Here is a 110,105-nt window from a genome sequence, read left to right as displayed (position 1 = left end):
CGCATCTGCGCACATGCGACGCAACTCGGGCAGGCGGCGACGCAACTCGGGCAGGCGGCGGGGCACAGGCTCGGGCAGAGAAGGCGGGACTACACGCGGAAGGGGCGGTCACGCTGTAGCGCGACCGCCCCTCTCACGGGTGCCGTCGGATCAACCGAAGCGGCCGGAGACGTAGTCCTCCGTGGCCTGAACGCTCGGCGTCGTGAAGATCGTGGAGGTGTCGTCGTACTCGATGAGCTTTCCGGGCTTGCCGGTGCCGGCGATGTTGAAGAACGCGGTCTTGTCGCTCACGCGCGACGCCTGCTGCATGTTGTGCGTCACGATCACGATCGTGTACTCGCTCTTGAGCTCGTCGATCAGCTCCTCGATCGCGTACGTCGAGATGGGGTCGAGGGCCGAGCACGGCTCGTCCATCAGCAGCACGTCGGGGGATACCGCGATCGCCCGAGCGATGCACAGACGCTGCTGCTGACCACCGGAGAGGCCGGATCCCGGCTTGTCGAGGCGGTCCTTGACCTCATTCCAGAGGTTGGCGCCCTGCAGCGACTTCTCGACGAGCGCATCCGCGTCCGACTTCGAAATCCGCTTGTTGTTCAGCTTCACGCCGGCCAGCACGTTCTCGCGGATCGACATCGTCGGGAACGGATTGGGACGCTGGAAGACCATGCCGATCTGGCGACGCACCAGCACGGGGTCGACGCCCTGGCCGTAGAGGTTCTCGCCGTCCAGCAGCACCTCGCCCTCGACGCGCGCGCCGGGGATGACCTCGTGCATGCGGTTGAGGGTGCGAAGGAACGTGGACTTGCCGCATCCGGACGGACCGATGAAGGCCGTGACGCTGCGCGGCTGGATGTGCAGGCCGACGCCCTCGACGGCGAGGAAGTCGCCGTAGTAGACGTTGAGGTCGTTGACTTCGATGCTCTTTGACACGAAGGGGTTCTTTCTCTCGGGAGATCAGCGGCCGGTCTTCGGCGCGAAGACCTTCGCGACGATCCGGGCGACGAGGTTGAGGAGCATGACGATGAGGATCAGCGTGAGCGCCGCGGCCCAGGCACGATCCCAGTACGCCTCGGGCGGGATGCCCTGGTTCGCGTACTGCGTGTAGACGAAGACCGGCAGCGTCTGCATGCGGCCGTCGAAGAGGTTGTAGTTGAGCGAATCGGTGAAGCCGGCCGTGATCAGCAGCGGCGCGGTCTCGCCGATGACGCGGGAGATCGAGAGCATGACACCCGTCGTGATGCCCGCGATCGCGGTCGGCAGCACGACCTTCACGATGGTCAGCCACTTCGGCACTCCGAGGGCGTACGACGCCTCGCGCAGCTCGTTCGGCACGAGCCGCAGCATCTCCTCGCTCGAGCGCACGACGACCGGGATCATCAGCACGGCGAGCGCCACGGCGCCCATGATGCCCATACGGATGCCGGGCCCGAAGAACAGTGCGAACAGCGCATAGGCGAACAGGCCCGCGACGATCGAGGGGATACCGGTCATCACGTCGACGAGGAACGTGATCGCCTGGGCGAGTCGGCCGCGACCGTACTCGACGAGGTAGACCGAGGTGAGGAGCCCGATCGGGATCGAGATGATCGCCGCCGCGAGCGTGATCAGCACCGTTCCCCAGACGGCGTGGACGACACCGCCGCCCTCGCCGACGACGTTGCGCATCGAGGAGGAGAAGAACGTCGCATCGAAGCGGGCCACACCGTTGGCGATGACGGTGAACGCGACCGAGACGAGCGGCACCATCGCGATGAGGAAGGCGCTCGTGACGACGCCGGTGACGAGGCGGTCGACGGCCTTGCGGCTGCCTTCGACGATCGTGGAGATGACCGTGATGAGGGCGAGGTAGATCAGCGCCGCCGAGACGAGCCAGCCGGCGACGTTGATGCCGTCGCCCGTCGCGGTGCCGAGGATCGCGAAGACGGCGAACATCGCGGCGAGCGATGCGCCCAGCAGTACCCAGGGGAACCAACCGGCCAGGCGTCCGGCGCGCAGCTGTGCGCCGGAGGCCATGCGCGCGGGTGCAGCGGATTCGGTGATCGTCATGTCAGTTCGCCCCCGAGAATTCCTTGCGGCGGCTGACGATCCAGCGCGCGATGGCGTTGACCACGAAGGTCACGATGAAGAGGATGAGGCCGGTTGCGATCAGCACGTTGATGTTCGTGCCGTAGGCCTCGGGGAAGGTCAGCGCGATGTTCGCGGCGATCGTCGAGGGGTTCTGCGAGGTGAAGAGCTGCCAGGTGACCGCTCCCGTGGTCGAGAGCACCATGGCGACGGCCATGGTCTCGCCGAGGGCTCGGCCGAGACCCAGCATGGCGCCCGAGACGATGCCGGAGCGGCCGAAGGGCAGCACGGCCATCCGGATCATCTCCCAACGGGTCGCGCCGAGGGCGAGTGCGGCTTCTTCGTGCAGCTTCGGCGTCTGCAGGAACACCTCGCGGCAGATGGCGGTGATGATCGGCACCACCATGACGGCGAGCACGATGCCCGCGGTGAAGATCGTGCGGCCCGTGGCCGAGACATCGCCGGAGAAGAGCGGGAACCACCCGGCGTTGTCGCTCAGCCAGGAGTACACCGGCTGCACGGCGGGCGCGAGCACGAGGATGCCCCAGAGTCCGAACACGACGGAGGGCACCGCGGCCAGCAGATCGACGATGTAGCCGAGACCCTGCGCGAGTCGGCGCGGCGCGTAGTGGGTGATGAAAAGGGCGACGCCCAGCGACAGCGGAACGGCCATCAGCAGGGCGAGGAAGGCGGCCCAGACCGTGCCGAACAGCAGCGGCGCGACGTAGGCCCAGAAGTTGGAGGAGAGCAGCGATGCCTGGGAGGCGTCTGCTCCGAGAGCGGGGATCGACTGGATGATGAGGAAGATCGCCACGGCGGCGAGCGTCACCAGGATCATGCTGCCGGCGGCCAGAGCGGAGCCGGAGAACCAGATGTCTCCGGGGCGCCGCTTGGCAGCGGGGCGGGTGGGTCCCGCGGCGGTGGCTGTCATCTATCGCTTTCTCGTCGTGTTCGGGTCAGGACGGGCCAGAGCGGCCCCGGGGATGAACCCGGGGCCGCTCTGTGCGTGTCAGGAGATGGCGTCGATGGCCTTCTGAGCGCGCTCGCGCAGCGTGTCGGAGATGGGGGCGCTGCCGGCGTTCTTGGCGGCGGCCTCCTGGCCCTCCTCGCTGATCGCCGTCGTGAAGAAGCCCTGGACGAGCTTCGCCGCAGCGGCGTCGGTGTACTTCTCGCAACCGATCAGGTAGCTGATGAGAACGACGGGGTAGGCGCCGGCCTCGGTCGTGGTGCGGTCGATCGTGATGGCGAGGTCGTTGTCGCCGCGGCCGTCCTCGAACGGCGACGCGTCGACGGCCGTGGCCGCACCCTCGGCGGAGTGTGCGACGAAGTCATCGCCCACCTTGACGGCGACCGACGAGATGCCGGCGGCCTGCGACGAGTCGGCGTAACCGATCGTGCCGTTGCCGCCCTTGACGGCGTTGACGACACCCGAGGTGCCCTGGGCAGCCTCGCCGCCCGAGATCGGCCACTCCTCGACGGAGCCGTAGGTCCAGCCCGCGGCGTCGGTCTTGGAGAGGTAGTCGGTGAAGTTGCCCGTGGTGCCGGACTTGTCCGAGCGGTGGACGGGCGTGATCGCCAGGTCGGGCAGCTTCGCGTCCTTGTTGGTCGCGGCGATGGCCGGGTCGTTCCAGTTGGTGATCGTGCCGGCGAAGATGCCCGCGATCGTGGCGGGGTCGAGGTTGAGCTCCTTGACGCCCTCGACGTTGAAGATGATCGCGATCGGCGACACGTAGGCCGGGATCTCGACGAGGCCGGAGTCGGGCGCGCAGGCGCTGAACGGACCGGCGGTGATCTCGTCCTTCTTGAACGCGCGGTCGGAGCCGGCGAACTGCACGGCGCCCGACTGGAACGACTCGCGGCCGGTGCCCGAACCCTGCGGGTCGTAGTTGACGGTGAGGTCGGCGTTGGCCGTCTGCAGCAGCTGCGTCCAGGACTGGATGGCGACCTGCTGCGACGTGGCGCCGGAGCCGTTCAGGGTGCCGGAGAGACCGGTGGGCAGCGACGACTCGGAGCCGGCGGAGCTCTCGGTGCCGGCGGGTGCTTCGTTCGCGGCGCAGCCGGCGAGCGCGAGTGCCGCGATGGCGGCGATGGCGCCCACCTGGGCGATGCGGGTGATCTTCACTGTGAAATCCTTCACGTGTCAGGGTTAACGGGCCCGGTGCAGGGCTCGCCGAAGACGCTAAGCAGGTGCGTTTACCAGCGTCCGCTGTGCGGGTGAACGGAAGGTGAACGAAGCGAGGCGGATGCGGTCGCGCGAGCGCGTGGCGACACCATCCGTTCACCCGCCCTCCCTACTTTCGGCGCATGCCCTCCGATTCACAGGCCGTTCTGGACCGATCCGCCCAGGCGCCGGCGCCTCGCACCCTGGTGGACATCCTGCGCGCGAGCGCCAGACGTCATCCGGAGGCGTCGGCGATCGACGACGGTTCGGGAGCCTTGAGTTATGCCGAGCTTTTGGCGCACGTCAGTCGTACGGCAGCCCGCCTGATCGCCGCGGGCGTGCGCCGGGGCGACCGGGTGGGTGTGCGCATGCCGTCGGGGTCGAAGGATCTGTACATCGCGATCCTCGGTGTGCTCGTCGCCGGAGCTGCATACGTGCCCGTGGATGCGGACGACCCCGACGAGCGTGCGCGTCTCGTGTTCGGTGAGGCGCGTGTCGTCGGTGTGATCGGCGCCGGTGGTGTGTACGTGTCTTCGGAGGGCTCGACACCCGCGGCCGAGCTCTACGACGGGGACGCACCGCATCCGTCGACGCGTGCTTTCGACGCGGTTCCTGACGTGACGGTCGACGACGATGCGTGGATCATCTTCACCTCCGGCTCGACGGGAGTGCCGAAGGGAGTGGCGGTGAGCCACCGGTCCGCTGCGGCGTTCGTGGATGCTGAGGCGCGCATGTTCCTCCAGGACGCGCCCCTCGGGCCGGGCGATCGGGTGCTGGCGGGTCTCTCGGTTGCCTTCGACGCGTCCTGTGAGGAGATGTGGCTGGCCTGGCGACACGGTGCCTGCCTCGTGCCCGCTCCTCGTTCGCTCGTGCGTTCGGGGGAGGACCTCGCGCCGTGGCTGATACGTCAGGGGATCACCGTCGTCTCGACGGTGCCGACGCTCGCGGCGATGTGGCCGGTGGAGGCCATCGAGAATGTGCGGCTGCTCATCTTCGGCGGGGAGGCCTGCCCTCCCGAACTCGCCGCACGCCTTCAGTCCGAGGGTCGTGAAGTGTGGAACACGTATGGCCCGACCGAGGCGACGGTGGTCGCCTGCGGTTCACTCATGGACGGCACGACCCCGGTTCGGATCGGCCTGCCGCTGGACGGGTGGACGCTCGCCGTGATCGACGCCGATGGCGCCCGCGTGGCCGATGGCGAGGTCGGTGAGCTGATCATCGGCGGCGTCGGTTTGGCGCGCTATCTCGATCCGCTCAAGGACGCGGAGAAGTACGCGCCCATGCCGTCCCTGGGGTGGGAGCGCGCGTACCGCTCGGGTGACCTCGTCCGCTTCGAGCGCGCGGGCCTCGTGTTCCAAGGGCGCGCCGACGATCAGGTGAAGGTCGGCGGGCGGCGGATCGAACTGGGCGAGGTCGAGTCCGCGCTGCAGGAGCTCCCGGGCGTGCACGCGGCGGCTGCGGCGGTGCGGCAGAGTGAGGCGGCTGTCTCGGTCCTGGTGGGCTACCTCGTTCTGGAGCCGGGCGTCGAGCTCGACCGCGCGGAAGCGAGGGCGCGTCTGGCGGAGAGCCTCCCGGCGGCGATCGTGCCGCTTCTCGCCGTCGTCGACGAGCTGCCCGTGCGCACGTCGGGGAAGGTCGACCGGGCCGGGTTGCCGTGGCCCCTGCCGGGCGTCGAGACACCGCCGTCGGGACTCGATCCCGCCGAGGCGTGGCTGGCCGAGCAATGGCAGGCGGTGCTGGGGGTTCCGGTGCCGGGCCCGAAGGCGGACTTCTTCGACCTCGGTGGCGGTTCGCTGGCAGCTGCGCAGCTCGTCTCCCGCATCCGTGCGCGCGTGCCGGAGTTCGCGGTCGCCGACATCTACGACATGCCGCGCCTGTCGGCGATGGCCAAGGCGCTCGGACCGTTCCTCCCGGATGCGAAGCTCGGGGAGTACCGACGCCCCGAGCCGACGCCGCGCGCGACACAGTGGTTGCAGACGCTGGCGGGAGCGCCCTTGTTCATCCTGTCCGGCGTGCGATGGCTGCTCTACATCGTCACCGCGGGCACGGTCCTCAACCTCCTCCCGGGCTTCGATGCCCTCCCGACGGCGCCGGTCTGGCTGCTCGTGGTCGGGTGGCTCCTGTTCGCGACACCGTTCGGTCGGATGGCGCTCGCTGCCGCATCCGCCCGCGTCCTGCTCGCGGGACTGCGCCCGGGCGATTACCCGCGCGGGGGAGCGGTGCATCTGCGCGTGTGGCTGGCAGAGCAGATCGCCGACCAGGTGGGTGCGGTGGGCCTCGCCGGTGCGCCCTGGATCACCTACTACGCCCGTGCGCTGGGGGCGCGGATCGGTCGTGACGTCGATCTGCACACGCTGCCTCCTGTCACCGGGATGCTCGAGGTGGGCGACGGCGCCTCGATCGAGCCCGAGGTGGATCTGCGCGGCTACTGGATCGACGGCGACCTGTTGCGCGTGGGCGCGATCCGCATCGGCGCCGCGGCGACCGTCGGCGCACGCAGCACTCTCGCTCCGGGCACCCGCATCGGCCAGCGCGCGGAGATCGCGCCCGGATCGGCCGTGTTCGGGCGGGTGCGTGCGGCGCAGACCTGGGCGGGCTCTCCCGCGGTCCGTGTGGGTGCGGTCGCGGAGGACTGGCCCGCAGAGCGGCCGCCGACTCCGCACCGATGGATGTGGGCCTACGGCGCGTCGGCGTTGGCGTTGGCCGTGCTCCCCGTGTTCGCCATCCTCTGCGGCGCGGTCGTTCTGGCGGCAGGGATGCATGGTGCCCCGTCGTTGTCGGCCGCCTTCGGTGCGGCGATGGTGTGGCTGGTGCCCGCCGTGCTCGCATGCGGCCTCGTGCTCGCCGGCGTCGTCGTGGCCGCGGTGCGTCTGCTCTCGATCGGACTCGTGGCGGGCACGTACCCTGTCCGCAGCCGGGTGGCCTGGCAGGCGTGGACGATCGAGCGCCTCCTGGATGCGTCCCGCACCATCCTCTTCCCGCTCTACTCGAGCCTGTTCACACCCGTCTGGCTCCGGATGCTGGGTGCCCGCGTCGGGCGCGACGTCGAGGCGTCGACGGTGCTCCTGCTGCCGTCGCTCACCCGGATCGAGGACGGCGCGTTCCTGGCCGACGACACGATGGTGGCCTCCTACGAACTGCACGCCGGGTGGATGCGGTTGGGCGCCGTGCGCATCGGGAAGCGCGCCTTCCTGGGCAACTCCGGGATGGCGGCGCCGGGCCACCGCGTGCCGCGGGACGGGCTGGTGGCGGTGCTGTCATCGGCTCCACGCAAGGCGAAGCCGGGATCGTCGTGGCTGGGCTCGCCTGCGGTGCGCCTTCGCCGTGCCGTCACTGAAGCGGACGAGTCGCGCACGTACCGCCCGACGCCCGGTCTGCGCCTCGCGCGGGCGCTGTGGGAGCTGTGCCGGTTCGTCCCCGTGGTCGTGACCTGCGCGATCGGGCTGTCGGTGCTCTTCGCGCTCGCCGCACTCACGAGCTGGCTCGGCTGGCTGTGGGCACTGCTGCTGTCGGGGATCGTGCTGCTGGTTGCAGGCGCCGTGGCGGCTGCGGTCACCGTCGTTGCCAAGTGGACGATCGTCGGTCCCATCCGCGCCGGCGAGCAGCCGCTGTGGTCGAGCTTCGTGTGGCGCACGGAGGTCGTCGACACGTTCACCGAGATGGTGGCGGCGATGTGGTTCGCACGCGGGGCCGTCGGCACGCCCGCCCTGGCGGTGTGGCTGCGGGCGATGGGGGCGCGCATCGGCACCGGGGTCTGGTGCGATTCGTACTGGCTCCCGGAACCCGATCTGGTCACCCTCGGCGACGGGGCGACGGTCAACCGGGGATGCGTCGTGCAGACCCACCTGTTCCATGATCGAATCATGAGCATGGACACCGTAGAGCTCGAACCCGGCGCGACGCTGGGTCCGCACAGCGTGATCCTGCCTGCCGCCGTCATCGGTGCCGACGCGACGGTCGGCCCCGCATCCCTGGTGATGCGTGGCGAGACAGTGCCCGTCGGCACCCGCTGGAGCGGCAACCCCATCGGCCCGTGGCGCGCGGTCAAGGTGCGTGCATACCAGTCCACCTCGTGACCGGCGACGCCTACGCTCCGCGCAGCGGCGACGTCACGTACGACGTCGTCTCCTACGATCTCGACCTCGACTACCGCGTGCGCACGAACCGCCTGAGCGGCACCGCGACGATCGAGGCGACCGCGTCGATCGACCTGCGCGGCGTGAGCCTGGACCTCATCGGGATGCGTGCCACGAGGGTCCGCGTCGACGGCGCGACCCCGGCCGTACAGCGTCAGAGCGCGCAGCACCTGCAGATCGGGTTCGGTCGCGACGTCGCCACGGGGGAGACGTTCACCGTCGAGGTGCGCTACGAGGGATCACCCGCGCCGAGACGTTCGACGTGGGGCACCATCGGCTGGGAGGAACTGACCGACGGAGCGCTCGTCGCGAACCAGCCGACCGGGGCGGCGACGTGGTTCCCCTGCAACGACCGCCCCGACAATCGCGCCCGGATGCGGATGCGGATCGCCACCGACCGGGAGTACACGGCCGTCGCAGTGGGCACGCGCATCCTGGATCAGGTCCAGGGGCGGCGTCGGGTGGTGGAGTACGTCTGTGACGTTCCCACGGCCACGTACCTGGCGGCGGTGCAGATCGGTCGATACGCGCGCACCGAGATCCCCGCGTCCGTTCCCGTGGAGCTGTGGGCTCCCGTGGCGCTGCGGGCGTCCGCCGGTGAGGCCTTCTCCGATCTGCCGCGGATGATCGCGGCGTTCACCGAGCGGTTCGGGCCGTACCCGCAGAGCCAGTACCGCGTCGTGGTGACCGCCGACGATCTCGAGATCCCGCTCGAATCGCAGGGGATGGCGGTGTTCGGCGCGAATCATCTGGATGCGGCGAGCGAGCGACTCGTGGCGCACGAACTCGCCCACCAGTGGTTCGGAAACAGCGTCGGCATCGCACGCTGGCAGGACATCTGGCTCAACGAGGGCTTCGCGTGCTACGCCGAGTGGCTGTGGTCGGAGGCATCGGGCGGACCGGATGCCGATGCCTGCGCGCGCGCCCATCTGCGACAGCTGGCCGGCGAGCCGCAGGACCTCGTGATCGCCGATCCCGGCGCGGTTCGACTGTTCGATGATCGGGTGTACAAGCGCGGCGCCCTCGCCCTGCATGCCCTCCGGCTGCACCTGGACGACGCGGCGTTCTTCGAGCTGTTGCGCGCCTGGACCGCCGCCCATCGGCACGGTCTGGTCGTCACCGACGACTTCCGCGGCTTGTTGGACGACCGCTCGGCGGCAGTGCTCAGCTCCTGGATCGATCAGGCTCCGCTGCCCCGGCTCGCGCGACGCTGATCACGAATCCGGCGGGGGCGTCGGCCTCCCAGCCGTGCACCGCGCGATCGGCGACGACCGTCCGCCAGCCGTCTCCCTCGGCGACGGCCGGCAGCTGTACTCCGCCACGCAGATCCGCCCCCACCGCCTTGGCCGCCGCCTCGAACCTGGTCCAGTCGCGCAGCGTGGAGCCCGGAGCGAGCCGCTCGAGTCGCGTCGGTGCGGCCGCGGACCCTTCCTCGACGTCGACACCGATGTCGCCATCATCGGCCAGCGCCGCCACCACGAGATCGCCGGAATAGGCGAGAGACCGACCCGCCTCCCTCGAGGCCGGGTCGTCCGTGGTTCCCGCCGCACCTGCTGCACGGGCCGTGCCGGAGGGTGCGCCCGGTGGCTTCGAAGACGAGGCGGGCGGCCACCGCGCGACGGTCAGCGCCCTCTCGTGTCGTCCACACCACGCGGATCGCGTGCGACACGTGTCAGACCTTCGGCAGGTGCGTCTCGATCGCGGCGATGCCTGAACCGGGGTTCGTGCGCGACAGGTGCACCACGGAGAAGCCGCCGACCTCCAGCGCGGAGGCGCTGCCGAGATACGAGCCGCGCAGCGTGCCGGTCGCGAGGGCCAGCTCGTGCAGGATGTCGGGCAGCACGGGCCCGTGGCTGCACACCACGGCGGGCTTGCGCGAGCGCACCCGCTTGCCGACGACCGTGCGGGCGTCAGCGCGGCCCTCTTCCCACGCATCCTGGCTGATGAGCTCGCTCGTCTTGATCGAGCGTCCGAGGGCGGCAGCCAGGGGAGCGACGGTCTCGGTGCAGCGGACCGCATCCGACGACACGATCCGACGGATGCCGAACGAGGCCAGCGGTGCGACGATCGCCTCCGCCTGCTTGCGTCCGCGCGCGGTGAGGGGACGGGACGCATCGGATTTCGACCACTCGTCGCGCGGGGTGGCCTTCGCGTGGCGCAGCACGACGATCGGGAACGTCTCCAGCACGCCGTCGTCGACGAAGCGGAGGAAGTTCTCCACGATCTCCACGTCGACGGGGTAGCTCAGGTAGCTGAGCGCCTTCTTCGGGCTCACCCACTCGATGGCCGCGATCTCCTTGTTGGGCACGAACGCGGACGCGCGGATGGCGCTGTCGGTGGCCTCCGCCGACCAGTAGTGCACGACCTTCTCGCGCCGGCTGGGCAGCGTGTAGCGGGAGACGCCGACCGGGAGTCCGAGTGAGACGGCGATGCCGGTCTCCTCGAAGATCTCGCGCACGGCCGTCTCCACCAGCGCCTCGCCGGGGTCGACCTTTCCCTTCGGAAGGGTGACGTCGCGGTACCGGGTGCGATGGATGAGGAGGATCTTCAGCTTGTCCTCGACCCGGCGCCAGACGATTCCGCCCGCGGCATAGACGGCGGTGTGCGTCATCGCACCGCCCTCGAGCGCCGACGACGCTGCACCTGGAACATCGTCTTGTCTTGCAGGTCGACGAGCGCCTTGCCCTCGGCGTCTGTGGAATGCCGCGTCCAGGTGCCGTCGCCGGCGAGCCACCAGGAACTCGTGTTCTCGCTCATGGCGAGCGAGAACAGCTCGCTCAGCTCGGCGATCTGCGCGGGCGCCGTGATGCGCACGAGCGCTTCGACGCGACGGTCGAGGTTGCGGTGCATCATGTCGGCCGAGCCGATGTAGGTCTCGGGGTCGCCGTCGTTGTCGAACGCGAAGATCCGGGAGTGCTCGAGGTAGCGGCCGAGGATCGAGCGCACCGTGATGTTCTCGCTCAGTCCCTCGACGCCGGGACGGATGCTGCAGATGCCGCGCACCCAGATCTCGACCGGAACACCGGCGCGACTGGCTCGATAGAGCGCGTCGATGATCTGTTCGTCGACCATCGAGTTGACCTTGATGCGGATGCCGGAGCTCTTGCCGTCGAGCGCGTGCTTGCGCTCGCGCTCGATGAGACGGACGAGCCCCTTGCGCAGGTGCAACGGGGCGACGAGCAGCCGCTTGAACTTCTTCTCGATCGCGTATCCGCTCAGCTCGTTGAACAGGCGGGTGAGGTCGCGGCCGACCTCGTCGCTCGCGGTGAACAGGCCGAAGTCCTCGTAGATGCGGCTGGTCTTCGGGTTGTAGTTGCCGGTGCCGACGTGGCAGTAGCTGCGCAGCACGCCGTTCTCCTCGCGGATGACGAGGGCGAGCTTGCAGTGCGTCTTCAGCCCGACGAGGCCGTAGACCACGTGCACGCCGGCCTTCTCGAGCTTGCGAGCCCAGACGATGTTGTTCGCCTCGTCGAAGCGCGCCTTGACCTCGACGAGGGCCAGCACCTGTTTGCCGGCCTCGGCGGCGTCGATCAGCGCCTGCACGATCGGGCTGTCGCCCGAGGTGCGATACAGCGTCTGCTTGATCGCGAGCACGTGCGGGTCCTTCGCCGCCTGCTCGAGGAACGCCTGCACGCTGGTGGCGAAGGACTCGTACGGGTGGTGCACGAGCACGTCGCCCTTGCGGATCGCGGCGAAGATGTCGGCGCGCTCGTTGTTGTCGCCGGGCTGGAACGCCACCGCGGTCGTGGGAACGTGCGGCGGGTAGTGCAGGTCGGGACGGTCGATGCGCGACAGGTCGAACAGGCCCCGCAGATCCAGCGGGCCGGGGAGGCGATAGACCTCCTGCTCCGTGATGTCGAGCTCTTTGATCAGCAGATCGAGGGTGAGCTCGTCCATGTCGTCGGTGATCTCGAGGCGGATCGGCGGCCCGAAACGCCGACGCATGAGCTCGGCCTCGAGCGCCTGGATGAGGTTCTCGGTCTCGTCCTCTTCGATCACCATGTCTTCGTTGCGCGTGAGCCGGAACGCGTGGTGGTCGAGGATCTCCATGCCCGGGAAGAGGTCGGAGAGGTGGTTGGCGATCAGATCCTCGAGCGCGAGGTAGCGCACGCGCTCGCCGACGCGCGAGACCTCGACGAACCGCGGCAGCATGGGCGGCACTTTCAAGCGCGCGAACTCCTGGCGGCCCGTCTTCGCGTTGCGGATGCGGATCGCCAGGTTCAGCGAGAGACCCGAGATGTAGGGGAAGGGGTGTGCCGGATCCACCGCGAGCGGCATGAGCACCGGAAACACCTGCGACTGGAAGTAGTCGGACAGGCGCAGACGGTCGTCTTCGTCGAGATCGCCCCACCCGATCACCTCGATGCCGGAATCCGCCAGTGCGGGTCGCACGAGGCGCTGCCAGGCCTCGGCGTGACGCAGCTGGAGCGCGTGGGCCTCCCGGGAGATGTCGGCGAGGACGTCCTGGGCTGCGCGGCCGATGTTCGTCGGCACGGCGAGGCCCGTGATGATGCGGCGCTTGAGTCCCGCGACACGCACCATGAAGAACTCGTCGAGGTTGCTGCCGAAGATGGCGAGGAAGTTCGCGCGCTCGAGCGTCGGCACGGCCGGGTCCTCCGCGAGCTCCAGCACGCGCTGGTTGAACGCCAGCCAGCTCAGCTCACGATCCAGATACCGCGCCTCGGGCAGCTCGGTGTCACCGCCGTCGGTGACGTCGAAGTCGTCGTCGTCGGCATCGCCCAGGCCCGCATCGAGCATCACGTCGGAGATCATTCCCACATCCTTGCAGCCAGAGGTGACACGAGTGTGAACTCCGCAGGGGTCAGGATCCGGCGCGCTCCCCGGCAGCCGGGATCTGATCCTCTTCGTACACGTTGAAGCGGTAACCGACGTTGCGCACCGTGCCGATGAGCTGCTCGAGATCGCCGAGCTTGGCGCGCAGGCGCCGCACGTGCACATCGACCGTGCGTGTGCCGCCGAAGTAGTCGTAGCCCCAGACCTCGCTGAGCAGCTGTTCGCGGGTGAACACCCGCGACGGATGCGTCGCGAAGAAGTGCAGCAGCTGGAACTCCTTGTAGGTCAGATCCAGCGGCTTGCCGTGCACCTTGGCGGAGTACGAGGACTCGTCGATAGTGATGCCGGAGGTCTGGATGCGGGTCGAGACCTGCTCCTTCGACAGGCGCCCGACGGCGAGTCGGATGCGGGCGTCGACCTCGGCGGGCCCGGCTCCCACCAGGATCACGTCGTCGACGCCCCAATCGGTGGACACCGCGGTCAGACCGCCCTCGGTGACGATGAGCACGAGTGGTGCATCGAGTCCCGTCGTGGTCAGGATCTTGCACAGCGACTTGGCGCCGACCAGATCGTGGCGTGCATCGACGAAGACGACGTCCGCGTTGGGGGCGTTCACCAGCTGCGCGGGTTCGGCGGGGATCTGGCGGACGCGATGGCTCAACAGCTCCAGCGCCGGGAGCGCGGGCGCGCTACCGGCGGAACTCAGAACGAGAAGCTGTGCCAAAGTCACCCTCCGGGCGGGGTCCGCGTCGTGCCTCATCTTATGCGCAGCCGCGAGGCACGCAGATCTCACCGGGACGCACGACGTGCAGCGCGCGCTCCCGTGCGTGAGAATGATCGTATGACGACACCGGAACTGGCGCCACGTCGGCCCTTCGGCGGCATCCTGGCCGTCTGGGTGTTCGCGGCCGTCGCGGGGCTCGCCGTCGCCTTGTTCGTCCCGTCGCCGTGGCACGCGACACTGATGACGCTGGCGCTCGCCGCGTCCGTCATCCTCGCCTTCGCCATCCAGCTGGCGTACGGCCGGGTGCAGCGCTTCATCCAGCGCGTGGCGCTCAGCAGCCTCGGTGCCCTGCTCGTGCTGGGAGTGATCAGCGTGGCGGTCGCGCTCTCCTCGCTCATCGCCAGCACGCGCTGAGCCCATCGCCTTCGCGGACGGGCTACCATGGGGCGCATGGACCTGGTCGCGCTCGAAATGTTCTTCGTGGGCCTGCTCGTGCTCGCCTCCCTCGCCATCGCGTTCGTCTCGGGCGCCGTGGTCTGGAACCTCTACCGCGGCCAGCGCTGACGGAGCGGGCGATGATCGAGCTCCCCACCGATCTGCCCGCCGACCTCGCACCCCTCTCGTGGCTCCTGGGAGTCTGGGAGGGGACCGGAGTGATCGACTACGAGGCAGACGGTCACCACTTCTCGGGTGAGTTCACGCACCGCGTGAGCTTCAGCCACGACGGCGGAGATGCCGTCAACTACTCCGCCACCGCGTGGGTCGGCGACGGCGAATCGCGCCGTCTGCTGGTCTCCGAGGTCGGCTTCTGGCGTGTCGTGCGACCGCAGGGCCCCGGAGATCCGGGGCCGGGACTGCTCCCGGCTGTTTCGGACGAGCCGGCACGCACGGCCGATGACGTCGAGGCGCTGCGCACCCCCGAGGGCGGCTTCGAGATCGCCGCGAACATCGTGCACGCCGACGGGGTGAGCGAGCTCTATCTCGGTCAGATCCGCGGCCCGCGCATCGACATCGCGACCGACGCGGTGATCGCCGCGCCCGGAACCAAGGCCTACACGGCGGCCACCCGGCTGTATGGCCTGGTCGACGGGCATCTGCTCTGGGCGTGGGATATCGCCGCCCTCGGATCCGAGCTCGGCTCGCACGCATCCGCCCGCCTGGCGAAGGTGGACTGATGATCGCTTCGCCCGCCGGCGCGATCACCGACGGCGATGTGCTGCTGCACGTCGGAGATCCGATGCGTGAACAGCGTGCGCTGGAGCGCGGCACGGCCATCGCGCCGCGCGGGGGCCGCGGCGTCATCGCCGTCACGGGCGTCGACCGGCTGAGCTGGCTCGATTCGATCACGACCCAGGCGCTCGCGCAGCTGCAGCCCGGGGTGTCGACGGAACTCCTGGTGCTCGACCCGCAGGGCCGCGTCGAGCATGCGGCAGCCGTGCTGGACGACGGTGAGACGACCTGGCTCATCGCGGATGCGGGTGATGCCCCCGCCCTCGCGGCCTGGCTGGGCCGCATGCGCTTCCGTCTTCGGGTCCAGGTCCGCGACGCCTCGACCGAGGTCGCCGTGGTGGGCGCGACGGATGCGGGGCTCGCCCTCATCCGTCCTCTCACCGTCGGCGAGACGCCGCTCGTCTGGCACGACCCGTGGCCGGGGGTCGCCGTCGGCGGCGCCGCGTACGGTCCCGTCGAAGAGCACCCGGGCAGTCAGCGCAGCTGGAACGAGGCACTCGTGGATGCCTCCGAGGCCGCGCGGCTGGCGCAGCGGGCCGTATCCGGCGAGATCGGTTTCGCCGGCGAGCTCGCGGTCGAGGCGTTGCGCGTCGCCGCGTGGCGTCCCCGTTTCGCGGACGAGGTCGACGAGCGCACGATCCCGCATGAGCTCGACTGGCTCCGCACCGCGGTGCACCTCGACAAGGGCTGCTACCGCGGGCAGGAGACGGTGGCGAAGGTGCACAACCTCGGTCACCCGCCGCGTCGTCTGGTCAGCCTGCACCTGGACGGCAGTGCCGAATCCCTGCCCGCGCGCGGCGACGTGGTCGCCGTCGGCGATATGGAGATCGGCCGCATCACCTCGGCCGCCCGCCACTTCGAGGACGGCCCCATCGCTCTGGCCGTCATCAAACGCACAGCCGACACCGAGGCCGATGTCGTCGTGCGCACGGCAGACGGCGACGTCGCCGCATCCGTCACCACGGTCGTGCCGCCGGATGCGGGCGCCAGCGCCGGCGTGCCGCGCTTGCCTCGACTCTCGCGCCGGCGGTGACCGTTCCCCCGGGCGGCGCCGACACCACGAGCGTGTCGACGCGGCTGCGAGAGCGCTTCGATCCGAGACCCGGCCTGTCGCGGGCGGTCACCGATCTGCCCGCCATCGCCCAGCTGACGGCGGCGGCGATGGGCGCGTACGTCTTCTCGCTGTTCGTGCTCGGACACTCCGCTCCCGTGCTCGCCGGCACCGTGGCGGTGTCGAGCCTCGGGCTGGTGCGCGACGCGCGACCGCGGCGCGTGGCCGAGACGGTGGCCGGGATGCTGCTCGGCATCGTCATCTCCGAGGTCCTGCTGCGCCTGGTGGGTCCCGGCTGGTGGCAGCTCGGCATCACCCTCGCTGTGGTCGTGTTCGTCGCCAGGGCGCTGTCACCGCAGCCCGGCTTCGCCATCGCCGCGGCGATCCAGGGCCTCATCGTCCTGCTGTTCCCGATGGCACCGACCGAGGCGTCGTGGAGCCGGTTGGCGGACGGTGCGGTCGGCGGCGTTGCCGCACTGCTGGTGACGGCCCTCGTTCCCCGCAATCCTCGCGCGGAGGTGCTGCGCGAGGCGCGTGCGCTCTTCGCCGCGATCGACGACGCGACCGTGACCCTCATCCGTGCGCTGGAGGACGGGGACCGTTCGCGTGCGGAGCGTGCACTGGAGAAGGCCCGAGCGCTCGATCCGCTCGTACGGGCCTGGCAGGAATCTCTCGACTCCGCCGTCGCGGTCGCGCGCATCTCCCCGTTCCTGCGCAGGCGCCGCGCAGAGCTCGATCGGTACCGCCGCGTCATGGCGGCCACGGATCTCGCGGTACGCAATCTCCGCGTCGTGGCGCGCCGATCCGGCTATCTCATCGACGACGGCGCTCCGCGCCCCATCCCCGCCGACCTGCTGCGGTCCCTGGCGCGGGCCCTCGCCCTCGTGGGGGAGTCGCTCGACGACATCGCACAGCAGATTCCCGCACGCGAAGCAGCGCGGGCCGTCGCCCGCCACCTGGATCCGGCGCAGCTCGCACCCGGCGCCTCCGCCGGCGAGCACAGCGTCATCTCCGCCCTGCGCCCGTTCACGGTCGATCTGCTGGTCGCGACCGGACTCAGCGAAGACGAGGCGCGGGCCGCCATGCCCCGCATCTAGGCCTCCCGCGGCGACGGAGCGAGCCGGGAGGACGGAATACGGTGGATGTATGCCTCATCGCAGCACGACGGATCCGGTTCAGGCGCAGCTTGAGGCCTACAACGCCCGCGACATCGACGACTTCATGCGGTGGTGGGCGCCGGACTGCGAGTACTACCTTTTCCCCGATGTCTTGGTGGCACGTGGACTTCAGGAGGTTCGCGAACGGCACCTCGAGCGGTTCGCCGAACTGGATCTGAATGGTGTGCTGCTGCACCGCTCTGTCGTCGGGTCCATGGTCGTCGATCACGAGCTCGTACAACGAACCTTCCCCGAAGGCCCTGGCCACGTCGAGGTGCTGTGCGTCTACGAGGTGCAGGACGGGCTCATCCGGAAGGCGTGGTTCTCCGTGGGGGAGCGGACTCTGCATCCTGTGGGTTGACACGGCCTTCCCCAGGCCGCGGCCCCGTCAGGTGAGACGCTTCTCAGCGAGGCGCCACCTGCTCCCACGGCACCGTGAGCTCGCCCAGGCGCCACCGCGAACGCTGCCGGAGGGGCCAGCCGTCCGCTTCCAGCGCCGCCAGCGCCGCCTGCCACCGCTGCGCCGGGGAGAACGTCGCCAGGGGCGCCGCGCGCGTCCACTCGGCATCCAGCGCGCGCAGCAGCTCGTGCACACGCTCTCCCGGCACATTGCGGTGGATCAGCGCCTTCGGTAGACGCTCGGCCGCGATCGAGGGGAACTCCAGACCGGTCAGCCGCAGCGAGATCGTCAGCGTGCGCGGCAGCGCATCGGGGCCGATCTCGACCCACGTGCTGATGCGCCCGAGCTCGTCGCACGTGCCTTCGACGAGGAAGCCGCCCGCATCCAGACGCGACGCCATGCGCTCCCAGGCCGCCGGAACCTCGTCCTCGTCGTACTGACGCAGCACATTGAACGCACGGATGACGCGTGGCCGCTCCGATACAGGGACCTCGAAGCCGCCGCGGGCGAACGAGACCCGCGCGTCGGGGCGGAAGATCGTCGTGCCCTCGCGGACGCTCTCGAGCTGCGCACGAGCACGTGCCACGCGCGCGGGATCGATCTCCAGTCCCCACACGCGCACATCCGGGCGGATGCGGTGCAGCCTTGCCTCCAGCTCCAGGGCGGTGACGCCGCTCGCCCCGAAGCCGAGATCCACCACGAGTGGCTCCGACTCCGCCGTCCGAAGCGCGCGGTGGCGCGCGATCCACCTGTCCACGCGGCGGAGGCGGTTCGTGCCCGTCGTGCCTCGGGTGATGCGACCCGAAGGCGTAGGACTCATGGCCCCATGATGCCAGCGTCGCGGTCGATATCATGGGCTCATGACCACCCCTCATACCCTGATCCTGCTGCGCCACGGCCAAAGCCAGTGGAACGAGCTCAACCTCTTCACCGGATGGGTCGACGTGCGCCTGACCGACCAGGGCAAGGCCGAGGCCGCCCGCGGCGGCGAGCTGCTCGCCGAGGCGGGCCTGCTGCCCGACGTCGTCCACACGTCGCTGCTGAGTCGCGCGATCCAGACCGCGAACCTCGCGCTCGACGCCGCTGACCGTCTGTGGATCCCCGTCAAGCGCACCTGGCGTCTCAACGAGCGCCACTACGGCGCGCTGCAGGGCAAGGACAAGGCCGAGACCCTCGCCGAGTTCGGTCAGGAGCAGTTCATGCTGTGGCGTCGTTCCTTCGACGTTCCGCCGCCCCCGCTCGATGACGCATCCGAGTTCAGCCAGGTGAACGACCCTCGTTACGCCGGGATCGACGGCGAGGTGCCGCGCACCGAGTCGCTCAAGCTCGTGATCGACCGGCTCCTGCCGTACTGGAGCGAAGCCATCGTCCCCGACCTCACCGCAGGTAAGACGGTGCTCGTCGCCGCCCACGGCAACTCGCTGCGCGGCCTCGTGAAGCACCTCGAGGGCATCAGCGACGACGACATCGCCGAGCTGAACATCCCCACCGGCATCCCGCTGGTGTACCGCCTCGACGAGAACCTGCAGGCGCTGGGCAAGGGCGAGTACCTCGACCCCGAGGCCGCCGCGGCGGGCGCTGCCGCCGTCGCCAACCAGGGCAAGTAAGCCGACACGGGAAGGGCCCGGATGCGTGATGCATCCGGGCCCTTCCCGTATGTCTGCAAGGTCAGATCTGGGGCTCGACCTCGGACTGCGGCGCCCAGTCGCCGGTCGCGAGGTAGACGATCTTCTTCGCGACCGACACCGCGTGGTCGCCGAAGCGCTCGTGGTAACGGCTCGCCAGGGTCGCGTCGACCGTCGCCGCCGCCTCGCCCTGCCAGGACTCGCTGAGGACCTTCTCGAAGACGCTGACGTGCAGCTCGTCGAGCTTGTCGTCCTCGTTGCGCAGCTGCTCGGCGAGGTCCAGGTCGCGCGTGCGCAGCAACTCGGTGAGCTTGCGGGCCACGTCGACGTCGATCTCGCCCATCTTCGTGAAAGTGCCCTTGAGGCCCTTCGGGATGGCGCGGTCGGGGAAGCGCATACGGGTCAACTGCGCGATGTGCTCGGCGATGTCGCCCATCCGCTCGAGCGATGCGCTGATGCGCAGTGCCGAGACGACCGTGCGCAGGTCGCTCGCGACGGGCTGCTGCCGGGCGAGGATGTCGATCGCCAGCTCGTCGAGCTCGATCGCCTTGTCATCGATCACGGAGTCGTTGTCGATGACCTCTTCGGCGAGCGCGACATCGCTCGTGCCGAAGGCCCTCGTCGCCTTCTCGATGGCCTCGGTGACGAGCTCGGAGATCTCGACGAGCCGGACACGGACCTCGTCGAGGGACTGCTGGAAAACCTCGCGCATGAAACAGGCACCTTCCTGGGGTGATCGTGGGCGGCACGGGACGGGCCCGGGCGATTCTCGCCGTCGAAGGTTAACGAACGGTGCCGCGGGAGTGAATGTTACCTGCGCTGCCGCCCCCGGAGGCGTCTGAGACGGGGTGCGGGTTCAGCTTCCATTTACGCTGGAGCCATGAACTCGTCGCAGCTCGCGCTGCTGGCCCTGGTCATGGGCGTCGTCCTCGGGGCGTCGATCACCCTCCTGATCATCGGTGCGATGCGGGCCAGGGCGCGCGTCGAGGCGCGCAACTCGACGGCCGTTCCCGAGGGCGTCCCGGATGTCCTGGCCGCCATGGACGACAGCGCGATCGTGGTGGACGGTTCCGGGACGGTGCGTGCCGCATCCGCCTCGGCCGAGGCTTTCGGCATCCACGTCGACGAGGTCGTGCCGGACGATCGTATCCGCGAGCTCGCGCGCGCGGTGCGCTCGGGAGGGATCAGCACGGCGAGCCTGACGTTGCGACGCTCCTCCTCTCCCGCGGAGCCCCGGCTGGTCTCGGCCCGCGCGACGACCATCTCGCCGAAGCTTGTGCTCATCGTCATCCGCGACATCACCGAGCGTGAACGGGTCGAGCAGATGCGCCGCGACTTCGTCGCGAACACCTCGCACGAGCTGAAGACGCCCGTGGGCGCGGTGAGCCTGCTTGCGGAGGCGATCGAGTCGGCCGCGGACGATCCCGCGCAGGTACGGATCTTCGCCGGTCGCCTCAGCGCAGAGGCGCAGCGGCTCGCCTCCCTGACGTCGCGCGTCATGAATCTCTCACGGCTGCAGTCGGCGGACGAGCTCGCCGAGGTCGGCGACGTGTCGGTGGACTCCGTCGTCACGGCCGCCTGCGAGGCGCACGCGCTCGCCGCAGGCTCTGCCGGGGTGACGGTCGTGCGCGGCGGGACGCGAGGCCTGTATGTGCGCGGCGACACGCAGATCCTCACCGAGGCGCTCGGCAACCTGGTGGCCAACGCGATCGCGTACTCGCCCAGCGGCTCCAGCGTCGGCATCGGGGTCAAGCAGGTGCACAACTCCGTGGAGATCGCGGTCACCGACCGAGGCATCGGCATCTCCGAAGCGGACCAGCAGCGCGTGTTCGAGCGCTTCTTCCGCTCGGATCAGGCGCGCTCTCGCCGCACGGGCGGCACGGGGCTGGGACTGTCGATCGTGAAGCATGCCGTCCAGCGCCACGGCGGTGAGGTGCGTGTCTGGTCGCGCGTCGGGCGTGGCTCGACCTTCACCATCCAGCTTCCGATCGCATCGCCGCCGGACGACCTCGAGGCACCGGCCGCCCGCGGCCGCCGTCGACCCAAGAAGGCCAAGAAGACCCCCGTCGCGTCTCCGACCGCGGCACCGAACCCGAACGGAGTCACCGAATGACCCGCGTCCTGATCGTCGAGGACGAGCCCGACCTCGCCGACCCGCTCGCCTACCTGCTTCGCAGGGAGGGGTTCGAGGTCGAGATCGCCGAAGACGGCGCCATCGCGCTCTCCGCGTTCCGTGAACGCGGCGCCGACATCGTGCTGCTCGACCTGATGCTGCCGGGCATGCCCGGCACCGAGGTGTGCCGTCAGATCCGCACCGTCTCGTCTGTGCCGATCATCATGCTGACCGCCAAGGACAGCGAGGTGGACATCGTCGTGGGGCTGGAGCTCGGCGCCGACGACTACGTCACCAAGCCCTACTCGGCCAGGGAGCTGCTGGCGCGGATGCGGGCGGTCCTGCGCCGCTTCGCTCAGGTGGAGGCCGACCTCGACGAGCGCGTTCTGCAGGGCGGCCGGGTGACGCTCGACATCGACCGTCACACCGTGACCGTCGGCGGTGAAGAGATCAACATGCCGCTCAAGGAGTTCGAGCTGCTCGAGGTCCTGATGCGCAACGCCGGTCGAGTGCTGACCCGCGGGCAGCTCATCGACCGCGTGTGGGGCACCGACTACTTCGGCGATACGAAGACCCTGGACGTGCACATCAAGCGCATCCGCTCGCGCATCGAAGAGAACCCGAGCGATCCGGTCATGCTGGTGACCGTCCGCGGACTCGGCTACCGGTTCGAGGCCTGAGGCCTGCGGACGGAGGTCTGCGGCCGGAGGTCAAAGCGAAAGGGCGGGCACCCGGAGGTGTCCCGCCCTTTCGCGTGCGCTGCGCTCAGGGAACGAGCGGCGTCAGGTAGTCGAGGTCGCCGTTGAGGACCGGGATCTCCACCCGGGCACCCTCGCCGTCGCCGGACTGGAAGAAGATCGGCACGGTCGAGCCGGGGCGGGCGCCGAGGTCCTCGATGAGCAGGGGATCGGTGTCCTCGGTGCCGAGGCTCACCGTGTCGCCGGCCGGAACACGCACGGTCAGCTTGACGGCGTTCTCGCCGACCTCGAGGTTGAGCACCTGCGAGGAGTCGCTCTCGTTCACGATCGCGGCCACGAAGTTGCCCTCGGTGCCCTCGTCGTTGGCGACCACGAGCGCGTTGCGCACGGCGAGCGGTCCGCTCGACGCCGGCACGTTCAGTCCGTCGGCGGGGGAGTAGGGGATCGTCGTGCTCTGCGGCGAGAGCATGGCGCAGCCGCTCGTTCCCAGTGCGACAGCAGCCGCCACGACGACGGACGCGATCAGGCGCGTTTTCACGGTTCCTCCCGGTTGCAGACGGCTTCTCCAGCATTCTACGGGGTCCCACCCCTCGCTCCCGTTCGTCGCGCGGGTCGCTCCCGTTCCTGGACTCCGCTCGCGGACTCCGCTCGTGCCGCTCGCCATATCCGCCTCGATGGGGCTACACCTTTCCGCATCCGCGCCAGGAAACCTCAGGCGCAGGTGCGCAAATGTGTGGCATGTGCGCATATGCGACGCAACTCGGGCATTCGGACGCAACTCGGCATTCGAGGGGCGGGCGGGCGGCGATGCCGCGCGGGCGGGTGCGCGGGGATGGGGGATGTGATGCGAGGGCGCGAACCCTAGCGCATTGGGCCCTGTGGTATCCTGGTCGTTGCCGAAAGGACATAACTCCATGCTTTTTGAGGTTGGCGAAACGGTCGTCTATCCGCACCACGGTGCCGCGACCATCATCGAGGTCAAGGAACGCGTCATCAAGGGCGAGACCAAGAAGTACTTGAAGCTCAACGTCACCCAAGGCGATCTGGTCATCGAGGTTCCGGCCGACAACGTCGACCTCGTGGGTGTGCGCGACGTGATCGGCAAGGACGGTCTCGAGCGCGTTTTCGAGGTGCTGCGCGCTCCCTTCACCGAGGAGCCGACCAACTGGTCGCGCCGCTACAAGGCGAACCTCGAGAAGCTCGCTTCGGGCGATGTGATCAAGGTCAGCGAGGTCGTGCGCGACCTGTGGCGCCGCGATCAGGACCGTGGTCTGTCCGCGGGTGAGAAGCGCATGCTCGCCAAGGCCAAGCAGATCCTCGTCTCCGAGCTCGCGCTCGCTGAGAAGACGGACGAGGAGAAGGCCAGCGTGCTGCTCGAAGAGGTTCTCGCCAGCTGACGAAAGGCGCCTTTGTGCCTCAGCCCGTGCCGCGTATCGCGGTCGTGGTCGTCGCCGGCGGGTCGGGTACCCGGCTCGGTGAGGACGTCCCCAAGGCTTTCGTCGGGATCGACGAGCACACGATGCTGCGTCATGCCCTTGACGGTGTGTTCCGCAGTGCACTCGACGCTCAGGTGGTCGTCGTCGCACCCGTGGACCGTACCGGCGAGGCCCTGACGGAGGCGCTCGCCGCGGCGGGCGATGCGCGTGAGCGCGTGAGCGTCGTCGCCGGTGGGGATACTCGTCAGAAGTCGGTCGCCGCGGGTCTCGCGGCGCTCTGGGGTGACATCGAGATCGTGCTCGTGCACGACGCGGCCCGCGCCCTGACCCCGCCCGAGGTCTTCACCCGGATCGTGGAGGCCGTCGAGCGGACCGGATGGGGTGCTGTCCCCGTTCTTCCCGTGGTCGACACGATCAAGCGCGTCGACGGCGACGAGATCATCGGCGTGGTCGATCGTTCCGAGCTGGGTTCCGCGCAGACCCCGCAGGGATTCCGGCGCGACGTCCTGAGTGCGGCCTACGCCGTCGCCGATGCCGAGTTCACGGACGATGCGGCGCTCGTCGCCGCAGCGGGTCACCGTATCGCGGCCGTCGCGGGCGACGCGCTCGGCTTCAAGATCACGCATCCCGCCGACCTCGAGCGCGCACGCGCACTTCTGACGCCGGCCATCGAGCACCCGGTTCATCTGCAGCAGCCGGCACCCGCGCCGCGCGTGGGCGTCGGCACGGACGTCCACGCGTTCGCCGGAGACGGGGAGCTGTGGCTCGCGGGACTGCACTGGCCGGGCGAACCGGCCCTGTCCGGGCATTCGGACGGGGATGCGGTCGCTCACGCCGTCGTCGACGCCGTGCTGGCGGCGGCGGGTCTCGGCGACATCGGCACGCACTTCGGGGTCGACCGCCCCGAGTACGCGGACGCGCACGCCGACGCGTTCCTTGCTCGCACCCGCGCCCTGGTCGGCGAGGCGGGGTGGGTGATCGGCAACGTGTCGGTGCAGGTGCAGACCACGCGTCCGCGGTTCGCCCCTCGGCGTCGCGAAGCGGAGGCTGCGTTGAGCGAAGCGCTGGGCGCTCCCGTATCCGTGTCGGCCACGACGACCGACGGCCTCGGTTTCGAGGGGCGTGGTGAGGGCGTCTTCGCGGTCGCCGTCGCGATGCTGCTGCCCGCGCAGTGACCGATCAGATCGCGCGCGTGAAGTAGAGCGACAGCGGATCGTCGCGGTAGTTCGCGAACGGCCCGCAGCGGACGAAGCCCTCGCTCTCGTAGAGGCGCACCGCGGGCACGAACTCCGGTGTGCTGCCGGTCTCGAGCCACACGCTCGTCAGTCCCATCGCTGCCGCTTCGCCGAGGATGTGGCGAAGGATGCCGCGCCCGACGCCCGTTCCGCGGAAGGCGTCGGCGACCCGCATCGACTTCAGCTCGCCGCGGTCGCCGCCCCACCGCTTGAGAGCGCCGATGCCCGCGAGCTCACCGTCGGACCACGCAGACCAGAAGGTGACCCCGGGTGCGCTCAGCCCCGCGGCGTCGAGCGCGTGCACGCTCTCGGCGGGGGTGCCGGCGTGCATGGCCGCGAGGTGGGAGACGACGAGCTCGTGCGCCGGGCCGCGGGTGGGGTCGTCGATGCGGTAGTCGTGCATGCTCATCCTTCCAGGGGGAACGGCTCGGGATCCCGCCGGCGGGAGCCCCAGGCCAGTACGACGAGACCGACGCTCAGCACGGCGATGCCGACGACGGATGCGGCGTCGAGGTGCTCGCCGAGAACGATGAGGCCCAGCAGGGTGGCGGTGATGGGCTCGGCGAGGGTCAGTGTCGCCGCGGTCGCGGCGGTGAGGCGTTGCAAGCCCCAGGTGAACAGCGTGTACGCGACCGCGATCGTCGCAAGCCCCAGCCAGAGCGCGACGGCGACGCCGCTGGGCTCACCGAGCCACGAGAACGACGCGAACGGGAGCATGAACAGGGCGCTGGCGGCGGAGCCGGCGCCCATGGCACCGGCGACCGTGAAGGGATCCCACCCCGTCGACATCAGCCGGCGCTGCGCGTTGGCGAAGACGGCGAACGCCGCGCCCGCACCCAGCGACCCGAGGACGCCGAGAGGATCCGCTGAACCGGAGCCGCCGCCGGCGAAGGCCAGGAGGGCGACGCCGATCGTAGCCAATGCCGTCGCCGCGAGCCACGTGGGCCGGGGGAGGCGCCGGGTGATCGCCCATTCGATGAGCCCCGCCATCACCGGCGCGGACCCGAGCGCGACGACGGTGCCCACCGCGACGCCGCTGCGGGCTGTGCCGAGGAAGAACAGCGGCTGGTAGGCCGCCAGACAGATGCCCGTCAGCGCCATGAGGGCGAGCGCGCGCGCCGACAGTGGGGGAGACGCGGATGCCGTCGCACGTCGGTGTCGGCGGGCGAGGGCGAAGCCGATCACCGCCAGCGCCGTGCCGCCGATGAGCAGACGCACCGCCCCGACTCCGAGGGGCGTCGTACCGTCCGGACCCAGTGCCTGCGAGGTACCGGTCGTGCCGAACAGCACCGCCGCCGCGAGGACGGCGAACACGGGCAGCATGAGTCCTTTCTATCGCTGTCATGTGTCGGGGTGGTGACACAGCCCCGCCGGTAGGCTGGGGGAGTGACGGTCCGGCTCTATGACACCCAGGCGCAGGCGCTGCGCGACTTCGCGCCCCTGGAGGACGGCAACGTCACGATGTACGTCTGCGGCCCGACGGTGCAGTCCGGCCCGCACATCGGCCACGTGCGTGCGGCGCTCAGCTTCGATCTGCTGCGACGCTGGCTCGCGCACCGGTTCGGTCGGGTGACATTCGTGCGCAACGTCACCGACATCGACGACAAGGTGCTCGCGAACGCGACGCCCACCGAGCCCTGGTGGGCGCTCGCCTACCGCATGGAACTCGCGTTCAGCCAGGCCTATGCCGCCGTCGGCATCCTCGCACCGACCTACGAGCCGCGAGCCACCGCATCCATCCCGCAGATGATCGAGCTCATCGCGCTGCTCATCGAGCGCGGCCACGCGTACCCGGCGCCCGACGGATCCGGCGACGTCTACTTCGACGTGCGGTCCTGGCCCGCCTACGGTGCCCTCACGCACCAGGACGTCGACGCGATGGAAGCGGCCGCGGATGCGGACCCTCGCGGCAAGCGGGACCCGCACGACTTCGCCCTGTGGAAGGGGGCGAAGGACGGCGAGCCGACAGATGCGCGGTGGGCGTCGCCCTGGGGCGAGGGGCGCCCGGGGTGGCACATCGAGTGCTCGGCGATGTCGCGCCGGTACCTCGGACCGCGCTTCGACATCCACGGGGGCGGCCTCGACCTGCGGTTCCCTCACCACGAGAACGAGCTCGCGCAGTCCACGGCGGCAGGCGATGCGTTCGCCCAGTACTGGGTGCACAACGGCCTCGTCACCGTCGACGGCCAGAAGATGTCGAAGTCGCTCGGCAACTTCACCCTCGCGGCCGACGTGCTCGCCGAGCGCGACCCGCTCGTCGTGCGCTACGCGCTCGCCGCCGCGCATTACCGCTCGAGCCTCGATGTCTCCGGCAAGGCCTTCGACGAGGCGGAGGCGGCGCTCGATCGCGTCCGCACCTTCCTCGAACGCGCCGAGCGCGTGGGTGCGGGGGCGGAGACGGCGGTGGTTCCCGAAGCGTTCGCCGCGGCGCTGGATGACGACCTCGGCGTCCCGCAGGCTCTCGGCGTCCTTCATGAGACGGTGCGTGCAGGAAACGCGGCACTGGATGAGGGAGACTCGGAGAACGCGCGTCGCCGCGCGGCCGAGGTCATCGCCATGACCGACATCCTCGGCATCAACCCGCTCGACGAGCGGTGGCGCAAGAGCGCGGCGGGTCCCGAAGCGGGAGCCCTGGACGCGCTCGTGCGCGTCATGATCGACCAACGCGCCCAGGCGCGAGCAGACAAGGACTGGGCGAGCGCCGACCGGGTGCGCGATGCGATCGCGGCCGCCGGCATCGTCCTCGAAGACGGTCCCGAGGGGACCCATTGGAGTGTGAAACGTGGCTAAGCCGGGAAACCCGTCAGCCGGACGCGGCAAGAAGAAGGGCCCCACGAAGGGCACCGGCGGCAAGAACCGCCGTTCGCTCGAGGGCCGCGGCCCGACACCGAAGGCGGAGGACCGCGCCTGGCACCCCGCGGGTAAGCGCAAGGCCGCGCAGGAGCGCTTCGTCGCGGCCGGGGGCAAGGCCGCCCCGCGCATCGCAGGCCAGAACCGCACACCGCGCTCTAAGCAGAACGACGACACGGAGACGGTCACCGGCCGCAACTCGGTGCTGGAAGCGTTGCGCGCCCGCATCCCCGCGACCGCGTTCTACATCGCGCAGCGCGTCGAGATGGACGACCGCGTCAAGGAGATGCTCTCGATCGCGACGCATCGTGAGATCCCCGTGCTGGAGGTCACGCGCCAGGAGCTGGACCGCATGGCCGGCTTCGACGGCGTGCACCAGGGTGTCGCGCTGAAGGTGCCTCCGTATGAGTACGCGCACCCTCAGGACCTGCTCGAGCAGATCATCGACCGCGACGAGCTGCCGTTGATCGTGGCACTCGACGGTGTGACGGACCCCCGCAACCTGGGTGCCATCATCCGCTCCACGGCCGCGTTCGGCGGTCAGGGCCTGATCATTCCGCAGCGTCGCAGCGCGGGTGTCAACTCCGCCGCATGGAAGACGAGCGCGGGAGCGGCAGCGCGCCTCCCCGTCGCCATGGCGGCGAACCTCACGACGACGCTCAAGGAGTTCAAGAAGCAGGGCGTGTTCGTACTCGGCCTCGACGGCGGCGGTGATGTGGCGCTTCCGGCCCTGCAGCTGGCAGACCGTCCCGTCGTGATCGTCGTCGGCTCCGAGGGCAAGGGGCTCTCGCGCCTGGTGACCGAGACATGCGACCAGATCGTGTCGATCCCGATCTCCGCCGCGACCGAGTCCCTGAACGCGGGGATCGCCGCATCCGTCGCGCTCTACCAGGTCGCCACGCTACGGTCGGCCTGACAGCCACCCCCGACCGAAGGAGCATCCATGTCTCGCATCGCCGTTCTCGGAGGAACCGGCTACGCCGGTAGCCACATCGTCGCAGAGGCGGTCCGACGCGGGCATACGGTGCTCTCGGTCGCGCGCACCGTCCCCGCCGAACGCGTCGAGGGCGCGGTCTACGTCGAGGCCACGCTGCTGGATGTCCCCACCCTCGTGAACGAGCTGCTCGGTGTGGATGTCGTCGTCTCGGCCGTGGCCGCGCGTGGCGACATGCTCGGCGCGCTCCGCCCGGGGATCGAGCAGCTGCTCTCGGTGCTGCCCGAGGACGTGCGCATCGGCGTCATCGGCGGCGCGGGCGGCAGTCTCGTCGCCGAGGGCGGCCCGCGTCTCGTCGACACCGAGGGCTTCGCGGAGGAGTACAAGCCCGAAGCGCTCGAGGCGATCGGCATCCTCGAAGACCTCCAGACGCGCGCGGGCGACCGCGACTGGTTCTACATCCACCCCGCGGGCGGTTTCGGCGCGTGGGCGCCGGGGGAGCGCACGGGCTCGTATCGTGACGGCGGGGACGTGCTCGTCGTCGATGACAACGGCGACTCGTCCATCTCGGGCGCCGACCTCGCCGTGGCTGTGCTCGACGAGATCGAGACGCCGCGTCACTCGCGGGAGCGCTTCACCGTCGGCTACTGAACCGACGTGATCGGATGCGGCGAGCCGCCGACCGTGATCAGACCAGGTCTCGCCAGTCGATCGCCTCATCCTCATCGTCGTCCGCGTCGCGAGGCACGTAGTCGTCGCGCAGCACGGGGATGATCGACGTCGCCTCGGTGGGCGGACCCACCACGGTGGCCTCGTCACGGCGGTGACGCAGGACGTCGTCGATGTAGCTCGTGAGCACCTCCGCGAGCGGCACGGAGCGGCCCCGAGCCTGCGACATGTACCAGCTGTGCTCCAGAACCTGGTGGTAGACCTCCGCGGGCTCCAGCTTGGAGCGCAGATCGAAGGGGATGGCTTTGACGACCGGCTCGAACTTCCGCGTGAGCCATTCGTGGGCGACCATCTCCTCGTCGGAGCCCACGCGGGAGATGCGTGCACGGAACTCGTCGAGGTCGTTGAGGAGTCGCCGCGCCTGGTTCTCCTCGACGTCGAGACCGGTCAGGCGCAGCAGACGGCGTTGATGGTGTCCGGCGTCGACGACCTTGGGCTGGATGGAGACGAGGGCGCCGTCAGTCGCCGTGTCGATCGACATCTCCCCGATGTCGAACCCGAGCGCGTTCAGCCGCTGCACCCGCTCCGTGATCCGCCACGACTCCGCTGCGGAGAAGCTCTCCTTGTCGGTCAGCGCCGCCCAGAGCGACCGGTACGAGGAGACGATGCCGTCGGCGATGTCGAGCGCGTCGACGTCACCGGCCAGACGACCGCCGGCGGCGAGATCCATGATCTCGCCGGCGATGTTCGTGCGCGCCACATCCAGGTCGTGCTCGCGCTGACCGCGCGTCAGGCCGCCTTCGTGAAGCTCGCCCGTCTCGGCATCCACGAGATACGCGGCGAAGGCGCCCGCATCCCGTCGGAAGAGGGTGTTGGAGAGCGAGACGTCGCCCCAGAAGAACCCCACGTTGTGCAGACGCACGAGGAGGACCGCGAGGGCGTCGACGAGGCGCGAGGCGGTGTTCGGGCGCAGCACCTGGGTGAACAGGGCGCGGTACGGCAGTGAGAACTTGAGGTGGGCGGTCACCAGGGCCGCCGGCAGCGGGTGGCCGGCCGCATCCGTCCGCCCGTCGATCACAGCGAAACGGTCGACGCACGGGACGTCGAGGCGGGCGAGGTTGCCGAGCATGTCGTACTCGCGCCGCGCCATCTCACCGGTGGTCTCCTTGACGGCGATGACCTTGCCGCTGAGGGTCGAGAAGCGCACCAGGTGGCGTGAGAGGCCCTTGGGGAGCTGCACGATGTCGTTGCTGGACCAGTCCGCGAGCGGCGTGCTCCATGGCAGCGTCAGCAGCGCGGGATCGATCGCACTGGCCGTGATGGTCAGCGAATCCGCCATGGTGTCCCTCCACATATGTCGCGGCGCGACGGATCCGGGTGGATCCGCCGCGCCGCGGGGGTCGTTCCGATCAGACCGAAGCGATCGCCTTGTCGTTCAGGCGCTCGCCGCTCTCGAGGTCGAACACGTGCACGTGGCCGGGAACGGGCGCGAGGATGACCGTCTCGCCGGCGCTCGGGTGACGACGACCGTCGACGCGCGCCACGATGTCGGTGCGCTTGCCGTTGATCTCGGAGTGGCCGTACAGGTAGCCGTCGGCGCCGAGCTCTTCGATCAGGTCGACGACGACCGAGAGGCCCTTGCCGTCGGCCGGAGCCACCTGGATGTCCTCGGGACGCACACCGATCGTGACCTCGGTGCCGTGCGCCTTGCCGATGGTGTCGGCCTCGACGGGGACCACGAGGTCACCGAAGCGAACGCCGCCCTCGGCCAGGTCAGCCGGGAAGAGGTTCATGGCGGGGGAGCCGATGAAGCCGGCGACGAAGACGTTCTTCGGCTTCTCGTACAGGTCGCGCGGGGTGCCGACCTGCTGCAGCAGGCCGTCCTTCAGCACGGCGATGCGGTCACCCATGGTGAGCGCCTCGGTCTGATCGTGCGTGACGTAGACCGTGGTGACGCCGAGGCGGCGAACCAGCGACGCGATCTGCGTACGCGTCTGCACGCGGAGCTTGGCGTCGAGGTTCGACAGCGGCTCGTCCATGAGGAAGACCTGAGGCTGACGCACGATGGCGCGACCCATGGCGACACGCTGACGCTGACCACCCGAGAGGGCCTTCGGCTTGCGGGTCAGGTACTCCTCGAGGTCGAGGAGCTTGGCTGCCTCGAGCACACGCTGGGCGCGCTCCTCCTTGCCGACGCCGGCGATCTTGAGCGCGAAGCCCATGTTCTCGGCGACCGTCATGTGGGGGTAGAGGGCGTAGTTCTGGAACACCATCGCGATGTCGCGGTCCTTCGGCGGGACGTCGGTGACGTCGCGGTCGCCGATGCGGATGCTGCCCGAGTTGACCTCTTCGAGGCCGGCGAGCATGCGCAGCGAGGTGGACTTACCGCAACCGGAGGGGCCGACCAGGACGAGGAACTCGCCGTCTCCGACCTCGAGGTTGAGCTTGTCGACGGCCGGGCGGGTTCCCCCCGGGTACAGACGCGTTGCGTTGTCGAACGTGACAGTTGCCACTGTTTCTTCTCCTTCACCGGCAGGTACGTGCCGGACGATCCGTAGTGATGGATGCGCGGGGGTGACCCGCAACGCCCGCCATCGGGCGCACCTCTCAGTATGGCACGAGCGTCTGGGCATTTCTCAGGCTGTCTGGCTAGCATCGGATCGGCTGTTTCCCGTGCGGCCCGACCGGACTCCGCCGGTCCCTACGTTTTCTTCAGAGGTCCTATGTCGAGCGACGACTCATCGAACGTCCCGGCGCCGAGCGATCGCCGCGAGGCGGTGCGCGAGAAGGCGCAGCGAGTGCGGCAGCGCCACGCGCGAGTCGGTCGACTTCGCCTGGCCGCGCTCTCGATCAGCGGCGTGGCGGTCGTCGGTGCCGTGGTCGCGGCGGTGGTGTTCGCTGTGAGCTCGTCGACCTCCTCCCCGCAGCTGCAGCCGAGCGGCGCGGTCGACGGCGGCTTCGCCGTCGCATCCGTCGCCGGTGTGTCGGTGCTCGGCGGTTCGGTGGACGAGTCCGCGCCGACAGAGTCTGCGGCGCCGCAGGGTGACACGACCCCCACGCCGGTACCCACGAACCGGTCCTCCGTCGACATCCGCGTCTACGTGGATTACCTCGCGCCCGGCGCGAAGCAGTTCGAGACGGCGAACGCTCCCCAGCTTTCCTCGTGGGTGACGGAGGGGGCTGCGACGCTCTCGTACCACCCCGTCGCCATGCTCACGGCCAAGTCGAACGGCACGAAGTACTCGCTGCGTGCCGCGGGTGCAGCGGCCTGTGTCGCGACCTATTCGCCCGACACGGTGTTCGCGTTCAACCACCAACTGCTGCTGCAGCAGCCCGAGGCCACATCCGACGGGCTGAGCGACGAGACGCTCGCCGACATGGCCCAGGCAGCGGGGGCGGCCGAACCCCGTCAGGTGCGTTCCTGCATCGAGAACGGCGAGTTCATGGCATGGGCCAAGAGCGCGACCGACGCGGCCGTCGCGGGCATCCCCGGCACGGACGGGCTGACACTCACCAGCACGCCGATGATCTTCGTCAACGGCGAGCTGTACCAGGGCGCACTCGACGACCCGAAGGAGTTCGCGCAGTTCGTGCTCACCACAGCGAGCGACGCGTACTACCGCACGGCCAGCCCCACGCCCACGCCGACCCCGTCGTCGTGATCCGCCCGCGCTGAGCGCATAGACTCGTCCCTGCGCTCGCGAGGGCGTGAGACCGCCAGGCGGTCACGCCGGCTTGGCGCAATTGGTAGCGCACCGTACTTGTAATACGGGGGTTGCAGGTTCAAGTCCTGTAGCCGGCACGGGAACACTGGGAATGCGGGGGAGCGAGAGTCAGAAACAGGGCTCCGACCCAACGGAAACCCAGCGCTTTGCGCGGTGGTGCGCCCACCGCGGGGGAAGTCCAGAGCGGTCATCGTGTGCGCAGAGCTCGTCGCTGCTTTCTCGGTTTACGGGTGCGCACTGCCTGCCCCGAGCCGAGTCCATCGCAGGCTATGTTTCCGTCTTGCTCGCGGTCGTGTACTTGGTGCTCTATGAAGTCGTCGGATTCTCTGTCGCACCCATCGTGACCTTCGCGGGTGAGCCGGGGACCGCTTCGTACGTTCTCGTCTTCTTCGCCGGTCCGGTGCTTCTCGGCTGCCTTCTGTTGGCGATCTTCGGTGCGTCGGTGGGATGGTTGCGCGGTCTGTTTGCGCGACAGCCGATCGTCGGCAGGGGTTGGATGTGGATCGCTGTCGCTGTCGCTCTGCTTTTCAACGTGCTGCACATGTTCAGCATCGATTACGACGCCGCTGGCTTGGACTACGTGTTCACCTAACCTTCTCGTCGGTCAGGCGATCGTGCCGACCCTGCTGCAACTCGTGTACACGTTCTTCTTCGGCATCCTTATGTACCTGGCAATGCGGGTTACGCGCACGCTGCTAGCTCCCGTGCTTTTGCACGCGAGCACGGATCCCGCGATCTTCATGCAAGCTCAGTACCCCGCCGAAGGACCCCTTGCTGCCGTCGCTAGCCTTGGCAACTTTGCGGTCATCGCTGTGGGCCTCGTGCTCGTCTTCCTCATCCGAGGCAGGGTAGGCGCTCAGGTCGATCGTGAGGGACAACTGTCCTAGCGCCCGAAGGGTGCGTTGCATCCCCGGCCACAAACCAGATCGTCACGAAGGGTTCCACAACCACGGGGAACCTCACTCGCGAACGCTGGTGAAGGCTCGGAGATGAGCTCGTGGGTGAACTTCTGGGTGAGTCCGCGCGCGACACCCGCTTCTCCGGGAATCCGAACCCGTATAAAGACCTAAGCAAGCGAAGCGACCGAGCGCGACACGCAATCTGCTCCCAGCCCGAATGGGCAGACAACCGGTCGCCGCATCCCGCGCGTCGGGGGAGACAGAGTAATTGGATTGATCGTTGTTCGATGTGAGTCAGGCCGAGCGGGCAGCGCAGATAGGGCTTCGCGGCGCTGATCACCTCGGGGCTTCCGTCCTGCATCGAGTGGCCGCGATCCCGTCTCTGTCGCTTGCTGAGGTTGATGGCGCGGTCCGGTTGCGCGCAAGTACCGGCGTCATCCTTGCTCGGCTGCAGATCGGTGCATACGCCGAAGCTCTCGAACTGGCCGAGCGGATCGCCGAGTTGATGCCGGCCTCGGTCGGCGCGTTTCTCTCTCCGTTGGAGTGCAGCGTGATGTGGTCCGCGGTGGCCGAAGCGTTCGTGACATCGGGGCAGGCGCGCGAAGGCGCAACCTTCTCTTACCGCGCCGCGCAGGCGGCCGAAGCCGCGGAGAGCGAAGAGGCGCTCTTCCGAGCCCATTCTCTGGTCTGTGTCTGCTCGGCGCTGTTCGGCGATTACGCGGCTGCAACAGACGCCGCCGCGACGGCCCGTGCAATCGCTCGAAGGTCGGGGTGGTCGCCCGACGTGAGCGGCTTTCCACTCATCCTGGGCGAGATCCTCATCCACTCCGCGGAGCTCGACCCGGACAGACTCTCCGCATTGGCCAGCGCCTTGAGGACGTTCCCGTCGAATCCGCGATATGCAGCCGCCGCCACGGCTGTGGACTCCATGGTCGCCCTCGTCAACGGTGACCCTGGTGCGGCGGTCACAATCGCGACGAACGTGGTCGCGAGCACGCGCGACGAGAGGGTGCTCCCCATGATCCGTGGCTTCGCAACGGGAATTCTCGCCGATGCCCTTCTGACACGCGGTGAGCCGGACCGTGCGCTCACCGTGCTGGATCAGATCCCCTCTCCTGCGGGGCACGCCCTCTGTTTCGACATGCAGCGAGCGTCGGCGTACTTGATGCGGGAAGACTATGCGGCGGTCCTTCGCGTCACGAGCGGATGCGTGTCTCTGGGTACGGAGCACAGTCTGCGGACTCTGACGCCGATACTCCTTCGCCGTGCTCTCGCGCACCTGGCGCTCGGAGACCAGCGCATTGCGGACATCGAAGTCGAGGACGCCCTGAGAATGATGACGGAGTCGGGGTCGGCGACGCCGCTGCTGACGCTGTCGATCACGCAGCTGCAGACTCTTCTCACCAAGTTCGCGGCGCGCAACGAGGCGTGGGAATCGCTTGTGTCCTCGCTGTCGAACCGGCTGAAGAAGCTGCCCCAGCCGTCCGGGTTACGTGTGCGAGCGTTGCCGCTGCTCACGCCACGCGAGACGGAGCTGGCGTGGCAGATGAGGGAGGACCTCACCCTCGATCAGATTGCTCGCGAACGTTTCGTCTCCAGGAACACGGTGAAGTCGCAAGTGCGATCGCTCTACGTCAAACTCGGAGTCTCTTCACGTCAGAGTGCAGTGCAGCTTCTGGAGCGAGGCGGGTTCTATGAGCGTCAGCCACCTCGCCGCAACTGACACCGGCATGCTCCCGGCTCACCCCGCGAAGCCGTACGTCGCGGCGAGCGAACGCAGTTCTTCCACGGATGAGATACCGAGTTTGCGATATGCGCTCCGGATCTGAGACTTGACGGTGTTGATCGAGAGGTAGTGCTCCGTCGCGATCTCCTCGAGCGTCGCGTCATTGAGGCGAACGCCGAGTACCGCCCGCTCGCGTGGTGTCAGTTTCTGGAACGGGTCGCCCGCATCGACTCTGGCGGCGCGGACGATCGCGTCGGCGACATCCGGTGAGAGCGTGTTGCTGTCAGCGGTGAGTTCGCGCACGTCGGTACGGGGGAGCAGCGCGAACGGCGAGTACAACTCCTGCTCCGACGCGATGGATGCGGCCAGGCGGAACTCGTCCGCGCCCGTGCCCATCGCGAGATGGCGAGAGGCAGCCGCGCGCAGCGCGAGCGCTGCGACCAGCGCACGCGGCGCGTGCGAGCTGCTCGCGCTCATGAGCGAAGCCGCATGCATCACTCTCTCGTCGAGCCCCGCGTGCGCGTCTGCTGCGATGCGCTGAACACGCACGAGCGCGGAGATGACCTCGCCGCCGAGATCGTCATCGACTCCCAGAGCCTCGCGGGCGGCGGTGTGCATTCCCAGCTTCGTGAGAAGAGCATGCTTCGAGAGAGCCACAAATGCGGCGCTCTGCCCCCGCGAGGCGGAGTCCGCGATGGTCATCGCGGGCGCGTCCACGCCCACCAGCAGGCGCATGGCTTCGCCGGGTGATTCCGCGAGGAGCGCGCTGACGTACATATGCGCATGAGTGCGTTCGCTCGCCGCCTGGAGATCGACGAGCGCGAGGCGCGCTCTCGCCTCATCGAAGGAGAGCCGGTCAGACAGAAGCAGCGCCTCCGCGAGGAGGACCACCGCGCGGCTGCGAGGTGCCCACCAGTCGTCCCCCATTTCGGGTACGCGCTCGAGCCACCGTCGCGCCTCCGAGTTCCGCCCGGCCAGTGCGTGGCACCATGCGATGGCGGCGGCGCTTCTGGACTGACCCATGAGGTCTCCCAGGAGAAGAGCCAAGTCGTAGCTGTAGGAGTACTCGCGGAACGCAGACCGGAGATCGCCGGCGTGCTCCCACACGTAGCCCCATGCATACGTCATCTCCGGGAGAGCGGGCCGCATGTTCTCGCGTTCATCCACTGCGCTCTCATCCACCACCCGGCGCGCGAGCAGGGCATGCTGCGTAGCTTCGTTCAGGTCGCCGCCGGCGCGTGCTGCCGCGGCCCGGATGGTCAGTTGGGTGACGCGGTCGAAGGCCGACTGCGCTTCGCTGGCGGACGTGCCGCCCCGGAACTTGGTCGTATGAGAGGCCGGATCGTCGATGATCCTGTCCAGGTACACCTTGCCCTGGATGATGCGTGAGTTGCGTCGGGCGAAATCATCCGGGAATCGGAACAGCCATGTCCGCAGTCGGCGGGGCTCCGTAAGGAGGGTTTCACCCCAGTGGGCCTCGATGAGACCGGCTGCGCGCTGCCAGTCGCGCGCCTCCAACAGCTGCTCGATCTGTCGGCCGATGGCATGCGTCAAAGTCATCACCCCCGACACGGCATCGACGCCGTTTCGGGTAGGCGCCCTGTCCGTGCTCCGACACCCCTATGTCGGTCTGTTCGACCATATCAGCGGCGTCGTCCGGGCCGCTGATGGACGGTCAGAACCCGGGGGCCAGAACTCCTGCGGTGACGGCCACGGCGATGGCAGCCAGCCCCGCCCAGGTCGCAGCCACGAAGGGCAGGCGTTTGCGAGTGCGCAACCGCTGCCGGTTGATCGGATCGGAGACGACCGTCGTCAGCGACGCCTTCGCGGCGGCGAGGGTCGCATAACGCCCCACGGGTGAGGAGAAGCGGTCGAAAGCGACGAAGCTGCCGTCGTCGTTGCGGTCGATGTAGCCGAAGAAGTCTCCGTCGCGCTGAGCGACGTACAGCCCGTCATCGGCCTGATTCCAGGTGGTCCGGGATGTGGCCGCGATGAACGGCGCGAGCGTCGACGTCATGCCGCCCGCCGACGCGGCTGCTGCTGCTGGGCGGCGGGAACCTCGTAGTCCATGTCGACCGTGAGCCCCGCCGTCGAACTGGCGGACTCGGCGAGCGACTGAAGGAAGACAGGGTTCAGCGATTCGGGCTCGGCGGAGGAGAAGACGAAGCGCAGCGGGATGGATGAATGGATCCACAGCGTCTCGCGCCCGTCTGCACCGCGGAGGTTGAGCGTGAAGGACTCCTGGCGACGCAACTTCGTGGTGGCGACCACTTTGACGTGCGCCAGCAGGCGATCGCTCATCTCGACCGGGTCAGTGGCGTTGGCGTAGTAGAGCTGTCCCATGAGGGTGCCTTTCGATCGAGAGAAGCTTGTTCGATGAGGACATTACTAGGTAGGCTAGCGATATGGCAAACAAACATTTCGCAAATCGTGGGGTCCGATGAGCGACCGCGCGATGTACTGGTACGACGCGAACGATGTGCGCCAGCAGGCCGGCCGGCGAGTCCTCGATGCCCTGCGTGCCTATCGCGCCTCCGAGATGGCGATGCGTCGTCGTACGCAGGAGTCCATGGGGATGGGCGAGAACGACCTCCTCGTGCTGCAGTACCTGATGCGGGCAGCGAAACAGGGCGGGGAGGTCTCGCCTGTCGACATCGGCCGCCACCTCGGGGTCTCCACGCCCTCGGTCACCGGCATCCTGGATCGCCTCGAGCGCAGCGGACATCTGCGACGTAAACCGCACCCGCAGGATCGACGGCGCCTCCTCGTCGAGACGACCGACCTCGCGCACGTCGAGGTGCGCCGCACCCTCGACGGCATGCACGCGCGGATGATGGCCGCGGTCCGGTCCCTCGACCCGGATGACGCGGATGCCATCGTCGGCTTCCTCCAGGCGATGACGGAGGCCGTGGATGCGGTCGAGCCGCCCCTCGTACAGGGCTCCGTCCCCGCCTGATCCCTCATACCGTCCGCGACGGGCGCGGCGTACACTCGCCCGCACGAGGGGGTAGGCGATGGGTAACACCACGTTCATCGGTGCCGCCGTGATCGCGGGCCTGGCGCTCATGCTGACGGGATGCGGTGGCACGACCGGATCTCCCGCGGCGACCAGCGCGGCGGCCACGCCGGTCGATACGCCGATGTCGACGCCAGCCGCCACGACCACTCCGCCCCCGGAGTCGAAGCCGGCGCAGATCCCCGCCGACTGCGGTGCGGTCGGCTCCGCCCAGACGCGCGCGGCGACCGTGGACCAGATGACGGAGTACGGCGACGCGGCCCAGTTCACGCGCCCGGCGCCGCCCGGCGCGACCCTCGCCCTCGGATGCAACTGGATCGTGGGGGATGCGACGGGATACCTCCTGCTGGTCAGCCGAGCGGATGCGGCGGCCGCGCAGTCGTACGCAGAGTCGACCCTGCCGGGACAGGGCTACTCGTGCCAGGTGGGCGATACGCCCGCGTACATCTGCACGCAGACGATCGCGGGTACCACGTACCCCGTCGACACCGTCGAGACGGTCTACGTGCGCGACGGCGTGTGGATCTATCAGTCGGCGACGAACACCGATGGCGAGGCGCTGCTGACCGACCTGGTCGCTGACATCTGGGGGTCGTGAACCGGGCGCCCGCGTAGGCTCGATCGGTGCCCCCGCTCCACCCGCGACGCCTGCCGCGACCGATCGCCGCGGCCGGCGCTGTTCTCGTCGGGGTGCTGACCGCCACCCAGACGCAGATCAACGGCGCACTGGGCGCAGCGATCGGAGATGCGCTGACGGCCGCCGCGATCTCCTTCGGATCGGGCTTCGTCGTCCTGCTCGCCCTCAGCTCGCTGCTGCCAGCCGGCCGCGCGGGAGTCGTCCGCCTCATCGGAGGCGTCCGCGAGCGCCGCATCCCGGTATGGATGATCCTCGGCGGCGGGGCGGGAGCGTTCACCGTCGTCACGCAGGGGCTGGCGGTCGCTGCGATCGGTGTCGCAGCCTTCACGGTCGGTGTGGTCGCCGGTCAGACGGTGAACGGTGTCATCCTCGACCGGATCGGCTACGGGCCCGCGGGCGTCGTCGGGGTCACGGTCGGGCGCTTGGTCGGCGCTCTGCTCGTCGTCGCGGCGGTGGCGGTCTCCATGTTCGGTGAGGGAGCGGCATCCGTCCCGGTCTGGTTGCTCGTGCTGCCCCTGCTCGCGGGAGCGGGAATCGCCTGGCAGCAGGCCACGAACGGGCGATTGCGCAACGAGGTGGGCAGTCCCTTGACGGCCACGCTCGTGAACTTCGCCGGGGGGACGGTGATCCTGGCGGCGGGAGCCGCCATCCATCTCGGGATCGCGGGCCCACCTCGGCTGCCGTCGGAGCCGTGGCTCTACACGGGTGGCGTCATCGGTGTCGTCTACATCTTCCTGTCGGCGGCGCTTGTCCGCCACACCGGCGTGCTGCAGCTGGGGCTCGGATCGGTGGTCGGCCTGCTCAGCGCTTCCGTCATCATCGACGCGCTCTTTCCCGGACATGCCGGACCGCCCCTCGAGGTGGCAGTGATCGCCGTGGTCGTCGCCGTCACCGGCATCGTCGTAGCGACCGTTCCACGGTGGCGACGCCGGTGATCAGCGCGGCATCCTGCTGAGGAACGCGGCGCCGTCGATCTGCTTGATCCGGGTCTCGCGGGAGCGGTCGGGCTTACCGCCGACGTAGAGCCAGCCCAGCAGTCGTTCGTTCTTGCGCAGCCCGTGCGCCTTGGCGACGGCCTTGCTGCGGGTGTAGCTCCCGGTGCGCCAGATGACGCCCCATCCCGCCTCGTCGAGCGCGAGGCTCAGCATGTGCGCGACGCCGGATGCGACCGCTTCCTGCTCCCAATCCGGGACTTTGTCCTTCTGGATGCGGGCGACGACCGCGATCAGCAGCGGGGCGCGCAACGGCTTGGTCGATGCGCCGTGCTTCTTCTCCGCCTTGTGGATGGCGCGTCCGAGGCGCTCGCGGTCCGCGCCGCGCAGCTCGATCAGCCGCCAGGGCCGCAGCGACGAGTGGTCGGCCACCCGTCCCGCGGCCGCGACCATGTCGACGAGCTCGTCATGCGTCGGCGCCTCGTCGGTCACTTTGGACCACGATCGGCGCACGCGCATCGCGTCGCGTGCGCCGGTGGTCATTCCCCGGCCTCCGGCGTGAACTCGAGCGCGATCGAGTTCATGCAGTAGCGGTCGCCGGTGGGGGTGCCGAAGCCATCGGGGAACACGTGGCCGAGGTGGGAGCCGCAGGAGGCGCAGCGCACCTCGGTGCGCACCATCCCGTGGCTGTTGTCCTCGATCAGTTCCACGGCCTCGGGACGGACCGACTCGTAGAAGCTCGGCCAGCCGCAGTGCGAGTCGAACTTCGTTCCGCTCTGGAACAGCTCGGCGCCGCACGCGGCGCACGCGTACAGACCCGCTCGCGACTCGTCGAGCAGCTCGCCCGTCCACGCGCGTTCCGTCGCCGCCTCACGCAAGACCGCGTACTTGTCTGCTCCGAGCTCCTCGCGCCACTGCTCCTCGGACTTGTTCACTGCGTAGCTCATTGGTCCTCCTTCTGCTCCATTCAACCCGACCCGCGAGGGCGCTGTTCCCGTGTGACCGAGAATGAGCGGGTGAGCGAACTCGAGGCCGTCATCGCGCGCTACCGGCGCTTCGCCGAAGAAGAAGCGCCGGGCCGCAGCAGTCTCTACGAGCAGTGGGCGTACTCGGTGTGGACCACGCCGGAACTCGCCGCAGTCCTGGCGCGGATTCCGGCAACCCATCGGCAGCCGCCCCTGGTGTTCGCCGTCAGCAGGCTTCTGGGGGCGCCGGAGACGGAGGGGGCCGACTGGGCGGCGTGGGTGCTCGCGCACGCCGACGCCCTGGTGGCGGAGTCCGCGGCGCGCTCCGTGCAGACCAACGAGCCGCTGCGCTGCGCGGCGCTGCTTCCGGCGCTGTCTCGGATCGAGGGGCCCATCGCGCTGCTCGAGATCGGCGCCAGTGCGGGCCTGTGCCTGTATCCGGATCGCTACTCCTATCGCTACGCCCTGGATTCCGGCCGAACGCGCGTGCTGGATCCGGCCGGCGGCCCCGCGCCCGTCGTGCTCTCATCCACGTGGAGCGGTCCCGAGGTGGACATGCGCCTCCCGACCGTGGTGTGGCGGGCGGGTATCGACCTGCATCCGCTCGACGCTCGCTCCGCCGAGGACCGCCGCTGGCTCACAGGACTCGTATGGCCGGGAGAGAGCGGGCGTCGGGAGCGCATCGACGCGGCACTCGCCATCGCGGCCGCGCAGCCGCCGATCCTGCGCGCAGCGGATGCGGCGGCGCCCGACGTGATCGCCGGACTCGCGCTGGATGCCCCGTCGGACGCGACCCTCGTGGTCACCACGCCCGGAGTCCTCGCCCACGTGCCTCGGGACGGGCGGCGGCGCATCATCGACGCTGCACGCACATCAGGACGCTGGATCACGATCGACGCCCCGGGGCTGCACGACGGGTGGAGGCGACCGATCGATGCGTCCGCCTGGCCGTGTGACCGGTTCGCGCTGGCGCTGGACGGCGAGGTGCTCGCCGCGGTGGACCCGTTGGGATCAGCCGTGGAGTGGCGTCCGGATGCGGCGGGAGGACTCGGTTAGCGTTGCCCCGTGCCTGTGCGCGACTCCGCATCCGACGCTCTGAGCGAGCGGGACTCCGAGCTGCTCGCCTTCGAGGCGCGCTGGCTCGGACACACCGGTGCCAAGGAGGAGGCGATCCGCGTCGAGCTGGCTTCGCCCCGGCGCGGTACTACCAACTGCTGGGGCGGCTGATCGACTCGCAGGCCGCCCTGGCCCACGACCCGCTCCTCGTCGGCCGCCTGCGGCGCATCCGCGACGAGCGTCGTCGCGAGCGATCGACGGTTCGACGCGGCGCCTGAGGCCTCGCTCCGTGGGTGGGGTGACGCGCTCCGGTAGCATCGTGGGGTGTCCCGAACCCCGCATCCCCGCGACCGCTTCGACGACCTGCCGAACACCTCGGGGCGTGTGGGAGCCCATCGTGCCGAGAACCCGCGCATGCGAGCGGGTGTCGTCACCCTCTGGGCGATCGTCGTCACGATCGTCCTCATCGCCGCGGGGATCTTCGGGAGCCTGGTGCTCTCCGGGCGGATCGTGCTGGTGCCCTCCCCGACGCCCACACCCACGCCGACCCCCGAGGTGACGCCGGTCGTCGACATGTCCTTCTCCGTTCTGGTGCTCAACGCGACGCCGGAGACAGGGCTGGCGACCAGCATGAAGGACGAGCTCATCGCGAAGGGCTGGAGCGCAGACCTCGTCAACGCGAGCAGCGCCAGCGCCACCGACTTCCCCCAGACGACGGTCTACTACGCGTTCCCGGGCGACGAGGCGGCGGCGAAGGGGCTCGCGGAGCTCATCGGCGGAGCGGATATCGCCCAGAGCACCCAGTATCAGCCGACGGATGACGCCGGCACCGCCGATGTGGACGAGTCGCAGGCGAAGCAGCTGACGGTCGTCATCGGACTCGACCGCACCGCTGCGGGGGCGCCCAGCCCCAGTCCGACCTCCTGACGCTGATCGCCGAGGGTCCCGTGTTTCCGCGGCGTAAATAGTTCGCTGCTGCTGTGTCAACTGTGCCGAATCCGTCGCTTCGGCGCTGTTTCGGCTGCATACGATGACTGCGTTCTACAGCATCAGGAGACTCGTATGGCCCAGGGCACCGTCAAATGGTTCAACGCCGAGAAGGGGTATGGATTCATCACCTCCGGCGACGGTGAGGACGTCTTCGTCCACTACTCGAACATCGACATGACCGGATTCCGCGTCCTCGAAGAAGGGCAGGCCGTGGAGTTCACGGTCGGCAGCGGACAGAAGGGTCCGCAGGCCGAGTCGGTTCGCATCGTCGCCTGAGACCCCGCTCACGAGACCCCCGAGCACCCGTCGGTGCCCGGGGGTCTCGTCGTGTGTGCCGCGCTCTCGCGGCACTGTCGCGGCGGCTTGCACTCCCCGGGGGCGAGTGCCAGAATGGATTAGCACTCGATATCACTGAGTGCTAAAGACACAAGCCAACGTCCGGGAGGGACGAGACACACATGGCAAAGATCATCGCTTTCGATGAGGAGGCCCGTCGTGGCCTCGAGCGCGGCCTGAACACCCTGGCCGACGCCGTCAAGGTGACCCTGGGTCCCCGTGGCCGCAACGTCGTCCTCGAGAAGAAGTGGGGCGCACCCACGATCACGAACGACGGTGTCTCCATCGCCAAGGAGATCGAGCTCGACGACCCGTACGAGAAGATCGGCGCGGAGCTCGTCAAGGAGGTCGCCAAGAAGACCGACGACGTCGCCGGTGACGGAACCACGACGGCCACGGTCCTCGCACAGGCACTCGTGCGCGAGGGTCTGCGCAACGTCGCCGCCGGTGCTGACCCCATCTCGCTCAAGAAGGGCATCGAGAAGGCTGTCGCGGCGGTGACCGAGGCGCTGCTGGCCGACGCCAAGGAGATCGAGTCCAAGGAGCAGATCGCCGCCACCGCGTCGATCTCCGCCGCCGACCCCGCGATCGGCGAGCTCATCGCCGAGGCGATCGACAAGGTCGGCAAGGAGGGCGTGGTTACGGTCGAGGAGTCCAACACCTTCGGCACCGAGCTCGAGCTCACCGAGGGTATGCGCTTCGACAAGGGCTACCTGAACCCCTACTTCGTGACCGACCCGGAGCGTCAGGAAGCGGTCTTCGAAGACCCCTACATCCTGATCGCCAACCAGAAGATCTCGAACATCAAGGACCTCCTGCCGATCGTCGACAAGGTGATCCAGGACGGCAAGGAGCTCCTCATCATCGCCGAGGACGTCGAGGGCGAAGCTCTCGCGACCCTGGTGCTGAACAAGATCCGTGGCATCTTCAAGTCGGCCGCCGTCAAGGCTCCCGGCTTCGGCGACCGCCGCAAGGCCCAGCTGCAGGACATCGCGATCCTCACGGGTGGACAGGTCATCACCGAGGAGGTCGGCCTCAAGCTCGAGAACGCCACCCTCGACCTGCTCGGCCGTGCCCGCAAGGTCATCATCACCAAGGACGAGACCACGATCGTCGAAGGTGCCGGCGACTCCGCTCAGATCGAGGGTCGCGTGACCCAGATCCGTCGCGAGATCGACAACACGGACAGCGACTACGACCGCGAGAAGCTCCAGGAGCGCCTCGCCAAGCTCGCCGGCGGCGTTGCCGTCATCAAGGCGGGCGCGGCCACCGAGGTCGAGCTCAAGGAGCGCAAGCACCGCATCGAGGACGCCGTCCGCAACGCGAAGGCTGCCGTTGAAGAGGGTGTCGTCGCCGGTGGTGGTGTCGCGCTCATCCAGGCCGGCAAGACCGCTTTCGGCGGTCTCCAGCTGACCGGTGACGAGGCGACCGGTGCGAACATCGTGCGCGTCGCCATTGAGGCTCCGCTCAAGCAGATCGCCCTCAACGCCGGCCTCGAGCCCGGTGTCGTCGCCAACAAGGTGGCGGACCTGCCCGTCGGTCACGGCCTGAACGCCGCGACCGGTGAGTACGGCGACCTCTTCGCGCAGGGCATCATCGACCCCGCCAAGGTCACCCGCTCGGCGCTGCAGAACGCCGCGTCGATCGCCGGTCTGTTCCTGACCACCGAGGCCGTCGTCGCCGACAAGCCGGAGAAGGCTGCTGCCGCTCCCGCTGACCCGTCGGGCGGCATGGACTTCTGAGTCCAGACCTCACGAAACGGATGCCCCGGCCCCGCAAGGGACCGGGGCATCCGCTGTTCCGGCGGGGGAACCGGAGACGTCAGCGGAACAGCGTCATGTTCGCCTGCTCCGCCTCGGTGTAGTGCTGCGCGGCCACGCCCAGCGCCACATGGATGCTCGCGAGGGCATCCTCCACGGTGCGCTGGGCGGCGCGCCACTGTTCGATCGTTCCTTGGAACATGCCGGATGCGGCGCCGGTCCACGAGCTCTGGAGTGCGCCGAGCTGCGCGAGCAGTGCCGTGGACTCTCCCTGCAGTCGGTCGATGGTTCCACGGATCGCGATGGTCGCTGCGGCCACTTGTTCGCTGTCTACGGCGAAGGTCGCCATGGGAGCCCCTCTCTATCGGAGCCTCCGACGTTAGGGGCCGCGTCCCTCGCGCCGCCGACCCTGCCGCGGGGACGGGGAGCACGCGCCGGATCGTGCCGGTTGGGGAGATCAGGACAGCGGCAGATCCGGTAGACGCTCCAAGGGCTGGGTGTCGATGAGCAGGTGCGCGGACGCATCCTGGTCCACGGCGAGGGGGAGCGAGACCCGGAAGGTCGCTCCGCCGCCCTCGCTGTCGCGCACCTCGACGGTTCCCTGCAACGATTCCACGATCGAGGCGACGATCGACAGGCCGAGCCCCGATCCGCCCGTCTCCCGGGCGCGCGAGGTGTCGGCGCGCCAGAACCGCTGGAAGATCTGGGTGCGGATCTGCTCGGGAATGCCTTCGCCGTGGTCGATCACGTCGATCCAGCCCATGCGGGTCTCGAGGTCCGTGCCCACGCGCAGCTCGATGGGGGAGTCCTCCGCGGAGAAGCGCTGCGCGTTGCCCAGAAGGTTCGCGACGACCTGACGGATGCGGTTCTCTTCGCCCATCACGACGGGCGGCATCATCGGGGTGCGCGGATGGAAGGCAACCGGCAGCGGATGCACCTCGCCGGTTTCGCCGCCCTCCCGTGTGCGTCGCCGCAGGCGGGCGGCGAGAGTGATCGCGGCCGTGGGAACGGCTCCGCGCCGACGCGGCGGCACCTCTGCGGGCGTGTGCGGCGAGGTCGACACCGGGGGTGTGCGCAGCGGCTCGGGAGCGGAGGAGGTCGTGTCGATCACGCTCACGCTGCGCTGCGGCGCCGAGGCGCCGACATCCAGCGCCGCGTCGCGGGCGATGGGGCGCAGATCGACGGGCGAGAGCACGAGGTCGCGCTTCTCGTCGAGGCGTGCGAGGGCCAGGAGATCCTCGACCATGGAGGTCATGCGCATGGCCTCCTTCTCGATGCGCTCCATGGCCTGCGCGGTGGCATCGGCATCCGGGATCGCACCCATCCGGTAGAGCTCCGCGTAACCGCGCACGGTCACGAGGGGTGTGCGCAGCTCGTGGCTCGCATCGCCGATGAACCGGCGCATCTGGCGCACGGTGGCGTCGCGCTGTGAGATGGCCGCATCGACGCGTCCGAGCATCGTGTTGATGGCGCGCTTGAGGCGGCCGACCTCGGTGGTGTCGGGCTCGATGTCGGTCATGCGCTGACTGAAGTCGCCGCCGGCGATCGCATCGGCCGTGCGCTCCACCTGTCCGAGGCTGCGGAAGGTGAGGGTCACGACCCACCGGATGAGGAAGGCGCTCGCGATCACGATGACCAGCGCCAGGATCGCGTAGATGCCGAGATAGGTCGCGACGATGCGCTCCGTCGGACCGGTGGGCACGGCCACCAGCTGCACGACGGTCGCGTTGGTGCCCTCGACGGGGGTCACGATCACCGTGGCGCGGAAGTTCGAGTTCTCACTGCCGTCGAGCGTCGTGACGGTGTCCTGGTCGATGTAGGCGCGGTCGCAGGGATAGGTGTCGGGAAGCACCGGCGTCGTGGACGCGTCCTGGCCTCCCGCGACCGCGAGCCGTGTGCCCTCCGCCGTGCACGCGTACAGCGCCACCGTGTAGGCGGTGCCACCGGCTTCCGCTCGCGGTGCGAACTCGAGGTTGCCGTCGGAGTCGATCGTGGCTTCCACCAGCGCACTCGCGATCGCGGACTGGGCGACCTGCTTGAGGTTCTGGTCGAGGTTCGTCAGCAGCGTCGTGCGCAGGAACACCATGGTGCCCAGCCCTGCCGCGAGCAGCCCGATGACGAGCACCGCCACCGTCACGCCGGTCACCTTCGCGCGCAGGCTGATCCCGCGCCACCAGCGTGTGACGCTGTCGCTCTCGGTGCCCAGGGCGCGCTCCGGTGTCAGGACTTGGTCTTCAGCATGTAGCCGAAGCCGCGCTTGGTCTGGATGAGGGGCTCGGAGGAGTGCGGATCGATCTTGCGACGCAGGTACGAGATGTAACTCTCGACGATGCCCGCGTCACCGTTGAAGTCGTACTCCCAGACATGGTCGAGGATCTGAGCCTTGGACAGCACCCGGTTCGGGTTGAGCATGAGGTAGCGCAGCAGCTTGAACTCGGTGGGACTCAGCTCGATCTGCGCGTCGCCCACGTACACGTCGTGGGTGTCCTGGTCCATGGTGATCTCGCCGGCGCGGATCACCGACTCCTCGTCCGCCTGCATCGTGCGGCGCAGGATCGCCTGGATGCGGGCGACGATCTCGTCGAGCGAGAACGGCTTGGTGACATAGTCGTCGCCACCGGCGTTCAGTCCGGTGATCTTGTCTTCGGTGTCGTCCTTCGCGGTGAGGAAGAGGATCGGAGCGGTGTATCCGGCCTCGCGGAGGCGCTTGGTCACGCTGAAGCCGTTCATGTCGGGCAGCATGACATCGAGCACGATGAGATCCGGCTCCTCCTCGAGGACGGCCGAGATCGTCTGTGCCCCGTTGGAGACGGCGCGAACCTGGAAACCGGCGAACTTCAGACTCGTGATGAGCAGGTCGCGGATGTTCGGTTCGTCGTCGACGACGAGGATGCGCGGTGCGGTCATAGGCCCATTATGGTGACCGATTCGGTGGGATGGCTGGATGCGGGCCTTCCCGGCGGGTCAGCGCGTTGCGGCCAAGAGGTCGTCCGCATCCAGGATCGTGTAGCTGTAGCCCTGCTCTGCCAGGAATCGCTGACGGTTCTGCGCGAAGTCCTGATCGACGGTGTCGCGGGCGATGAGCGTGTAGAAGCTGGCCGTGTGGCCGTTGCTCTTCGGCCGCAGGAGGCGTCCGAGACGCTGCGCCTCCTCCTGGCGGGACCCGAACGATCCGGAGACCTGGATCGCCACGGACGCATCCGGCAGGTCGACCGAGAAGTTGGCGACCTTCGACACCACGAGCAGCGGCACCGTTCCCTCACGGAAGGCCTGATAGAGCTGTTCGCGCTCGTCGACGGGGGTCGCGCCGGTGATCTTCGGGGCGCCGAGCGCCTCGGCGATGATGTCGATCTGGTCGAGGTACTGGCCGATCACGAGGATCTGCTCGTCGCTGTGCCGTGCGGCGAGGGCCCGCACGACGTCGATCTTCGCCGGGGCCGTGGCGGCCAGACGATAGCGGTCCTCGTCGACGGCTGCGGCGTATTCGAGCCGCTCGTCGGCGGGCAGGTCGACGCGCACCTCGAAGCAGGCGGCCGGGGAGATGAACCCCTGGGCTTCAATCTCCTTCCAGGGCGCGTCGAAGCGCTTGGGGCCGATGAGGCTGAAGACGTCGCCCTCGCGTCCGTCCTCGCGCACGAGCGTCGCCGTGAGGCCGAGGCGGCGTCGAGCCTGCAGATCGGCGGTCAGCTTGAACACGGGTGCCGGAAGCAGATGCACCTCGTCGTAGACCACGAGGCCCCAGTCCAGGGCATCGAGCAGCGCGAGGTGCGCGTACTCGCCCTTCCGCTTCGCGGTGAGGATCTGATAGGTCGCGATCGTGACGGGCTTGACCTCTTTGACCTGGCCCGAGTACTCGCCGATCTCCTCAGGGGTGAGGGTGGTGCGCTTGAGCAACTCGTCGCGCCACTGGCGCGCGCTCACGGCGTTGGTCACGAGGATGAGCGTCGTCGTCTTGGTGTCGGCCATGGCGGCCGCCCCCACGAGGGTCTTGCCCGCGCCACAGGGGAGCACGACGACGCCGGAGCCGCCCTCCGTGAAGATGTCCACGGCCTGACGCTGGTAGGGCCGCAGCGACCAGTCGGTCTCTTCGAGGTCGATCGGATGCGGGGTGCCGGGGGTGTAGCCGGCCAGGTCTTCGGCGGGCCAGCCGATCTTCAGCAACTCCTGTTTGATCTGACCCCGCGCCCAGGCGTCGATCACGTGAACGCCCGGGGAGGGGTGCGCGATGAGCAGGGGCTGGATGCGCTTGTTGCGGGAGACCTCGGCGAGCACGGCCGCATCCGTGGAGCGCAGCAAGAGGGCGGCCTCGTCGTCGCCGTACGGACCTCGCTCGATGACGAGGCGTCCGTAGCGGCCGACGGTCTCGCGGATGTCGGTGGCGACCGACGGCGGCACGGGGAAGCGCGACCAGCGGTCGAGGGTGTCGAGCATGTCCTGCGCGTCGTGTCCGGCAGCGCGGGCGTTCCACAGTCCGAGGCGCGTGATGCGGTAGGTGTGGATGTGCTCGGGAGCACGCTCGAGCTCGGCGAAGACGGCCAGCTCGTGCCGTGCGTTCTCGGACTCGGGGTGGGCGACTTCGAGCAGAACCGTGCGATCGCTCTGGACGATCAGGGGGCCGTCGGACATAACCGTCGAGTTTACCGGTGCGGCGGCGGATGAGGGTCGGCTCGCCGTCAGCGCGGGCTCACCGAGACGATGCTCGTCATCGGCAGCGTGCGCTCGACGTCGGCGGCACGGTCGAGGCCACGCAGGCGTCCGCCGCCGAGGCCCGTCGCCTCGAGCGCGAAGACCCTCGTCGAACCGTCCGGCAGGCTCACCGTGACGTCGATCGTCGCGCGAGCGCGCACCGCCTGTTCGAGTTCCCGCTCGAGCCAGGCGGCGTCCGCGTCCCCGGACTGCGCGCCGCGCAGGGCCGCGATGAGCTCCCGGTACTGTTCGCGCGGGGGCGGCTCGGACGCGGCCTGTCGCCTCGAGCGGCGCAAGACCCGCTCGAGGTGGTCGTTCTCGTCGACGGCGACCACGGGGTAGCGCGCATCCACGAGCGACCAGTACACGGCGTCCCGCCCGGCGCGCGAGACGAGGGCGCCCTCGTGCTCCACGAGACCGACGGGGCGCAGCGACTGATCGACGGCGATGGTCGCCAGCAGCTGCGGGGACGAGCTGCGCACCACCGTACGGCCCGTGGCGGCATCCGTGCCGACGCGGATCGCGCCGTGACGCGCCGCGGTCGCGTCGATGAGATACGCCAGCGGCTGGGGGATGCCGGTGAGCGAGATCTCGGACAGGAAGGCGTGCACGGACTCCGCGCTCTCGCCGCCGCTCATCGCGGCTGTCAACGACTCGGCGGTGAAACGATAGGTCGAGGCCTGCGCCCTGGTCTCGCGTGTCGCCATCCGACGCAGGCGCTGCTCGAGTCGCGGCGCGAGCGGGCCGGGAGAGATCGCGGAAAGATCGGCCTGCAGGTAGATCTTGTCGACTTCCGGCGGCAGGGCCGTCGTCAGGGTGCGGGTGTCCACTTCTCCCGTGCGGGACAGCTGCGCCGTCCAGGGCAGCAGCCCGTCGTCGGCGAGAACCCCCCACAGCACCCCCCGGCGCACCAGTGCCGCAGCCTGTTCCGGCCATTCGGGGTCGAGGCGGTAGACGCCCGGCCACGCGGGAGGCGGGAGGAAGCCTCCTTCGGGAGTGCGTAGAGCCTCGGGGAGAGCGCGCACGTACGCCGACGCCACTTCGCCCCACCGGTCGCTCGTGCCCTCGTCGAGCCACTCGGGTGCCGCATCCGTCGCCTGCCAGCTGCGATCCTCGTCGCTGAGCAGCCCCGCGTCGGCTCCGAGCACGATGAGATCCTCGAGCTGTTCCGCCGAGGCGACCGCGCCGTCGTCGATGAGTCGACGGCGTTCGGTCGCGCTGATCGCGCCGGCGCCCGTGCGCGACAGGGGAGCGGATGCGGCAGCGAGCAGGATGTCGGCGAGCGAGGCGACCTGCTCGAAAGCGCGCTCCGCGGCAGCCGCGACGCTCTGCGGATCCGCGGGGGCGAGAGGCGCCACCGCGGGGGAGGTGAAGGCCTCGGACCCGGCCCGTTCGGCCAGTCGCGACCGCACCGTCTGGAACGGGACACCGTCGGCATCGAGCAGGGCACGGGATGCGAGCGCTGAACGAAGGGGCGCAGCTACCGGCCCCGTCTGCGCGGCGGCCAGGGCGGCGAGTTCGGGTGCGGCGAGTCGCGTCAGGGCGCGATCGACGCTGGCGTCGGTGAGAAGCGTTGCCGCGACGTCGAAGAAATCCTGCGCGGGGGTCGACGGCGGGAGCTTTCGTGCGGCGAAGAGCTGGGCCAGTTCCTCGTCGCCGGACGCGGCAAGCAGCGACGCCAGCGCGCGTTCGTCCGAGGGGCCCGCCACCGTCACCTGGCTCGGTTCGCCCGAGCCCTTCTGATGAAGGCGCGGATGATGACGGTGAGCATGAGCACGAATGCCAGCGGGGGAGCGATGTAGACGACGGCGCTCACGGCGGGCCAGATGCCCGTGCCGTAGTCCTCGTGGGTGAGGCCCATCGCGGTGCTGATCATGATCGACAGGAACGACAGCACCGAGAGCGCGAGAAGCCCCAGCGCCATGAACGCGAGGATGCGGTCGAGGCGGCTGACCGGGAGGTCGCCGTCGGGCGTGGGCTTGCTCATCCGCATCAGCCTATCGCCTCGCCGGGGGTGTCGTAGGCTGGAACCAGGGGATCTTCCGATCCGCGTTCCGTCGCGCCCGCGAACGATTTCGGGTGCAGAGCAGCAGCGAGGTGTCCATGCCCACCGGCAAGGTCAGGTTCTACGACGAGGAGAAGGGGTTCGGCTTCATCTCCTCGGATGACGGTCAGGACGTCTTTCTTCACGCCACGGCTCTCCCGCAGGGCACGACCTCGGTCAAGCCCGGGACGCGGCTTGAGTTCGGTGTGGCCGACGGCAAGCGTGGTCTGCAGGCGCTGTCGGTGAGGGTGCTGGATGCCCCCGTCAGCCTCGCGAAGCGTGCGCGCAAGCCCGCCGACGACATGGCGATCATCCTCGAAGACCTCGTGAAGCTGCTCGACGGGATCGGCGGTGACCTGCGTCGTGGGCGCTACCCGTCGTCGTCGCACTCCAAGAAGATCGCTGCGGTGCTGCGCAAGGTAGCCGATGACCTCGACGCCTGAGTCCGGCGCAGAGCCGGTCTCCGACGAGGCCGTCGATGCGGAGCTCGTCGCGCAGGCCGACGAAGCCGTCGTGACGGAGGTGGCGGCGGAGGAAGCCGCCATCGGCGATGCCGACACCGTCGAGCCCGAGCCCGAGCTCGAGGTTGAGGCCGAGCCCGAGCCCGAGGTCGAGGCTGAAACCGAGCCTCGTGAGCCGGATGCCGAGCTTCTCGCCGCTCATGAGCTGGCGCTCTCCGCTCTCCACGAGATCACCAAGCCCCAGACCGTGGGGCCGGCGGCCGGGTACACGCTCGAGCCCGACGGTGTCGTCTCGCTCCGCTTCGAGAACCGCCTGGCCGGATACCCGGGCTGGTACTGGACGGTTTCGCTGGCGCGCGTCGAGGGAGCCGAGCCCACGGTCCTCGAGGTCGAAGCTGCTGCCGGGTGACGGTGCCCTCCTTGCGCCCGAGTGGGTGCCGTGGGCGACGCGCCTGGCGGAGTACCACGCCCAGCAGGCCGCGGCGGCAGAGGCGGCCGCGGAAGCCGAGGACGATGACGACGACGCCGAGGACGACGACTCCGACGAGGATGCGGACGACCTCGACGAGTCGGAAGACGAGGAAGACGACGCGGAGGACGGCGGCGAGTCGATCCTGCACGCGGGCGATGTCGACGGCGTCGACATCGACGAGCTCGACGACGACTACGACGAAGACGAGGATCCCGGCGATGACGACTCCGACGAGGACGACTCCGACGAGGATGACTCCGACGAGGACGAGTCCGAGGACTGAGTCCGCCACGGGCGACGCCCACTGAGCATCCGTTCGCCGGGTGAGCATCACATCGAATGCTCACCCGGCGAACGTGTACTCACCCGGCAGGGGTGCGGAGCCCCTCCGGTCAGAGGTGCTCGAGGGTGTAGTCGATGCTGCGCGTCAGCTGGCGCACGTCGTCGGGATCGATCGAGGTGAACGTCGCCACCCGCAGCTGATTGCGTCCGAGCTTGCGGTACGGCTCCGTGTCGACGATGCCGTTCTCGCGCAGGCTCGCGGCCACGGCCGCCGCATCCACGCTCTCGTCGAAGTCGATTGTGACGACCACGGGGGAGCGGTCGGCGACATCGGCGACGAAGGGCGTTGCCACACTCGACGCCTCGGCCCAGTCGTATAGCACCTTGGACGACTCGGCGGTGCGAGCAGCCGCCCAGGTCAGGCCGCCGCTGGTGTTGATCCAGCGCACCTGCTCGTCGAGCAGCACCAGCGTCGACAGCGCCGGAGTGTTGAGCGTCTGCTGCAGGCGGGAGTTGTCGAGCGCGTTCTTCAGGCTCAGGAACTCCGGGATATAGCGGCCGGATGCGGCGATGCGCTCGATCCGCTCGATCGCCGCGGGCGAGACGGCCGCGAAGAACAGGCCGCCGTCGGAGCCGAGGTTCTTCTGCGGGGCGAAGTAGTAGACGTCGGTCTCCGCGACGTCGAAGTCGATGCCGCCCGCCGCGCTCGTCGCGTCGATCACCGTCAGTGCGCCGGCATCCCCGGCGACGCGGGCGATGCGGGTGGCGACGCCGGTCGAGGTCTCGTTGTGCGGCCAGGCGTACACGTCGACGCCCTCCACGGCCTCGGGGGAGGCGCTCGTGCCGGGCGCGGCCTTACGGACGTCGGGCGCCTGCAGCCACGGTGCCGCCGCGGCTGCGGCGAACTTGCCGCCGAACTCCCCGAACACCAGGTTCTGCGCGCGGTTCTCGATGAGACCGAACGCGGCCGCATCCCAGAACGCGGTCGATCCGCCGTTGCCGACGACGATCTCGTAGCCCTCGGGCAGGCGCAGCAGCGCCGCGAGGCCCTCCCGCACGCTCGCGACGAGGTTCTTGACGGGAGCCTGGCGGTGCGAAGTGCCCAGCAGCGACGAACCGCGCTCGGCCAGAGCAGCGACCTGCTCCGGGCGGATCTTCGAGGGACCGCATCCGAAGCGGCCGTCGGCGGGCAGGATCTCGCGAGGGAGCACGACGTGGGACATGGCTCGATTCTAGGGGCGTGCTCGCCGCCGACCGCCGTGACCATCGTCACGTTGGATAGGCTCTCTTCGGGCCCCTATGACTTCGAGGACACGTTCATGACCGACCTGATCGACACGACAGAGATGTATCTGCGCACCATCCTCGAGCTCGAGGAGGAGAACATCGTTCCGCTGCGTGCACGCATCAGCGAACGCCTCGGTCACTCCGGCCCGACCGTCTCGCAGACCGTCGGTCGGATGGAGCGCGACGGTCTCGTCATCGTCTCCGACGACCGCTCGCTCGAGCTGACGGGTTCCGGTCGGCAGAAGGCCGTCGACGTCATGCGCAAGCACCGCCTCGCCGAGCGTCTGCTCAGCGACGTGATCGGGCTCGACTGGGCGTACGTCCACGAAGAGGCCTGCCGCTGGGAGCACGTCATGAGCGAGCAGGTGGAGCGTCGGCTCGTCGAGTTGCTCGGACACCCCACCGAGTCGCCCTACGGCAACCCCATTCCGGGTCTGGACCAGTTGGGGGATCTGCCCACCTCCACGTTCGAAGAGGGTGTCGTGGGTCTGGTCCGCAAGCTCGACGCCGAGGGCGGCCCGATCACCGGCACCGTGCGTCGACTCGCCGAGCCCGCGCAGGTCGATCCCGAACTCCTGCAGCAGCTGCGCGCCGCCGGCGTCGTCCCCGGTGCCGCCGGATCGTTCCAGTACAACGAGGGCTACGTCCTCGTGCAGATGGACGGATCCGACGAGGGGCTGGAGCTTCCCGTCGAGGTCGCCGGCCACATCTTCCTCGTCGCCGACGCCCGCTGAGAGCGGCTCTCCACAGCCCATCGGGGCATTGATCCGGCCCGCGCTGGCGTGACTTATTCGTTACCTTCCGGTAGCCTCGGACAGTCCGCAGGTGAGAAGCCCACCGATGGATCCCGCACGGATTGCCTCTCCGGCTCGTCGTCCGTGTGGTGCAACCCGCATATCGTGCCCCGACATCGAGTGCCGACGAGCCAGCGCCATGAGCGCGGAGGCGCCGGAGGATGATTTGGCTGAACAGAACGACGATTCGTCGGTAGGCGCGCCCGAGGCCGCCGCGAATCCCGTGACCAGTCGCCGCAGCATGCGCGAACTGGCTCGTACCGCCCAGGGTCAGGTGACCCGCACCAAGACCGCTGTCGCACGCGCCGCCCGCCCGGCCCGCACCGGCCGCAGCTTCCGCAAGCCCCTGCGCAGCGTCGTGATCCTGAGCATGGTCGGCGGTCTCGTCGCGACCGTCGCCCTTCCCGCCTACGCAGCCTTCAACGGCAATGCGGATGCAGCCACGATCGAGCAGGTCGCTGCAGAGAACCCGCAGTCGCTCGTCGTCGCCTCCACGGTGACCTCGGCAGATCTCGACCGCGGCAGCTACGGCGCGACCACGCCCGAAGAGGTCGAGAAGAAGAAGGCCGCCGAAGCCGCTGCCGCGCGCATCGCCGCCGCCGGTTCCGCCGCCTCCTTCTCCGCCGCCAACATCGACCTGAACATGGTCGCCCCCGGCAGCGGTGCCGTGCGCTGGCCTCTCGACATGTCGCAGATCCGCGTCGGCCGCGGATTCGGCGCCGACGGCTACCACCAGGGCGTCGACCTGCTCGGTGCGGCAGGCACCCCCGAGTTCGCCGCCGCCGCGGGCACCGTGCGCGTCGCGGGCTGGTACTACGGCTACGGGTACGCGGTCGTGCTCGACAGCGTGATCAACGGCCAGAGTGTCACGACCTTGTACGGCCACATGACGCAGACCCTGGTGAACCCCGGTGACTACGTCGAGGCCGGTCAGATCATCGGCCTGATGGGAAGCACGGGCTCCTCCACCGCCAACCACCTCCACTTCGAGGTGCGCATCGGCGGCGGCCTTGTCGACCCGTACGCATGGCTGCAGGCCAACGCGGGCTGACCCCGACACGATTCCGAGAGTTCATCAAGCACGCGTCCCGGGCGCGTCGCGGTGGGCTACCCTGAGGGCACGACGCTGAGAGAAGCGGAGGGCGCCGATGGGCAGTTCACCACGCATCCGAACCATGGATGCGCTCGGTCTGCTCGTCCTTCGGCATCACGTGACCGACACTCACGGGTTTCCCGTGTGTTCAAGGCGCTGTCCATGAGACAGCGCCTTTTTTCATGCCTCCGCACCCCCGATGCGTCCATCGAATCGAATATCCGCGAAGCCGTCCGGGCCATTCGAGAGGACAAGGAATGCGCACACTGGTGCTGAACGCCGGCTACGAGCCATTGGCCGTCGTCTCCTTCAAGCGAGCGCTCGTGCTCGTCATGAACGAGAAGGCGACCATCGTCGAACGCGTCGAGGACGTGCCGATCTGGGGCACGACGCAGATCTATGACCGGCCCGCGGTCATCATCCTCACCCGCTATGTGCGCATACCGAACGTGCGCAACGTGCCGGTGACCCGCCGGGGAGTGCTGCGCCGCGACGGACACCGCTGCGCGTACTGCGGGAAGGCCGCATCCACCATCGACCACGTGCTGCCGCGTTCGCGCGGCGGGCGCGACACCTGGCAGAACCTGGTGGCGTGCTGCCTGCGCTGCAACAACGTCAAGGGGGATCGCACGCCGCAGGAGATGTCGTGGACGCTGCGGCTCGTGCCCGACGTGCCGCACGGCTCGGGTTGGAGCGTGCGCGGAACCGAGCGTGCCGATCCCCGGTGGGAGCCGTACCTGGCGCTCGCCGCCTGAGCCCTGCTATCGCTCGAGCCGCTCGCTCCAGTGCTGCAGGATGCGGGCGAGCTGCTCCGCATCCGGTGCGTCCAGCATCCGGACCAGTCGGTGTTCGTTGGCGATGTGGGCGGTGAAGGCGTCATCGATCAGCGCGCGCCCGGCATCCGTCAGTCGGACCAGGCGGCGTCGGCCGTCGGCGTCCGATCCTGAGCGCGTGACGAGGCCGCGCTCGATGAGGCGGTCGACCCGCTTGGTGAGTCCGCCCGAGGTGACCATCGTGTGCTCTGCCAGCTCGCCGGCCGGCCGGCTGTAGGGCGCGCCCGCCCGCCGGAGTGAGGCGAGCAGGTCGAACTCCGCCTCGGTGAGCCCGAAGCGGGCGTAGACCGCGGTGAGCTCGCGGGTGAGGGCCATGCCCACCCGGTGGATGCGGCCGATGACGCCCTGGGGGGACGGGTCGAGATCGGGACGCTCCCGTCGCCAGTCGTCTTGGATGCGGCTGACGCGATCCTCGGTTCCGCTCATGCGACCACAATATCTTCCATGGAAGGTAGTATTTCCTTCCATGGAAGGTAAATGGCGACGATGGGTCCTCATCACTGCCATCGCGCCGATCGCGTGGGGAAGCACCTACGTCGTGACCCGGCATCTGCTGCCGCCCGACGTGCCGCTATGGGGTGCTGTCATCCGGTGTCTGCCCGCGGGGCTGCTCGTGCTGCTGTTCGCCCGCCGCCTCCCGCGCGGCTCCTGGTGGTGGCGGTCCCTGCTGCTGGGAGTGCTGAACGTCGGCGGCTTCAGTGTGCTGATCTACATCGTCGGGCAGCGGCTTCCGTCGAGCCTGGCGGCGACCCTCATGTCCACCTCGGCGGCATGCATCATGCTCTTCGCGTGGGTGCTGCTGGGGCAGCGGCCGCGCGTCGCCGCCGCGCTGGGCGCGGCGGTCGGGATCGCGGGCGTCGTGCTGATGCTCGGTGTCGGCGCGGGCTCGGTCGACCCGTGGGGTATCGCCGCCTCGCTGGGGGCCATGGTCGCCTCGTCCTTCGGCTTCGTCCTCACCTCGCGCTGGGGGCAGGAGGTGCCGGCCCTCGCGATGACGTCGTGGCAGCTGCTGGCGGGCTCCATCGTTCTCGTGCCCGTCGCGCTGGTCGTCGAGGGGCCGCCCCCGCACCTCACGCCCGAGGCTCTCATCGGGTTCGCTTACGTCATGCTCATCGGCACAGCGGTGGCATACGCGGCCTGGTTCGCCGGTCTCCAGCGGCTGCCCGCCGCCGCGGTCGGCCTCGTCGGGTTGCTGAATCCGGTCACCGGCGTCGTGCTGGGGGTCGTGCTCGCGGGAGAGTCGTTCGGTCCCGCGCAGGTGTTCGGGCTCGTCCTCGTGCTCGGCGGTGTGGTGTGGGGCGTGCTGCCGCATCGCCGCCGCATGCGGCGGCAGGAATCGGCCGCTGGTCGGCAGTCGGATGAGGCGCCGGTGCCGGTGCCGCGTGGTGGGATGAAGGCATGACGCGCGCGCTCGTGGTGATCGACATGCAGAAGGGGTTCGACGACCTGGAGTTCTGGGGGCCGACGGCGAATCCGCCGTGCGAGCAGAACGTCGCCGCGCTGTTGCGGTATGCCGAACTCGAGGGTATCCCGGTCGTCGTGGTCCGTCACGACTCGCGCAGCGAGACATCCGTGCTGCACCCGTCCGCCGCGGGCAACGCGCTCGTCGATGTCGTCGACCGCGCCCCGGCCGCGCTGCTGGTCACCAAGAGCGTGAACTCCGCGTTCTACGGCGACCCCGACCTGCATGCCTGGTTGCAGGAGCGGGGCATAGGGGAGCTGCTGATCTGCGGCATCCAGACCAACATGTGCGTCGAGACGACGGCGCGCATGGCGGGCAATCTCGGATACGACACCACGGTGGTGTGGGATGCGACCCGCACCTTCGATCTCGATGCCGAGATCAGCGGTATGGGGCGTGTGACGCGCACGGCGGCGGAGATCATGGCGACCACGGCCCTCGTTCTTCAGCAAGGCGGGTTCGCCCGCATCCGGACGACGGCCGAGATCGTCGGATCCGAGCGACGTGTGCACGATCGATCGCTGACCTGATGTCCCAGGCGGCACGTAGGGTGCCGCCTGCCCCACTCCTCGTGCAGACGTCGCGGGTCTGCGTGCGAAGAGGATGTCCGAACTCGTTCGTATCTTCGAATCTGACATTGAAGAACTAGAACATCCGTTCTAGCCTGTCGGAGTGAAGGTGATCGTGCGAGAAGACGCCGTGGGCGAGGTTCACCGCCTCCGCGCGCAGCTCGAGCGCGTTCAGGGGCGGCGGATGGATGCGGCCGTGCGGCCGGTGCATCCGGCGCTGGCGGAGCTCCTTCCGGGTGGAGGGCTTCGCGCCGGCTCCGCGTACACGGTCGCCCCCTCGACGTCGTTGCTGCTCTCGCTGCTCGCACGCCCCTCGCGCGAGGGGGCGTGGTGCGCGGCCGTGGGGATGCCGGAGCTGGGCGCCGAGGCCGCGGCGGGACTGGGGGTGGCGCTCGAGCGCCTCGTCCTCGTCCCCGAGCCCGGCCCGCGCTGGCTCGCCGTGGCCGCGACCCTCGCCGAGGTCATGCCGGTGGTCGCCGTGCGGCCTGCCGGAGCGGTGTCGGATGCCGAGGCCTCCCGCTTCATGGCGCGACTGCGCGATCGCGGAGCGAGCCTTCTGGTGCAGGGGGTGTGGCCGCAGGCGGAGGCCGCTCTGCAGATCGTCGATTCCCGGTGGGACGGCCTCGGCGACGGCTACGGCTACCTGTCGTCGCGCACGGTGACGATCGCCGTGCAGTCGCGCCGCTCGCCCGTGCCCCGGCGAGCGCGACTCATGCTCCCCGATCGCGACGGCGCCCTCACTCCCGTCGCTCCCGCAGCTCCCGTGCCCATGAGGGCGGTGGGCTAGATGCCCGTGCGCACTCTCGTGGTCTGGATCCCGGACTGGCCGGTGGTCGCCTTCGAACGCGAGAGCGGCGAGGAGGAGGCGGCGGTCGCCGTCATCGAGAAGAACGTCGTGGTCGCCTGTTCCGCCGCGGCCCGCGCCGAGGGGGTGCGCCGTGGCCAGCGTCGCCGCGACGCGCAGGGCGCCTGTCCTCGCCTGCGGATCGTGGCGATGGATGCGGCGCGAGACCACCGCGCCTTCGCGCCGCTCGTGGCGGCGATCGAACGCCTCGCGCCGCACGTGCAGATCATCCGCTCGGGGCTGTGCGCGTTGAAGGCACGGGGCCCCGCCCGGTACTACGGCGGCGAGGAGGAGGCCGCGCACGTGCTGCGTGCGGCGCTGCACGAGGCGGGGGTGAGCGACGTCCGTATCGGTGTGGCCGACGGTCCCTTCACCGCCGAGCAGGCTGCCCGCGCCGCAACGACCGCCGAGGCGCCGGTCCGGTGTGTACCGCCGGGGCTTTCGGGCCCGTTCCTCGCGCCCCTGCCCACCACACTGCTGCACGATGCCGGGGCCGAGACCTCGCTCGCCTCGCTGCTGGCGCGCCTGGGCATCCACACGCTGGGCGCGTTCGCCGAACTGCCGACCGACGGCATCCGCGATCGCCTCGGAGAGCAGGGAGTTCGGCTTCAGGCGCTCGCCGCGGGAGCGGACTCCCGTACGGTGACCCCCCGTGAGGTGCCGCCCGAACTCGATCGCGAGGTCGTGTTCGAGCCGCCGGTCGAGCTCGCCGAGCAGGCGGCGTTCGGGATGCGGGTGGCGGCTGAGGAGTTCATCGCGCGTCTCGACGCGCTGCGGCTGGTGTGCACCGAGCTGCGGGTGGAGCTCGAGTCGGAGCGGGCAGAGCGCAGCGAACGGGTCTGGCTGCATCCGGGCACCTTCGACGCCGCGGCGGTCGTGGACCGGGTGCGCTGGCAGCTTGCCGAGCAGCAGGAACTGCGCAGTCCTGTGGCCCGCGTGCGCATCTCTCCCGAGGCCGTCGACGACCAGGCTCACCACGTGCCGGGGCTGTTCGGGCGGGGGGAGCGCGAGAAGGTGCATCACGCGCTCTCGCGAGTGCAGGCGATGCTCGGGCATCGGAGCGTTCTGACGCCGGTCATCGCCGGCGGGCGCTGGCTCGACGAGCGACAGGTGATGGTGCCCTGGGGTGACCGCGCGGTCGCCTCGCGCGATGCGTCGCTGCCCTGGCCCGGTTCGCTGCCGGCGCCGCTGCCGACCACGGTGTTCCCCAAGCCCCGTCCGGCGGAGGTGCGTGATGCCGAAGGCGCCCGCATTCTCCTCGATGAGCGCGGGGCGCTGTCGGGAACGCCCGCCGACATCGCCGTCGGGGGAGCCCGTCGCGGGGTGCTCTCGTGGGCGGGACCGTGGACGGTCATCGAGCGGGAATGGGATGCGGCCCGCCGCCGGGTTGCGCACCGGTTCCAGATCGTCGACGCGGCCCAGGTCGCCTGGCTGCTCGTGCACGAGAGCGGCCGCTGGAGCGTCGAGGCGAGGTACGACTGATGGGCTGGCACAACCCGCCCGTCCCGTGGTCGGAGCTCGAGCGCGCCCTCAGCGACGCGCGTCGGCCGAGGCCCGTTCCCGCCGGGGCGGACGGCGGCGACAGTCCGGCGTGGTCGCACAAGCGCGGCCCCTATGTGCCACCGGCGATCGAGCGCCCCGAGCAGGTCGTGCCCTACGCCGAGTTGCACGCCCACTCGTCGTACTCGTTCCTCGACGGGGCGTCCTCGCCGGAAGAGCTCGTCGAGCAGGCGGAGCGACTGGGACTGCATGCGCTGGCCGTCACCGACCACGACGGCTTCTACGGCTCGGTGCGTTTCGCGGAGGCGGCGGAGCCCCGCCGGCTGCAGACCGTGTTCGGTGCCGAGCTGTCACTCGATCTGCCCGCGCCGCAGAAGGGGCGCCCCGATCCGGTCGGGCGCCACCTGCTGGTGCTCGCCCGTGGGCAGGAGGGATACCACCGTCTCGCCGGTGCACTCACCCGCGCCCAGCTGCGGGGAGCCGAGAAGGGCCGTCCGGTGTACGACGTGACCGAGCTCGCCGAGCAGTCCGGCGGCCCGAAGGATCCGCAGTGGGCCGTGTTCACCGGATGCCGCAAGGGCGCCGTGCGCCAAGCGCTCACGCTCGAGGGGCCGGCGGGGGCGGCGCGTGAGCTCGATCTGCTCATCGACCTGTTCGGACGGGATGCGGTGCAGGTCGAGCTCATCGATCACGGCGATCCCCGCGACACCCAGACCAACGACGTGCTCGCAGCCCTCGCCGCCGAGCGCCGGCTACCCGTCGTCGCGACCGGCAACGTGCACTACGCGGTGCCCGAGCGCAGGCTCCTGGCCGCGGCGATCGCCGCCGTGCGGGCCAACCGCAGCATGGACGAGCTTGACGGGTGGCTGCCCGCTCACGGGGGTGCGTTCCTGCGCTCGGGCGCCGAGATGGCGGCCCGCTTCGCCCGCTACCCCGGCGCGGTCGCGCGCAGTGTGGAACTCGCCGACGAACTGGCGTTCTCGCTGCGGAAGGCTTCGCCCGCGCTGCCCAAGCTCCCCGTTCCCGAGGGGCACACGCCCATGTCGTGGCTGCGTCAACTGGTGTGGGATGCGGTGCCGCGCAACTATCCCAACCTCACGGAGGATCAGCGCCGACGCATCGAGCGCGAGCTCGAGGTCATCGAGATGAAGGACTTCCCCGGTTACTTCCTGATCGTCCACGGCATCGTGCAGGAGGCCCGGGACCGCGGCATCCTCTGCCAGGGCCGTGGCTCGGCGGCGAACAGCGCCGTCTGCTACCTGCTCGACATCACGGCGGTCGACGCGATCGCCTACAACCTGCCCTTCGAGCGGTTCCTGTCGAGTCTGCGCGACGAGGAGCCCGATATCGACGTCGACTTCGACTCCGACCGTCGCGAGGAGATCATCCAGTGGGTCTACCAGCAGTACGGGCGTGAGCGTGCGGCGCAGGTGGCCAACGTCATCCAGTACCGCCCCAAGAACGCCGTGCGCGACATGGCACGGGCGCTCGGGTTCTCGCCCGGGCAGCAGGACGCCTGGTCGAAGCAGGTCGAGCGCTGGGGGGCGTCGCTCGAGAGCGCCCCTGACCACGACATCCCGGATCAGGTCGTGGCCTATGCGACCGAGCTGCTCAAGGCGCCGCGCCACCTCGGTATCCACTCCGGCGGCATGGTGCTCACCGAACGCCCGGTGGGCGAGGTCGTGCCGATCGAACACGCTCGGATGCCGGGGCGCACCGTCATCCAGTGGGACAAAGACGACGCCGCGTGGATGGGGCTGGTCAAGTTCGACCTGCTCGGACTCGGAATGCTCTCCGCCCTCCAGTACTGCTTCGATCTGATCCGCGCGGCGACGGGGGAGACGTGGGAGCTGCGCTCCCTGCCGAAGGAGGAGGCGGCGGTCTACGACATGCTGTGCCGCGCCGATTCCATCGGGGTGTTCCAGGTCGAATCGCGCGCGCAGATGGGGCTCTTGCCGCGCCTGCAGCCCCGGGCCTTCTACGACCTCGTGATCGAGATCGCCCTCGTCCGGCCCGGTCCGATCCAGGGCGGAGCGGTGCATCCGTTCGTGCGGCGCAAGCTCGGCCACGAGGAGGTGACGTACCCGCATCCCGACCTCATCCCGGTGCTCGAGCGCACCAAGGGGATCCCCGTCTTCCAGGAGCAGTTGATGCAGATGGCGATGGTGGTGGGCGATCTCTCCGGAGAGGACGCCGACCTCATGCGCCGGGCGATGGGCTCCAAACGCGGTCAGGAGCGGATCGACTCGCTGAAGGAGAAGCTCTACGCAGGAATGGCGCGTCACGGCCTCGTCGACGAGGACGCGGATGCGATCTACCGCAAGATCCAGGCGTTCGCGAACTTCGGGTTCGCCGAGTCGCACTCGCTCTCGTTCGGCCTTCTGGTCTACGCGAGCTCATGGATCAAATTGCACTACCCGGCGGCGTTCCTCGCGGGGCTGCTGCGGGCGCAACCCATGGGCTTCTACTCACCTGCCACGCTGACCGCGGATGCCCGGCGCCACGGCGTCGAGGTGCGTCGACCCGATGTGCAGCTTCTCGGGCGCCCAGGCCGGACTCGAACCGTTCGGAGACTGCACCGAGCCGACAGGGATGGACGCCTGCTGCGGCCCGCAGCCGCCCGTGGGGCCTTTCGACGCAGCGGCTCCCGACGAGTCCGCCGCGCATCGCCGCGACGGTGCGTTCGCGGTGCGGCTGGGGCTCGCAGCGGTGACCGGCATCGGTGAGAAGGTCGCCGCACGCATCGTCGCCGCGCGCGACGCGGAGGGGCCGTTTCGCGACATGCGCGATCTGGTGCGCCGGTGCGATCTCTCCGTGGCGCAGCTGGAGGCGCTGGCGACGGCCGGTGCCTTCGACTGCTTCGGGCTGACCCGCCGCGAGGCCATCTGGTCCGCCGGTACCGCCGCGCAGGATAGGGCGGAGTTCCTCCCCGACACCGTCATGGCGGTGCAGCCGCCGTTGTTCCCCGACCCGTCGAGCTACGAGACGCTCGCGGCCGATCTCTGGGCGACAGGCATCTCCACCGACGATCATCCGCTGACCCACTACCGTTCCGCGTTGGATGCGCGAGGAGTGCTGACCTCGCGCGAGATGCGCGCCCACGAGTCGGGGCGACGGATCCAGGTGGCGGGGCTGGTGACCCACCGGCAGCGGCCGGCGACCGCATCCGGCATCACCTTCCTGAACCTCGAAGACGAGCACGGGCTGGTGAACGTGATCTGCTCGACCGGCGTATGGAACCGATACCGACGCATCGTGCGCGACTCGCCGGCGCTGATCGTGCGCGGGATGCTGGAGCGTTCGGTGGAGGGGGTCACCAACCTCGTGGCGGATGCGTTCGAGGATCTCCGTGTGGGGGTCTCGCACCGTTCGCGTGACTTCCAATGACGCGGCAAAGGCCCCCGGGCGAACCCGGGGGCCTTTGGGCGGGGTCTCAGCCCCGGACGCCGAGGGCGAAACGGACGGAGCCGTCGTCGCCGACCTCGGCATCGAGCACCCTGTCATCGAGGGCATCCGTCGCACCGGAGTCCACGAAGACACGAGCACCCGACGTCTCCACCACCGCATCCTGCGGCTCGGGGGCGGCAGCGAGCGCGAGCTCGAATCCGGTCTCGGTGCCGGTGTCGCGAATGCGCAGCCCGCCACCTTCCGCCGGGATCTGGGACGAGATCGTCTTGACCGCCGAAGCAGCGTTCTCCGTCAGAGTGAGCATGGTGCTCCCTTCCATCGATGTCTGCGGACCGGCCACGATTCCGAGAATCGAGAGCGGAATCAACCCCTCCGCGCGGATCGGATCGAACTCACACGAGGTTCACCGGGAACTTTTCAGGACGTCAGCTGCTGGTCCGTGTTCGAGTAGCTGATCGAATCGGCGGTCGCACCCACGAGTCCGAGCGTCACCCGCAAGAGCGTCGGAGTGATCCCGTCGCGAGGTGGGGGTGTGTCGGCGCCGAGCGTGTACGACGTGCCGTCGGCGCCGGTGGCGGTGAGGGAGTTCAGGTACACCGACACGTTTCCCGAGAGCGTCATGGTGTCCGCCGTGGTGACCAGGGCGGGGCCCTCCGCGTGTCCTACGGTCAGAGCGAAGCCGGTGATCGTGATGCTGTCCGCGCTGATCTTGAGAGCGTGCGCCCGGGTGCCGTCGGCGAGTGGCACGGTCACGAGCGAGATGCCCCTGAGTCCGCTGATCGACAGGCCGTCCGAGCCGAGTTGTGCCGGCGGCTGGGTGAACACGGGCGCGGTCTCATCCGGCACCGCCTCGACGGGCGCCTCCGGCTCGGCGGGAGCCTGCGGGGTCGGCGACGCACCCGGGATGGGGCTCTGCCCGCCCAGGTCAGGGAGGCCGGGGAGGCCGGGCTCCGACGAAGCGCTCGGGGAGGGCGTGGGTGACGGCGTGGGCGACGGGTCGTCGCACGACATGAACAGCGGAATGCACCAGGCCGTGGGTCGCTCGGTCGGAGCGGCGGCGGCGCCCGTGGTTGCGAGCAGCACGCCCACCAGGGCGACGGGCAGCAGGCGGCGGATCATGCGGTCTCCTTCTCGCCGTCGGCTCGCACCCCCTGCTCCTCGCCCGATGCGAGCGCGGATGCGGCCTCACCGGACCGCGGCGCCCACGAGACGACCGTGATGCCGCCTACGCAGCCCAGCAGCATCCCGACGATGAAGCCTCCGAGGTTGACGCCGACGATCGAGTACACCGCGAGGCCGAGAGTGATCACGCCGTAGAAGATGCGGTGCGCCGGCATGAAGATCGACAGCGCGCCGAGCAGGACCAGCGCCAGTGGCACGATGGTCGCCTGCAGACCCTCGATGCCGAGTTGGATGTGCAGCTTGCCGAAGTCGAGCTGGCTGGACAGGAACATCACCAGACCCGCGACGATGACGAGCACACCGCCGACGAAAGGGCGCTGCCTGCGCCAGGCGCGCCAGCGCGACGGCTTCTTCTCGGTCTCGTCCTCGGTCACTTCACCCTCGGCGAGGGATCGGCGTGTGGCGTTCAGAAGCATGTCTTCGTTCCATCGGTCAGCTCCAGCTTCATCCCGGTCAGGGTGAAGGTCGACGCCTGCGTGCTCCACGAGTTCTGCTGGAGGTTCGCGATGCTCACCGTGTCGGCGTCCTGCGCGAAGTCGCCGGCGGATCCCTTCGCCGCGGTGTTGACCGTCGACGCATCCACGCCGATGCGGATGTTGCCGAAGGATGAGTCTCCGCGCAGGCCTGTCATGCCGATCTGCAGGTTGGTGGCGCTCGCCGGGTTTCCGCCGCCGCCGGCCGTGATGAGCACGCCGACCTTGCCGAGCGGGGTGTCCGACACGACGGACTGGCACAGATCCGCCAGTGTCGCCGAGGCGATGTTCGCGATCGCGACCGAGTGCTGGTTGCCCGCGGTGTCTTGCGTGACGCCGGCATACTGCGAGAATCCGGTGCCCTCGAGTTGCGAGGCGCTGATCTGGAACTCGCTGCCGGACACCGCGAACGAGACGGGGACGGCGCCCTGGGCGACGCCGCCGAACAGCAGACTGGACGCGGCCACGACGGGGATGGTGGCCAGGGCGACACGACCGGCGCGCGAGCGCACCATGTTGGGGAACTTCATCGATCCTCCGGGGGTGAGGGGACGGCGACGATGCCGTCGGTGAGTGAGCCTAGACCTCGTTGACGAACTGTCAATAGTGTGAGGGCGGGTATGAGAGGACTCTCACCCCGGGCGCGGTCGACGTCTCGCCTAGGCTCTGGCTATGGGCAGTGAGCGGCGCACCAGACTGAGCCCGGAGCAGCGCCGCGCGCAGCTGGTCGCCCTCGGCGTCGCGTTCCTGGCGGACAGGCCGCTGGACGACCTGACGATCGAGGAGCTGTCGGAGCGGGCGGAGGTCTCGCGCGCGCTGATCTTCCACTACTTCGGCTCGCGGCAGGGCCTTCATCAGGCGGTGGTCGCGCGTGCGGGTGACGCACTGTTGGAGGCGACCCATCCTCGTGAGGAGTTGGCCGCAGTGGAGCGGCTGCGCGACACCCTCCGCCGTATCGCACTGTTCGTACGCGAGAACCGTGGCACGTTCTTCTCGCTCGTGCGCGGCGTCGCCAGCGGAGACCCCGAGGTGCGGCTGGTCGTGGACCGTGCCAGGGATGCCAACGCCCAGCGCCTACGCGAGGTGTTCGCCGAGCTGGGGGTCCCCGCCAGTCCGTTGCTCGACGTCGCCCTGCGGTCCTGGGTCGCGTTCGCCGAAGAGGTGCTGATCGAGCTGGCTGTCGATGACGACGTCGACATCGACGACATCGTGGGCTTCCTCGAGCGCAGCGTGCAGGGCGTCGTGTCCGCCGTGACGCTCTGACACACGTCGGGCACCCGTTCGTCAATGGTCTTAGCCGGATCCGGCCGTCCGTTTTAGCGTGGAGCCATGGCCGGAAACGTCGCAGAACTCTTCGTCCGCACTCTTCGTCACGCGGGGATCACCCGCATCTGGGGGTTGCCCGGCGACTCCCTGAACGCCTTCACGGATGCCCTGCGCAAGGACGGCGGCATCGAATGGCTGCACGCCCGGCACGAGGAGTCCGCGGCGTTCGCGGCGGGTGCCGAGGCGGAGATCACGGGGGAGCTCGCCGTCGTCGCCGGCAGCTGCGGTCCCGGCAACCTGCACTTCATCAACGGCCTCTTCGATGCGCACCGGTCGCGCGTGCCGCTGCTGGCGATCGCCTCCCACATCCCGTCCGCCGAGATCGGCAGCGGCTACTTCCAGGAGACGCACCCGCAGGAGCTCTTCCGCGAGTGCAGCCACTACGCCGAACTCGTCTCGGACCCGGCGCAGCTGCCGTGGGTGCTGGAGACGGCGATGCGCACCGCGGTCGAGAAGCGCGGCGTGGCCGTCGTCGTCGTTCCGGGTGACGTCTTCTTCGCGGACGCGCCGCACCGTCGCCCGTCCGCTCCGATCCGCGCCACGCGGCCGGTTATGGTGCCGTCCGCATCCGAGCTGGAAGAGGCCGCCGCCGTGCTGAACGCGGCGGGCAAGGTCACGATCCTCGCGGGGGCCGGGGTGGCGGGCTCCCATGATGAGGTGCTCGCGCTCGCCGGGCGTCTGCAGGCGCCGATCGTGCACGCGTTCCGCGGCAAGGAGCACATCGAGTACGACAACCCCTACGACGTGGGGATGACGGGTCTGCTGGGCTTCTCGTCCGGCTATCGCGCCATGGAGAAGTGCGACGCGCTGCTGATGATCGGCACCGACTTCCCCTACCGGCAGTTCTTCCCCGAGAAGGCGAAGATCGTGCAGATCGACATCCGCGGCGAGCAGCTGGGACACCGCACGCCCATCGACGTCGGGCTCGTGGGGGATGCGGGTGCGACCGCATCCGCCCTGCTGCCGCTGATCGATCAGGACCGCAAGGACCACCACCTGAAGGAGTCGGTCGAGCACTACCGCAAGACGCGGCGCGAGCTCGACGGGCTCGCCAACGACGACGGCAAGAAGCCGATTCACCCGCAGTACGTCGCGCGCCTGGTGGACGAGCTGGCAGCGCCGGATGCGGTCTTCACGGCGGATGTGGGCACGCCCGTCATCTGGGCGGCGCGCTACCTGCACATGACGAAGCAGCGACGCCTGCTGGGCTCGTTCACGCACGGCTCGATGGCCAACGCCCTGCCCCAGGCGCTCGGCGCGCAGGCCGTCGACCGTTCCCGCCAGGTGATCGCGCTCGCCGGCGACGGCGGCTTGGCGATGCTCATGGGGGATCTTCTCTCCATCCGTCAGAACGATCTGCCGGTGAAGATCGTCGTGTTCGACAACTCCGCTCTGGGCTTCGTCGAGGTTGAGATGAAGGCGGCCGGCATCGTCAACTACGGTACGGACCTGCACAACCCGGACTTCGCGGCCGTGGCCGAGGCTGTCGGGATCACCGGTATCCGCGTCGAGAGCGCGGCGGATCTCGAGCCCGCGCTGCGGCGTGCGCTGGCCGACCCGGGTCCGGTGCTCGTGAGCGTCGTGGTCGCCCGTGAGGAGCTGTCGATGCCGCCGTCGATCACCGCCGCGCAGGCCAAGGGCTTCTCGCTGTGGGCGCTGCGCACCGTGCTCTCGGGCCGGGGTGACGAGCTGCTGGATCTGGCGGACACGAACCTCTGGCGTCGTCTGTTCGACTGACGGCCGGCGTCATCTGGCCGTGGTCGGCACGACGTCCCAATGCTCCCGGATGAGGCCGTCGTCGACACGGAAGATGTCGGCGGCGAGGAACGGGTCGTCGGATGCGGCACCCACGGGCTGGGAGAAGATCCAGACGAGGTCGCCGTCGGAGACCGAGATCACGGCCTGCTGCAGGGGGAAGCTCGCGCCGGCGAAGAAGGTCTTCAGGGCCGCGGTGCCGTTCGGTGCGACGCTGTTGTGCTGGAGGTAGTTGGGGTCGAACGCGCGGTCGAGGACGCTGACGTCGTGGTCGCGGAAGAGCGTGTTGTACGCGTCGACCACGAGCTTCTTGTTCGCGTCATCCTGCTCCGGCGTCGGCGCGGACTCCTGGTCGCCGGGTTCGTACAGGTCGCTGAACATCGTGTTCGTGTTGCCGCTGGCGGGTGTGCCTTGGGGAATGGGCTGGGCGAACGACCATCGCTCGGTGATCTTCCCGTCGGTCACGCGGAAGAGATCGGCGGCGGCCTCGCCTGTCCGCTCGTCGTCGGGGTCTTCTGCGATCTGCCAGTGCACCGCCACGAGGTCGCCGTCCGCCCCCTGGTGTTTGATGACGGCCTGCGCCCCCGGGACGCGGGCATGGTCTGCTCGGAACTGGGCGAGCAGCCCGTCGGGCCCCGCGGTGAGCCCGGCGCCGTGCGCGACCGCATCCGGTGCCACGGCCGCCTGGGCCGCGGCGGCCGCATCCGGCGAGTCGGGGTCGGGGAACGCGTCGGCGATGAGTTGGGTCACGAGCGTCTCGTTCGCCTGCTCGACGAGGGATGCGGCGCTGCCGGCGGCGTCGCCGTCGGCAGCCGTCGAGGTGGGGGTGGGTGCGCCGCCCGCCGACGCGGGTGACGCGGCGCAGCCGGTGAGGGCGATGCCGGCGGTGAGGAGGACGATGCTGCCGATGAGCAGCGGAGTGGGGCGGCGACGGGTGCTCATGCGTCCACGCTCACCGCGGATCTTCTGCGTGGTCGAGGCAGGGGATGCAAGCCCGCTGAAGGAAGTGTGAGCGAGAGCTATGCGCGCGCCCTCACCCGGCGCGTCGCTGCCGGTAGACTCGCAGGGCTAGCCTCTGTAGCTCAGTGGAAGAGCCACTCCGTCCTAAGGAGCGGGTCGGGGGTTCGAATCCCTCCAGGGGCACTGCCGTTAGCCCCACCCATGCCAGATTCATCAACCTCAGGCGTGGGTGGGGCAACGCTTCTCCGCCCTCCACCAGCAAGAGACCAGGTGACGGAGTTTCGCGGCGCCGCAGTCGCAGAGAGCATCGCTGAGGTTCGTGCATGGGCCGTCTTGCACCTACACGATCAAGTCGACAGCGATGACCAGCTGTACCCGTCGCTGTTGGTCTGGCGCACCGGATTCGGCCACGTCGGCCAACATCTCCCGATTCTTATCAGTAAATGGAGGGGCTATCAGAGCATGGCTGAACTCGTTGCCGTCAACACGTCGGCGTGTAGCGGCAAAGACGGACGTGACGTCATCACCGTCACCGCGGAGGGCGGGCGGGCGGCCGTGCTCGGCATACCACCGGCGGGATGACCTTCGGACGGCTGTGAGCGGCACGTACTTGCCATTGCAAATGGCGGCCGACTTGCTAGACCGTGGCGCCGGCTCGATACGCCATTACTAGATGCGCCACCTCATCCGCCGTCGCGCGACGAGCTCGCCCTGGTTCCCGTGCCTCCGGGCGAACAGCCCGTGCGAGCGTGCTCGTAACCTCACCGCTTTGCCATGGGGACTGCTGAAGGTTTGGGTGACTCCTGATCTGTGGTGATTCGTCACCGCTGGAAGGATGTCCTCATGCCTAAGCCGTTCCCCAAGGAGTTACGGGACGATGTCGTTGCGATCGCGTTGAAGCGGGAGCCCTCGTTCGCGCAGATCGTGAAGGACTTCGGGATCTCGGAGTCGTGCGTGCCGCGATGGGTGAGGATCGCCGAGGCCGACGGCGGTCGCCGGCCCGGTGTCAGCTCGAGCGATGTGGCCGAGAACCGTGAGTTGCGCAAGCGCGTGAAGCTGCTTGAGCAGGAGGTGGAGATCCTGCGGCGGACGGCGGCGTATCTGTCGCAGGCGAACCTGTCCGGCCCAAAGGGCTCTACCCGCGCGTAAGTGAACTCGCCGCCGACGGGATCCCTGTCGGGGTGACGTGTCGGGTGTTGAAGTTCGCGAAACAGCCGTACTACCGGTGGTTGCAGGATCCTGTCTCGCGGCGCGACTGGGACGATGCGCACCTGATCAACGCGGCGATCGATGTGCATGCCGACGATCCCGCGTTCGGATACCGGTTCATCGCCGACGAGCGCGCCGAGGCTGGGTTCACCGCATCGGAGAGACGGGTGTGGCGGGTGTGTTCGGAGAACGAGATCTTCAGTGCATTCGTCCGCAAACGCCGCGGCAAGGGGCGCCTTGTCGGTCCTCCGGTGCGAGATGATCTCGTCCGGCGCGAGTTCACCGCGGCTGGCCCTCACCGGCTCTGGCTCACCGAAATCTCCGAGCATCCGACCGGCGAGGGCAAGGTCTATCTCTGCGCCGTCAAGGACGTCTGGTCGAACCGGATCGTCGGGTACTCGGTCAACGAACGCATGACCTCCGAGCTGGCCGTCTCCGCTTTGCGGATGGCGATCCAGCGCCGCAGCCCGACCGGCACGAGTGTTCACAACGACAGAGGCAGCCAGTTTCGTTCGCGGCGCTTCCAAGCCGAACTCGACCGGCACGGCCTCGTCGGTTCAATGGGTCGGGTCGGTGCTGCCGGCGACAACGCCGCGATGGAATCGTTCTTCGCGCTCCTCCAGAAGAACGTCCTCAACAGCCGCCGCTGGACCACCCGCGACGACCTCCGCCTCGCGATCGTGACCTGGATCGAACGGACCTACCACCGCCGTCGCCGACAACGCGTCCTCGGCGAATTGACGCCCGTCGAGTTCGAAGCCATCATCACCACACATGCCGCATCAGCGGCCTAACAAGAAGAGTCACCAAGACCTTCAGCAGTCCCCGTTGCGCATCCGCAGGCGTATGGCGGCCTGGCTTTCGCCGCCGCCGCCTGCTATCTCGTATCGCTCGGTTGGCGCTGATCCCGACCCGGGGTCGCAGTACCCTGTCAGCATGGACTACTCCCTCTCCGTCCCCTCCGTGACTGAGTTCAAAGCGCTCTATGACGAGACTGGTTGGGGAGACTGGACCCTGGAGCGGTTCGAGCAAGCCCTGTCCGGGAAGCTGGATCGTCTGCACTGTCCGGGACGACGTGGGCCGCTTGGTCGGGATGGGCAGGCTCATCAGCGACGGGGCGCTCCACGCCTTCGTGACCGAGATGATCGTCACGGAACACGCTCGGGGCGCGGGTATCGGAGGGCAGATCCTCGCGCGTCTGGTAGATGAGGCACGTCGCCGTGGTGTCGACGACGTCCAGCTCTTTGCGGCCCGGGGACGAGTCGAGTTCTACGAACGCCACGGCTTCGAGCGCCGCCCCGAGAATGGTCCCGGCATGGACGTGGCCAGCCTTCGGTAAGGCATCCGCAGAAGAGACTATGAGCCGCCGGCTCGATCAGTCGGGGGAATGCGGCGTTCTACGTGTACGGCGGACCGGGTGGAGGGCACATAGACCGCTCCTGCTTTCGAGCTACGACGCGCTGAGCGGTTTACCGTTCCGGGGTGAATCGCGGCGATAGATGTCGCGCTTGTCGCATCGTTGAGTGTCCGATGAGCAGAGCTACTTGAGCATCCTTCGAAGAGCCCAGCAAGGGCGTTAGTTGGATACTGCGCAGCCATTAGCCGTCAGAGGGACGGGGCGTGCTCCGGGAAGATGATCGTCGCCATGGTGCCGTTGCCATCCGCGCGCCCGTCGAGTCGGACCGTCCCTCCGTTGGCTTGAATGAGCTTGCGTGCGAAGGTGAGTCCGAGCCCCACGCCCGGAATGGCGTGCTTCAGCGCGTAGGAGGCCCGGAAGAACAGATCGAACGCTTGATCGCGTTCCTGTTCTGTCATCGTGGCACCCCGATCGCTGACCTCGATCACGACATGTCCGTCGTCTCGCCGGACCGCAATCTCGACAGGGGAAGCGGGCGGCCCATAGATGACGGCGTTGGCGACGATGGCAGTCACTGCCTTGTCGAGATCGTCTGGATCGGCATGGATGCGAAGCTCTCCACCAGTGACGCGCGCGGGGATGATGCGCGCCGTCGGATATCGACTGGCGACCGACCGCAGTACCGACAGCACGTCGACGCGACGAGAGTGACGAGGGATGTGGGTGCGGTTCGCGCTCATGATCTGGTCGATGACGGCCAGCTGGCGCTCGCCAGCCTTCACGATGGTCATGACTGCGGCGAACAGATCCGGGGCCTGCTCCTCCAGGGCGTCGGCGAGCAGGTCGGCATATCCGAGCATGACCGTCAGCGGGGTCCTCAACTCGTGTCCGACGGTGTTGAGGAACTCGTCGCGTGCAGTGATTGCGCTGGTCAGCGCGGTCACATCATGGGCGATGATCAGGGCTCCGATCCGTTCCCCCTCGAGCGTGAAGATGTCTCGCGCCGAGAACTGAAGGGTCAGCTGTTCGGATGGTTCACCAACGTTGAGCGGGACTCCGTCCGCGTAGATCCCGGCATGGAGGGCATCGAGGAAGCTCCGATCGACGGGGAAGGGGCGCCCGTCGGTGAACCGTATCGCAGGCGCGGAACTCCGCGTCCAGCCTCGGACGCCGGCAAGCTGCATCAGTCGGTCGGCGCCGGCATTGCTGAGGGTGGCGACGTCGTCACGGTCGATGAGCATGATCGCATCGGAGGTCGCATCGGCGATTGCCTGAAGGATTGCACGACCGGCTACGTTTTCTCCGAAGAGCGTGTTGATGCGCGCCCGCGATTCGGCGAGGGCGGCTTCCTTCCGTCGTGTCCACGCCGCCGCGGTCGCACAAAAAGCGCATACCACGAGCGCCAGGACACAGAACGCCCCGACCTGCCAGTGAGCCTGGGCGGCACCCACATCGCCGGCGCGTCCGGCGAGCTGAGGGAGCAGTCCCATGAAGACAAACACGACGGCAACGGGCACGAACCACCAAAGCGGGAAGGCGAAGGCGATCCACATGAGCGGGAAGAAGACCGTGATGCCCGCAACAGGTAGGGAGGGAAGCAGGTCCATGCGCGCGTATCCCCAGAGCGCCAGATCCGCCAGAGGGAAGAAGACCCACCACTGACTGGTCGCCTTCAGCGCCTGGGTGAGTCGACAGGCGATAGCCGCCGCTGTTACGACGATGACCCCGACGACAGCGACACCCGCCCCGCCAGGCGTCACATAGTGGGGCGTGGCAGCGGCGACGACGGCAGTTAGCGCGAGCATCGTGCCGGCGAAGACGTATTGCGGGGTGAGGTTTCCTCGCACTCGGTCGACAATGCTGGATTTCATCGCAGAGGTCCGGCCGACGGGGTGATCATACGGGAATAGTAGGGCGGATGGGTTTCCGGATGGTGGATCGCGGATCTTGCGGAGGCTCGGGCCGAGTGGGGCTGGCTGCTTCGCGAGCTCGGCTTCGAGCGCGAGCGCGTGTGGCCCGAGGGGGAGTCGTGGGCCGCTGGTGGCGCGTATCTGACGCTCACGACCTCACCGAATCTGTCCGCGGTTGCGCACGATCGGAGGGCGCCAGGCGTGAACCACCTTGCATTCAGAGCGGGCGTGCCCGACCGGGTTGACGCGATCATGGCTCAGGCGGAGCAGCACGGGTGGCGGCCGTGGTATCAGGACCGGTATCCGCACGCGGGAGGCCCGGATCACTATGCCGGCTGGCTGCAGAACTCTGCCGGCTTCAAAGCGGAGGTCGTCGCCGACGAGTCGTGACGATCCTCACGTGGTGGCCCTGAGTCAGAGCGTGATCGCGCGGAGGACGACTACGTTGCGCCCCTTGTCGGCGTCGTGATCGTAGCCGATGGGGAGGCCGCCACGGGCACCGCGACGTACGCGGTGACTCTGCTCGTCGGCAGGCTCGCTCGTAGATTGTTCATCAGGGCGGGGAACATCGGGGAGTCGCCTGCTTATCCAGGACCGACCATGATCACCAGCGGCAGTCCGCGCCCGTCCACGAGCGGATAGATCTTCGTGCTCAACCCGCCCCGCGATCGACCTATGGCGGGATCAGCTGGCTCCTCACGCATTCGTCTCAGAACGAGCGACCCTGCCGACCAGCGGAAGAGGGCAACAATGGGCGGAGCCGCTCCCACTGTTGCTGGCCACGAGATTGTTGACGCTGGCTGATACGGCTCGCGAGCTTGCGAGGAACGATAGGAGGGTCGGCGGATACCCGCCGACCCTCCTATCGTGTCGGATCAGGGTTGGGCTCAGTGTTCGTCGTAGTGCTCACCGTGGGCGGCGTGCTTGTGTCCGTCGTGGACGTAGTCGATGTGGTCGTCGTGCACCACGGTCTCGTGGCCGCACTCGTTTCCGTGAGCATGCTCGGCGACGGTGTGCTCCGCGACGCTCTCGTGTTCGTCGTAGTGGTCGCCGTGGGCGGCGTGGTGGTGGGTTCCATGCACGTAATCGACGTGATCGTCGTGCGGAACGGCCTCGTGGCCGCAGCCGGCGTCGTGCTCGTGCTCGGCGATGGTGTGCTCGGCGTGGATCTCAGTCGTGCTCATCAATCTCTCCTTTGTCCAGGGTCTTCTCTTCGAGAACGTGGGTGACTGCGTCGTCGATGACGTGCGCGATGTGGTGGTCCGCGAGGTGGTACAGAGCCTCGCGTCCCGTCCGTACGACCGTCACGATGCCCGACTGTCGCAGCGTCCGAAGATGCTGTGACACAAGGGGCTGGGACATCTCGCTTCGCTCGACGAGCGCGCCGACCCCGCAGGGTTCGGATGCTAGTAAGTGCAGAAGAAGCAGGCGTGAGGATGACCCGAGGATCTTGAAGAGATCCGCTGCGGCATCCAATCCCTCTTCTCCTCGACTGGCAGAGGAACTCCGCGCGGAAGGAGTGACCATGGTGCGAGTGAGCAACAGTTGGGTCAACGCGGCCCTGCGAGCGTTGCGAGCGCAGCGGCCCCGACCGTACGCGGGACGAGATATATCGCTCCGGCGCTATCTCGAGAACGTGAATCAGCTCGGATTTCAAGAAGATATCGTTCGACGCAGCTCGGTTTGAAAGCTAATTCCGAGCCGCGGACTTCAAGCGGACCGGAGAGTTCTCGGCGATTGGATTGATATTTGTTCTTAGTACGTCAAGCTGAGCGGGCGGCCGATATAGGAGTTCATGGATCTGATCCACTTGGGCCCTCGCTCTTGCACCGAGTGGCGGCGATCTCGGCGTTATCGCTCGCTGACATCGACGGTGGTACTCGTCTGCGAGCCAGTACTGGTGTGATCCTCGCTCGCCTTCAGATTGGCGCTCACGAAGAAGCGCTTGAACTCGCCGAACGCATCGCGTGGATAATGCCTGCCTCGGCCGGCGCACTCCTCTCCTCAACAGAGTGCAGTGCTATGTGGGCCGCTGTCGCCGAGGCTTACGTGACACAGGGACATGCGCGGGAAGGCGCAACATTCGCGTACCGTGCAGTGCAGGCCGCCGCGGCGGCAGAGAGCGAGGCGGCTCTTTTCCGCGCCCATTCGCTGGTTTGCGTCTGCTCAGCGTTGTTCGGAGATTACGACGCGGCGATAAAGTCCGCCGGAGCGGCTAGATCGATCGCGCATCGATTCGGGTGGACCCCGGATGTGAGCGGCTTTCCTCTGATTCTGGGCGAGATTCTGATCTACTCCGCTGACCTTAATGTAGGAGCTCTCGGCGATCTAGCCAGTACCCTGCGGACGTTCTCGTCGAATCCGCGGTACTCCGTCACTGCCGCTGCTGTTGATGCAATGGTGGCACTTGCCAACGGTGACACCGGCGCGGCGGTGACTATCGCAACACGCATAGTAGCGAGCGCGACCGATGAGAGAGCGCTCCCCATGGTTCGCGGCTTCGCGACCGGCATATTGGCGGACGCCCTCTTGACTCGCGGCGAGCCGGACGGGGTGCTCATCCTGCTGGAGCACGTCCCGTCGACTCCCGGACACTCCCTCTGCTTCGACATGCAACGGGCATCGGCTCATCTCATGCGCGAAGACTACGCAGCAGTCCTTCGCGTCACCAGTGGGTGCGTGGCACTGGGAGCGGAACACAGCCTGCGAACTCTCGCGCCCATCCTGTTGCGCCGCGCGCTGGCACACCGCGCGCTTGGGGACTGCGGCATCGCGGACATCGAGGTGGAGGACGCGCTCAGAATGATGGGGGAGTCAGGATCGGCCACGCCTCTGCTGACACTCTCGACCCCCCAGCTGCAGACGCTCCTCACGAAGTTCGCTGCAAGTAACGAGGCACTGGCGTCTCTTGTGAGCGTGCTGTCAGATCGCTTGAAGAAGCTTCCCAAGTTGTCGGGTTTACGCGTTCGAACTCTGCCGCTACTCACGCCGCGCGAGACGGAGCTGGCATGGCAACTGAGAGATCAACTGACGCTCGATCAGATCGCTCGCGACCGTTTCGTATCTAGGAACACAGTTAAGACGCACGTGCGATCGCTCTACATCAAGCTCGGAGTGTCCTCACGTCAAGAAGCGGTTCAACTCCTTGAGCGAGGTGGCTTCTATGAGCGTCGATCACCTCGTCCGACCTAACCTACGGCTGGGCCCCGACCCGCTCTGAAATGGAAGGCTGCGCGGCGCGGCGCATCGAGTTCTGGCGTATTGCGGTGAGGGGACTACGCTCTTACCTGCTGGGGAAACCCCGCGAAGGCTCACCCGGCAACTGCGGCCCCGCGCATTAAGTGCGGGGCCGCAGTTGCCAGACGCCTCCGCAAGCGAATGTGCCCCACCTCCGTCGTGGTCTTCGTGGCCGCGGATGGTGCGCTCGCGTTCCGTGTGGTCCGGGGCAGCGTCGATCATCCCGATGAGCTGGCGCTCGCCCATCGCGCGTTGTGATGTCAATCACCTGCCCAGTGAAGGCGATCGCTGCGCGACGCGCCTGGACGTAGTCATTAACCATGGCGTCAACATGCCTCTGTGCTCCGAAGCTCGTGGTGCACGTCTTACCCCGAACGCACGCAGGAGCGCACGTCCGAGTCCGCCCTCCACTCGCTCTTGCGCCCCGACGTCCGGAGCGACCCGGCACAAACCGTGCCGGGCTTGGCGCTGGCAGAATCGTAGTCATGCCTGAAGCTCCACTCCCCGAAGCCGCTTTCACTTTCCTCCGCCAGCCGAATCCTGCAGTGATGGCGACGGTCACGTCGAAGGGCAAACCAGTATCGGTGGCCACTTGGTACCTGATCGAGGACGACGGCCGCATCATGCTATGCATGAACTCCGACCGTGCACGGCTGAAGCATCTGCGGAGCAACGGGTACGTTTCCTTGACTGTGCTGGATCCAACGAACTGGGGCACTCATCTGTCCGTTCAAGGGCATGTGGTGTCAATCGAGCCCGACGAAGGATTCGTCAACATCGATCGGCTTTCGCAGCACTTCCATGGCAAGGAGTACTCCGCGAAGGACAGCCCGCTCGTGACTGTCCACCTGGAGATTGACCGCTGGTTGGGTTGGGCCGGGGGACGCGCATCCCAGTTCTGAATCGGTGCGGCCCTGCTGTGCCGGCAGGACGCCCCCTCCCAGCCGAAGCCAGGAGGGGTGTTTCATTGAATCGGCCTGACTTCCGTTCCGTTCTTCAAGCAAGGATGGAAGACGATGAACAGGAACTAATCACCGGAGATGCGTGAGCGGGCGCTCAGGATGCTCGCGGAGACGCGGCCGTCGCACCCGACGATGATGAGCGCTGCTCGGCATGTCGCGGAGCTGTGGGGAACACGTCTTAGCAGTCAGAGGGTCGGCGCTGTGCTTGCCCGCTGCTGTCGCTCCCAGACGGACCGGATCGGATGCGTGTCGTAGATGATGTGCAGGTGCCGGATCCGCCCATCAGGGTCGAGCTCAGCAACATCGACGACGGAGAACGGGGCAGGGGTGCCGTCCGCGAGCGTCCAATTGAAGTCAAACCAGAACGCGATGGTCGCTGTCGCTGTCGCTGTCGGTGTCGATGTACTGACCAGCGTTTGGCGAAGCGTTAGCGCGGACGCAGCTGTGTCAGCGAATAAAATCGGGTAAAAATCTCGCGCCGACCGCTGGCCATATAGCGGGGAACTCACGACGCCATCCGTCGCGAACAAGTTGAGCACCGCGTCCACGTCAGCTAAGGAGAGCGCGTCTAGGTACGCCTCGACGAGGTTCGAGTGAGACAAAGGGAGCATTATGGTGGCTCACTTTCTGATCGCGACTTGAGTAACCCAAACCAGGCCTCATCTTTGGATCTTGCCCCAACGTGAGGCGCCGCGGGTCTGATGTATACTCGCGCTGTTTGATACCGACCAGCAGATCGCGGTCGTTGGGGACAGCACAGAAGTCGCTCTCGAACTCAGCGGGTGGGACGTCGCCGAGGTAACCGTGGAGGCGCTGGGTGTTGTGCCAGTGCCCCCCAGCCGAGCGTCGCGAGCTCGAGGTCCTCGATGCTCTTCCATGGCCCGGATCGAGCGGGTCGGCGGAGGAGTTCTGCCTTGTAGTGGTGATAGATGACCGAGGGCGACACCTCGAGGGCAGTCGCGAGATCGCGGATCGACCAGGTCAGCACGTGCGACGCGCGGGTGAGTGCGGCGGCCTCATCGATCACCCGGGCAGGGCTGAGGCCGACATGGAAAGCGCGTCCGGTGGTCGTGGGAGACATCGTCGCCTTTCGATACTGCGCGTGGATGGCATATGAGTTAGGTAACGCTTACTCGCTCTACTCTGGTCATAACGGACCGATTAGAACGCTGTTCACTTTACGCGATAATCGTTCTCGATAAGAGGCCGGCGCTCGGTCCATGCCACAAGGAGGCTCACGGATATGACTACCGATACGACGGTGGCGAGGACTCCCGCTGATCCCCCTGCGGCCGTGACCGTCGCAGTCAAGGGCGTCGACCCACGGATTGGGCTTCCGGGGGCGAGGCCACGGCTCCACCGCGGGGTCGTGGTCGGCTGATGCTCGTTTGAGGAACTCGTCGATGTTCCGCTGAACCTCAGCTTTGTCTCGTCCGGAGAGGCTCCCCTGGTAGACGTTGATTGGCTGCTGAGGTCTCTTCCACTCCACCTTCGCCAGTTCGCCGTTCTGGAGGCGGAGCAGTTTGAGTAGTGGACGCGGCTCACTGACGATGGCCAAGCGTGGCTGGTCGAGCAGGGGCGGCTGCCGCCGCGGACCTCGCTGCACCGCGTCACTGAGCCCGCCACGTAGGTCACGTTGGAACCCCTGTCAGTTGCAAAGCTGATGGGGGTTCTTTCGTCGCTATCCCTGATGATTCGTGCTCGGGGTTGGTGCGAGTCCGCCGACCGACCTCCACGACCGCTGCCACGGCCGCCGGGAGGGCGGTTCCTGCCTGGCAGATGGCGAGGGAGGGTCAATACGCCCCAAGCTGATATCAGCCGGTCGTTCCCGTTCCGAAGGCGCTCACGTACGCCCTGCGGAGCTGGTCCGTCGCCGGCCCGGTCAGGCAGTCCGATGCGAAACCACCGGTCGAGGCGACGAGGTAGGCGTGGCCGACGGTGAACAGGTCGCCGCCCGTCGATGGGTCGGTCATCTGAGGGATCTCGGCGCTTGTGCCGGGGTCGCCCGCGTATGTCGTCGTCACCGTGAGGGTCACCACACCGTCGTTGACTCTCGTCACGGTGGCCTCGTAGGCGGTGTCGTTGGCGCGCAGGGCGGCGTCCGTGGGCGCGTCGCACGTGATGGCCCCGCCGGTGGGCTCGGGGGTCTGGACGGCCGGTGTCGCGACGAGACCGGCGATGAGGACTGCGGCGGCAGCTGTCGCGCCTGTGCCGAGAGAGGCTCCGGCGACGAGGAAGCGTGAGCGTCGGCGTCGTGCACGTGTGGCGTCGTCGCGCTCGGCCGCGGCGACGACGCGTCGGATGTGTGCGTCATCGAGCGGGGGGAAGCAGCGCTCGGATCAGCGCGGCGCATGAGCGCTTTCAGGTCATCATCTTCGGTCATCGTGCTCCTCCCTCCAGGGGTGCAGCGAGAACGGGCGGGCAGACCGCCTCCATCTGCTGCCGGAGCTTCTTCTTCGCGCGGTGCAGACGAATGGTGGCGGCGTTCACCGACGCCCCGATGATGATCGCGATTTCTTGGGGGCCGAGCTCTTCCCACGCCCACAGCCGGAGTACTTCAGCGTCTGTCTTCGAGAGGCGGGCGAGAGCAGCGCGGAGGCAGTTCTCGCGGGGGTCGGCGGTGGCGTCGGGGGCTGTTTCCGAGGGCGGATCCAGCGTGATGATCCGGGCGACAACGCGCTGCTGCCGTCGCGCAGAACGCTCTGCGTTCCGCAAGCAGTTGCGTGCGGTGACGTAGAGCCAGGGCAGTGCGTCTTCGGGTACCTCATCGAACCGGCGCCACACCACGAGCATCGTTTCGGAGAAGACGTCGTCCGCGGTCTGCGGGTCGGCGCGGCGGCGAAGAAATCGCAAGACGGCGTCGCCGTTCGCGCGGACGAAGGCCTCGTAGTCCCGAGACCGTTCGGCGGAGTAACGCTGCACATGACGATCATGTCCGATGGACCGCACTTCTTTCGTCCCAGCGGTCGAGAAGGAATCCACAGTTGTGGTGAAAGGAGGGGCTCGGTGCCGGCCATGAAACAAAAAGGTGCTGCGTTCACGGGCACCCGAGCCCGGAAGGATCTCCATGCGTCTACGCAGCATCACAGTCGTGGCCGGTGCCCTCATCGGCCTCGGTATCGCCGATGGGCGACGGTCACATCCGCCATCGCGCCGACGACGCGAGCGCACGCCACGTTCATCGTCAGCCCGTCGGGGATGCCGGTGACACGATAGCGTCCTCTCGCGCTCTTCAGCAGCCCGATCAGCGCACCTACCTGCCGCCGTCTCTCCTGAAAGTGATCCATGAAGAATCCCGTCACCCTGCCCGCGTTCGCCGCGTTCGCCCTGCTGAGTACCGTCCTTCTCTCGGGGTGCGCTGGACCGGCCGCGCCTGTCGATGTTTCCACCGCGTGCGCCTCGGTGTCGACCACGACGAGCCCGCCGACGTGCGAACGCTCGTACGACACGGGGGTAGCTGTTCGTCTTCCCGAGACGGCGACGGGGGTGGTCGGCGCCGTCGCGCGCGGGGGCGAGGAGTTCGTGACGAGCACGGGTGCCCGCCTCAAGATGAGCGACAGTGTGCGCGACCGCGTGCTCGAGGGCAACGCCTACGCGAGCAGCATCTACCAGGCGCAGGTCTCGGACGGCACGGTGACGTCGGTGACGCCGGTTCTGACCGTACCCTCCGGCGTCGCTCTGACACGCGTCCTCGGCGGAGCGGTGCTCGTGGGAGAGATCACCCCTTACGCGGGCGGTGATGTCTACGACACCGCAGGTTCCCTGCCGGTGGTCGTGACGCTGGATGCGGCAGCCACCGGTGACCTGTTGCACGGCACGATCGCCAATGCGACATCGGCTGTCGCGCTGAGCGATGGCACGTGCGTGCCCGCGCTGGCGGCCGCCGGATCCCGAAACCCTCTCCAAGGCACCTTCACGTCCTCGCTGCAGCTTCTCCCGCGATCCCTCGATGCACACCGCTTTCGACGACGAACTCGTCCTGCACTGGGCCGACTCCTCCAGCGGGATGGGTGCGGGGTTCTTCCTGTCAGTGGCGACCATGATGGATGCCGACCCCCTGGCCTCCACGTGGGAGGTCGGCCAACACGGTAACCCCGTCTCCGGGCCGGGCCTTGTGCTTCAGAGATCATCGGCCATGGTGGACACGGGGCGAGCCTGCTCCTGAGCCCGTCGAATGTGCACCCCGCAGAGTGCACATTCCGGTGGTCGAGCACCGTTTCAGAGAAGGGTGCTTTCGATGCACGTTCCCGCCTGGGTCACCAGCGGTCAGTATGTCCGGTTGGCATCGATGATCCTTGCCGCCGTCATCCTGGGCGTGAGCATCGTGGGGATGCACCTCGATGAATTCCGAGGTGAGGGGATCTACGACCTCCGCGCGTTGGCGTTGACGCTGGTCCGCGTGGACGACCCGGCGCTGGTAGCCGTCGTGATCATCGCCGCTCTGCTGGTGTGCGGCTGGGCCGAAAGGGTGATGGGCAGTGTACGGATGCTGTTCGCCTTCGTAGGTGGCGGACTGATCGCCTCGGTCATCGGTCTGCTGGTCGCGGAGCTCGAGAACACCTTCCTCATTGCATTGCCGCTCAACCTTGAACCGACCGGCGGGGCGAGCCCCATCGCGGCGCTGCTCGTCGTTGCCATGGCCGCCAGCTGCTTCACAGGCCCGCTGTGGCGTCGTCGGATCCGCCTGCTCGGGGTTCTGCTCGCCGTCACCTTGTTTCTCTACTCGGCCTCCTCGGGCGACCTCTACGCACTCGTCGCCCTCCCCGTGGGTATCGCCGTGGGCATGCTCACCGGAGGAGCGAGGAGCACATCGGGCGTGCAGCGAAGCTCGCACCACGAGACGCGAGTCCTGCTTGCAGCTGTCACGACAGTGGTCGCGGTGGGACCGGTGATCGCCACCGTTTGGGGCAGTGGTGCCGGATTGCTCTCCGCCTACGGATGGCTGTCGTATGACCCGCTGGTGCTCACCGACGGGACGGTGTGCGTCCCCGGTTCGATCGCCGTTCCCTGCCCGGACGGTGCCGCGTATGACGGGCTGCAACCGAACGCGGCGTGGGTTGCCGCCGTTCCGCTCGCGGTCCTGCTCGTCGCCGCCTGGGGCATCCTGCAGGGAAGGCGAAGCGGCCTGTGGATCGCCATCGGGATGAACATCCTCATGTCTGCCGGCCTGGCGTACGTCTTCATCGCCTCAGAACCCGACACGCTCGCCTTCTTGGCCCAGGCGCAAGGCATGGACTCCGCTTTCGTCTGGCAGACGCTCATCGGTCTCGTGGTGGGGGCCGTGGTTCCCCTCGGGGTTGCACTCACCCTCTTCGCGTGTCGCCGCGCGGTGACGGTGCCGTCATCCCGCAAGTCCGCACTCGTCTTCGTCTGCACGGTGGTCGTGGCTGCCGCAGCGGCCTCTCTCGCCACGCTCGCGGGTACCCTCGCGCTCTCGGGAGGCTTCACGCCTCGACCCAGCGTCGGACAGATCGTTGCCGATCTTCCGCTGCGGTTACTTCCCCCCTCACTGATACCCGCCGGCGCAGTCACATACGTCCCCACATCGGCAGCTGCGCGAGCCCTGTGGTACCTCCCGTCGTTGCTCTTTTGGGCAGCATGCGTGTGGGCCGCTTTCCGGTTGGTAGTGACGCCTCATGCTGTTCGCGGAGCCGAGGACAGAGCCCGCGCCTACGAGTTGGTGCGCCGAGGGTGCAGCTCTCTGGGATTCATGGCAACGTGGCCAAGCAACCTCTACTGGTTCGCCACAGACGCTGACGCGGGTATCGCGTATCGGGTACACGGGCGAGTTGCCGTGACGCTCGGCGGGGCGTTCGGAGCCGACCGCAACCGTCCCGACGTCGGACGCGCCTTCATCGAGTTCTGCGGCCGGAACGGATGGACCCCCGTCTTTTACAGCGTCGACCAGAGTTTCGCTGAAGCTCTCACCCCGCTCCAATGGCAGCGCGTTCGCGTCGCCGACGAGGCGACCATAGACCCCCAAACCTGGACTCCGGCGGGCAAGAAACGTCAGGACGTGCGAACGGCGACCAACCGCGCCCAACGAGAGGGCATGCACGCGCAATGGATCACGTGGAACGAGCTGAGCCTCGTCGACCGGCTGCAGATCCGCGAGATCTCCGAAGCTTGGGTTGCCGACAAGACCATTCCGGAGATGGGGTTCACCCTCGGCAGCGTCGATGAGGCTGCCGACCCGGCGACCCGCTTCATGGTCGCGCGCGATGCGACGGGTCACATCATCGCCGTCACCACATGGATCCCCATCTTCGACGCCGAGGTGATATCCGGATATGCGCTCGACGTCATGAGACGGCGGCACGACGCGATGAACGGTGTGATGGAGTTTCTCATCGGCGCCGCCGTCGACATCACCCGTGAAGAGGGCTACACGATCCTGAGCTTGTCCGGCTCCCCCTGGCCCCACACCGCGATCAGCAGACCGCAGCTCCCTCGGCCCTGGATCGCCTCCTGGAGATGCTCAGCGGACTGCTCGAGCCCGCGTACGGGTTCCGGTCGCTCGCAAACTTCAAGAAGAAGTTTCAGCCGGACTTCACCCCGCTGTGGATGGTCTATCCCGATGCCGTCTACCTCCCGGGCATCGGTCTGGCGCTCCTGCGCTGTTACGTCCCGGGGCTCAGACTGACGCAGGCAGCGCGCCTCGCTGCGCGAGCCCGCAGGTCGCAGGACTGACCCGTGCCCGTTCCCGGCGGCCGATGGGGGTGCCGCCGCTCTCAGGAGATCGAGAGGAAGAGTCGTCGACCTGACGAAATATCACTCGAGGTCGCGGTCATAAACCACACGTACGCCGCGATGCTCACTCGTTCATACGGAACGGGGCGCGGTACCGTGAAAGGTGCATTCCATGCGCAAGCGAATCTTCGCCACCGTGACCGCCTCGATCCTCACCGTCAGCCTGCTGACGGGCGGCGCAGCAGCCCTCGCCGCCACTCACGGCGACACCAGCGGCGGCGAGGATGCCCCCTTCATCCACGGCGTCCCCACCCCGCTCATCGTCACCCCGGCAGAGCTCGCGAGAGGACCCCTCAGCCTCGAGGTCGGACAGGCCCTGATCATCGTTCCGGATGCTGACCACGACGGTGTCTGGAGCGGCGGGGGCGGATCCGACGACGACACCGTCCTCCACTTCGAAGCCGCCGTCATTGGTGCAACAGATGACGACGCATCTTCCAACGCCGGTTTCTCCGCACAGAAGGCCGGCGCAACGAAGGGATGGATCGCCGGCGTCGACGGCCAGCGCACCACATTCGACGTCACCATCACCGCGCACTGATAACGCGCCCCGGGGGTGACCGAACATTCCGTCGCCCCCGGGCACTTATGCACCGTAAGCGACATCGACCACGAACGAGCCTGCCGCAAAGTCGCCAACCTGCGGGCCAGTCACCGCTGGGTCTGTGCCACAACCCTCGGCGGCGTTCTCACGGTCGAGACTCACGACCGTCGTCGTAGCGGAGTATCCGCCACAGCCTCCGCCAATACCTCTGCCCCTCCAAACCGGGTCTTCCCACCCGAACTGCAGGGGACACCAAGAACAACGAGACCACGGCGGCAAGACCGAAGACGGGACCCGAGCCCGGAGCATCCGGGCCCGAGTCGTGAAATGTTGCCTCGTGCGTCGTAGATGATGTCGGCTGCGGCGAGCCCGCAACTCTCGCGCTGATCCACTCGCCGCCGCCGGAGGGTGTGGGGGAAGCGTCGGACGGAGAGCGAGTGTGAACGAGTCGATCTCGTGACGGGCCCGACAAAAAAGTAGGTGCCCCGGGTCGTTGCCTGCCACAAGGCGGCCGCGTCGAGCCGCGACGGTCTGATGCGGGCCGAGCGTCAAATGTGGAGCGTGATCCCGGCTCAGCCGTCGATCATTTCTGTGGATGAGGCGGGCGCGGTTGGGTCTGGCTCATGAACCAGATAGAGACCTCGCGTTGAGTTCGCCACCGAAATCGGGGCTTCCAGCCAGAGGCGGTTGAGGGAGGGCGGTCGGCTACCGATGTAACAAACTCAAGATCAGCACCTGGGTGGACCCACACCGTCTGCCGTCCGCTGCCGACACTGGAGTCTTCCTTTCAAGTAAAACGAACGGCTCCCCGCGCCGGAGCTTGTTGCTGATCTACGGTGACTGAGAGGTTGCTCTCGCATTAGATCCTGGGGCCAATTCCGACAGGCTTCCGATCTGCGAGGTTCTGGGACTGAGCGTTGTACCGTCGCTGACATCGAGCAGGCTACCCGTGGTGCGCGCAGCGAGGTCCGAAACGAGAAAGCTCACAGCGTGCGCGACGTCGGCCGGCGAACCAACGTCACCGAGTGGGGCGGCGGAGGCCATGTATTTCAGGCTACTTGGATCGCTGAATGCCGCGTGGCCGTTGTTTGTATAGCCTGGAACGACTGCGTTCACGCGAATGCCGTGAATGGCGAGTGCTGCAGCGAAATTCTTCGTCATCGATTCGAGGGCTGCCTTACTCATGGCGTAAGTAATGTTCGCGGGACTCGAAATGTGAGTGGACGCGGATGAGATGTTGACGATGCTTCCCCCGCGCGGCATCGACTGCGCCAGCTCCCGAATGAGGAAGAAGGGCGCGCGCGTGTTCACAGCCAGGAAACGGTCGTAATCCTCGATTGTGATTGATTCTCAGCTCGGACCCACCATTACGCCTGCGTTATTTACAATGGCTTTGAGCGCGGATGCGGGGTGGCGGTCTAGGAACCGACGCACCTCTTTTGTCAATGAGGCCAATCCGCTTGGCTGGCTCAGGTCGGCGTGGATCGAGCGGTGAACCCCACCACTCGCCTTCAGCTGCGTACTCAGTTGGGCCGCCCCGTTCGCGTCGCGGTTGTAGTGGACCAAGATCACGTAGCCTTCATCGATGAGGCGCATGGCGATCGCTCGCCCGACTGCGCAGCCCACGCGGAGCAAGAGTCGGACTTCGGAACGTCCGACCCCATCTCCTCCGCATGGAGGAGACTGGAGTCAACAACAACTGCGTAGCCCGCACCAAGCGGCGAAAAGAGCCCGGCCTTCACGCCGAAGAGCCATTCGCCCGCTGAAGGTGCGGGCTCTTTTCGTTCCTCGGTTCAGCTGCCACTGCGACGTGGGGAAGTGATCCCTGCAGCCACGAGTGTGGCCCGCACGGTCTTCGGATCTCGTCCCACGCGCCGGCCCACTTCGTTCATCGAGAGTCCTTCGCCGAAGAGTTCCAGCATCTGCTCCCGCTCGCTCGAGAGCACTTCAGTGCGAAGCACGACACCCACCTCGGCAAGGCGAGCGGAAACCGTCGTGTCGTGAAGACCAAACTGCTGGGCGACTTGCTCGACCGTTGCCCCGGCTCGATATGCAGCCACGAGCTGCGCCACCTCATCCGCCGTCGCACGGCGAGCTCGTCCCGGTTCCCGTGTTTCTGGGCGAACGGCCCGCGTGAGCGTCCTCGCAACCTCGCCGCTCTGCCACGCACGAAGGAGGGCGCTCACCGGGGGTGAATTAAGTGCAAGCACCTCGGTTAGAGGCACCACACGTTACTTTGAAAGACTCCGACCGAGCTCGTCGAATCCACGCTGAGTACTTCGAGTCGTTCGGCCACGGTTGAAAGCTGCTGGCTCCTACAGCGGTGTGGGTCACCGATCGGACAAGAATCGCCAACATGACAGAGCTCGTGATCGTCCCCGACTTCGTGGGTCAACCGGTCCACATCGCTCGCGATATCGCCTCGAAAGCCGGGCTGAGCCTCGCAAGCGCGGACCCTGATGGTCCGGGACTTGGAACGCGGACGTGGCCGGGTCTGTTCTGGGTGACAGGCCAGCTCCCCGCTGCCGGGGCATCCATCGAACGTGGCACGCAGGTTCAGATCGAGTTTGTCGAGGACGGTCAACCCAGGAGCGGTGCGCCCGTACGGGCGGGCTCTTAGGCGCTGAACGGGTTGAACCGAGGGTAAGCCCGTCCAGCACGTCAGCGGAGCGAGCTCATGTTCGATCACCCGAACGAGAACGTGGGCCCGTCGGAGCAGCAGACCGTTCTCCTCCTTCGCGAGGATCCCGATGCCGTGACCCCTGGCGTCAACGACGCGACCGTTGCGTCCTATCGGGCGGGGGAGCCGCTCGCAGTCATTGGCAGGGGGGCTTCCGGATCTACGTCCGGGCCCGGAACGGAGAAGTCGGAGCGCTGCGGCATCCCTCTTACACATTCAGGCCCGACCGGAAACGTCACAATGATCACGAATGCGTCGCACGAGTCCCGCGGAGTCGCCCGCGAGCTCATCTCCGTCTCGCACCCGAAGAAGGACACCCGTGATCCACGACCCGACTGAACTCGACGAGCCATCCGACTCCGTTTCCGAATTCGCCGCCGACCTCCGAGCGCTCCGAATCGAACACGGAAACCTCACCCTGGCCACACTCGCTTCGCTGACGGGCATCTCGAAGAGCGTCATCTCCGACGCGTTCGTTGGACGCAAGCTCCCCACGGAGAACACCACCGCGCTCCTCGCCGAAGCAATGGGCGGTGACCGCGCCGCTTGGTTGGCCCGCCGTCGGAATCTTGTGCCGCGCAACGTCGCGCCCCCCACAGCGCCTGCCGAACAACCCCGGCGCCGCACCATACCGATGTGGGCTACCGTCCTGATCGCCCTCAGCACCGCGGCGCTCGCGTCCGTGGTGACGAGCGTGATCTGGTCGACCGCGATCCTTCCGCCCGCGTTAGCTGCCGCGACGCCCTCTCCGACGGATAGTTATCTCGCGTATGCGGATGGCGTTGATCCCATGCAGACCCTGTGCCGTGAGGATGCCGTGATCGCGGCGAGCGAGCAGCGACAAGACGGGCAGTTCCAGGTGCAGATGCTCTACTCCAAGAAGTGCATGGCAGTGTGGGGGCGCGTCACCCGCTACGACAACCAGTCGGCGGGCAACTCCCTCACCATGCTGATCTATCCGGCCGTCGACCCGTCCTCGTCACGGAATCAAGAGCGATCAGCCTTCGATGTCCAGTCGGTCTACACCACCCTCATGATCGAGCCCGACGTCAACGCCCGCGTCTGCGGTATCGCCACCGTTACTCAGGACGGGCAGGACCCCATCCAACTCGGTCCCCCCATGTGCATCTGAACCGGCCGAGGTTCACCGGCCATCCCCCTGCGCCGCGAGACCCTCTTTCTCCCGTGAGACTGCATCTGCGTCACGAGATCACGGGGTTTGCCCGTGATCTCGTGGAGAGGATGCAGTCTCGCGGGCAGCTCGAGAGCGCTCCGCGTCACCAGGAGTTGGGTTAGGCGCCAGTGGCGTTCGCCGCGCCGACCCCGCGCCCGTCACCGCGACCGCGAGGACCGCCGTCGCGTTCACCCTCGCCCATCGCTGACCTGTCTTGTCCGTTTCTCACCCTTCCTTTCGTGTGTAGTAGGCCGTCAGCCAGTACGTGCTTGCGTCCGGGACATCGATCCGCAGGGTCGTTGTGGTCGACGGGTCATCCAGCGGCACAGCCGCGATGGAGGTGCCCGCTGTGCCGCAGGTGGCGCCCACCGTATTGGGGTGGGCCTGCTCCACAGTCACCGAGTAGGTATCCGAGCCGGTGCAGGTCAGGAGCACGACGACTTCGACCGGAGCGGCCAGTTGTGCGGCGGGCAGCGTCACGGTCTCATCCGCGCTGCCTGACAGCTCACCCGCTGGGGCGGCGCTGCGGTATTGGGCCAAGACCAGGTCTCCCTGCATGGCGAACCGTTCTTGATCCGAAAGCCCGTCCGAGGAACTCATTGAGTCTGTGGGCCCGGGGGTCTGTGTGGGGGGCGGAGAGGGCGACGCGCATGCCGTCAGCATCGCCACAAGGGAGGCGGCTCCGACGGCGGTCAGCTTCCGATGACTCTTCATGTCACACTCCCGCCTCGTCTTGCCGGCTACGACCGTCGGCCACGTTCGTGCACAACGAACATAAAGGCAAGGGGCGGCAACTCTGCGGCAGTTCACAGACATGACGGGATGCGCCCCGTATCCGGGGTTTTCGTTCTCTCGCGCGCCCTCCGAGGCCACAGGCCCGTTGCGCCGGACGCCGTGAGGTGGCTAATGGGCGCCTGCGCAGCACGGGACCGCTCACAGCTCCCTCGCGAGATGGCGCGTGGCCGTCTACGGTGTGGGGATGGATCTGCGCATCCGGAGGGCCGTCGACGTCGATCTCACTCCGGTCGCCGAGCTGCGGTGGTCATCGATCGTCGATGAGAAGAACGCCGTGCCGGCGACGGAACGTGATGCTTTCGTCGCGGCGTTCGTCGAGTGGGCGCGCGCCGCGCGACACGAGTGTTACGTCGCGGAGGTTGAGGGCGACATCCGGGGAGCGGCGTGGGTGGTGTTCACCGAGCGGGTGCCGAGTCCCCGCGCTCTGACGCGCGTCACGGCCGACCTGCAGGGTGTCTACGTCGATCCGGATTACCGAGAGCGGGGGACCGGGCAGCGTTTGATCACGCACGTGGTCGATGAGGCGACCGCTCGCGGAGCAGAGCGAGTGGTCGTTCACAGCAGCGACCTCGCCGTTCCGTTGTACGAACGCGTCGGCTTCACGTCGTCCCGCACCCTGCTGCACCTCTGACGCACCGCACCGTCTCGGGCCGAATCCGTCGCGCCGCACCGTCTCGGGCTGAATCTGTCGCGCCGCCCCACGAGACCTGCGTGTCTCAACGGTTCACGCTCGGGGTCGCTCCGGCGTGCACCAGTGAGACACGGAGCCCCGGCCGCATCGTGCGTGTCTCACGTGTGCACGATCTGGGGTGCTGGGGCGTGCACATCTGAGACACGGAGTACCCGAGAACCGACACTGGCATATCGGGCCAGTATGCAATATATTGCAAAAGTCGACGATCGTCGGCGACACAGACGAAGGGGGGCGGTATTCATGGACAACGCGGGGATCACCAATGTCGTACTGGTGCACGGGGCGTTCGCAGACGGATCCGGATGGAGGGGCGTCTACGACGTGCTCACGGCATCGGGCCACCGGGTCTCGATCGCACAGATCCCATTGACGTCGTTCGACGACGACGTCGCTGCCACCCGACGCGTGCTCGACCGACAGGACGGGCCGACGATCCTCGTCGGACACTCCTGGGGCGGCACGGTCATCACCGAGGCCGGCGTCCACGAGAAGGTCGCTGGACTCGTCTACGTCTCCGCGCTCATTCCGGATGCAGGGCAGACCAGCGGCGAGCAGTACGAGGGCTTCGCGCCCACTCCCGAGTTCGTCATCGACGTCGGCGACGACGGTTTCGGCTTCCTCGACCCCGAGGCCTTCAAGCCCGGCTTCGCCGCGGATGCGAGCGACGCGGATGCGGCCTTCCTCCGCGACGCGCAGGTGCCCGTCAACATGGCGGTCTTCGCAGCAGCGGTCACCCAGGCGGCCTGGCGCGACAAGCCCACCTGGGCAGTAATCGCCACCGACGATCGCGCCTTCGATCAGGCGATGCTCCAGCACATGGCGACACGTGCCGGTGCCGCCATCACGAACGTGGCGGCGAGCCACGCGCTGTACTTCACGCAGGCCGAAGCAGTCGCGGAGGTCATTGCGACTGCGGCGCGCGAGGCGGCATTGTCAACCAGCGCCTAAGTTCGCCTCCTAACCTGAGCGGCGTGTACCGCCGACTCGCCGTCCTACCCCTGCTCGCCGTGCTGGCGCTGGCCGGATGCGCCTCCGCCTCCGCGCGCACCAGTGCGGAGGCCTGCCTCAACGTCATGAACTCGTGGCAGGAGTACGCGAACTTCGCCGAGACCCCTGGACGCGCCGACGGTGCGGTCGCCGGGGGACGGGCCGCGGTGCGGGATGCGGTGAGTCGCGCCTCGACCGGCGCGCCGGAATGGATGCTGGCCAAGATGAAGGACGCGGAGAAGGCTCTCGACGCCGTCACCGCCGCGCCCTCGAATCCCGAGGGCAAGGCGGCGTTCAAGACCGCATCCGACGCGTTCGAGACGATCCGCAACCAGTGCAAGGCGGATCGCAACCTGTGACGGCGAGCACGCGCTCGTGCGACTAACGTGTGCCGGGTGAGCGATGCACTAGACAACGGACCCTTCTTCCACGGCACCAGGGCGCACCTGTCGCCGGGAGACCTGCTGGTCGCGGGACACCGCTCGAACTACCGTCCCGAGGTCGTGATGAACCACATCTACTTCACGGCACTGGTCGACGGTGCGGGGCTTGCGGCAGAGATCGCGGCGCGAGGTGACGATGAGACCCCGCACGTCTACGAGGTGGAGCCGACCGGACCGTTCGACAACGATCCGAATGTGACGGACAAGAAGTTCCCCGGCAATCCCACGCGCTCCTACCGCAGCGCGGCGCCGCTGCGGATCGTTCGGGAGATGACCGATTGGACTCGCCTGACGCCCGAAGCGTTGCAGTCGTGGCGGGATCGCATCGACGCTCTCAACAGCAACCCTGAGGCGCAGATCATCAACTGACCGGGGCGGCGTCGGTCACAGCAGCACCGAGAGGCGCTTCTTCTTGCGGTTCTCCGCCACGATCCACGCGACATCGGCATCCGACGTATCGAGCCTCAGGAAGGTGGGCAACGCGGCAGGCGGATCGGCGGCGACCGCCACGCTCCAGCCGTAGCCGAGGGCTTGTCGCAACGTCCGGACATCCGCGTCTCGACGCGCGACGGCGGGTCGCCCAGCCAACAGTTCGGTCGCGCGGCGACAGACCTCGACGGCGACGGCGGCGGATGCGGGGGAGCGCAGCAGACGCGGCTCGCAGATCGCCGCCACCGCGGCGCGCTGCACGAGCGGGTCATCCGACTCGGCCCACGCGGTCACGATCTCCGTCAGCCGTGCGAAGTTGCGATCGCCCAAGGCTGCAGTCCCATGGCCACGCCTTCGCGTACGCGCCATCGCCCATCGGATGCGGCGCGCCACGCGGCGGCGGCGTACTCCGACTCATCGGCGCGAGCCCCGTAGGCCGTCGCGACGCACATGGCGGTGAACTCGTCGTCGCGGGAGCGGAGCGCGAGGAGAGCGGACTCGTCGGCGACGACGGCGAATGCCGTGGCCAACGCGGTGTTCGCTCGGGGGCCGGGCAGCCCGGAGTTCGCGTCGAGCAGCGTCGCCCACTCCTCGACGGGCAGCTGGCGCAATCGCGCCTGCCAGTCGGTCATACCGCTGACCGTATCCCGCCCGACACGACCTTGGAACGTCAGGCGCCGGGAGAATGCGTGGATGCGACGTGCGTGTCCATGCGCCGCAGCCAGTCGCGGATCAGCGCGGTCGTGATCTGCGGCTGCTCCAGGTGCACGTTGTGCCCCGCGAGGTCCAGGACCGCGTACGTGCCGCGCGGATAGTGGTCGCGAAAACGCCATCCGTCCTCGTAACCCACCACATCGTCCTGCCGCCCGAAAAGGTGCAGCGCCGGCAGGGTGAACGGCTCGGGGTGCGCCAGTTCGGGAACCGCGGGCAGCGTGTAGTCGGCCGCGATGCGGTCGATGACGGCCGGGTCGGAGCCGCGCAGGCCGGGAAGGACGTACTCGGTGAACGCGGCGAACGCCGCCGCATCCTGCACGACGCTCGCCTCCGCGAAGTCGCCGCGAGCATCACCCGCAGCGTCGAGTGCGGCCGCGTCGACACGGAGCACCTGCCGCGGCGGCACGATGCGCGCATCATGGCGGGGCTCGAAGACACCGGCGAGCGTGGCCAGCCCCAGCAGCTGTTCGCGCATCTCGTGCGCGACGTAGCGGGCGATCATCGCGCCGAAAGAGTTGCCGATGATCGCGAACGGCACCTTGCCGAGCGCCGAGCGTACATCGTCGATGACCGATGAGGCGACGTCGAGAGCGCTCGCAACATCAGACGGCGGTGAGCCCTCCGCCCATGGCAGATCGAGGTAGATGCGTCGCCAGGGCAGGTCGCCGATCGCTTCCTCCAGGGGAAGCATGATGCGGTGATCGACGCCGAAGCCGTGGATGATGACGATCGGGTGGCCGGATCCGGAGGTGCGTGCGATCACTCCTCGAGAGTATGTCGCGCCTGCGACATCGTGGCCGTTCGGTTCAAGACGCGGGAAGCGGCGCGCACCTACCGTGGTGTCCATGGCACTGAGACTCGGATTCATCGGCATCGTCACGCAGGACATGGCCGCCTCGCTCGCGTTCTACCGCTCGCTGGGAGTCGACATTCCCCCCGGGCAGGACGACGCCCCGCATGTCGATGCGCGGCTGGATGACGGGGTCGCCCTCGCCTGGGACACGGTCGACACGATCCGCAGCTTCGACCCGGCGTACGAGCCCGCATCCGGAGGTCATCGGATCGCACTCGCGTTCGATCAGGGGACGCCGGATCGGGTGGATGCGGTGTTCGCCGGGCTTGTGGATGCAGGCTACGCGGGTCACGTCGCACCGTGGGATGCGCCGTGGGGTCAGCGATACGCGACCCTCCTCGACCCCGACGGCAACTCGATCGATCTCTACGCGGCGCTCGACGCGAACTGAGCGGGGCTCGCGCCCGCCAGTCGTCGGAACTCTCGTGTGAAATGCGGCTGGTCGGCAAAGCCCGCGGCCGCGGCGACGTCCGCGAGGGGGAGGCCCGTCCGCAGGAGTTCCCGTGCGCGCCGCGCCCGCTCGATACGCACCAGGGTGGCGTACCCGTACCCGAAGCGCTCACGCATCCGACGGCGGAAGGTGCGCTCGGTCTCGTTCATCTCGGCAGCGACGTGGGCGGCGGGAATCCCGCGCTCCGCGCGCGTCTGGACGGCGCGCGACCACGGATTGTCCGCGGCGGCGCGGCCGGCGATCTCGACGAGCGCGGCGGTGGGATGCGGCCCGTCGCCGAAGCGGACCATCCGCTCGCGCAGGCGACGCGCCGCATCGGCGGTCACGGTGTCGGCGAGGGGAACGAGCCGATCCGCGAGTTGGGGGAGAGCCGCGGCGAGGAGTCCGTGCGCGCGGCCCGGCGACAGACGCAGCCCGAACGAGCCGTTCGCCGGGTCGGCGACGGCGGCGATCCACCGCGTCGACGGGCCGGCGACATAGACGTCGTCGTCCAGCAGGATGAGATCGACGCATCCGTCGGCGGGTACGGCGCCGCCCGCGCCGCCGTTCGAGCGCCAGAGCGCCGATCCATCGGGCAGTGCGAGCTCGGTGTACACGTTGCCATTGTGCCTGCGGGCCGCAACAGGCGTGCGGTCAGATTCCCGCCGCCCGCACCAGAACGTCGTTGCGTTGCCGGATGAGCCGCCGCAGATACGGGACCAGAACGAGTCGTTCGGCCAGTCGACCGAACACGGGAGACGCGATCGTGAGCACATCGGTCATGACCGTCTGCCCATCGTGCGTCTCGAATCGATGCTCATGACGGAAGACGCGAAACGGGCCGCGCACCTGCTCGTCGACGAAGCGGCGCGGACGATCGAGCGCGGTGATCTCGGACGTCATCCGAAAGCGCCAACCGAAGTGCCGCGCGCTCCAGGTGACGGTCTCGCCCAGACCGATGAGGCCGCTCGTGACTCCGGCGACGGCGCGTTCACCGGAACGTGCCATCGACTGGACGTGCGCGTCGATGCTCAGCGACTGATCGAACAGTCGCTCGACGGGCACCGGAGCGCGGGTGATGACGGTGAAACTCGAGACCATGCAGTGACTCCTCCTATCCGATGTGGTCCGGGCTGCGACCTCGCGTCAGATCGCATCCTCGAGATGCGGCCGTCGGAAGACGTAGCCGGCCGAGCCGAGCACGCCCGGGACGACCCAACGGCTCTTGAGGACGAGCTCCGGTTCGGTACGCAGCACCCACATCGCGGGCTCCAGCATCCATCGCCAGGCGGGCAGGCCGATCGGCATGCCCGTCTTCCGGCGCAGCGCGCGCATGAGCGTGCGGTTGTCGGTCGGCTCGGGGCTCGCGAGGTTGACGGCGCCTTCGATCTCCTCGTGCGCGCCCAGGAACCGGACGGCGCCGATCACGTCGTCGATGTGGATCCAGCTGAACTTCTGACGTCCCCGCGTGCGATGCCAGCTTGAGCGCGTGCGGCCGGTCGGGTGCGCTCCGATACCTCGGTAGCGGCGGTGGGGGAACCAGGGCGAGTCGATCTGCGGCCCGCCCAGTCCCCAACGGGCGAGCCTGCGCAGCATGTCGGGCGCTGGGCCGTCGCCGAGCACGATCGCCATCCGCAGCGCCACGCGCCGAGTACCGGGCAGCTCGCCCGCGAAGAACTCCCGTTCCCACTCCCGCGCGACATCCACGGAGAATCCCTCTCCGACGACGCCGGACGCCTCGTCGTTGGGACGCTGCTCCTCGTGCCGATAGATGGTCGCCGTGGACGCGTTCACCCACAGCGACGGCGGGTTCTCGGCGGCTGCCACGGCGTGGCGGAGGGCACGAGTGGTGTCGACGCGGGAGCGCAGGATCTCGTTCCGGTTGACGTCGGTGTACCGGCAGTCCACGGACTTGCCGGCGAGGTTGATGAGGAGCTCCGCGCCGTCGACGGCAGCCGCCAGGGCGGCCGGGCCGTCCCAGTTCACGTGCTCCGTGCGACCGATGCGTCGTATTTGGTATCCGTCGGCTCGCAGCGCCTCGACGATCTCGCGCCCCACGAACCCGCTCGCTCCCGCGACGACCGCCGCCCGCGTGTCCGCCATCTACTCCACCCTCTGTCGTCCGCCCGTGCCTCGACCGTACCGTCGTCTCGCGGCTCGGCCCCACGGAGCCCGCGATAATGGAGCCGATGGAGCCGTGGGAACTGCGCGAGTGGCATGCCGAGTACCTCGACGCCTGCAACCGTCACGACCTCGATGCGGTGCGCGGCCTCGTCGATCCGGAGGTGCGTCGCGCGCACCTGCCGGGCGGACGGGATGCGTGGATCGCCGATCTCGCGGATCTGTTCCACGCGTTCCCCGACTGGCAGTGGCGCCGCATCCAGCTCGTGATCGAGGACGACCGGATCGCGGCGCACCTGCGCGGCAGCGGAACTCACGCCGGCGTCTACCGCGGCATCTCGGCCACACGTCGCCACGTGAACGTCGCGGAGTTCGCGATATACCGGGTGTCCGGTGGAAGCATCGCGGAGTTCACGGGAACCGGCGACGCGGAACTGCTCCGACAGCTCGGCGTATGACTCGTGTCAGTGCGCGGCGTCGTATGCGTCGATGACGGATGCGGCGACGCGTCCGCGCTCCGACACCTGGTGACCGTTGGCCTTCGCCCACTCACGGATCGCGGTGAGGTCGCGCGAGGAGGACGTCGATCGCGCGCGTGACCTGGCGGGCGCTGCTGACCGAGCGGACGAGATGCGACGGGCCGCCGACACGTAGGGCGCCATCGCGTCGCGCAGGGCGGCGGCGTTCGCATCCGAGAGGTCGATCTCGTAGGCGATGCCGTCGAGGGAGAAGAGCACGGTCTCACCCTCGCCCACCTCCAGAACGGAGTCGTCGAGGTCGTCTACGAGCTGGTGGACGATTCTGCGCGCCATGACGTCACCATACAGATCCGCGGCTGATCAGGGCAGCAGCCGCGCCCGGCGCGCCTTCGCCACCGCGGCGTGCCGCGTCGTGGCCTCCAGCTTCGACATCGCCGCAGCCAGATACGACTTGACGGTCGTCTCCTTCAACGCGAGCTCCTGAGCGATCTGTGCGTTGGTCGACCCGAGAGCGGCGCACGCGAGAACGTCCAACTCGCGTGGGGAGAGCTGCACCGCTGTCGACGACGCGGGACGATCGCCCGCCACCACCTCGGCGAGGCGGCGTTCCACGGCGGCGAGACGCTCGCGCAGGGCGGCGTCGCTGACCGTGGCGGAGATCGCCCGTAGCTGGGCGAAACTCTCCCGCACCTGCTCGCGCGCCGCCGCATCCCATGCGCTCTCCGGGGCCGCATCCTCTGCACGCTCGACACGGCGCGCGACCTCGTCGCGGATGCGGAGCTCCGAGGCGAGGGCGTCTGCGATCTTCAACGCCGGCGCCGCCGTCACATCATCGACGGCCGTCTGGCCCCAGGACCCGCAGTACAGCACTCCGCGGGTGCGGCCGGCCGCGATGACGGGGACCGCGAAGAGCGTCGCGATGCCTTCGCCGAGGATCGGACCGTCGTAGTCGTGGGTGATCCCGCGCGCGCTGCGGTAGTCCAACGCGAGGCGCGGCCGCTTCTCGGTGAGCGCCCGTCCGCCGAGCCCGCGTTGCTCACGGACGATGAGGCCCTCGATCGTCCTCCCGCGCGCGCCGACGATGCAACTCACGTGCACGGAGTGCTCGCGGACGAGCCCGCCGAAGGCGACGGGAAAGCGCGTGCGGGCGACCAGATCGTGGACGGCGCGCGTCATCAGTTGCAGATCGCTGGTGGTTCCGGGGGACATAGGTGCTACCTACTTCCGGGGGTGTCGGCCTCGTTGCCGATTTTCGTAGCGTCGACCCTACCATCGCCGCGAAGAGGCGACGACGGCTCGGATGGACACCCCGCATCGGCGGCATGAGGCAAGGAGGCCACATGACTGAATCGCACGACCGCGCCGCCGACGGCGCGGGAATCGACTACATCGAGGTGGAGGAATCACCCCCGTTCCAACGCCTGAAACGAGCGCAGCGCGCGTTCGTCTTCCCCCTCGCGATCGCGTTCCTGCTCTGGTATTTCGCCTACGTGCTGCTCTCTTCGTTCGCGGCGGACTTCATGGCCACGCGCGTCTCGGGCGACATCACCGTGGGGCTGCTGCTCGGGCTCGGTCAGTTCGTCTCGACGTTCGTCATCACGATGGCTTACGTCGCCTACGCCAACCGGCGCCTCGACCCGCAGTCGCGAGCGATCCGTGAGGACCTGGAGCGGCGAGAGGCGGGTGCGCGATGAACGAGGTCTTCGGAGCCATCCACGCAGCCGTTCAGACGGTCGAGAACGATCCTGTCCTGAACATCTCCATCTTCGCGGCGTTCGTCGCGGTGACGCTCTTCATCGTCATCCGCGCGTCGCGCAACAACAAGACCGCCGCCGACTACTACGCGGCCGGTCGCTCGTTCACCGGGCCTCAGAACGGCTTCGCGATCGCCGGCGACTATCTGTCGGCCGCATCCTTCCTCGGAATCTGCGGTGCCATCGCGATCAACGGCTACGACGGGTTCCTCTATTCGATCGGGTTCCTGGTGGCGTGGCTGGTCGCGCTGCTGCTCGTCGCAGAGCTCATGCGCAACACCGGACGCTTCACGATGGCCGACGTGCTGTCGTTCCGCCTGAAGGAACGACCGGTGCGGATGGCGGCGGCGATCACCACCCTCGCGGTGTGCTTCTTCTATCTGCTCGCGCAGATGGCGGGCGCCGGCGGTCTGGTCTCGCTGCTGCTGGGCATCGGCGACCAGATCGGGCAGTCGATCGTCGTCGCGGTGGTCGGTGTGCTGATGATCGTCTACGTGCTCATCGGCGGGATGAAGGGCACGACCTGGGTGCAGATCGTGAAGGCCTTCCTGCTCATCGGCGGCGCGCTCGTGATGACCGTCTGGGTGCTCGCGATCAACGGATTCAACCTGAACACGCTGCTCGAGAGCGCGGTCGCCGCCTCGCCCAAGGGTGAAGCGGTGCTGGGTCCGGGTCTGCAGTACGGCAAGAACCCGTGGGACTTCATCTCGCTCGCTCTCGCGCTCGTGCTCGGTACGGCGGGCCTGCCGCACGTGCTGATGCGCTTCTATACGGTGCCCACCGCGAAGGAGGCACGTCGTTCGGTGGTGTGGGCGATCTGGTTGATCGGCCTCTTCTATCTGCTCACGCTCGTGCTCGGCTACGGCGCGGGAGCACTGGTCGGGCCCGAGACGATCGCGGCGGCGCCGGGCGGCGTCAACTCCGCGGCCCCGCTTCTCGCCCTCTACCTGGGTGGCCCGGTCCTTCTCGGCTTCATCTCCGCGGTGGCGTTCGCGACGATCCTCGCGGTCGTCGCGGGCCTCACGATCACGGCGGCGGCCTCGTTCGCGCACGACATCTACGCCAGCGTCGTGAAGAAGGGCAACGTTCCGCCGGACGGTGAGGTGAAGGTCGCGCGGCGCACGGTGATCGTCATCGGCGTGTTGGCCATCCTCGGCGGCATCGGCGTTCAGGGTCAGAACGTGGCGTTCCTGGTCGCTCTGGCGTTCGCCGTCGCGGCCTCGGCGAACCTGCCCACCATCCTGTTCTCGCTGTTCTGGCGCAAGTTCACGACGCGCGGGGCGGTGTGGAGCATGTACGGCGGGCTCGGGGCGGCGATCGTGCTGATCGTGCTGTCGCCCGTGTTCTGGGGTACGCCCACAAGCGTGTTCAAGGACGTGGGTGTCGCGATCTGGCCGCTCAACAACCCGGGCATCATCTCGATCCCGTTGGGCTTCTTCCTCGGGTGGCTGGGGTCGGTGACCTCGCGCCGCGCTGAGGATCGGAAGAAGGCCGCGGAGATGGAGGTGCGCTCACTCACCGGGTTCGGCGCCGAGAAGGCCGTCGACCACTAGCGACATCGTCCGGCGGGCGGCCTACACGCCCGCCGGACGATGCGCGGCCTCGAGATCGAGCAGGTAGCGCTTGTGCTCGGGGCGCCCCCCGTACTCGCCGATCGAACCGTCGGAGCGGATCACGCGATGCGCGGGGATCACGAGCGAGATCGGCGTGTGAGCGCAGGCCGAGCCGACGGCGCGATGCGCCCGCGGCGAGCCGGCCTCCGCCGCGATCTCGCCGTAGCTCACGGTCTCGCCGTACGGGATGCGGGAGATCGCCTCCAACGCGTCGCGGGCGAAGCCGCCCACGAGACTCAGATCCAGGTCGATGTCGAACGCGGTGCGCGATCCCTCGAAGTACTCGTCCACCTGCGCCAGCAGAGCGTCCGCGTCGTCGTCGATCGGCACCGGCTCCCGACCCAGACGCTCGGTCCACGCTGCGAGGGCGGAGCCGAGCGGGACGGAGAGGAACTCGAAGCCGATGAGGCCGGCGTCGCTCGTGAGAACGAGCGCGTCGCCGAGGGGCGTGGGATGGATGCGGAAGCCGGTCGGAGTCATGAGTTCATCCTTCTCGTGCGCGCAGTCCGTCCCCGGTGAAAGCGTCCGACCGGCGCACAACGCGCGGGGCGGGTGATCGTGGGGAGGAACGGCCGGTCCGTCCGGCGTGTCGCGAATCCGGCGAAACTCGGCCGTGGTTGAGGCCCGCTCGCCCATCTCACGCCTATGGTGACACGTGTGTGGCGTGGAGAAGGCACCATGATCTCTGGTGCAGACGAGGCGACGAATCCGGTGCGCCCGAGTGATCTCGGCGTCGCAGAGCCGGGTGTCGTCGTCGCGCACGTGGCCGACCCGGAGCGTGCCCGGCTTCGCGCGCAGGCTGCTCTGCTCGGCGGACGCTCGACGCTCCTCTTCTATGAGGACTCGCCCGAGCGCGGTGTCGACATCAACAAGGCCCATCCGGGGAGCCTGCCGCAGTTCCTGACGGGCCGGTCGACGCTGCTGTCGAACCTCTACCGCGACGAGGTGGCTCTGCGCACCGCACGGATGGCGGCCGAGCGGATCACCGCCAAGAACGTGGAACTACGCACCGCACGGGGCCTTGAGACGGTGTCGCTCGCCGTGGGCATGGCATCCTGGCGCATCGGCGGGATCATGTGCACGGCCCCGGTGCTGCTGCGACCTCTCGCGATCCGCCGCCACCACACCGATTTCGAGCTCAAGCTCCACGGCTCCTTCATCGTGAACCCGGAGCTCGTGCGCGCGCTGGGGACCCACTTCGGCATCCATCTGGACTCGGCAGCCCTCGCAGGCCTCGCTCACGACGGCGCCGTGTTCCGCCCGCAGCCGGTGATCGACCACCTGCGGGCGCTGACGACCCACATCCCGACCTTCACGGTCGTCCCACGCCTGGTCGTCTCCAACTTCGTCGACGTCGGATCGGGCATGGCTCGCGACACGGCCGACCTCGACCACCCGGTGCTCAACGCGCTCGCGGGGCATCCCGACGAGCGCGCGCGCCTCGCTGTGCGTCCCGCGCTTCCCCGCGTCACGAGTCCCGATGAGCGCACACCCGCGGCGGACACGCTTCTGCTGGATGCGGATGAGGAGCAGGAGGCGGTGCTCGCGCGCATCGCCGCCGGTCACTCGCTCGCGGTGCACACCCTGCCCGGCACCGGAGGCACGCAGACGGTCATCAACGCGATCGGTGCCCTCGTTCAGAGCGGCCGTCGTGTGCTCGTCGTGAGCGCTCGCCGCTCGACCCTCGACGGCGTCCGCCATCGTCTCGCCGGCATCGGTCTGGACGCGCTCGCCGTCACGCCGCGACACCTGCACCGGGATCTCATCCGCGCCATCGGACGCAACGAGAAGGCCCAGCCGCCGAAGGTCGCCGAGATCGACGACGCGCTGCTGCGACTGCGTACCGTCCTGCGCGACTATCGGGGCGCGTTGACCGCCTCTCATCCCAGCCTCGGAACCTCGGCCCTGCAGGTCGTGCGCCGGTTGACCGAGCTGAGCGCGTTGTCGCCGGCGCCGTCCACCACCGCCCGTTTCGACATCGCCACGCTCGAGGCCCTGCGCGACGCGCGGCCGGAGGCGGCTGCGAAGCTCGTGGCCGCGGCGAAGCTGGGGGAGTTCCGCTTCGGTCCCGACGACTCGCCCTGGTACGGGGTGAGCTTCGACACCACCGAGTCCGCGCGCGCCGCACATGCGCTCGCCGGCAAGCTCAGCGGCCGCGAGGTCCCGAGTCTGCTCGAGCGCGGCTACGAGATGATCGCGCAGACGCGGATGCGTCCCTTCCGCACGATCGATGAGCTCGGCGACTATCTGCGCCTGCTGCAGGGCATCCGCGAGACCCTCGACAAGTTCAGCCCGAGCGTCTTCGAGCGTCCGCTCGTCGAGCTCATCCAGGCGCACGCGCCCAAACGAGACTCCGCCGACATGTCCAGCGCGAACCGACGCCGCCTCAAGCGCCTGTCGCGAGAGTACGTGCGTCCCGGGGTACACGTCGGCGACATGTACGAGTCGCTCGTGCGCATCCAGCAGCAGCGCGCCGACTGGCAGCGCCTGGTCGACGCAGGCGTCGTGCCCGAGGTGCCGGTCGGTCTCGCCGACGTGCACGTCGCCTGGCAGCGGGTGCACGCGCAGCTCGGCGAACTCGACCAGATCCTGCGCCGTCGCGAGTCGAACCGACTGGCCTCGCTGCCGGTGGCGCAGCTGATGCGCGTGCTGGCCGGTCTCGCCGCCGAGTCGGCGTACTTCGAGAACCTCGTCGAGCGTGCCACCCTGCGCACAGAACTCGACCGTATGGGTCTCGCCCCCCTGCTCACCGAGCTGTCGGTGCGTCACGCTCCCGAGGACCAGGTCGGGGCCGAACTCGAGTTCGCGTGGTGGCAGTCCGCCCTCGAGCATCTGCTGCGCACCGACCGTGCACTCCTCGGCGCGAACACCGCGGTCCTGGACCGCCTCGAACGCGATTTCCGGCTGGTGGACGAGGCGCACGCCGCCGCATCCGGACCCGTCCTCGCGGCGCAGCTCGCGACGCAGTGGAAGATCGGCTTGGTCGATCACGCCGACGAGGCCGCCGCCCTCAAGCAGGCGCTCAAGGGTGGTGTCTCGGCTCCCGAGCAGCTCGTGCGAGCGGCGCCCACGCTCATGCGCACTCTCGCGCCCGTGTGGCTCGCCTCGCCCTACGAGGTGCCCGAGATCCCCGATCACCCGCCGTTCGACGTCGTGATCATCGCGGATGCGGCAGCGCTCTGCCTCGCGGAGGCGGCGCCCGCGCTGCGCCGCGCGCGGCAGGTGGTGCTCTTCGGCGATCCCGTCACCCAGAAGCCGACCCCCTTCGCCGTCGGCGCGGGCGAGCGCGCGGTGGCTGATGAGTTCGACGAGCCGTTCGATGAGGTCTCGGTGTTCGAGCGGATGGCGGAGCTACTCGACGTCGCCACATTGACGCGCAGCTACCGCGCGGGCGGCGAGGATCTGGCACAGCTCGTGAACGACGCGTTCTACGGCGGTGAGTTGGTCTCGCTGCCCTGGGCCGGTGCCTACCTCGGCCGGGGGAGCCTCAGCGTCGACTACGTCGAGGGGGAACGGGAACCCCGGATCCGATCTCGGGCGCCGTCGAGAGCCCCGATGCCGAGGTCGCGCGCGTCGTGACCCTCGTGACCGAGCACGCGGTCAACCGCTCCGGTGAGAGCCTCATGGTCGTCACGGCCAGCAGGCGGCACGCGGAGCGCATCCGTGCGGCCGTGGACGTCGCCTTCGCGGGCCGCGCCGACGTGGCCGACTTCGTGTCGCGCGAGACGGCCGAGCCGTTCGCCGTGCTGACGCTCGAGGAGTCGGTCGCAGAGAGTCGCGACCGTGTCATCTTCTCGCTCGGATTCGGGCTGACCAAGCACGGCCGCGTCCTCAGCGACTTCGGTGACCTGTCCACGGCGGACGGCGAGCGACTGCTCACGGTGGGGATGACTCGTGCTCGTCGTTCCATGGTGATCGTCTCTTCCATCCGCCCCAGCGCCTTCGAGGACGGCCGGCTCGAACACGGTGCGGCGACGCTCATGAGCATCCTCGGCGGAGTGGCGGCGAGAGCGCGCGAGACGCGTCTCGAAGACCTGGCCGATCCGCTCACCCGAGCGCTCGCGCGTGAACTGCGCGCGAAGGGCATCAAGGTCGATCTCGACTACCGCGGGTTGCTGCCGCTCGTCGCGGGCCATGACGGCAAGGCCGTCGTCGTCGAGAGCGACCCGGAGACGCGTCCCGAGTCCCTGCGCGAGTCGCTGCGTCTGCGGCCGCAGATCCTTCGACGCCTGGGGTGGCACTACCTGCGGGTGCACGCCTTCGACCTCTACAGCGACCCCGCGGCGGTCGCGGCGCGCGTGGCGACGCTGCTCGGTGTCGAGGCGGGTGCGTCGCTGCAGGCGAGCACGCAGCCGATCGATGTCACCGAGTGACGACCGCCAGCACGTCGTCCGCGTGCAGGGAGCACGGCGCGCGCGGCTGACACCTGCTCCCGGTGCCGTCGAGGCACCCGAGGGCGCAGACGACGACGCCGCATCCGCCGCATCCGAGACGGGCCCGAACGATGAACGGATGCGGCGCGAGGTCCCGCCGCACTACTGACGCGTCAGGGCTGAGTCTTGTTCTGCTGCTCGAGCAGGTCGCGGATCTGCACCAGCAGCTCCTGCTCGGTGGGAGCCGGAGCAGCTTCGGGCTCGCGAACCCCGGCGCGCGCGGCCTGGCGCGCCTTCCACAGGTTCATCGGCATGACGAACGCGAAGTAGACGACGACCGCGACGGCGAGGAAGCTCACCACAGCGGTGATGAGCCCACCGATGGGGAACGTGACCGTGCCGCCGTAGATGTCGGGCACGGGGATGCCGGGAACCCCGTTCTCATCCGCCTTCCAGAAGATCTCGATGAGCGGCGTGATGATCGACGCGACGATCGCGTTGACCACGGCGGTGAACGCGGCGCCGATGACGACCGCGACCGCGAGGTCGATCACGTTGCCGCGGAGGATGAACTCCTTGAAACCTTTGATCATCGATTCTCTCCTCATGTTGTCGGCGTCCGGCCGGTCAGGATGCCGCGGGGGCGGCGGGAGCGGCGGCTCCCGTGCTCGATGATGCCCCGGACGAGCCGGAGTCTCCACCCGACGTGCCGGTGGCGCTCGAGCCTGACGTGCCGGCGCGCGAGTCGGTGCGGTAGAAGCCGGAGCCGTTGAACGTGACGCCGATCGAGCCGTACTCCTTGCGCAGTTCGCCGCCGCAGGCCGGGCACTCGGTCAGCGCGGGGTCGGAAAAGGACTGGACGGTGTCGAAGCGGTGCCCGCAGGACTTGCAGGCATAGGCGTAGGTGGGCATGGTGCCTCCGGGGTCAGGCGCTCAGCGAGCGCGCAGCGTCAGGGTGCGGGTGGGGGTGACGACGCCGTCGACGGGTTGGTCGTGCACATCGGTGGGGACGTCGTCGAGGATCTCGGAGTCGTAGACGACCGCGTACACCGGCGGGCACTTCTGCATCGATCCGATGGTCTTGTCGAAGTAGCCGCGCCCCCATCCCAGCCGCATCCCTCGACGGTCGACGGCGGCGGCGGGCACGATCATCAGGTCGACGTCGTTGACGGCGATCGGGCCCAGCAGCTCACCTACCGGCTCGGGGAGACCGAACAGGCCCTCCGCGATCTCGCCGTCCTCCGTGGCGACGGCCCAGTCGAGCAGGCCGTCCACCCGCGTGACGGGAAGGAGCACGCGGATGCCGCGCCGCACGGCCTCGCGCACGAACTCCCGCGTGTCAGGCTCGGCGTTGGTCGACAGGAAGCAGGAGAGCGATCTCACCTGGTGCGCCGTGGTGAGGGCGTCGAGCTGCTGGTGGACGCCCGCACCCGCGCTCTCCCGAGCGGCGGCCGACAGCGTCTGCCGCCGCTCCCGCAGGTCGGCGCGGAGTGCGCGCTTGACGTCGTCCACTGCATTGCGATCGTCACCGTCTGACATGCAGATGATTCTAAGGACCGCAACCGGCTCGGGCGTGCCGATAGGATCGCGGCATGAGTCACAAGCCCTTCAAGGCCGTCATTCCCGCTGCGGGTCTGGGAACACGATTCCTGCCCGCCACGAAGGCGATGCCGAAGGAGATGTTGCCCGTCGTCGACAAGCCCGCCATTCAGTACGTGGTCGAAGAGGCGGTCGAAGCGGGCATCCAGGACGTGCTGATCATCATCGGTCGCAACAAGAACAACATCGCGAATCACTTCGACGCGATGCCCGAGCTCGAGCAGAAGCTGCGGGAGAAGGGCGACACCGGAAAGCTCGCGAAGGTGGAGCACTCCTCCGACCTCGCCGACGTGCACATGGTGCGTCAGGGGGAGCCGAAGGGGCTCGGGCACGCGGTGCTGCGTGCGCAGGCCCACGTCGGAGATCACCCGTTCGCCGTGCTGCTGGGAGACGACCTGATCGACGAGCGCGACCCGCTGCTGTCGAAGATGCTCTCCGAGTACGACAAGCGCGGTGCCGCGGTGATCGCCCTCATGGAGGTCGACCCGGAGAACATCCACCTCTACGGTGTGGCGGCGGTCGAGGAGACCGACGAGGACGGCGTCGTGAAGGTGACGGGCCTGGTCGAGAAGCCCAAGAAGGAGGATGCGCCCTCCAACCTCGCCATCATCGGCCGCTACGTGCTCGGTCCCGAGGTGTTCGAGGTACTCGAGCACACCGAACCGGGTAAGGGTGGCGAGATCCAGCTCACCGACGCGCTGGAGGAGCTGGCCATGGATCCGGAGCGCGGCGTCTACGGCGTGGTCTTCCGCGGCCGGCGTTACGACACGGGTGACAAACTCGACTACATCAAGGCGATCGTCCAGCTCGCCAGTGATCGCGACGATCTCGGTCCGGACCTGCGGCCGTGGCTGAAGGACTTCGTCGCCGGACTCTGAACCGGGGAGGCTCGAGGTGGACCTTTCGGCACCGCGCGAGCACGGGCGGGTCGGCATCCGTCTGATCCGTGCGCGCGATGCGCGCGTGCTGCAGGATCATCTGATGTCGAACCGCACCTGGCTGCGTCCGTGGGAGGCGACGAGCCCCGACGGCGCCGTTCTGCTCGACATGAAGATCGGCATCCGCCGGCTTCTCCAGCAATACCGCGACGGTGCGGGCGTTCCGCTGGTCATGGAGTACGACGGCCGGGTCGCCGGCCAATTGAACGTGTGGGGGATCGCGCGGGGATCGCTCGCGTCGGCGACGATCGGCTACTGGGTGGCCCGCGAGTTCGCCGGCCGCGACATCACGCCGACGTCGGTGGCTCTCGCGACCGATCTCTGCTTCACGGAGCTGCGGCTGCACCGGATGGAGATCTGCATCCGACCGGAGAACGATGCGAGTCTGCGGGTGGTGCAGAAGCTCGGGTTCCGCTACGAGGGTCTGCGCCGTCGCTACATCCATATCGACGGCGACTGGCGCGACCACTATGCCTTCGCGCTCACACGCGAAGAGGTCCCCGAAGGTGTGCTGGCTCGATGGGTGGCCGGGCGTGCGCCGACTGATGCCGCGCACGTGCCCGAGCGCGACCGCATCGCCCCCTCCGACTGACGCCGACACGCCGACGCTTGCCGTGTCGGCCGGGATGCGTCGCCTACCGTTGACGGCATGGGTGGACAGGTGCTGGGCGGAGGAGTGATCTTCCTCGTCGCTGTGACGCTGTGGCTGCTCTATCTTCTGCCGTCATGGCACAGCCGGCACCAGTACAACGCCGCCGAGCGCAACGCCGTCCGACTCAATCAGGCCCTGCGCGTTCTCGCCGAGACCAGCGAGACCCCCGAAGAGGTGCGGCTCGAGCTGACGGCTCGCACCGCATCCGCGCAGCAGAAGCTCGCCCGTCAGACGCTCGCCGAGCGCGAGCGGGCTCAGCTCGAGGTCGCGCGCCAAGAGCTCGCCGCTGCCAAGCAGGAGGCCCGCGCGGTGCGCGAGCGCCCTGAAGTGCGCATGGCGCGGGCCCGCAGGCGCGCGCGGCTGACCGCCACCGTCCTCGCGCTCCTCTCGCTCGCCGGAGCGGGGCTGGGCATCTGGCTGCAGCTGACCATGGCGAGCGCCACCGTGCTCTGGGCGTCGGGTGCGGTCTTCGTCGTCTCGGTGATGATGCTGCAGCAGATGTCGCGTGTGGCGCGTCGGGCGGCTCGCCGAGTCGCTCCCGTTCCGCAGGTGGCGGTGGAGACCCGCCAGGTTGATGTGCAGGATGTCGCACTGCCGACACGGTCCGCGCCCGCCACGTGGGAGCCGCGTTCGTTGCCCCGTCCGCTGGCGGCGACCT

The 110,105-nt window shown here is 68.4% G+C and carries 113 protein-coding genes, 2 tRNA genes and 8 pseudogenes (1 of these 123 only partly in view); 66 read left to right on the top strand and 57 right to left on the bottom strand.

Going from position 1 to position 110,105, the window contains the following annotated elements; all coding sequences use genetic code 11:
* Positions 1-150 precede the first annotated feature (150 nt).
* The 4 genes from pstB to pstS all read right to left on the bottom strand — a co-directional run bounded on the left by pstB (position 151) and on the right by pstS (position 4,186).
* Positions 151-930 carry a phosphate ABC transporter ATP-binding protein PstB gene (gene pstB / locus AC1VNH_RS06255; RefSeq protein ID WP_137417695.1) on the bottom strand — a complete coding sequence of 260 codons (780 nt, stop codon included), beginning with the start codon at positions 928-930 and terminating at the stop codon, positions 151-153.
* Between the two features lie 24 nt (positions 931-954).
* Positions 955-2,046: a phosphate ABC transporter permease PstA gene (pstA, locus tag AC1VNH_RS06250; RefSeq protein WP_483110371.1), complete on the bottom strand. Its 1,092-nt coding sequence runs from the start codon at positions 2,044-2,046 to the stop codon at positions 955-957.
* 1 nt (position 2,047) lies between these two features.
* The gene (gene pstC, locus AC1VNH_RS06245; protein ID WP_274285953.1) at positions 2,048-2,995 is read right to left on the bottom strand and encodes a phosphate ABC transporter permease subunit PstC; all 948 of its coding nucleotides are present in this window, start codon (positions 2,993-2,995) and stop codon (positions 2,048-2,050) included.
* A gap of 78 nt (positions 2,996-3,073) precedes the next feature.
* A complete protein-coding gene (gene pstS, locus AC1VNH_RS06240; protein ID WP_483112700.1) occupies positions 3,074-4,186 on the bottom strand; it encodes a phosphate ABC transporter substrate-binding protein PstS in 1,113 nt (370 codons plus the stop codon).
* A gap of 182 nt (positions 4,187-4,368) precedes the next feature.
* Here pstS and AC1VNH_RS06235 point away from each other — a divergent pair, with 182 nt between their 5' ends.
* Entirely contained in the window at positions 4,369-8,301 is a 3,933-nt protein-coding gene (locus tag AC1VNH_RS06235; protein WP_483110369.1) for a Pls/PosA family non-ribosomal peptide synthetase, read from the top strand.
* On the top strand, positions 8,298-9,575 hold the full coding sequence (locus tag AC1VNH_RS06230) for a M1 family metallopeptidase (protein ID WP_483110367.1): 1,278 nt from the start codon (positions 8,298-8,300) through the stop codon (positions 9,573-9,575). The genes AC1VNH_RS06235 and AC1VNH_RS06230 overlap by 4 nt, the downstream gene beginning before the upstream one ends.
* Here AC1VNH_RS06230 and AC1VNH_RS06225 read toward each other — a convergent pair.
* From AC1VNH_RS06225 to AC1VNH_RS06210, 4 genes are all read right to left on the bottom strand, one after another.
* On the bottom strand, positions 9,526-9,837 hold the full coding sequence (locus tag AC1VNH_RS06225; protein WP_483110366.1) for a hypothetical protein: 312 nt from the start codon (positions 9,835-9,837) through the stop codon (positions 9,526-9,528). The genes AC1VNH_RS06230 and AC1VNH_RS06225 overlap by 50 nt on opposite strands.
* A 196-nt stretch (positions 9,838-10,033) precedes the next feature.
* Positions 10,034-10,972: an NUDIX hydrolase gene (locus AC1VNH_RS06220; protein WP_483110365.1), complete on the bottom strand. Its 939-nt coding sequence runs from the start codon at positions 10,970-10,972 to the stop codon at positions 10,034-10,036.
* Positions 10,969-13,134, bottom strand: a complete 2,166-nt coding sequence (locus AC1VNH_RS06215; RefSeq protein ID WP_483110363.1) for an RNA degradosome polyphosphate kinase — start codon at positions 13,132-13,134, stop codon at positions 10,969-10,971. The genes AC1VNH_RS06220 and AC1VNH_RS06215 overlap by 4 nt, the downstream gene beginning before the upstream one ends.
* A 49-nt stretch (positions 13,135-13,183) precedes the next feature.
* Complete coding sequence (locus AC1VNH_RS06210) at positions 13,184-13,879, bottom strand: response regulator transcription factor (RefSeq protein ID WP_460737635.1); 696 nt, start codon at positions 13,877-13,879, stop codon at positions 13,184-13,186.
* 117 nt (positions 13,880-13,996) lie between these two features.
* On the opposite strand from AC1VNH_RS06210, the gene AC1VNH_RS06205 reads away from it, so the two are divergent.
* From AC1VNH_RS06205 to AC1VNH_RS06185, 5 genes are all read left to right on the top strand, one after another.
* Positions 13,997-14,293, top strand: coding sequence for a hypothetical protein (locus tag AC1VNH_RS06205; RefSeq protein ID WP_243231409.1), 297 nt, complete (start codon positions 13,997-13,999; stop codon positions 14,291-14,293).
* A 161-nt stretch (positions 14,294-14,454) separates the two neighbouring features.
* The gene (locus tag AC1VNH_RS06200) at positions 14,455-15,054 is read left to right on the top strand and encodes a nitrobindin family protein (protein WP_483110361.1); all 600 of its coding nucleotides are present in this window, start codon (positions 14,455-14,457) and stop codon (positions 15,052-15,054) included.
* Entirely contained in the window at positions 15,054-16,142 is a 1,089-nt protein-coding gene (gene ygfZ, locus AC1VNH_RS06195; protein WP_483110359.1) for a CAF17-like 4Fe-4S cluster assembly/insertion protein YgfZ, read from the top strand. Before AC1VNH_RS06200 ends, ygfZ begins: the two co-directional genes overlap by 1 nt.
* Positions 16,139-17,257 carry an FUSC family protein gene (locus AC1VNH_RS06190; RefSeq protein WP_483110357.1) on the top strand — a complete coding sequence of 373 codons (1,119 nt, stop codon included), beginning with the start codon at positions 16,139-16,141 and terminating at the stop codon, positions 17,255-17,257. Before ygfZ ends, AC1VNH_RS06190 begins: the two co-directional genes overlap by 4 nt.
* A 49-nt stretch (positions 17,258-17,306) precedes the next feature.
* Complete coding sequence (locus AC1VNH_RS06185; RefSeq protein WP_483110355.1) at positions 17,307-17,678, top strand: nuclear transport factor 2 family protein; 372 nt, start codon at positions 17,307-17,309, stop codon at positions 17,676-17,678.
* 43 nt (positions 17,679-17,721) lie between these two features.
* On the opposite strand, the gene AC1VNH_RS06180 is transcribed toward AC1VNH_RS06185, so the two are convergent.
* Positions 17,722-18,537: a class I SAM-dependent methyltransferase gene (locus AC1VNH_RS06180; protein WP_483110353.1), complete on the bottom strand. Its 816-nt coding sequence runs from the start codon at positions 18,535-18,537 to the stop codon at positions 17,722-17,724.
* A 40-nt stretch (positions 18,538-18,577) separates the two neighbouring features.
* Here AC1VNH_RS06180 and AC1VNH_RS06175 point away from each other — a divergent pair, with 40 nt between their 5' ends.
* On the top strand, positions 18,578-19,324 hold the full coding sequence (locus AC1VNH_RS06175; RefSeq protein WP_243231399.1) for a phosphoglyceromutase: 747 nt from the start codon (positions 18,578-18,580) through the stop codon (positions 19,322-19,324).
* A 61-nt stretch (positions 19,325-19,385) separates the two neighbouring features.
* Here the strand turns inward: AC1VNH_RS06175 and phoU are convergent, their stop codons facing one another.
* Positions 19,386-20,054: a phosphate signaling complex protein PhoU gene (phoU, locus tag AC1VNH_RS06170; protein WP_274285939.1), complete on the bottom strand. Its 669-nt coding sequence runs from the start codon at positions 20,052-20,054 to the stop codon at positions 19,386-19,388.
* 168 nt (positions 20,055-20,222) lie between these two features.
* On the opposite strand from phoU, the gene AC1VNH_RS06165 reads away from it, so the two are divergent.
* Together AC1VNH_RS06165 and AC1VNH_RS06160 are read left to right on the top strand one after the other, a co-directional pair.
* The gene (locus tag AC1VNH_RS06165; RefSeq protein ID WP_483110350.1) at positions 20,223-21,455 is read left to right on the top strand and encodes a sensor histidine kinase; all 1,233 of its coding nucleotides are present in this window, start codon (positions 20,223-20,225) and stop codon (positions 21,453-21,455) included.
* Positions 21,452-22,135: a response regulator gene (locus AC1VNH_RS06160; protein WP_344227938.1), complete on the top strand. Its 684-nt coding sequence runs from the start codon at positions 21,452-21,454 to the stop codon at positions 22,133-22,135. The genes AC1VNH_RS06165 and AC1VNH_RS06160 overlap by 4 nt, the downstream gene beginning before the upstream one ends.
* An 85-nt stretch (positions 22,136-22,220) precedes the next feature.
* Here AC1VNH_RS06160 and AC1VNH_RS06155 read toward each other — a convergent pair whose 3' ends face one another.
* A complete protein-coding gene (locus AC1VNH_RS06155) occupies positions 22,221-22,691 on the bottom strand; it encodes a DNA modification methylase (RefSeq protein ID WP_344227940.1) in 471 nt (156 codons plus the stop codon).
* A 376-nt stretch (positions 22,692-23,067) separates the two neighbouring features.
* Here AC1VNH_RS06155 and AC1VNH_RS06150 point away from each other — a divergent pair, with 376 nt between their 5' ends.
* A complete protein-coding gene (locus AC1VNH_RS06150; RefSeq protein WP_137417676.1) occupies positions 23,068-23,550 on the top strand; it encodes a CarD family transcriptional regulator in 483 nt (160 codons plus the stop codon).
* A gap of 14 nt (positions 23,551-23,564) precedes the next feature.
* Positions 23,565-24,764, top strand: coding sequence for a 2-C-methyl-D-erythritol 4-phosphate cytidylyltransferase (gene ispD / locus AC1VNH_RS06145; protein ID WP_483110347.1), 1,200 nt, complete (start codon positions 23,565-23,567; stop codon positions 24,762-24,764).
* A 4-nt stretch (positions 24,765-24,768) separates the two neighbouring features.
* Here ispD and AC1VNH_RS06140 read toward each other — a convergent pair whose 3' ends face one another.
* Both AC1VNH_RS06140 and AC1VNH_RS06135 read right to left on the bottom strand, forming a co-directional pair.
* Positions 24,769-25,233: a GNAT family N-acetyltransferase gene (locus AC1VNH_RS06140; protein ID WP_483110345.1), complete on the bottom strand. Its 465-nt coding sequence runs from the start codon at positions 25,231-25,233 to the stop codon at positions 24,769-24,771.
* Positions 25,230-26,147 carry a DMT family transporter gene (locus tag AC1VNH_RS06135; RefSeq protein ID WP_483110343.1) on the bottom strand — a complete coding sequence of 306 codons (918 nt, stop codon included), beginning with the start codon at positions 26,145-26,147 and terminating at the stop codon, positions 25,230-25,232. The genes AC1VNH_RS06140 and AC1VNH_RS06135 overlap by 4 nt, the downstream gene beginning before the upstream one ends.
* 63 nt (positions 26,148-26,210) lie before the next feature.
* On the opposite strand from AC1VNH_RS06135, the gene cysS reads away from it, so the two are divergent.
* From cysS to AC1VNH_RS06120, 3 genes are read left to right on the top strand one after another with little or no spacing between them, the layout of a single operon-like run.
* A complete protein-coding gene (gene cysS / locus AC1VNH_RS06130) occupies positions 26,211-27,614 on the top strand; it encodes a cysteine--tRNA ligase (protein ID WP_483110341.1) in 1,404 nt (467 codons plus the stop codon).
* Complete coding sequence (rlmB, locus tag AC1VNH_RS06125) at positions 27,607-28,590, top strand: 23S rRNA (guanosine(2251)-2'-O)-methyltransferase RlmB (RefSeq protein ID WP_137417671.1); 984 nt, start codon at positions 27,607-27,609, stop codon at positions 28,588-28,590. Before cysS ends, rlmB begins: the two co-directional genes overlap by 8 nt.
* 27 nt (positions 28,591-28,617) lie before the next feature.
* Positions 28,618-29,259 carry an NAD(P)-dependent oxidoreductase gene (locus AC1VNH_RS06120; protein WP_483110339.1) on the top strand — a complete coding sequence of 214 codons (642 nt, stop codon included), beginning with the start codon at positions 28,618-28,620 and terminating at the stop codon, positions 29,257-29,259.
* 37 nt (positions 29,260-29,296) lie between these two features.
* Here AC1VNH_RS06120 and AC1VNH_RS06115 read toward each other — a convergent pair whose 3' ends face one another.
* Together AC1VNH_RS06115 and AC1VNH_RS06110 are read right to left on the bottom strand one after the other, a co-directional pair.
* A complete protein-coding gene (locus AC1VNH_RS06115; RefSeq protein ID WP_137417669.1) occupies positions 29,297-30,616 on the bottom strand; it encodes a DUF4032 domain-containing protein in 1,320 nt (439 codons plus the stop codon).
* 70 nt (positions 30,617-30,686) lie between these two features.
* Positions 30,687-31,790 carry an ABC transporter ATP-binding protein gene (locus AC1VNH_RS06110; protein WP_137417668.1) on the bottom strand — a complete coding sequence of 368 codons (1,104 nt, stop codon included), beginning with the start codon at positions 31,788-31,790 and terminating at the stop codon, positions 30,687-30,689.
* Between the two features lie 210 nt (positions 31,791-32,000).
* On the opposite strand from AC1VNH_RS06110, the gene AC1VNH_RS06105 reads away from it, so the two are divergent.
* The 5 genes from AC1VNH_RS06105 (at position 32,001) to AC1VNH_RS06085 (ending at position 35,624) form a co-directional block, all read left to right on the top strand.
* The gene (locus tag AC1VNH_RS06105) at positions 32,001-32,939 is read left to right on the top strand and encodes a DsbA family protein (RefSeq protein ID WP_137417667.1); all 939 of its coding nucleotides are present in this window, start codon (positions 32,001-32,003) and stop codon (positions 32,937-32,939) included.
* A gap of 67 nt (positions 32,940-33,006) precedes the next feature.
* A tRNA-Thr gene (locus AC1VNH_RS06100) sits at positions 33,007-33,079 on the top strand.
* A gap of 203 nt (positions 33,080-33,282) precedes the next feature.
* Positions 33,283-33,594 (top strand): hypothetical protein, encoded by a 312-nt coding sequence (locus tag AC1VNH_RS06095; protein ID WP_483110338.1) that lies wholly within the window; start codon positions 33,283-33,285, stop codon positions 33,592-33,594.
* Positions 33,595-33,616: 22 nt separating this feature from the next.
* A complete protein-coding gene (locus AC1VNH_RS06090; protein ID WP_443189845.1) occupies positions 33,617-33,889 on the top strand; it encodes a hypothetical protein in 273 nt (90 codons plus the stop codon).
* 301 nt (positions 33,890-34,190) lie between these two features.
* Complete coding sequence (locus AC1VNH_RS06085; RefSeq protein WP_483110337.1) at positions 34,191-35,624, top strand: LuxR C-terminal-related transcriptional regulator; 1,434 nt, start codon at positions 34,191-34,193, stop codon at positions 35,622-35,624.
* Positions 35,625-35,642: 18 nt separating this feature from the next.
* On the opposite strand, the gene AC1VNH_RS06080 is transcribed toward AC1VNH_RS06085, so the two are convergent.
* The 3 genes from AC1VNH_RS06080 to AC1VNH_RS06070 all read right to left on the bottom strand — a co-directional run bounded on the left by AC1VNH_RS06080 (position 35,643) and on the right by AC1VNH_RS06070 (position 37,970).
* Positions 35,643-37,181: a LuxR C-terminal-related transcriptional regulator gene (locus AC1VNH_RS06080; protein ID WP_483110336.1), complete on the bottom strand. Its 1,539-nt coding sequence runs from the start codon at positions 37,179-37,181 to the stop codon at positions 35,643-35,645.
* Positions 37,182-37,302: 121 nt separating this feature from the next.
* A complete protein-coding gene (locus AC1VNH_RS06075) occupies positions 37,303-37,644 on the bottom strand; it encodes a hypothetical protein (RefSeq protein WP_483110335.1) in 342 nt (113 codons plus the stop codon).
* Positions 37,641-37,970 (bottom strand): DUF7882 family protein, encoded by a 330-nt coding sequence (locus tag AC1VNH_RS06070; RefSeq protein ID WP_483110334.1) that lies wholly within the window; start codon positions 37,968-37,970, stop codon positions 37,641-37,643. The genes AC1VNH_RS06075 and AC1VNH_RS06070 overlap by 4 nt, the downstream gene beginning before the upstream one ends.
* Before the next feature lie 97 nt (positions 37,971-38,067).
* Here AC1VNH_RS06070 and AC1VNH_RS06065 point away from each other — a divergent pair, with 97 nt between their 5' ends.
* Genes AC1VNH_RS06065 through AC1VNH_RS06055 form a run of 3 tightly spaced genes read left to right on the top strand, consistent with a single transcriptional unit; the run spans position 38,068 to position 40,215 of the window.
* A complete protein-coding gene (locus AC1VNH_RS06065) occupies positions 38,068-38,583 on the top strand; it encodes a MarR family winged helix-turn-helix transcriptional regulator (RefSeq protein ID WP_483110333.1) in 516 nt (171 codons plus the stop codon).
* Positions 38,584-38,641: 58 nt separating this feature from the next.
* Positions 38,642-39,241, top strand: coding sequence for a hypothetical protein (locus AC1VNH_RS06060; protein ID WP_483110332.1), 600 nt, complete (start codon positions 38,642-38,644; stop codon positions 39,239-39,241).
* Positions 39,242-39,267: 26 nt separating this feature from the next.
* Positions 39,268-40,215 (top strand): DMT family transporter, encoded by a 948-nt coding sequence (locus AC1VNH_RS06055; protein ID WP_483110330.1) that lies wholly within the window; start codon positions 39,268-39,270, stop codon positions 40,213-40,215.
* On the opposite strand, the gene AC1VNH_RS06050 is transcribed toward AC1VNH_RS06055, so the two are convergent.
* Both AC1VNH_RS06050 and msrB read right to left on the bottom strand, forming a co-directional pair.
* The gene (locus AC1VNH_RS06050) at positions 40,216-40,755 is read right to left on the bottom strand and encodes a nitroreductase family protein (protein WP_483110329.1); all 540 of its coding nucleotides are present in this window, start codon (positions 40,753-40,755) and stop codon (positions 40,216-40,218) included.
* Entirely contained in the window at positions 40,752-41,159 is a 408-nt protein-coding gene (gene msrB / locus AC1VNH_RS06045; protein WP_274285921.1) for a peptide-methionine (R)-S-oxide reductase MsrB, read from the bottom strand. The genes AC1VNH_RS06050 and msrB overlap by 4 nt, the downstream gene beginning before the upstream one ends.
* A gap of 69 nt (positions 41,160-41,228) precedes the next feature.
* On the opposite strand from msrB, the gene AC1VNH_RS06040 reads away from it, so the two are divergent.
* From AC1VNH_RS06040 to groL, 5 genes and pseudogenes are all read left to right on the top strand, one after another.
* Entirely contained in the window at positions 41,229-42,233 is a 1,005-nt protein-coding gene (locus AC1VNH_RS06040; RefSeq protein ID WP_483110328.1) for a DUF2332 family protein, read from the top strand.
* 15 nt (positions 42,234-42,248) lie between these two features.
* A pseudogene (locus tag AC1VNH_RS06035) lies at positions 42,249-42,511 on the top strand (DUF3263 domain-containing protein).
* 46 nt (positions 42,512-42,557) lie between these two features.
* The gene (locus AC1VNH_RS06030; RefSeq protein WP_483110326.1) at positions 42,558-43,160 is read left to right on the top strand and encodes a LytR C-terminal domain-containing protein; all 603 of its coding nucleotides are present in this window, start codon (positions 42,558-42,560) and stop codon (positions 43,158-43,160) included.
* A gap of 135 nt (positions 43,161-43,295) precedes the next feature.
* Positions 43,296-43,499, top strand: a complete 204-nt coding sequence (locus AC1VNH_RS06025) for a cold-shock protein (protein ID WP_137417657.1) — start codon at positions 43,296-43,298, stop codon at positions 43,497-43,499.
* Positions 43,500-43,681: 182 nt separating this feature from the next.
* Positions 43,682-45,301, top strand: a complete 1,620-nt coding sequence (gene groL / locus AC1VNH_RS06020; protein ID WP_483110325.1) for a chaperonin GroEL — start codon at positions 43,682-43,684, stop codon at positions 45,299-45,301.
* A gap of 79 nt (positions 45,302-45,380) precedes the next feature.
* Here the strand turns inward: groL and AC1VNH_RS06015 are convergent, their stop codons facing one another.
* The 6 genes from AC1VNH_RS06015 to AC1VNH_RS05990 all read right to left on the bottom strand — a co-directional run bounded on the left by AC1VNH_RS06015 (position 45,381) and on the right by AC1VNH_RS05990 (position 51,992).
* On the bottom strand, positions 45,381-45,668 hold the full coding sequence (locus AC1VNH_RS06015) for a WXG100 family type VII secretion target (protein WP_483110324.1): 288 nt from the start codon (positions 45,666-45,668) through the stop codon (positions 45,381-45,383).
* A gap of 108 nt (positions 45,669-45,776) precedes the next feature.
* Entirely contained in the window at positions 45,777-47,456 is a 1,680-nt protein-coding gene (locus tag AC1VNH_RS06010; RefSeq protein ID WP_483110323.1) for a sensor histidine kinase, read from the bottom strand.
* Between the two features lie 83 nt (positions 47,457-47,539).
* Entirely contained in the window at positions 47,540-48,226 is a 687-nt protein-coding gene (locus AC1VNH_RS06005) for a response regulator transcription factor (RefSeq protein WP_137417653.1), read from the bottom strand.
* A 57-nt stretch (positions 48,227-48,283) separates the two neighbouring features.
* Positions 48,284-49,945, bottom strand: a complete 1,662-nt coding sequence (locus AC1VNH_RS06000; protein WP_483110322.1) for a DNA repair helicase XPB — start codon at positions 49,943-49,945, stop codon at positions 48,284-48,286.
* A 47-nt stretch (positions 49,946-49,992) separates the two neighbouring features.
* The gene (locus AC1VNH_RS05995; protein WP_483110321.1) at positions 49,993-51,714 is read right to left on the bottom strand and encodes a helicase-associated domain-containing protein; all 1,722 of its coding nucleotides are present in this window, start codon (positions 51,712-51,714) and stop codon (positions 49,993-49,995) included.
* A gap of 2 nt (positions 51,715-51,716) precedes the next feature.
* Positions 51,717-51,992 carry a multidrug ABC transporter ATPase gene (locus tag AC1VNH_RS05990; protein ID WP_483110320.1) on the bottom strand — a complete coding sequence of 92 codons (276 nt, stop codon included), beginning with the start codon at positions 51,990-51,992 and terminating at the stop codon, positions 51,717-51,719.
* Between the two features lie 116 nt (positions 51,993-52,108).
* On the opposite strand from AC1VNH_RS05990, the gene AC1VNH_RS05985 reads away from it, so the two are divergent.
* Genes AC1VNH_RS05985 through AC1VNH_RS05975 form a run of 3 tightly spaced genes read left to right on the top strand, consistent with a single transcriptional unit; the run spans position 52,109 to position 53,265 of the window.
* A complete protein-coding gene (locus AC1VNH_RS05985) occupies positions 52,109-52,492 on the top strand; it encodes a cold-shock protein (RefSeq protein ID WP_137419171.1) in 384 nt (127 codons plus the stop codon).
* Positions 52,476-52,919 (top strand): DUF3027 domain-containing protein, encoded by a 444-nt coding sequence (locus tag AC1VNH_RS05980; RefSeq protein WP_483110319.1) that lies wholly within the window; start codon positions 52,476-52,478, stop codon positions 52,917-52,919. Before AC1VNH_RS05985 ends, AC1VNH_RS05980 begins: the two co-directional genes overlap by 17 nt.
* Before the next feature lie 25 nt (positions 52,920-52,944).
* Positions 52,945-53,265: a hypothetical protein gene (locus AC1VNH_RS05975; RefSeq protein ID WP_483110318.1), complete on the top strand. Its 321-nt coding sequence runs from the start codon at positions 52,945-52,947 to the stop codon at positions 53,263-53,265.
* Between the two features lie 109 nt (positions 53,266-53,374).
* Here AC1VNH_RS05975 and serC read toward each other — a convergent pair whose 3' ends face one another.
* Positions 53,375-54,487, bottom strand: coding sequence for a phosphoserine transaminase (gene serC / locus AC1VNH_RS05970; protein WP_483110317.1), 1,113 nt, complete (start codon positions 54,485-54,487; stop codon positions 53,375-53,377).
* Positions 54,488-54,583: 96 nt separating this feature from the next.
* Here serC and AC1VNH_RS05965 point away from each other — a divergent pair, with 96 nt between their 5' ends.
* The 3 genes from AC1VNH_RS05965 to AC1VNH_RS05955 all read left to right on the top strand — a co-directional run bounded on the left by AC1VNH_RS05965 (position 54,584) and on the right by AC1VNH_RS05955 (position 57,193).
* Complete coding sequence (locus AC1VNH_RS05965; protein ID WP_483110316.1) at positions 54,584-55,285, top strand: iron-dependent transcriptional repressor DtxR; 702 nt, start codon at positions 54,584-54,586, stop codon at positions 55,283-55,285.
* Positions 55,286-55,511: 226 nt separating this feature from the next.
* On the top strand, positions 55,512-56,396 hold the full coding sequence (locus AC1VNH_RS05960; protein WP_483110315.1) for a M23 family metallopeptidase: 885 nt from the start codon (positions 55,512-55,514) through the stop codon (positions 56,394-56,396).
* A gap of 299 nt (positions 56,397-56,695) precedes the next feature.
* Positions 56,696-57,193, top strand: a complete 498-nt coding sequence (locus AC1VNH_RS05955) for an HNH endonuclease (RefSeq protein ID WP_137417646.1) — start codon at positions 56,696-56,698, stop codon at positions 57,191-57,193.
* A 6-nt stretch (positions 57,194-57,199) separates the two neighbouring features.
* Here the strand turns inward: AC1VNH_RS05955 and AC1VNH_RS05950 are convergent, their stop codons facing one another.
* Complete coding sequence (locus tag AC1VNH_RS05950; protein ID WP_483110314.1) at positions 57,200-57,697, bottom strand: MarR family winged helix-turn-helix transcriptional regulator; 498 nt, start codon at positions 57,695-57,697, stop codon at positions 57,200-57,202.
* A gap of 40 nt (positions 57,698-57,737) precedes the next feature.
* Between AC1VNH_RS05950 and AC1VNH_RS05945 the strand changes: the two genes are divergently transcribed.
* The 5 genes and pseudogenes from AC1VNH_RS05945 to AC1VNH_RS05925 all read left to right on the top strand — a co-directional run bounded on the left by AC1VNH_RS05945 (position 57,738) and on the right by AC1VNH_RS05925 (position 65,033).
* Positions 57,738-58,673: a DMT family transporter gene (locus AC1VNH_RS05945; RefSeq protein ID WP_483110313.1), complete on the top strand. Its 936-nt coding sequence runs from the start codon at positions 57,738-57,740 to the stop codon at positions 58,671-58,673.
* On the top strand, positions 58,670-59,263 hold the full coding sequence (locus AC1VNH_RS05940; protein WP_483110312.1) for a cysteine hydrolase family protein: 594 nt from the start codon (positions 58,670-58,672) through the stop codon (positions 59,261-59,263). The genes AC1VNH_RS05945 and AC1VNH_RS05940 overlap by 4 nt, the downstream gene beginning before the upstream one ends.
* A gap of 142 nt (positions 59,264-59,405) precedes the next feature.
* The gene (locus AC1VNH_RS05935; protein ID WP_243233519.1) at positions 59,406-60,089 is read left to right on the top strand and encodes a hypothetical protein; all 684 of its coding nucleotides are present in this window, start codon (positions 59,406-59,408) and stop codon (positions 60,087-60,089) included.
* Entirely contained in the window at positions 60,090-61,628 is a 1,539-nt protein-coding gene (locus AC1VNH_RS05930; protein ID WP_483110311.1) for a DNA polymerase Y family protein, read from the top strand.
* Positions 61,628-65,033, top strand: a pseudogene (locus AC1VNH_RS05925) (error-prone DNA polymerase). Before AC1VNH_RS05930 ends, AC1VNH_RS05925 begins: the two are co-directional and overlap by 1 nt.
* Positions 65,034-65,079: 46 nt before the next feature.
* Here the strand turns inward: AC1VNH_RS05925 and AC1VNH_RS05920 are convergent.
* The 4 genes from AC1VNH_RS05920 to AC1VNH_RS05905 form a co-directional block, all read right to left on the bottom strand.
* The gene (locus tag AC1VNH_RS05920) at positions 65,080-65,358 is read right to left on the bottom strand and encodes a Fe-S cluster assembly protein HesB (RefSeq protein WP_137417641.1); all 279 of its coding nucleotides are present in this window, start codon (positions 65,356-65,358) and stop codon (positions 65,080-65,082) included.
* Positions 65,359-65,471: 113 nt separating this feature from the next.
* Entirely contained in the window at positions 65,472-66,173 is a 702-nt protein-coding gene (locus AC1VNH_RS05915) for a hypothetical protein (protein WP_483110310.1), read from the bottom strand.
* Positions 66,170-66,652: a DUF6114 domain-containing protein gene (locus AC1VNH_RS05910; protein WP_483110309.1), complete on the bottom strand. Its 483-nt coding sequence runs from the start codon at positions 66,650-66,652 to the stop codon at positions 66,170-66,172. The genes AC1VNH_RS05915 and AC1VNH_RS05910 overlap by 4 nt, the downstream gene beginning before the upstream one ends.
* Entirely contained in the window at positions 66,643-67,239 is a 597-nt protein-coding gene (locus AC1VNH_RS05905; protein WP_483110308.1) for a DUF6230 family protein, read from the bottom strand. Before AC1VNH_RS05905 ends, AC1VNH_RS05910 begins: the two co-directional genes overlap by 10 nt.
* A 142-nt stretch (positions 67,240-67,381) precedes the next feature.
* Between AC1VNH_RS05905 and AC1VNH_RS05900 the strand changes: the two genes are divergently transcribed.
* Positions 67,382-67,972, top strand: coding sequence for a TetR/AcrR family transcriptional regulator (locus AC1VNH_RS05900; protein ID WP_460737547.1), 591 nt, complete (start codon positions 67,382-67,384; stop codon positions 67,970-67,972).
* A 66-nt stretch (positions 67,973-68,038) separates the two neighbouring features.
* Positions 68,039-69,772 (top strand): ubiquinone-dependent pyruvate dehydrogenase, encoded by a 1,734-nt coding sequence (gene poxB, locus AC1VNH_RS05895; protein WP_483110307.1) that lies wholly within the window; start codon positions 68,039-68,041, stop codon positions 69,770-69,772.
* Positions 69,773-69,781: 9 nt separating this feature from the next.
* Here the strand turns inward: poxB and AC1VNH_RS05890 are convergent, their stop codons facing one another.
* On the bottom strand, positions 69,782-70,732 hold the full coding sequence (locus AC1VNH_RS05890) for a nuclear transport factor 2 family protein (RefSeq protein ID WP_483110306.1): 951 nt from the start codon (positions 70,730-70,732) through the stop codon (positions 69,782-69,784).
* A 129-nt stretch (positions 70,733-70,861) separates the two neighbouring features.
* Here AC1VNH_RS05890 and AC1VNH_RS05885 point away from each other — a divergent pair.
* The 4 genes and pseudogenes from AC1VNH_RS05885 to AC1VNH_RS05870 all read left to right on the top strand — a co-directional run bounded on the left by AC1VNH_RS05885 (position 70,862) and on the right by AC1VNH_RS05870 (position 73,298).
* A tRNA-Arg gene (locus AC1VNH_RS05885) sits at positions 70,862-70,933 on the top strand.
* A gap of 87 nt (positions 70,934-71,020) precedes the next feature.
* On the top strand, positions 71,021-71,332 hold the full coding sequence (locus AC1VNH_RS05880) for a hypothetical protein (RefSeq protein ID WP_483110305.1): 312 nt from the start codon (positions 71,021-71,023) through the stop codon (positions 71,330-71,332).
* 261 nt (positions 71,333-71,593) lie between these two features.
* Positions 71,594-72,753: pseudogene (locus tag AC1VNH_RS05875) on the top strand (IS3 family transposase).
* A gap of 191 nt (positions 72,754-72,944) precedes the next feature.
* Entirely contained in the window at positions 72,945-73,298 is a 354-nt protein-coding gene (locus tag AC1VNH_RS05870) for a GNAT family N-acetyltransferase (protein ID WP_483110304.1), read from the top strand.
* A gap of 266 nt (positions 73,299-73,564) precedes the next feature.
* Here the strand turns inward: AC1VNH_RS05870 and AC1VNH_RS05865 are convergent, their stop codons facing one another.
* The gene (locus tag AC1VNH_RS05865; protein ID WP_483110303.1) at positions 73,565-74,869 is read right to left on the bottom strand and encodes a sensor histidine kinase; all 1,305 of its coding nucleotides are present in this window, start codon (positions 74,867-74,869) and stop codon (positions 73,565-73,567) included.
* Between the two features lie 384 nt (positions 74,870-75,253).
* Here AC1VNH_RS05865 and AC1VNH_RS05860 point away from each other — a divergent pair, with 384 nt between their 5' ends.
* Positions 75,254-75,616: a VOC family protein gene (locus AC1VNH_RS05860; RefSeq protein WP_483112699.1), complete on the top strand. Its 363-nt coding sequence runs from the start codon at positions 75,254-75,256 to the stop codon at positions 75,614-75,616.
* Positions 75,617-75,664: 48 nt separating this feature from the next.
* Here the strand turns inward: AC1VNH_RS05860 and AC1VNH_RS05855 are convergent.
* The 3 genes and pseudogenes from AC1VNH_RS05855 to AC1VNH_RS05845 all read right to left on the bottom strand — a co-directional run.
* Positions 75,665-75,927: pseudogene (locus AC1VNH_RS05855) on the bottom strand (IS5/IS1182 family transposase); the annotation flags it as partial.
* A 186-nt stretch (positions 75,928-76,113) separates the two neighbouring features.
* Positions 76,114-76,410, bottom strand: a complete 297-nt coding sequence (locus AC1VNH_RS05850) for a hypothetical protein (RefSeq protein WP_309735901.1) — start codon at positions 76,408-76,410, stop codon at positions 76,114-76,116.
* Positions 76,397-76,702: an ArsR/SmtB family transcription factor gene (locus AC1VNH_RS05845; protein ID WP_309735903.1), complete on the bottom strand. Its 306-nt coding sequence runs from the start codon at positions 76,700-76,702 to the stop codon at positions 76,397-76,399. The genes AC1VNH_RS05850 and AC1VNH_RS05845 overlap by 14 nt, the downstream gene beginning before the upstream one ends.
* A gap of 426 nt (positions 76,703-77,128) precedes the next feature.
* On the opposite strand from AC1VNH_RS05845, the gene AC1VNH_RS05840 reads away from it, so the two are divergent.
* The gene (locus AC1VNH_RS05840; RefSeq protein ID WP_483110302.1) at positions 77,129-78,418 is read left to right on the top strand and encodes a helix-turn-helix transcriptional regulator; all 1,290 of its coding nucleotides are present in this window, start codon (positions 77,129-77,131) and stop codon (positions 78,416-78,418) included.
* Between the two features lie 530 nt (positions 78,419-78,948).
* On the top strand, positions 78,949-79,365 hold the full coding sequence (locus AC1VNH_RS05835) for a pyridoxamine 5'-phosphate oxidase family protein (protein ID WP_483110301.1): 417 nt from the start codon (positions 78,949-78,951) through the stop codon (positions 79,363-79,365).
* Between the two features lie 245 nt (positions 79,366-79,610).
* Here the strand turns inward: AC1VNH_RS05835 and AC1VNH_RS05830 are convergent, their stop codons facing one another.
* From AC1VNH_RS05830 to AC1VNH_RS05810, 5 genes and pseudogenes are all read right to left on the bottom strand, one after another.
* On the bottom strand, positions 79,611-80,036 hold the full coding sequence (locus tag AC1VNH_RS05830; protein ID WP_483110300.1) for a nuclear transport factor 2 family protein: 426 nt from the start codon (positions 80,034-80,036) through the stop codon (positions 79,611-79,613).
* Positions 80,037-80,142: 106 nt separating this feature from the next.
* Positions 80,143-80,347 (bottom strand): annotated as a pseudogene (locus AC1VNH_RS05825) (IS3 family transposase); the annotation flags it as partial.
* An 892-nt stretch (positions 80,348-81,239) separates the two neighbouring features.
* A complete protein-coding gene (locus tag AC1VNH_RS05820) occupies positions 81,240-81,485 on the bottom strand; it encodes a hypothetical protein (RefSeq protein ID WP_483110299.1) in 246 nt (81 codons plus the stop codon).
* A gap of 319 nt (positions 81,486-81,804) precedes the next feature.
* On the bottom strand, positions 81,805-82,494 hold the full coding sequence (locus tag AC1VNH_RS05815) for an RNA polymerase sigma factor (protein ID WP_483110298.1): 690 nt from the start codon (positions 82,492-82,494) through the stop codon (positions 81,805-81,807).
* Between the two features lie 35 nt (positions 82,495-82,529).
* Positions 82,530-82,712 (bottom strand): hypothetical protein, encoded by a 183-nt coding sequence (locus AC1VNH_RS05810; RefSeq protein ID WP_483110297.1) that lies wholly within the window; start codon positions 82,710-82,712, stop codon positions 82,530-82,532.
* Here AC1VNH_RS05810 and AC1VNH_RS05805 point away from each other — a divergent pair.
* From AC1VNH_RS05805 to AC1VNH_RS05795, 3 genes and pseudogenes are all read left to right on the top strand, one after another.
* Positions 82,711-83,517, top strand: a complete 807-nt coding sequence (locus AC1VNH_RS05805) for a hypothetical protein (protein ID WP_483110296.1) — start codon at positions 82,711-82,713, stop codon at positions 83,515-83,517. The genes AC1VNH_RS05810 and AC1VNH_RS05805 overlap by 2 nt on opposite strands.
* A gap of 82 nt (positions 83,518-83,599) precedes the next feature.
* Positions 83,600-86,115: pseudogene (locus AC1VNH_RS05800) on the top strand (bifunctional lysylphosphatidylglycerol flippase/synthetase MprF).
* Between the two features lie 172 nt (positions 86,116-86,287).
* Positions 86,288-86,716, top strand: a complete 429-nt coding sequence (locus tag AC1VNH_RS05795; RefSeq protein WP_483110295.1) for a hypothetical protein — start codon at positions 86,288-86,290, stop codon at positions 86,714-86,716.
* An 834-nt stretch (positions 86,717-87,550) separates the two neighbouring features.
* Here the strand turns inward: AC1VNH_RS05795 and AC1VNH_RS05790 are convergent.
* Together AC1VNH_RS05790 and AC1VNH_RS05785 are read right to left on the bottom strand one after the other, a co-directional pair.
* A pseudogene (locus AC1VNH_RS05790) lies at positions 87,551-88,345 on the bottom strand (SDR family NAD(P)-dependent oxidoreductase).
* Between the two features lie 167 nt (positions 88,346-88,512).
* The gene (locus AC1VNH_RS05785; RefSeq protein ID WP_483110294.1) at positions 88,513-88,791 is read right to left on the bottom strand and encodes a helix-turn-helix domain-containing protein; all 279 of its coding nucleotides are present in this window, start codon (positions 88,789-88,791) and stop codon (positions 88,513-88,515) included.
* Positions 88,792-89,075: 284 nt separating this feature from the next.
* Here AC1VNH_RS05785 and AC1VNH_RS05780 point away from each other — a divergent pair, with 284 nt between their 5' ends.
* Together AC1VNH_RS05780 and AC1VNH_RS05775 are read left to right on the top strand one after the other, a co-directional pair.
* Entirely contained in the window at positions 89,076-89,339 is a 264-nt protein-coding gene (locus AC1VNH_RS05780) for a PASTA domain-containing protein (RefSeq protein WP_483110293.1), read from the top strand.
* 379 nt (positions 89,340-89,718) lie between these two features.
* The gene (locus AC1VNH_RS05775; protein ID WP_483110292.1) at positions 89,719-90,531 is read left to right on the top strand and encodes a DUF2690 domain-containing protein; all 813 of its coding nucleotides are present in this window, start codon (positions 89,719-89,721) and stop codon (positions 90,529-90,531) included.
* Positions 90,532-90,798: 267 nt separating this feature from the next.
* On the opposite strand, the gene AC1VNH_RS05770 is transcribed toward AC1VNH_RS05775, so the two are convergent.
* Entirely contained in the window at positions 90,799-91,173 is a 375-nt protein-coding gene (locus AC1VNH_RS05770) for a hypothetical protein (RefSeq protein ID WP_483110291.1), read from the bottom strand.
* 379 nt (positions 91,174-91,552) lie between these two features.
* Here AC1VNH_RS05770 and AC1VNH_RS05765 point away from each other — a divergent pair, with 379 nt between their 5' ends.
* The 4 genes from AC1VNH_RS05765 (at position 91,553) to arr (ending at position 93,861) form a co-directional block, all read left to right on the top strand.
* On the top strand, positions 91,553-91,999 hold the full coding sequence (locus AC1VNH_RS05765) for a GNAT family N-acetyltransferase (protein WP_483110290.1): 447 nt from the start codon (positions 91,553-91,555) through the stop codon (positions 91,997-91,999).
* A 303-nt stretch (positions 92,000-92,302) separates the two neighbouring features.
* Entirely contained in the window at positions 92,303-93,010 is a 708-nt protein-coding gene (locus tag AC1VNH_RS05760; protein WP_483110289.1) for an alpha/beta fold hydrolase, read from the top strand.
* Positions 93,011-93,033: 23 nt separating this feature from the next.
* Complete coding sequence (locus AC1VNH_RS05755) at positions 93,034-93,408, top strand: hypothetical protein (RefSeq protein ID WP_483110288.1); 375 nt, start codon at positions 93,034-93,036, stop codon at positions 93,406-93,408.
* Positions 93,409-93,444: 36 nt separating this feature from the next.
* Positions 93,445-93,861, top strand: coding sequence for an NAD(+)--rifampin ADP-ribosyltransferase (gene arr, locus AC1VNH_RS05750; RefSeq protein WP_483110287.1), 417 nt, complete (start codon positions 93,445-93,447; stop codon positions 93,859-93,861).
* 15 nt (positions 93,862-93,876) lie between these two features.
* Here arr and AC1VNH_RS05745 read toward each other — a convergent pair whose 3' ends face one another.
* The 3 genes from AC1VNH_RS05745 to AC1VNH_RS05735 are packed head-to-tail and all read right to left on the bottom strand — an operon-like array spanning position 93,877 to position 95,398.
* On the bottom strand, positions 93,877-94,251 hold the full coding sequence (locus AC1VNH_RS05745; protein ID WP_483110286.1) for a hypothetical protein: 375 nt from the start codon (positions 94,249-94,251) through the stop codon (positions 93,877-93,879).
* Positions 94,224-94,553, bottom strand: a complete 330-nt coding sequence (locus AC1VNH_RS05740) for a hypothetical protein (protein ID WP_483110285.1) — start codon at positions 94,551-94,553, stop codon at positions 94,224-94,226. Before AC1VNH_RS05740 ends, AC1VNH_RS05745 begins: the two co-directional genes overlap by 28 nt.
* A 38-nt stretch (positions 94,554-94,591) precedes the next feature.
* Positions 94,592-95,398 carry an alpha/beta fold hydrolase gene (locus tag AC1VNH_RS05735; protein WP_483110284.1) on the bottom strand — a complete coding sequence of 269 codons (807 nt, stop codon included), beginning with the start codon at positions 95,396-95,398 and terminating at the stop codon, positions 94,592-94,594.
* An 82-nt stretch (positions 95,399-95,480) separates the two neighbouring features.
* On the opposite strand from AC1VNH_RS05735, the gene AC1VNH_RS05730 reads away from it, so the two are divergent.
* Complete coding sequence (locus AC1VNH_RS05730) at positions 95,481-95,879, top strand: VOC family protein (RefSeq protein ID WP_483110283.1); 399 nt, start codon at positions 95,481-95,483, stop codon at positions 95,877-95,879.
* Here the strand turns inward: AC1VNH_RS05730 and AC1VNH_RS05725 are convergent.
* Genes AC1VNH_RS05725 through AC1VNH_RS05715 form a run of 3 tightly spaced genes read right to left on the bottom strand, consistent with a single transcriptional unit; the run spans position 95,855 to position 98,021 of the window.
* Positions 95,855-96,535 (bottom strand): helix-turn-helix domain-containing protein, encoded by a 681-nt coding sequence (locus AC1VNH_RS05725; RefSeq protein ID WP_483110282.1) that lies wholly within the window; start codon positions 96,533-96,535, stop codon positions 95,855-95,857. The genes AC1VNH_RS05730 and AC1VNH_RS05725 overlap by 25 nt on opposite strands.
* 37 nt (positions 96,536-96,572) lie before the next feature.
* Positions 96,573-97,019: an SRPBCC family protein gene (locus tag AC1VNH_RS05720; RefSeq protein WP_483110281.1), complete on the bottom strand. Its 447-nt coding sequence runs from the start codon at positions 97,017-97,019 to the stop codon at positions 96,573-96,575.
* Between the two features lie 45 nt (positions 97,020-97,064).
* Positions 97,065-98,021, bottom strand: a complete 957-nt coding sequence (locus AC1VNH_RS05715; RefSeq protein ID WP_483110280.1) for an epimerase — start codon at positions 98,019-98,021, stop codon at positions 97,065-97,067.
* Positions 98,022-98,107: 86 nt separating this feature from the next.
* Here AC1VNH_RS05715 and AC1VNH_RS05710 point away from each other — a divergent pair, with 86 nt between their 5' ends.
* Positions 98,108-98,497, top strand: coding sequence for an ester cyclase (locus AC1VNH_RS05710; protein WP_483110279.1), 390 nt, complete (start codon positions 98,108-98,110; stop codon positions 98,495-98,497).
* 6 nt (positions 98,498-98,503) lie between these two features.
* Here the strand turns inward: AC1VNH_RS05710 and AC1VNH_RS05705 are convergent, their stop codons facing one another.
* Entirely contained in the window at positions 98,504-98,851 is a 348-nt protein-coding gene (locus AC1VNH_RS05705; protein ID WP_483110278.1) for a histone-like nucleoid-structuring protein Lsr2, read from the bottom strand.
* A 27-nt stretch (positions 98,852-98,878) separates the two neighbouring features.
* Complete coding sequence (locus AC1VNH_RS05700) at positions 98,879-99,727, bottom strand: LuxR C-terminal-related transcriptional regulator (protein WP_483110277.1); 849 nt, start codon at positions 99,725-99,727, stop codon at positions 98,879-98,881.
* A 131-nt stretch (positions 99,728-99,858) separates the two neighbouring features.
* Here AC1VNH_RS05700 and AC1VNH_RS05695 point away from each other — a divergent pair, with 131 nt between their 5' ends.
* The gene (locus AC1VNH_RS05695; protein ID WP_234074925.1) at positions 99,859-100,212 is read left to right on the top strand and encodes a DUF485 domain-containing protein; all 354 of its coding nucleotides are present in this window, start codon (positions 99,859-99,861) and stop codon (positions 100,210-100,212) included.
* Positions 100,209-101,825, top strand: a complete 1,617-nt coding sequence (locus AC1VNH_RS05690; RefSeq protein ID WP_307323913.1) for a solute symporter family protein — start codon at positions 100,209-100,211, stop codon at positions 101,823-101,825. The genes AC1VNH_RS05695 and AC1VNH_RS05690 overlap by 4 nt, the downstream gene beginning before the upstream one ends.
* Positions 101,826-101,846: 21 nt before the next feature.
* Here the strand turns inward: AC1VNH_RS05690 and AC1VNH_RS05685 are convergent, their stop codons facing one another.
* Positions 101,847-102,365 (bottom strand): methylated-DNA--[protein]-cysteine S-methyltransferase, encoded by a 519-nt coding sequence (locus tag AC1VNH_RS05685; protein ID WP_483110276.1) that lies wholly within the window; start codon positions 102,363-102,365, stop codon positions 101,847-101,849.
* A gap of 198 nt (positions 102,366-102,563) precedes the next feature.
* On the opposite strand from AC1VNH_RS05685, the pseudogene AC1VNH_RS05680 reads away from it, so the two are divergent.
* Both AC1VNH_RS05680 and AC1VNH_RS05675 read left to right on the top strand, forming a co-directional pair.
* Positions 102,564-106,258 (top strand): annotated as a pseudogene (locus AC1VNH_RS05680) (AAA family ATPase).
* Positions 106,245-106,427, top strand: a complete 183-nt coding sequence (locus AC1VNH_RS05675) for a hypothetical protein (RefSeq protein WP_483110275.1) — start codon at positions 106,245-106,247, stop codon at positions 106,425-106,427. Before AC1VNH_RS05680 ends, AC1VNH_RS05675 begins: the two are co-directional and overlap by 14 nt.
* Before the next feature lie 4 nt (positions 106,428-106,431).
* On the opposite strand, the gene mscL is transcribed toward AC1VNH_RS05675, so the two are convergent.
* From mscL to AC1VNH_RS05660, 3 genes are read right to left on the bottom strand one after another with little or no spacing between them, the layout of a single operon-like run.
* Positions 106,432-106,851, bottom strand: a complete 420-nt coding sequence (mscL, locus tag AC1VNH_RS05670) for a large conductance mechanosensitive channel protein MscL (RefSeq protein WP_483110274.1) — start codon at positions 106,849-106,851, stop codon at positions 106,432-106,434.
* 34 nt (positions 106,852-106,885) lie between these two features.
* Positions 106,886-107,170 carry an FmdB family zinc ribbon protein gene (locus AC1VNH_RS05665; RefSeq protein ID WP_483110273.1) on the bottom strand — a complete coding sequence of 95 codons (285 nt, stop codon included), beginning with the start codon at positions 107,168-107,170 and terminating at the stop codon, positions 106,886-106,888.
* A 21-nt stretch (positions 107,171-107,191) separates the two neighbouring features.
* Positions 107,192-107,797, bottom strand: coding sequence for a 5-formyltetrahydrofolate cyclo-ligase (locus AC1VNH_RS05660; protein WP_483110272.1), 606 nt, complete (start codon positions 107,795-107,797; stop codon positions 107,192-107,194).
* A gap of 53 nt (positions 107,798-107,850) precedes the next feature.
* Here AC1VNH_RS05660 and galU point away from each other — a divergent pair, with 53 nt between their 5' ends.
* The 3 genes in view from galU to AC1VNH_RS05645 are tightly spaced (at most 57 nt apart) and all read left to right on the top strand, a layout consistent with a single transcriptional unit that may run on beyond the window.
* The gene (gene galU / locus AC1VNH_RS05655; protein ID WP_483110271.1) at positions 107,851-108,735 is read left to right on the top strand and encodes a UTP--glucose-1-phosphate uridylyltransferase GalU; all 885 of its coding nucleotides are present in this window, start codon (positions 107,851-107,853) and stop codon (positions 108,733-108,735) included.
* A gap of 16 nt (positions 108,736-108,751) precedes the next feature.
* A complete protein-coding gene (locus AC1VNH_RS05650) occupies positions 108,752-109,387 on the top strand; it encodes a GNAT family N-acetyltransferase (RefSeq protein WP_483110270.1) in 636 nt (211 codons plus the stop codon).
* Between the two features lie 57 nt (positions 109,388-109,444).
* Positions 109,445-110,105, top strand: partial view of a large exoprotein gene (locus AC1VNH_RS05645; RefSeq protein ID WP_483110269.1) — the 5' portion only. 239 nt of this gene lie beyond the right edge of the window; the window shows 661 of its 900 coding nt (coding positions 1-661); the start codon lies at positions 109,445-109,447; the stop codon falls past the right edge of the window.

It is taken from the genome of Microbacterium sp. KU4F (assembly GCF_056868075.1).
The sequence above is the reverse complement of the archived record's forward strand: the minus strand, read 5'-3'. Positions and strand labels throughout refer to the sequence as shown.

Coding starts and splice junctions, on each gene's coding strand:
- pstA (WP_483110371.1), bottom strand. CDS start 2,046: ATGACGATCACCGAATCCGCTGCACCCGCGCGCATGGCCTCCGGCGCA.
- pstC (WP_274285953.1), bottom strand. CDS start 2,995: ATGACAGCCACCGCCGCGGGACCCACCCGCCCCGCTGCCAAGCGGCGC.
- AC1VNH_RS06235 (WP_483110369.1), top strand. CDS start 4,369: ATGCCCTCCGATTCACAGGCCGTTCTGGACCGATCCGCCCAGGCGCCG.
- AC1VNH_RS06220 (WP_483110365.1), bottom strand. CDS start 10,972: ATGACGCACACCGCCGTCTATGCCGCGGGCGGAATCGTCTGGCGCCGG.
- AC1VNH_RS06215 (WP_483110363.1), bottom strand. CDS start 13,134: ATGATCTCCGACGTGATGCTCGATGCGGGCCTGGGCGATGCCGACGAC.
- AC1VNH_RS06205 (WP_243231409.1), top strand. CDS start 13,997: ATGACGACACCGGAACTGGCGCCACGTCGGCCCTTCGGCGGCATCCTG.
- AC1VNH_RS06200 (WP_483110361.1), top strand. CDS start 14,455: ATGATCGAGCTCCCCACCGATCTGCCCGCCGACCTCGCACCCCTCTCG.
- ygfZ (WP_483110359.1), top strand. CDS start 15,054: ATGATCGCTTCGCCCGCCGGCGCGATCACCGACGGCGATGTGCTGCTG.
- AC1VNH_RS06185 (WP_483110355.1), top strand. CDS start 17,307: ATGCCTCATCGCAGCACGACGGATCCGGTTCAGGCGCAGCTTGAGGCC.
- AC1VNH_RS06180 (WP_483110353.1), bottom strand. CDS start 18,537: ATGAGTCCTACGCCTTCGGGTCGCATCACCCGAGGCACGACGGGCACG.
- AC1VNH_RS06175 (WP_243231399.1), top strand. CDS start 18,578: ATGACCACCCCTCATACCCTGATCCTGCTGCGCCACGGCCAAAGCCAG.
- phoU (WP_274285939.1), bottom strand. CDS start 20,054: ATGCGCGAGGTTTTCCAGCAGTCCCTCGACGAGGTCCGTGTCCGGCTC.
- AC1VNH_RS06165 (WP_483110350.1), top strand. CDS start 20,223: ATGAACTCGTCGCAGCTCGCGCTGCTGGCCCTGGTCATGGGCGTCGTC.
- AC1VNH_RS06160 (WP_344227938.1), top strand. CDS start 21,452: ATGACCCGCGTCCTGATCGTCGAGGACGAGCCCGACCTCGCCGACCCG.
- AC1VNH_RS06150 (WP_137417676.1), top strand. CDS start 23,068: ATGCTTTTTGAGGTTGGCGAAACGGTCGTCTATCCGCACCACGGTGCC.
- AC1VNH_RS06140 (WP_483110345.1), bottom strand. CDS start 25,233: ATGAGCATGCACGACTACCGCATCGACGACCCCACCCGCGGCCCGGCG.
- AC1VNH_RS06135 (WP_483110343.1), bottom strand. CDS start 26,147: ATGCTGCCCGTGTTCGCCGTCCTCGCGGCGGCGGTGCTGTTCGGCACG.
- AC1VNH_RS06120 (WP_483110339.1), top strand. CDS start 28,618: ATGTCTCGCATCGCCGTTCTCGGAGGAACCGGCTACGCCGGTAGCCAC.
- AC1VNH_RS06115 (WP_137417669.1), bottom strand. CDS start 30,616: ATGGCGGATTCGCTGACCATCACGGCCAGTGCGATCGATCCCGCGCTG.
- AC1VNH_RS06105 (WP_137417667.1), top strand. CDS start 32,001: ATGTCGAGCGACGACTCATCGAACGTCCCGGCGCCGAGCGATCGCCGC.
- AC1VNH_RS06075 (WP_483110335.1), bottom strand. CDS start 37,644: ATGACGTCGACGCTCGCGCCGTTCATCGCGGCCACATCCCGGACCACC.
- AC1VNH_RS06070 (WP_483110334.1), bottom strand. CDS start 37,970: ATGGGACAGCTCTACTACGCCAACGCCACTGACCCGGTCGAGATGAGC.
- AC1VNH_RS06065 (WP_483110333.1), top strand. CDS start 38,068: ATGAGCGACCGCGCGATGTACTGGTACGACGCGAACGATGTGCGCCAG.
- AC1VNH_RS06060 (WP_483110332.1), top strand. CDS start 38,642: ATGGGTAACACCACGTTCATCGGTGCCGCCGTGATCGCGGGCCTGGCG.
- AC1VNH_RS06050 (WP_483110329.1), bottom strand. CDS start 40,755: ATGACCACCGGCGCACGCGACGCGATGCGCGTGCGCCGATCGTGGTCC.
- msrB (WP_274285921.1), bottom strand. CDS start 41,159: ATGAGCTACGCAGTGAACAAGTCCGAGGAGCAGTGGCGCGAGGAGCTC.
- AC1VNH_RS06025 (WP_137417657.1), top strand. CDS start 43,296: ATGGCCCAGGGCACCGTCAAATGGTTCAACGCCGAGAAGGGGTATGGA.
- groL (WP_483110325.1), top strand. CDS start 43,682: ATGGCAAAGATCATCGCTTTCGATGAGGAGGCCCGTCGTGGCCTCGAG.
- AC1VNH_RS06015 (WP_483110324.1), bottom strand. CDS start 45,668: ATGGCGACCTTCGCCGTAGACAGCGAACAAGTGGCCGCAGCGACCATC.
- AC1VNH_RS06005 (WP_137417653.1), bottom strand. CDS start 48,226: ATGACCGCACCGCGCATCCTCGTCGTCGACGACGAACCGAACATCCGC.
- AC1VNH_RS06000 (WP_483110322.1), bottom strand. CDS start 49,945: ATGTCCGACGGCCCCCTGATCGTCCAGAGCGATCGCACGGTTCTGCTC.
- AC1VNH_RS05990 (WP_483110320.1), bottom strand. CDS start 51,992: ATGAGCAAGCCCACGCCCGACGGCGACCTCCCGGTCAGCCGCCTCGAC.
- AC1VNH_RS05985 (WP_137419171.1), top strand. CDS start 52,109: ATGCCCACCGGCAAGGTCAGGTTCTACGACGAGGAGAAGGGGTTCGGC.
- AC1VNH_RS05980 (WP_483110319.1), top strand. CDS start 52,476: ATGACCTCGACGCCTGAGTCCGGCGCAGAGCCGGTCTCCGACGAGGCC.
- serC (WP_483110317.1), bottom strand. CDS start 54,487: ATGTCCCACGTCGTGCTCCCTCGCGAGATCCTGCCCGCCGACGGCCGC.
- AC1VNH_RS05965 (WP_483110316.1), top strand. CDS start 54,584: ATGACCGACCTGATCGACACGACAGAGATGTATCTGCGCACCATCCTC.
- AC1VNH_RS05955 (WP_137417646.1), top strand. CDS start 56,696: ATGCGCACACTGGTGCTGAACGCCGGCTACGAGCCATTGGCCGTCGTC.
- AC1VNH_RS05950 (WP_483110314.1), bottom strand. CDS start 57,697: ATGAGCGGAACCGAGGATCGCGTCAGCCGCATCCAAGACGACTGGCGA.
- AC1VNH_RS05945 (WP_483110313.1), top strand. CDS start 57,738: ATGGAAGGTAAATGGCGACGATGGGTCCTCATCACTGCCATCGCGCCG.
- AC1VNH_RS05940 (WP_483110312.1), top strand. CDS start 58,670: ATGACGCGCGCGCTCGTGGTGATCGACATGCAGAAGGGGTTCGACGAC.
- AC1VNH_RS05930 (WP_483110311.1), top strand. CDS start 60,090: ATGCCCGTGCGCACTCTCGTGGTCTGGATCCCGGACTGGCCGGTGGTC.
- AC1VNH_RS05920 (WP_137417641.1), bottom strand. CDS start 65,358: ATGCTCACTCTGACGGAGAACGCTGCTTCGGCGGTCAAGACGATCTCG.
- AC1VNH_RS05915 (WP_483110310.1), bottom strand. CDS start 66,173: ATGATCCGCCGCCTGCTGCCCGTCGCCCTGGTGGGCGTGCTGCTCGCA.
- AC1VNH_RS05910 (WP_483110309.1), bottom strand. CDS start 66,652: ATGCTTCTGAACGCCACACGCCGATCCCTCGCCGAGGGTGAAGTGACC.
- AC1VNH_RS05905 (WP_483110308.1), bottom strand. CDS start 67,239: ATGAAGTTCCCCAACATGGTGCGCTCGCGCGCCGGTCGTGTCGCCCTG.
- AC1VNH_RS05900 (WP_460737547.1), top strand. CDS start 67,382: ATGGGCAGTGAGCGGCGCACCAGACTGAGCCCGGAGCAGCGCCGCGCG.
- poxB (WP_483110307.1), top strand. CDS start 68,039: ATGGCCGGAAACGTCGCAGAACTCTTCGTCCGCACTCTTCGTCACGCG.
- AC1VNH_RS05890 (WP_483110306.1), bottom strand. CDS start 70,732: ATGAGCACCCGTCGCCGCCCCACTCCGCTGCTCATCGGCAGCATCGTC.
- AC1VNH_RS05870 (WP_483110304.1), top strand. CDS start 72,945: ATGACGAGACTGGTTGGGGAGACTGGACCCTGGAGCGGTTCGAGCAAG.
- AC1VNH_RS05865 (WP_483110303.1), bottom strand. CDS start 74,869: ATGTGGATCGCCTTCGCCTTCCCGCTTTGGTGGTTCGTGCCCGTTGCC.
- AC1VNH_RS05850 (WP_309735901.1), bottom strand. CDS start 76,410: ATGAGCACGACTGAGATCCACGCCGAGCACACCATCGCCGAGCACGAG.
- AC1VNH_RS05835 (WP_483110301.1), top strand. CDS start 78,949: ATGCCTGAAGCTCCACTCCCCGAAGCCGCTTTCACTTTCCTCCGCCAG.
- AC1VNH_RS05830 (WP_483110300.1), bottom strand. CDS start 80,036: ATGCTCCCTTTGTCTCACTCGAACCTCGTCGAGGCGTACCTAGACGCG.
- AC1VNH_RS05815 (WP_483110298.1), bottom strand. CDS start 82,494: ATGGAGATCCTTCCGGGCTCGGGTGCCCGTGAACGCAGCACCTTTTTG.
- AC1VNH_RS05805 (WP_483110296.1), top strand. CDS start 82,711: ATGAAGAATCCCGTCACCCTGCCCGCGTTCGCCGCGTTCGCCCTGCTG.
- AC1VNH_RS05810 (WP_483110297.1), bottom strand. CDS start 82,712: ATGGATCACTTTCAGGAGAGACGGCGGCAGGTAGGTGCGCTGATCGGG.
- AC1VNH_RS05795 (WP_483110295.1), top strand. CDS start 86,288: ATGCGCAAGCGAATCTTCGCCACCGTGACCGCCTCGATCCTCACCGTC.
- AC1VNH_RS05780 (WP_483110293.1), top strand. CDS start 89,076: ATGACAGAGCTCGTGATCGTCCCCGACTTCGTGGGTCAACCGGTCCAC.
- AC1VNH_RS05770 (WP_483110291.1), bottom strand. CDS start 91,173: ATGAGTTCCTCGGACGGGCTTTCGGATCAAGAACGGTTCGCCATGCAG.
- AC1VNH_RS05765 (WP_483110290.1), top strand. CDS start 91,553: ATGGATCTGCGCATCCGGAGGGCCGTCGACGTCGATCTCACTCCGGTC.
- AC1VNH_RS05760 (WP_483110289.1), top strand. CDS start 92,303: ATGGACAACGCGGGGATCACCAATGTCGTACTGGTGCACGGGGCGTTC.
- AC1VNH_RS05740 (WP_483110285.1), bottom strand. CDS start 94,553: ATGACCGACTGGCAGGCGCGATTGCGCCAGCTGCCCGTCGAGGAGTGG.
- AC1VNH_RS05730 (WP_483110283.1), top strand. CDS start 95,481: ATGGCACTGAGACTCGGATTCATCGGCATCGTCACGCAGGACATGGCC.
- AC1VNH_RS05720 (WP_483110281.1), bottom strand. CDS start 97,019: ATGGTCTCGAGTTTCACCGTCATCACCCGCGCTCCGGTGCCCGTCGAG.
- AC1VNH_RS05715 (WP_483110280.1), bottom strand. CDS start 98,021: ATGGCGGACACGCGGGCGGCGGTCGTCGCGGGAGCGAGCGGGTTCGTG.
- AC1VNH_RS05710 (WP_483110279.1), top strand. CDS start 98,108: ATGGAGCCGTGGGAACTGCGCGAGTGGCATGCCGAGTACCTCGACGCC.
- AC1VNH_RS05705 (WP_483110278.1), bottom strand. CDS start 98,851: ATGGCGCGCAGAATCGTCCACCAGCTCGTAGACGACCTCGACGACTCC.
- AC1VNH_RS05700 (WP_483110277.1), bottom strand. CDS start 99,727: ATGTCCCCCGGAACCACCAGCGATCTGCAACTGATGACGCGCGCCGTC.
- AC1VNH_RS05695 (WP_234074925.1), top strand. CDS start 99,859: ATGACTGAATCGCACGACCGCGCCGCCGACGGCGCGGGAATCGACTAC.
- AC1VNH_RS05690 (WP_307323913.1), top strand. CDS start 100,209: ATGAACGAGGTCTTCGGAGCCATCCACGCAGCCGTTCAGACGGTCGAG.
- AC1VNH_RS05685 (WP_483110276.1), bottom strand. CDS start 102,365: ATGACTCCGACCGGCTTCCGCATCCATCCCACGCCCCTCGGCGACGCG.
- AC1VNH_RS05675 (WP_483110275.1), top strand. CDS start 106,245: ATGTCACCGAGTGACGACCGCCAGCACGTCGTCCGCGTGCAGGGAGCA.
- mscL (WP_483110274.1), bottom strand. CDS start 106,851: ATGATCAAAGGTTTCAAGGAGTTCATCCTCCGCGGCAACGTGATCGAC.
- AC1VNH_RS05665 (WP_483110273.1), bottom strand. CDS start 107,170: ATGCCCACCTACGCCTATGCCTGCAAGTCCTGCGGGCACCGCTTCGAC.
- AC1VNH_RS05660 (WP_483110272.1), bottom strand. CDS start 107,797: ATGTCAGACGGTGACGATCGCAATGCAGTGGACGACGTCAAGCGCGCA.
- galU (WP_483110271.1), top strand. CDS start 107,851: ATGAGTCACAAGCCCTTCAAGGCCGTCATTCCCGCTGCGGGTCTGGGA.